Origin of the sequence: Marinomonas posidonica, from assembly GCF_043643765.1 — a bacterium.
Taxonomy (GTDB): domain Bacteria; phylum Pseudomonadota; class Gammaproteobacteria; order Pseudomonadales; family Marinomonadaceae; genus Marinomonas; species Marinomonas posidonica_A.
The window spans coordinates 57,672-173,014 of sequence record NZ_JBHZSP010000010.1; the positions used below are offsets into that span (position 1 = coordinate 57,672).

Here is a 115,343-nt window from a genome sequence, read left to right on the forward strand (position 1 = left end):
GTTCCTGGTTTCATTCTAGCCACTTTGGCGATCTTCATTGTGAGCTTAGCGAGCGGTGAACCAGAAGAAGAAGTGACTCAGTCTTTCGACGAGTACGAAAAAGCATTGGATACCATGGAATAACATTATTAGAGACTTACTTTTCTAATTAAAAACTCGCATCCATGATGCGAGTTTTTTTATGCCTATCATCTGACAATGAAAACCCAGAGTCACCGTTGAATAAGTTTCCCCCAACGCCATCCCCAACCTTCTCGTCATCAAATTAATTACAAGTAGCCAAAGGCAATAATCATAAGCAGTTCGGTAAAATTAAAACAAAAAAAAAGGGCTCAGATGAGCCCTAAACACCATTTACTAACAAATGTTAGTAGCCAGAGGAAAAGTTAAAGAAAATGAGTATTATTAAGTTTGTAAAACCTTAAATGACAAACTTCAGATACTCTCACCTCTTTATTAATCGTTAAATAAGCTACAAGCGCCTTGCTCAGCACCGCTCACCAAAATGCGCTGCCCGCTGAATAATTCTCGTCCCATACCTTGATGTGAGGCGGTTAAATCTTGTGTTGCCGGTTCACGATTTTGCAGCTCTTCGTCAGACACCAACAATGACAAAGTGCCTTCATTAGCGTCTAAACGCACCATGTCGCCATCTTGAATTTTCGCAATCAAGCCACCAGCAAGCGCTTCTGGCGTCAAATGAATGGCCGCAGGGACTTTACCTGACGCACCAGACATACGACCGTCTGTCACTAAGGCCACTTTGTAGCCTTGGTCTTGCAAGTTCCCTAGGAAAGGGGTGAGCTTATGAAGCTCTGGCATGCCCAAGGCTTTTGGTCCTTGGAAACGAATCACGGCCACACAATCACGTTTCAATTTGCCGCTGCCGATGGCATCCGCCAATTCATGTTGGCTATGGAAAACAGCCGCAGGGGCTTCAATGACTCGACTCTCTTCTTTTACTGCAGAGACCTTGATCACAGAACGCCCTAAATTACCTTTCAACAAGGACAAACCACCCTCTTTACTGAATGGGTTCTCAATCGGACGAACCACATCCAAATCTAGGCTTTCGCTAGGGCCATCACGCCAAATCAACTCACCATTTTCTAAGAAAGGTTCTTTGGTGTAATACTCTAAGCCTTGACCAACAATAGTCAGAACATCTTCGTGTAACAGTCCGCCCTTAAGCAATTGCTTCACCAAGAAAGCCATACCACCTGCCGCATGGAAATGGTTAATGTCCGCTTGTCCATTGGGATAAATACGCGTCAATAGAGGCACGACTTTCGATAATTCAGCAAAATCATCCCAAGTCACAATAATGCCGGCCGCGCGTGCATACGCCACAATGTGCATTGTATGGTTAGTAGACCCCCCCGTTGCCAACAGACCAACAATGGAATTCACGATGCTACGCTCGTCAATGACTTTGTACAAAGGACGATAATCACGGCCAAGCGCGGTAATTTTTGTCGACAATTGTGCGGCGTATTCCGTTAAAGAATCGCGCAATGGGTCTGTAGGATTCACAAAAGATGAGCCAGGCAATTGCAAGCCCATCATTTCAACCAATAGCTGGTTGGAATTCGCAGTCCCGTAGAAAGTACAAGTACCGGCACTGTGATATGATGCAGACTCAGCTTCTAGCAATTCATCGCGGGTCGCATTACCTTGTGCATAACGTTGGCGTACCGCCGCCTTCTTCGCATTAGTAATACCAGACTGCATTGGACCTGCTGGGATAAACAAAGAAGGCAATTGACCAAAACGCAATGCCGCAATCAGCAAGCCGGGCACAATCTTGTCACAAATCCCTAAGAAGATAGCGGAGTCAAACATATTGTGAGACAGACCAATGGCTGCACCTTGAGCAATGTTGTCACGGCTGAATAAACTCAGCTCCATGCCATCTTGACCTTGTGTCACACCGTCACACATGGCCGGTACGCAACCTGCCACTTGGGCAACTGACCCCATTGCCGCAATAGCGGCACGAATTTTATCTGGATAGGCTTCATAGGGCTGGTGCGCGGACAACATGTCGTTGTAAGAAGAAATAATACCGACATTAGCTTCTTCCATCATGGTCAACTTTTGCTTTTCTTGCGGCTGACAAGCGGCAAAACCGTGTGCCAAATTACCACAGGATAAAGTTCCACGATGCGGACCTTGCTCTTCGGCCTGCTTCATATCTTTCAGGTATTGATCTCGCAGCGTCTTACTTCGCGCAATAATGTCGTTCGTTACCTTAGCAACAATCGAATTCATGACTCTCTCCGCCTATTATAGGTTTGATCACATCCCACAATGCGATCGATATTTTATGTAATATTACTACATTTTTATTTTATTTCACCCCAAAAACGTCAATAAATCGCATTATTTTTAGATTTTTATGTAATTTATTTACATAAACAGTTCGATATCCTCATAAAATGCGCTAAAATCCACTTTAATTTGTAACACCTTTCAGTATAGACTCTGATTTGAATCAAGAGTTGATTAAAAGATGATCATTTACATAAGAATTTGTTACAAATCCTTGCTTAAAAAATTACTTATGTAGTATTTTTACGTCAAAGAACAATATTGAATGCTGAATGTTCGAATTCGAACATCGGCCTTTTTCACACTAGTTAGAGGTGAGTATGACTATTAAGGTAGCTATCAACGGATATGGACGTATCGGACGCAACACGCTAAGAGCTTTATATGAATCAGGTAAGCGTGACCAAATCCAAATTGTAGCCATCAACGACCTTGGTGACTCGAAAACCAATGCCCATTTAACAAAATACGACACGGTACACGGCCGTTTTTCTGGCGAAGTTACCTTTGATGATGAAGCCCTATACATCAACCAAGATAAAATCCGTACCTTCTCTGAGCGCAACCCAGCTGATCTTCCATGGGCAGAGTTAGGTGTAGACGTGGTTTATGAATGTACTGGTTTCTTTACGACTAAAGAGAAAGCCAGCGCCCACATTTCTGCTGGTGCCAAAAAAGTCATCATTTCAGCGCCGGGTAAAGAAGTAGACGCTACTGTTGTTTATGGTGTTAACCAAGACGTTTTGACTGCTGACATGACGGTGATTTCTAACGCGTCTTGTACTACTAACTGTTTGGCGCCTGTTGCCAAGCCATTAAGCGACAAGTTAGGCATTGAAAGCGGGTTGATGACAACGATCCATGCTTACACTAACGACCAACGTCTATCTGACGTGTACCACGAAGACTTATACCGTGCACGTGCAGCAGCACAAAACATGATCCCAAGTAAAACGGGTGCCGCTGCTGCTGTTGGATTAGTCGTACCTGAGCTGGTTGGTAAATTTGATGGCATGGCAGTGCGTGTTCCTACCATTAATGTGTCTTTGGTTGATTTGACCTTCCTAGCACCACGCGAAACAACGACAGAAGAAGTAAACCAAATTATTGAAGATGCGATCAAAGCAGACCCTGTTTTAGCAGAAGTTCTGCATGTTAATTATGATCCATTGGTTTCTTCTGACTTTAACCACAGCACTTACACATCGAACTTCGATGCGACACAAACGCGTGTTCAAGGTAAATTGGTTAAAATCATGGCCTGGTATGATAATGAGTGGGGCTTCTCGAACCGAATGCTCGACAATACCATTGCATTAATGAATGCAAAATAATCAAAATACACGAAGGCTGCTGACGCAGCCTTCGTCGTCTCTTATACTTCACTTCTAGCTTTCTAATCTTTGGTAAATAAAATGACTCGTAGAACTAAAATCGTTGCCACTTTAGGCCCAGCTTCAAGCTCTCCTGAAATGATCGAAAAGTTAATTTTGGCAGGCGCAAACGTCTTCCGTTTAAACTTCTCACATGGTCAACCAGAAGATCACATCAATCGCGCTGACGTGGTTCGCGCTATGGCGAAGAAAAACAACCGCCATGTAGCTATCTTAGGCGACCTACAAGGTCCTAAGATTCGTATCGCACGATTCAAAAATACCAAAGTAGAATTAAAAGATGGCGCAACTTTCATTTTGGATGTGGGCTTTGATAAAAATGCCGGTGATGAGACTCGCGTTGGTATCGACTACCCTCAGCTCGCGGAAGATTCAAATCCAGGCAACATTCTATTACTAGATGACGGTCGAGTGGTATTAGAAGTGCTCGAAGTCAAAGGCACAGAAGTCATTACCAAAGTCATTGTTGGTGGCCCACTGTCTAACAATAAAGGCATCAACCGCCAAGGCGGCGGCTTATCCGCTGCCGCACTAACAGACAAAGATAAAGAAGACATTAAGACCGCTGCAGCGCTAAAAGCCGATTACCTTGCTGTTTCTTTCCCACGCAGTGCCGATGACCTACACGAAGCACGTGAATTGGCTCTAGCGGCCGGTTTGAAAGCAGGTATTGTATCAAAAGTAGAACGCGCTGAAGCCGTTGCGGATAACGAGACACTAGACAGCATTATCCTCGCTTCTGACGCGGTGATGGTTGCTCGTGGTGATCTAGGCGTAGAAATTGGTGACGCAGAATTGATCGGTGTACAAAAACACATGATCAAACGCTGCCGACAGCTAAACCGTCCAGTAATCACAGCGACACAAATGATGGAAACCATGATCACCAGCGCCATGCCAACTCGCGCCGAAGTCTTCGATGTGGCCAACGCTGTTCTAGATGGAACGGACGCCGTGATGCTATCAGCGGAAACCGCTGCAGGGGATTACCCTGAAGAAGTGATTCAGACAATGAACCGTGTTTGTTTGGGTGCTGAAAAGCAACCAGCCATCAACCGTTCTAAACACCGTATTGATGTCACCTTCACGAACATTGATGAAACCATCGCTATGTCAGCCATGTACGCGGCAAACCACCTTGAAGGTGTGAAAGCCATTATCAGTCTGACAGAATCTGGCACAACGCCTCTTTTGATGTCACGTATTAGCTCTGGCTTGCCAATTTTTGCTTTGTCTCCAAACCAGGCGACATTGAACAAAGCCGCTCTTTATCGTGGTGTCACACCAGTGGCTTTTTCATCACAAGAATACAATGTGGACAACATCATTTCTGGTCTAGTCGATCATGTTAAATCTCTCGGCTATATTGCTGACGGTGATCTTGTGATCGTAACCAAAGGCGACCATTTGGTTAGCTATGGTACGACAAATGCAATGAAGATCGTCAAAGTGGGCGACATCGCATAACGCTAACTATTTGAGGATTGTCCATTGCACACAAAGATGGTCACCATGGCCGCCCAAAAGCGCATTGCTTTAGTGGCTCATGACAATATGAAAAGCGAGCTCATAAAATGGGCTCGCACTCACAAAGACAAACTAATTGGCCACCAGCTCTATGCAACAGGCACCACAGGTAACCTATTGCAAAAAGAGTTGGGCGTTAAGATTGAGGCCTTGATTAGCGGCCCACTAGGTGGTGACCAACAACTGGGTGGCATGATCGCTGAAGGTAGGATTGATGTCTTAATTTTTTTCTGGGACCCTTTTGAGCCTATGCCTCATGACCCAGATATCAAAGCCTTGTTACGCGTTGCTGCGGTATGGAATATTCCTATCGCCTGCAGTGTCTCATCGGCCAATTTTTTGGTGTCTTCGCCCCTATTCTGCAATGAATTTGAACGACAAATACCAGATTATGAACGATACCTAAAAGAGCGACTTTAAGTCGCTCTTTTTATTTCCAATCTCGTCATACCTCTTTCGCAACAAAAGCCTGGTAAGACTCGCTGTTTTGCCCAAAATCAGCTATATTAGCGCCCTAAATTCGCAGCGTTTTTCTGTGTAGGCGACAAAAAAACGTAAAAACTGCGTTAAACCTCATTACCGACGTTATCCGTTACCCCTCAACACCACGTTGGTTCAAAAACAGGAGAGATATTTTGCAAGCTGAAGTCGCATTAATCATGGGATCGAAAAGTGATTGGGCCACAATGGAAGGCGCCACCGAAATTATGGATGCCTTGGGCGTGTCTTACCACGTGGAAGTCGTTTCCGCTCACCGAACTCCAGTCAAGCTTGCAGAATTTTCTGAAAGTGCCGCCGACAAAGGCTTCAAAGTCATCATTGGTGGTGCTGGTGGTGCCGCGCATTTACCTGGCATGGTCGCAGCACACACACACTTACCTGTCTTAGGTGTACCGGTTCAAAGCAAAGCGTTAAACGGTATGGACAGCCTACTTTCCATTGCTCAAATGCCTAAGGGTGTTGCGGTAGGTACCTTAGCGATTGGTACTGCAGGGGCGTTTAATGCAGGACTCTTGGCATGTCAGATTCTAGCCACGTCAAATCCTGAATTGGCTGAGCGCATTAAGGCGTTCCGCCAACAACAAACCAATACGGTTTTGGCGAACCCTGATCCAAGAGAGGTGTAAGCCATGTCTGTATTGTGGGTACTTGGTGCAGGTCAACTTGGCGCCATGCTAAAACACGCTGGCACACCATTGGGCTTAGACATTCGACCAGTGGACATTGATAGCCATGACACTCTGCCTTTACAAGCTGACGATATTGTCACCGCGGAACGTGAAGACTGGCCACAAACGGATGCCACCAAGCAACTTGCCTCTCATGCCAATTTCGTCAACCTATCGACGTTTCCACAATTGGCTGATCGTCTGACACAAAAGCAATGGATCGATAAGCTTGATCTGGCAACAGCGCCTTGGTTTCCAGTAGAAGCCGACAGCCATGCAGACTATGCCTACCACACGCTTGGTGAACGCGTTCTTATGAAACGTCGTCGTGGTGGCTATGATGGCAAAGGACAATATTGGTTGAAGCAAGCTGAAGGCACAGAAATCCCTGACGACTGGAAAGGCCAAGCTATTGCCGAGCAAGCCATTAATTTTGATGAAGAAGTGTCACTCGTTGGTGTTCGTGGTGCCAATGGTGAAACACACTTTTACCCACTTACCCTAAACCTGCACATTAATGGCATTCTGTACGCGTCCATTTCTCCCCTAGAGCGTCTCGCTCCATTGCAAAGTAAAGCCGAAGCCATGCTCGGCAAACTTATGGATGCACTAGACTATGTGGGCGTCATGGCAATGGAATGCTTCCGTGTGGGTGACGAGCTGCTTATCAATGAATTGGCCCCACGTGTTCACAACAGTGGACACTGGACACAAGCTGGCGCCAGTGTCAGCCAATTTGAAAACCATGTTCGAGCGGTCGCAGGTTTACCTTTGGCTCCTGCTGAAATCAAAGGCCAAAGCATGATGGTCAACCTAATAGGCGTGCCGGTGGATTACCAATGGCTAAACATTCAAGGGCTTGAGTTGTACTGGTACCAAAAAGAAGTGCGCCCCGGCCGAAAAGTCGGTCATCTTAACTTTTGCTCAAACCAGCTTGGCGTTCTTCAAAATGCGCTGCAAAGCTTGTCGTTACCAGCGCCTTACCCTGAAGCACTGGACTGGCTGAGTAAGAACTTACCAACCGATTAATCTCTCTCCCATAACATGCCGCACTCTCTGCGGCATGTTATTTACTCTTAATGTCATCAAAGCATCCAATCTTGCAAAAAAATGTCTAAAAATTTGCAAATAATGAAGATTATATCTTGTTATGTTTTCAAAACTCCTTATTCTAAAAGTACGAAATAAGCCTTCCGACTGAAGCCCATTCAGCATCAAAAAGGCAGCACTAATAAAAAAACAGCACGCTACGATGCTGATAAGGAACCTTGAATGAACCATATTGAACTTGATTGCTATGATTGGCGGCTATTGCGTGCCTTACAAGAAAATGCCCGACTCACCAATGTGGCCCTGTCTGAACAGGTCAACCTTTCCCCTTCCCAATGCTCAAGACGTCTGCAAAGACTAGAACAAAGCAACTTAATCGAGGCCTACTTTACACAACTCAATGCCACAGAACTGGGTTATCATGTCACAGCCTTTGTGAACATCACCCTAGACAAAGGCAATAAAGAAGCTGACCATCATTTTAAAGAAGCCATTGCGGCCATGCCAAAAGTACTAGAATGTTATTCCGTCAGTGGCGATGCAGACTATTGGCTGAGAGTGATTAGTGAGGATTTACCTTCGCTTTCCGACTTTTTAAATGAATCCATTTCAGCCTTACCCAGTGTCCGAAACCTGACCTCAACACTGGTACTGAATCGCATCAAAAACGCCCCGTCCATACCGTTACCAAACTAATAATAGGCAGCAGAAAAGAAATTCAATGTGTAAGAGTCATATCACTCTTACACTAAGCCTCTGGTAATCGAACCACGACCAGAACACCAATCAATGCCAACAGCGAAAACACCAATACCAAAGCCGGCAATGAAATCACATTGGTTAAAAGAGCAAAAACACTCATCACTAATAACATGACGCCAATCACAGTGTTACTGACTGCGACGTACTCCGTTCTATCGTTTCCTTCCACCAAATCTACCAAATACGTTTTACGCCCAATACGCACGCCCTGATGAGCCACACACAAAATAAAGTACAAGGCAGGCATAAACCAAACCATCTCAGCAAAACTCGGAAATAACCACATGATGACGAATAGCAATACTCCAGAAAACACACCAAGCAAGGTAGAAAACATCATAACCTGACGGCTAGAATAGTCAGAAAAACGCCCCCAGAAGGGCGAAGAAACTAAAGACGCTAAACCACTCGCCGCCATAAACGCCCCTAATACCCATAAGCCATTACCCAAATGCTGCTGAGCAATCAGCACATAATAGGGCGCACTCAAAGCAGTACAGAGTAACAGTGAACGAGCGATCACAAAGGTTCGAAACGATGCATTTGTTTTCAGTAGAGAAAGGCCTGCAAACAATTGCCAGAAACCAACGGGAATTTGATCGACTTCACTCCTTGGCTCATCAATCAAAGCATACACCATGGCGGCAAAACACCAGACTAAAGCCCCAATAATCAGACTAGTAGCATAAAAAACCGTGTTCGCTTCCAGCTCAAAAAAACCGCTGAATACCATTGTCAAAGCCACACCCAAAGTGATTAAACCTGCAGCACTAGAAGCCCAACCCGATACTCGACCACGCCGACCTTTTGAAATGGTTTTGCCTAGTACATCCTTAGAGGTAATGGAATTCAACCCCCGAGCTAAACTGAACACCACCATTAGAGCAATCACACACCAACCCGCCGCAGCTCCTTCTAGTAACAGAGCAACCACTCCAATCAACACCACGCATACAGCTTGCAACACACTGCCGATCACCCAAAGCCATTTCCGTAATGCCACTCGACGAATGTAGCTGGCCATCAGCAGTTGTGGTAACAAAGAACCGGATTCACGAATTGGCACCAGCCAACCCAACAAATACACAGGCACGCCGACACCTTGTAAAATCCACGGTAAGGTCACCTTAGGATTGATTAAAGCATCACCAAGATTGATCAATAACTGTGACCAAACCAACTTTTTCACACTGTCTGACTCATTTGGTTTCGACTTAGACAAACTATCCTGCTTCGCACTTACTTGCGACATCCACAACCCCAATTTTCCACAATCATCTCAATAGCATAGCATGCCAATAACATCACAAGGCGAAACAAATAAGAGGAAAACTTGCAACAGCAATGTCCACTAATTAGCGGCCTTCAACTCTGCTCTAACCATCCAGTTTCTTGGGGTTAACGAAGCCGCGCAGAAAGCCCCTATGTCCACGTGGTAACCCTGCTCTTGTAGGAAAATAGCACGGTCTAAAATGAGCCAGTATTCTAAGGCAGGTCGAAACCATTGACTGATCGCTTGTTGCTTTTGCAGGTCTTGATAACGTTGTCCAGCCGCGTGTTGAAAATCTTCAAATGGCTGTTGAGCGATCAAGTGTGTCAGTTGTTTTTGCTCCGCGGCCCAATGACAAAATCCCAAAAAGCCCTGATTTAATAAGACTTTTTGAATGGAAGGCACGGCAAGATATTGATCTGTTTTTCGGGCATGACGCTGCCAAAGATCAAACCCCAAACGGTATGTCAGTTCCTGCTTTTGTAATCTTTGCTCTCTGGCACCCGCGGTCGCAACTTGTTTCACTGCTAACTTTAAATCGGCTTTGCGTAAGGTCAATTTGGCCTGTGCAGCCAACGTGGATAAAGGTTGATAGGCTTCGGTTTGAGTAAGGTGATAACAGCAAGGCGCAATACAGATATAAGACACCTTTAACCTACTGGCCTGCTCTAACAACACTCGATGTAAGTCTCCACAAGCATGCAATGCCACTGCACATTGCGTTGTCTTCAGGAGCGCCTCTGGGGCATCTGCTAACACATCTGTACAGTGAAATGTTTGCTGGAGGAAAAGTTGTTGTGCTTTTTGTTGGCCTGCTTCACACAAGCTCTGTTGCCACTCAACACTGACCACCTGCTTATTCCCTTGATACGCCAGATATTTACCAAGATGCCCCTTACCAGCACACCACTCCAAATAGCGATCAACCATTGGAGTACATGCTGCAAACGCTTCAATCTGTGACCATTTACGCCCTTTTATGCCAGTCGACAGATACGCTGGTGGTGACGTGGCGTTTTGCCGAGTTTGCTCGGTGGCTAAAAAGCCCTGAGGCCAATCAGAAAGTTCACCAAGACTGGGCTGCACATGGATTATCTCAGCCACTTGCTTCGCATCCTCAAGGTCCACTTCCTGTTGAACATTGAGCCATGCCGCTAAAGCTGGGTAAGCTTCTTGCCAAGGCAAGGTTAGACAGGCAAAACTATCGAATTGCCACAGCGCTTTATGTTGATGCAACCACTGATCAATGGCTTGAAAACGAGTTTGAAGATGGTTCATAAGTTGAAGAGTTTACACGACCAATTAAAGTGTCTTGATTTCTTGACAGTGAGTGTGGAATTTCCCTTTTGATTGCATTGTATTTTGCCATAAATACGGCAGAATGATGTATTGTTTATTGCAACGAAAAATACACACAAGGACCCCAACCAAATCATGTTTAAGCATCTTCAAGTTGTACCAGGTGATCCACTTTTAGCCCTTATCATCGCTCACCAAAAAGACACTAATCCAAAGAAAATAGATCTTGGTGTCGGTGTTTACAAAGACGATAACGGTAAAACCCCTATTTTAAATAGTGTGAAAAAAGCGGAAGCTATTTTGCTTGAGCAAGAAGAGTCTAAAAGCTATTTAGGCATTTATGGCGCTACTGAATTTGAAGCTATTATTCAAGACCTTATCTTGGGCGACAATAACCCTCTTATCACCTCAGGTCGTATTCGCTCAACCCAAACACCGGGTGGTACTGGTGCGTTAAAAGTGGCCGCTGATTTCATCAGTGCTAATCTGTCTGGCGCGCGCCTTTGGGTCAGTGATCCAACTTGGGGAAATCACGAGTCCATCTTTAACTCAGCTGGTGTAGAAGTGACGCCATACCCATATTACGATTCAGCAACAAATGGTCTGCGCTTTGACGATATGATGACCAAGTTGGAAGCCGAGGCCAAAGAAGGTGATGTATTGTTATTACACGCTTGCTGCCACAACCCAACAGGGATTGATCTGCAGTTAGAGCAATGGAAGGTCATTACCGATTTCGTAAAGCGTCGTGGCTTACTGCCATTGGTCGATGCCGCTTACCAAGGCTTCGGCGACGGTTTGGATGAAGACTTGGTAGGCCTACGCCATATGGCAGCCAATGTTGATAATATGCTGATTGCGAACTCTTTCTCGAAAAACTTCGGCATCTATCGCGAGCGTTGTGGTGGCTTAAGCGTCATTGCCACAACGGCTTCAGAAGCTGATGCAGCGTTCTCTATCATAGGTCAAGCAATTCGCGCTAACTACTCGATGCCTCCAGCACACGGTGCCGCCGTGGTTTACACCATCATGAGTCGTCCTGAACTGAAAGCAGAATGGGAACAAGAAGTGGCAGAGATGCGTAATCGTATCAACGGCCTGCGTGAAAAATTAGTCTCTAAACTGGTCCAATCGGGTGTCAGTAAAGACTTCAGCTTTATTAAAGACCAGCGCGGCATGTTCTCTTACTCAGGTTTAACCCTAGAGCAAGTACGCCGACTACGCAGCGAGTTTTCGATTTACATTGCCGATACAGGCCGTGTGAGCGTAGCAGGTGTTAGCGATGACAACATCGATTACCTATGCGCAAGCATTGCTGAGGTCGTTGGCTAATCTCAAGCAAAGTTAGGTTGAAAGCATAAAAAAGCGGTGAAAATTACTTTTCACCGCTTTTTTGATTTATCGAACGGTATCAATTAATGCAAAATACGAGTGTCTGAGGCATTTTCACCAAGCTGCATTTCAGGGTGATAATGTTGAATCAAGCGCTGCACGGAAGGCTCGATCATTTCTCGCCAGAAGCTCACTTCTTGCTCCATCATTTTATTCAGTTTGGCTATGCCTGCATCCGTGCCAAACAATCTCACTGGCGCGAGTGCCTCATCAAAGAAGTCGCGATCACCACCAATACCAACGCCGAGTAACTTGGCACCGCGTACAAAGCCTGCACACCACTCTTCCACGAGTATTTTAGATTCGCCTTCGTATTCTTGTTCCAGATACACTGGGCTGAACTCACCGAACAGCAGACTGTTCATCGCTTCCATATACATGATCAACACTAAACTGAGGAACTCATCTTCTTCCTCAGCAGACTCCCAAACAGGCTGATCTTCATCCGCCCCCCAAATGGCATTCAACCATAAGTCAGGCTCTAGTTCTTTGGCTGAACAACCTAATGCTGTGAGAAACCCATCCAGTTCAGACACACAAAGCAGCGATCTGTCTGTGCCAAATTTCAGTAAGTAGTGATCAATTTTTTCATACAACACTTCTTCACTGATGATTTCATCATCTCTTTCTTCAGACATTCACTTATTCCAATTCATTGGACGATTCTCTAAGTTTAGCTCGCCTTACTCAAGACGAAAGGTTTTTTACTAATCGACAATGGCTAGGTTACCGTAAGTTTCCAACCAGTTTTTACGGTCTCCTGCTCGCTTCTTAGATAACAACTTATCGAGTAATTCGTCAGTATCCAGCTTATCTTCCATGGTTAATTGGATTAAGCGACGCGTATCTGGCGCCATGGTGGTTTCACGCAATTGCGATGGGTTCATTTCACCCAGACCTTTAAATCGCTGTACATTTGGTGTACTGCGTTTGTTCTCTGCAGCAATCTTATGCAGGATGATGTCTTTCTCTTCGTCATCCAGTGCATAGTGAACTTCTTTACCAACATCAATACGGTACAAGGGAGGCATGGCCACGAACACATGACCATGGTTCACAAGCGCTGGGAAATGACGTACAAACAAAGCGCAAATCAAAGTAGCAATATGCAGGCCATCCGAGTCCGCGTCCGCCAGAATACAAACCTTGCCATAGCGCAAGCCACTCAAATCATCATCACTTGGATCAACGCCTAATGCCACGGAAATATCATGGATTTCTTGTGAAGCCAACACTTGACCAGAATCGACTTCCCAAGAGTTTAAGATCTTACCGCGCAACGGCAAAATGGCTTGAAAATCTTTTTCTCGGGCTTGCTTCGCAGAGCCACCCGCCGAGTCCCCTTCTACTAAGAAAAGTTCACTTCGAGTAGAGTCTTGGCCAGCACAGTCCGCTAGTTTGCCAGGTAAGGCTGGACCTTGAGTGACTTTTTTACGCACTACTTTTTTACTGGCTTTCAGTCGTTTTTGAGCACTATTAATCACTAATTCAGCGATTTTTTTGCCATCTTCTACATGCTTGTTTAACCACAAACTAAAGGCGTCTTTTACCGTAGCAGAAATGAAAGGCACAATTTGACGAGACGACAAACGTTCTTTGGTTTGCCCGGAGAACTGTGGCTCTTGCAGCTTAGCAGACAAAACGTAGCTGCAACGGTCCCATACATCTTCCGCCGTTAATTTGATGCCGCGGGGTAACAAGCTATGAAAGTCACAAAACTCACGGATCGCATCCAATAAGCCTGTACGTAAACCATTCACATGGGTGCCACCTTGTGCGGTTGGAATTAAGTTAACATAACTTTCGGTCACTAACTCCCCGCCTTCAGGCAGCCATTGTACGGCCCAATCTACGCCCTGTGTTTTTTCTGTCAGGCCGCCAACAAATGGTCGCTCTGGCAGCAAGACAAAACCTTCATTCGCTGAAGCCAGGTAATCGTTCAAGCCTTCTTGGAAGAACCACTCTTCTCGCTCTTCTTCGCTACCACTCTGATCAATAAAGACCACATGCAACCCGGAACACAGAACCGCTTTGGCTTTTAACAAGTGTTTTAATCGAGATAGAGAGAATTTCGGGCTATCAAAATACTTTGGATCAGCACTGAATTTAACCTTAGTACCGGTATTTTTCTTGCCAACGGTGCCAATTTCTTTTAACTCAGAGGTTTTAAAACCATTCTCAAAACCAATATGGTACTGAATGCCATTGCGCTTAACCCATACTTCTAATGAGGTCGATAAGGCATTCACCACAGACACCCCCACACCGTGGAGACCACCTGAAAATTGGTAATTATCACCAGAGAATTTACCACCAGCATGCAGCTTGGTCAGAATCAATTCGACCCCTGAGACCCCTTCTTCTGGGTGAATGTCCACTGGCATACCACGGCCATTGTCTTCCACACTCAATGAGCCATCTTTATACAGTATGACCTCAATTCGATCGGCATGTTTTGCTAACGCTTCATCCACTGAGTTATCGATGACTTCTTGTCCAAGGTGGTTTGGGCGAGTCGTGTCCGTATACATTCCAGGACGTTTTTGTACTGGTTCTAATCCGCTGAGAACCTCTATCGATCCGGCGTTATATTCTTTTGCTGACATGCGAGTTTTTTCTTCCAATCAAACGACACCAAATACAGGTTATCTGTATCGGCATTCAAACTAAATAACAATCTTCTGTGAGTCTATCACTGCTTCTACAAAGTTTAAAATAGTCCAATAAAAGCATGATCTTAGTTGGTTATTATTTCAGCAAATCTAAAAATATCGGTACTGAAACGCTGAAAATCTGTGAAGCTATGATCGCCCCCCTTTTCGTGCGTCAATTTCGCCACATTAGGAAAAGCATGTAATGCTGCTCGGTAATCCAATACTTCATCGCCTTCTTGCACCATTAACCAATAATGGTGTGATGTTGGCGCGGTAACCACTAACGCCTCCAATTCAGCCATATGTTCATTGGTCAGCTTATATTCGTCATGTGTATAGGGGTTTCGTTGAGGTCCTAAATAATCTTTTAGTAGAATCGGCGCTTGCATGGCAGGGTTCACCAAAATACTCTTAATGCCATACTTTTCCGTCAAATAGGTAGCATAAAAACCGCCTAAAGAACTGCCGATTAAGGTGACACCTTGTGACAGATTATCTTCTATCAATGCTTCAAGTTGCTGTATGGCCACTTTAGGTTGCCAGGATAAGCGAGGCGAAATAAAAGCCTGCTCCACATGAAAAGAATGCGCGGCTTGCTTTAAAACATTGGCTTTATGAGAACGCTCTGAGCTGTTAAAACCATGTATGTAGATTAGAACGGCCACTTAGCTTCTCCTAAGTAAATAAGGGTTAGGCGAATTGAAAAGGTAAAGGATTATGTAGCCTATGACCATGTTTCAAACAAAGCTCTAGCAAATCGGCCAACTGTTGATTAAGACGGAATTTTTCATCCCGATGCAACATAGCATCATTTGGATAAGGGTAAACCCCGCTGTACTGTCGATGTCCGTCAGTAATTTCGGCTATGCCCACATCATGGTACAAACGAATGGTGAGAGACAATGAAGTTTCAAACAATAACCTTTTTTGGGTTTGCGGACCAAACTCTAGCGCCATTTCAGATGTGAATTTACTTTCTTGACCTAAAGTAAGACGCAAGCGACTTTCCTGATCGCCATTAGAATGAATTGAAAAATGCCATTCCCCAGCCTCCTCTTGGCCACGCATAATCCGGCCAATTCGGCGATAATTCAATTCACCGAGCAGCTGCAAGCTAACCAAATCTGGGACATATTGCTTATTTGCTTTTTTCATCACTTCTGTCATTCGAGTTAAGTATTTCCTTCAGAAATCGATTTATCCGTATTGACGTCTTTCGTTACCAACGCTTCTAACTGATACCCCATTCTGACATCTTTATCGTGCCAGTATAGGTTAAACCACTCAAAAAAAGCTCCTCGATCTTTATCAGCTGGGCGAAATTCTGGGGCTAAAAAACGCTCAGGCAAAGCGACTTCACGGGTCATTACTTTTGCTTTACTCAAACGTCCACATAATACATCCCAACCGGAAATATTAGCCTGATCATACAAGACATTGATATCCGTAATACTGGTGATTCTGTTTGGCATGGTTTGCAAGATAAAGCCCACACCGCCCGCTTTTGGTTTGAGTAAGTTTGTATATTCAGAACTCTGAGATTGATGCTTTTGTTGAGTAAAACGCGTCCCTTCCACAAAGGTTAAAATCGAATTAGGACGATTTAAAAGACGTTCACAAGAGCGGCGCGTGGTTTCCAAATCTTTTCCAGCCAGATGCGGCTTTTTCACTAAGGTTTCCTTACGGTAACGTTTCATATAGGGAAACCCCATTATATAGGTAGCGGTACCAACGAATGGCATCCAAAATAATGCCTGCTTCATAAAGACTCTTGGCAACGGGCGTTTGCCTTGGATTTGCGCCAGAATGATGTACACATCCACCCAAGATCGATGATTGGAAATCATCAAACTCCAGCTGTTAAAGTCGCTAACCATGTTGTCATCTAGGTCCCATTGCACTCCCAGAATATTTTTCAACCACCATTCATTACCACTCACCCAACCGTTAAACAAACGATCAAAATAATCTTCCGCTAATGCTTTATGTTTTTCATTCCCCAACAACAAGGGTGCGATGAAGTGTGCTAAAACAGACCAAAAACATACATTCACACACATGAATAGAAATGAAATAAAGCCAACCACTGGCTCTAGTATTGGCTGCTTTCTTAAGCCTTTTAGATGGTCTTTTATCATTATCATACTCATGCAGCTTGCCACTTTTTAACCAGCTCAGATCTATTCAGGGCAAACCATTGCAACCCCATGATGGTACTAGCGTTCTCTATGTCTTGGCACAACAAATCAATGGCTTCCTGAGACGTCATAAGATGTAACTTAATGTCTTCATTTTCATCATCTAAGCCGTGAGTACGTGTCACATCCACCAAACTGGCATCAAACTCCCCTGCGTACATACGCAGATATTCCACTAGCCCGCCTGGTGACGGCACAAATTTAAACATGTATTCAAGTCGCTTTACTTCGACACCCGCCTCTTCCATCGCTTCACGTCGCGCAACATCTTCATCCTGCTCTCCTGCTTCAACCATACCGGCTACCAACTCCAACAACCAAGGCGAGGAATTTCTTAATACTGCAGGACGAAATTGTTCTATTAATAAAATTTTGTCGGCTTTTGGATCAAACAATAAAACACATACCGCATCGTCTCGAACCATCATTTCTCTGGTCATTGGTTGACTCCAATCACCATTAAACTTCCTGTGTCTTAGCGTGAGTTTGCGCATTTCAAAGAAGCCTTTGTAAACGCATTCGTCCTTTAACACTTCAACATCTTCACGACGATAACTTGGCGTAAACTTCATACTCGATTGTCCTATCCGATCCTACTAATGCTTGGCTGTTTGTATTATGGTGTTTTACTAGAGTTCAATTATCCCTGTTTAAGGAGCACATTAATGGATAACCTACGCTGCAGCTGGTGTTTAGGATCTCCTGAGTACATTCATTATCACGATACTGAATGGGGAATTCCAATCTACGATGACCACAGCCTATTTGAATGTATTGTACTCGAAAGCGCTCAGGCAGGTCTAAGCTGGATTACCATTTTGCGTAAAAGAGAAGGTTATCGCGCTGCTTTTCATGATTTTAACCCACAAAAAGTCGCCAACATGACAGAACAAGACGTGACTCGCTTGTTGCAAGATGAAAGCATTGTCCGTCACCGTGCGAAAATTGAAGCCACCATCAACAATGCCAAAGCCTTTTTAAAAATAGTCGACGAGTTCGGTTCTTTTAGTGACTATTTTTGGGCGTTTTCTGATCATAAAGTCATAGATAATCACCCAAAAACACTGCAAGACGTTCCAGCCTTAACCGAACTTTCCACACGCTTTTCAAAAGACTTGAAAAAACGAGGCTTCAAGTTCTTAGGGGCGACGACTTGCTATGCCTTCATGCAAGCAACAGGTATGGTCAATGATCATGTTATGAGCTGTACAGCGCGTAAAGGAAATAAGTCATAAACAGACGCTTGATTTAATTAATGTTTCCATCACACTAGCCGATACAAATAGACTGTCCTTGTAACCGAGCTCTGCATGTTTATATGGACGATTCATTTATTCAATTGGTTTGGTATTCATTCATGTTTAATAACAAAAGTATTCTTATTACTGGTGGCACAGGCTCTTTTGGCCGCCAGTATGTCAAAACTCTTTTAGCCAATTACCAACCCAAGCGACTGGTCATTTATTCTCGCGATGAGCTCAAGCAATATGAGATGCAACAAGATTTTGATGCGCCTTGTATGCGTTATTTTATTGGCGATGTGCGTGATAAAGACCGCATGACTCAAGCCATGCGCGATGTCGATTTTGTGATCCATGCCGCGGCCTTAAAACAAGTGCCAGCGGCTGAATACAACCCAATGGAATGCATTAAAACCAATATCCATGGTGCTGAAAATGTCATCGCTGCGGCCATCGCCAACGATGTCGAGAAAGTGATTGCCTTATCCACAGACAAAGCCGCCGCACCAATTAACCTATACGGTGCTACCAAATTGGCTTCGGATAAACTCTTTGTTGCCGCGAACAATATGGTGGGACAAGGACGAACTCGCTTTTCCGTTGTTCGTTACGGCAATGTGGTCGGTTCCCGTGGTTCCGTCGTACCTTTCTTTCAAAAACTGGTTGCCGATGGAGCCGACGCCATTCCAATCACTCACCCTGAAATGACGCGTTTTTGGATTACCTTGCCAATGGGCGTCGATTTTGTACTGAAAAACTTCCAGCGCATGCAGGGTGGTGAAATCTTCATCCCGAAAATTCCATCCGTGCAGATCATGGATCTAGCGGCAGCTTATGCCCCTGATTTACCAACCAAAGAAATTGGTATTCGTCCAGGCGAAAAGCTTCATGAAGTCATGTGTCCTGCAGATGACTCTTTCCACACATTCGAATTCGATGATCATTACGTCATTGCTCCTAGCATCAAGTTCCATCAAGAAGACATGAATTTCGGTTTGAATAAGTTAGGGGAAAATGGCCACTTAGTGGCCCCTGGATACGAATATCAATCTGGTAGTAACCCTCACTTTTTAAGTGTGGAAGACATTTTGGCGTTTGATGATGACCACTGAGTTCATTCCTTATGGTCGACAAACCATAGATCAGACTGATATCGATGCCGTCACAGAAGTACTGACATCGTCTTATCTTACTCAAGGCCCTAAAGTGACAGCGTTCGAACAAGCGCTAGCGTCTCAAGTCCATGCTCAACATGCAGTGGCAGCAAACAGTGCCACGTCTGCTCTACATTTGGCTTGTCTCGCATTAGGCGTACAACAAGGTGATTGGGTATGGACATCTCCCAACACCTTTATTGCTTCTGCCAATTGTGCTCGCTATTGCTCTGCCAAGGTGGACTTTGTCGACATAGATCCTAATACCTATAACCTATGTCCTAATGCCTTGGCCCGAAAATTAGCCCGAGCTAAGCTCGACAATTGCTTACCTAAAGTGGTCATCCCAGTGCATTTTGCAGGCCAATCTTGTGATATGAAAGCAATTCATCAGCTTAGCTTAGAATACGGTTTTCAGATTATTGAAGACGCGTCTCACGCCATTGGCGGACAGTACCAAGGCAAACCTATTGGCGACTGTCGATACAGTGATATTTGTGTGTTCAGCTTCCACCCGGTCAAAATCATCACCACTGGTGAAGGCGGCATGGCCACGACGAATTCTTCTGAATACGCCAATCACATGCGCACTCATGCGCAACAAGGCACAATCAAAGACCCAGAAGCACTAAGCCAATCCCCTGGCGATTGGTATTACGAACAGCATACCCTAGGTTACAACTATCGTATGACCGAGTTACAAGCTGCATTAGGCCTGTCTCAGTTAACTAAGTTAGACGACTTTATTGCACAACGTCATGCTCAGTTTGTCTATTATTCGGACAAGTTAAAAGCATTACCTATCACGCTTCCTCAACAGCATATCGACTCCCATTCGGCACTGCATCTATTCCCAATACTGCTTCCTAAAGGCCATCAACATTCAAGAAAAGCCATCTTTGATGCCTTACGATTGGCCGGTGTCGGCACGCAAGTTCATTACATCCCCGTACACACACAACCCTATTACCAAGCACTCGGTTTTACCTGGGGCGATTTTCCCATAGCAGAAGAATACTATCAGCGGACCTTAAGCTTGCCTTTGTTTTACGATTTAACTCAAGCGCAACAAGACAAGGTAATTCAGGTTCTAGCACAAGCATTACATGACCATGGAGTGATCAACTAATGTTAGACAATACATCCTATCGTGTCGCCGTCATCCCAGCTCGCGGCGGTTCTCAACGCATCAGTCGTAAAAACATTCGTTTACTTAATGGTAAGCCACTGATTGCGTACTCCATCGAAGCGGCACTCAAATCCAATCTATTTGATCGCGTAATTGTGTCAACAGATGACGACGATATTGCAGAAATTGCCCGTTATTTTGGCGCAGAAACCCCATTTAAACGCCCTGCAGAGCTGTCTGATCACACCACAGGCACCACTCCAGTGATGCAGCATGCATTAAACATTTTAAGTGCGGAAGGCAATACACCAGATGTGGCCTGCTTAATTTACGCAACCTGCCCTTTATTAACCAAAGAAGACTTACTAGCCGGCTTAGAATTATTGCCCCAAGAAGGTTTTAGTTTCTCCGCTACCACCTTTGATTTTCCCATTCTACGAGCATTGCACACTAACGAACATGGTGAGTTGGCACCGATGTTCCCAGAACACATAGGTAAGCGCTCACAGGATTTAGTAGAAGCCATTCACGATGCGGGGCAGTTTTATTGGGCTCGCCCAGATGATTGGTTTAATCGCGATATTTTTGGTCCTAGCTCTAAGCCATTGTTATTACCAAGACATCGAATTCAGGATCTAGACACAGAAGAAGATTGGCAGCGTCTCACCCAATTGATGGCACTGCAAAAACGACCTGCTTAATAGTGTCGCATTACCTCAGCGACGACACGCTCAGCACCTTGCCCATCAACCAAGTGTTGAGCGGTCTTACTGGCCTGTTTAAGCCAATCAGGGCTCTCCCAAGCGTCTAGCGCCATGGCGACAAGCTGACTGAGCGGTGTGCTCAATTGCGCTGTAGAAAGATGATCAAAGCGAATGGAGCGGCACCAATTTAAAGGCAAATGCTGTTCTAATGAGCGGGTTTGATTGTCTGCGATTTGTGCAAAAATAGCCGGCACCCCAAGACAAGCCAATTCGTATAGAGTGCTACCCGCCGCCGAGATGGCCAACTTAGCGTCCTTCATTACCGTACTGACTGCTGACAAACCTTGATGAAAAGCGATGCCATGATATTCACACAATTGCGCCACTTGTTTAGCCTGTTTAGCATTCGCGCCCATTAACACGACTAGGTTGTGTGCGCCAAAGCCGGCCGCCATCAAACGCGCCACAATTGGTAAGGTCAAACCTAGTAGGTCCGTCCCCCCCATAGTAATAAGCAACTTGTCAGCGAACGGATTTTTGACAGCATGACAAAATTCATCCCGTAACAAAGCATATTGACTGCCAATTAATGGCCATTGAATTTGTGCTGAATACACTTCTTGCAGTGGGTTCAAAAGCCATTTAGCCGGAAAAACACCTCTGTCATTCATATCATCCAGCACCAACAAGTTAGGTTGATGCTGATAAAGCTCGGTAATGTCTTGAGCTTGATAAGCATAATGATCAAGAATCGCTAAATCCGCTTGTTCTACCATCGCAAAAAAAGCCGACTCATGATCAATGATCCGGTCGGCTTCATTGGCAAAGGCTTCACATTGCCGTTGAACCACAAACTGACATTGCCAACCTTGTTTTTCAAATGCAGAGACCAAAGCCTGACATCGGACTCTATGGCCCATGCCTATTTGCACAGAAGCATCGGCACGTACCAACACCCTCATGCCAATAAATCCCATGCCAATGGCTGGCCCTTTTTCACATTGACTACAAGCGTTTTACCCAAGACATCTGACCAATGTTTTGGCGCTAAACCAAATGCTGGTCGAATAATTTTCAGGTGATCTTCCGTTAATTCAGTACCAGCGGGTAAATCTTTTGTAAGGTAAATGGAACGTCGGTATTTCTTCGCCGCCTGCTCTGCTTCAGATCCACCATAGGTCACTTTGCCCAATGACGCATGAGCATCACGACACGCCTCTACCATGGCTTTCATTTCCGCTGGCTCCATCGAAAACTCGGCATCAACACCACCGGCACTGCGATCAAGAACAAAGTGTTTTTCTATCACTGTGGCACCTAATGCTGTCGCTGCAACCGCAGCCGCAAGACCTTTAGAATGATCTGATAAGCCCACAGAACAACCTGTATGGGACGCTAAATCAGCCATCGTCAGCAAATTTGAATCCGCAATTTTAGCAGGATAAGTACTGGTACATTTAAGTAACGTTAGTGGATTATCACCAATGGCTCGAATGGTTGCGACCGCTTCATCGATCTCTTCTTTAGTCGCCATGCCAGTAGACATAATAATCGGTTTACCCGTTTTAGCGACCGCTTCAATCAAGGGAATGTCCGTCATCTCAAAGGAGGCAATCTTGTACAAAGGCACATCTAGAGTTTCTAGAAAATCTACTGCGGTCAGATCGAACGGTGAACTGAATGCCACCAAACCCAATGACTCCGCCAACTCAAACAGAGGCTGATGCCATTCCCAAGGGGTTGAGGCTTTGGTATATAAATCGTACAAATTATTGCCTTTCCACAGACTGTCGTTTTCCGACACCATAAACTCGCCTTCACGCACATCCAACGTCATGGTGTCGGCGGTATAAGTTTGCAACTTAATGGCATCCACACCAGCCTCGGCTGCAGCGTGAATCATGGCTTTTGCTAATTCAAAGTCTTGATCATGGTTACCAGACAATTCAGCAATAATAAAAGGGGAAGATTCAAACATAATTAGCCATTGTAGTAAGTGATAAGGTGATCGTTACCCTGATCCACGTATTCAGATGCTTGTTGCAGCATACTTGGCATCTCTTGCAAAAATTCACACCAAGGTTCAAACAGATGACGAGCACGTTTTACCGTTTCTATCTCATCGTCATATTTGAAGATAAACTGCACGATTAAAAAAGCAGAGTAAGTAAAAGAACCAATCAATAAATCATAAATATGACGATGTACGCTGCCTTTTAAAAAATAAATATGGCGATGGTGCGACCACAATAAGTCACACACTTGCTCACGTGTCGTAATACTATCATCCCAACCTTGTTGCAATTGCAGACTCACCTTACGGAAGTCTTCAACCGATATTAAGGCTTCGGCAGATTGATTTAGTAAGCATTCAGGAGGCTCTGTGAAAAAAGTGTCTTCTAGAATATCAATGGCCTTTGCATGATCCACTTGCGGATCCATAATCAATAAATCCTCCAATGGCAATGGGGTGACCCCTTCGATTTTAGCGCCATCGGACAAATTAAAGCTGGCGAAATTACGTCGTTGATTAAGTTGACGTATTAAAGACTCCAACTGGACCCTTGAAGTATCCATCATGCCTGTTGCGTATATAGTGCCACCGAAGTTTCCTTCGCGCTCGACTAGCTTCGCTTCTTCAAAGGTTTGGAATCCCGATTCTTTACCGTCTTTGTAATAGCCACTGTGTACAGAGTGATGGCTGGTTTTGTCTTTAAAACCGTTATCAACACCAAGAAAATACACATTATTAAAACCAAACAAATGCACGTAAGACAAGGCCAGATTAGCGACCACGGGATTACAGTAATTTAGTTGTACATATTCTTTATCATCACCATGTGCTCTAGCTTGATTCAGTATCAATGAGGTTATGGCCTCACCTGGTTTTAAACCCATTCCTGAACGCTTGAAGCAATCAAATAACCCTGGGTGCATGACATCGACCGACAAGCCCCAAATTTTATCTAAATAGTCTTGATCTAAGAAAAGGAATTTATCAACGGTTTGCTTCAGTCGTTCAATGTCCACATGGATGTCTGGTGTTACCCCTAATTTCTTAAGGGTATTGATGGTCGACCCACAACAAATAACCAGCACTTGATCTCGAACTTCTTTTACCAATTCAATCCCTTGGTCTAACGAAGGTCCGTTACCTAGGATAAAAACAGGCGTGTTAATGAGCCATTTCGGTAAATTTTCTCGGCCTTGGAAATGCGCCACCTTAGTCTTTGGCAGGGAACGAAGCCCTTGGGCAATTCCAATCAAAGCATCATCAAAAAATCCCCATCCCATCACCTGACGAGCATACTGCTTTTTGAAATAAGTAATTGCCTGATCATTTTCCGGACTAGTATAAGAGACATACAAATACGTCTCTGGGGCCATAAAATAGCCATTTTCTTCTAATTGACGTAAATATTTTTCGGTAAACTCTTCTGGACTCACCCCCAAAAAGAAATGAATCGTCCGACCATCACGGTTGTATGTCTCAAGAATAGTATGCCAATCGATCGCAAACAAAGAGTAATAAAATAAATCTAAATCCTCTTCATAAAGATACAAATGTTTAATCGATCTTTGAGCAAGAAGACATTCAAGTTGATAACCAAATTCCACGCCAAACAAAATGGTTGAGCCGACAAATTCAGGCCAAGCACTTTGTGACGCTAAGCCCTCTGACTGTAATGCTATTTGGTCCAACATTTTATTACTGTAGTGAACATGTCGACTCGGATGATTTTCCGTCCGCTCTAAATTCAGCAAAGTTTTATTTGGCTGCTTCAGTTCACGAGCGACTTTTTGCTCCGCTTGAGCTCTCGGTGTCGTGGAAAAAAGAGGCACTCCAACATCATCGCGATAAAGATTTAACTCACCGCTTTCTTCCATATAAATATGGCGTTTTTTTGGCTGATAGTGTTGAAAGGATTCAAAGATATGTGGCATAACCTCTGCAAAGAGGGTCATGTTTTTAAGGTATCGATCGGTCAGCGCTTGGTCATTTTCTCTGAGGCGTTCAGCACCTCTTTGAAACATGTTAGCGAACGCTTCCGCTTGTTCAAGAGAGGTGAATTGATCCTCATTTTGCATTTTTTACGCCTTTATACTGACTGACACCTTTGCGACTTTTATTGGTTTGATAGAGCTGTTTCTGCATTTCAGAGTGAACGTCTTTTATAAACAGAATCGCTGAACGGTGTATTGAAATAAATGTTTTAATCTGCTCTTTTAGTTGAGCATCAGAGACGGGTTGAATAGAGCGAATAAACTCATCATTTTCATCACACAGTCTCTGTATGTTCTCTACGTCTTTTTCACGAACGCTGCACTCTAGCGCTTCACTCAACTCTGTCAGACGAGTGGTGTCTAGCACTTAGACGGCTCCCATGCGTACTTCAGATTGCCCTTCGTATGCGGCTTGCTTATCTGCCGGAGTAATTTGATCCCAAGCGCCTTTGATCTGTAATAGCAGATTCATTACCTGATCAATGATCGTAATATCCTTACTGACGCTGGCTTCCGTTATGCGGACAGTCATGTATTCGTACAAAGACTCTAAATTATCGACTAATTCTGGATTCGCTTCTCGATCGAGCGCATCACGCAAGGCGTTAATGATTTCGACAGCACGTGTCAACGCATCAGCTTTGCCTTCCAAGTCAGAGCGTTCGATACACCCCTTACCCAAAGCCAGCTTTTCCAATGCACCCTGCATTAAGAGCTGAATGACGCGATGAGGGTCAGCCGATGCCAAATCGGACTTGAGAGAGTCCTTTCTATAGGCTTGGATCCCTTTACTCTTGTACATACACAACCCCATTAATTTGAGTATTCTAGTTAAAACGTTTTACATTTTGGCTAACACAGAGTTGAGATAACCACCTTGCGCATTCATATTCGCAAGACGAGAATCCAACCCTGTAAACTTTTCACGAAGTGATTCTTCGTAACGCGCCATACGATCTTCGTAGGCTTCTAATGTTTCTTCTGTATTATCGATTGAATCGCGAACCGAATCCTTCAAGGTATTTGTCATTCCACCAGAACCAGTGTAATTGTCTAACAAATTTTCAAGGGATTTCGCGAGCCCATCTTCTCCAGCAATCAAGGGTGCAATGTCACTAAAGCCTCGATCCATAGCACTATTAAACTTGGTCGAATTCAAACTTAAGCGACCGGTATTATCCATTTTAACCCCAAGGTCAAAAATAGAAGTAAAAGTCCCTGTCGTTTTACCATGACTGCTCATTAACTGTGTCGACAAGGATGATTGTAAATTACGAATCATACTGTTGCCGTTCAAAACCGCACCTTTGTCTGTGCTGGCCTGAAATAAATCCAATAGTTCATTATAGGACGAAATAAACTCTTCAATCGCCTCTTTCACTGTTTTCTGATCATAACTGATGTCCACTCGTGTGGTTTTGTCAGTCACATCCAACGCTTCTATTGATAGACCCGCAACCGCTTCATCAAACGTATTACTACTGTTTCGAATCTGAATACCATCAACCGTAATCACCGCGTCTCGCGCTTCATCTCCAAGCGGCGTATACAGACCGGCAAAAACACCTTCTGTTGAGATACTGTCTAACGTTAATCCAGTATTCACACCATCAGCGGCGACATTACCTTCGGCAAGGTCGTTATCAACAGAACTGTCTGTTATCTCTTCAGCTGAAGCTTCGACGGGTTCTACTTCAACCTCATCGACTTCGTCTTCTGGTATTGGACCATCATTTGCAAAGTCGACATCATCACCTGGCAAATCAAGTTCATCGACTTCTGCTTCAGCAATGTCCTCAGGCTCTTCAATGTCGTCAGCAACGACTTCCTCTGAGGAATCTTCATTTAACGTCTCTGCTTCATTAGTTATCGGCGAGGAATTGATAATCTTTAATGAATTTCCTGAACCTTCTATCGCGGAAGTGGCAGTAAAGAAAAGATTACCATTACCATCATCAACCAAGTTGGCGGAAACACCAAAATTGTCTTCGGAAGTGTTAATTTGATTACGTAATTCGGAAAGCGTGGTGCCAGCTTTAACATTGATCGTAAATTCATTGTCACCGGCTTGAAAGGTTAGGTCTGCGTCTTTTTGAGTAATGACATCATCTGCGGAAGAAAACAGACCTGGCGCAGACATGACACGGCTGCCTTTTGCTAATTGATTCACATCGATAGCATAAGATCCATTTGAGGCGGTATTGTCTGTGGAAATAGAAATGACTTCTTCGCCTTCGGCTTGGGCGATTTTAGCATCTCGCCCAGTAAAAAGTGTGTCATCATTTAAGGTATCAACAGAGGACTTAAAGCTATCAATGGCGGATCCGACCTTACCTAATGCAGATAGCTCTGCTTCATATCCATTTAGTTTGTCCTGATAAAGCTTAACCTTTGCGTCTCGCTGAGCACTCACCATCTTTTTGACAAGGGATTCTAGATCCATTCCAGATCCAGCACCTAATGAGCCTACAGACATAATTTTTTCTCCCAACGCTTCGCTTTATCGACTATTATTCATCAAACCTCACTGTTTACCAAGGTTCCCTTGATATCGCTTAGTTGACTCATAATAGCATCAATTCGATCAGACATTTTAAGAAACTCCTCTGTGGGAATTTGGCGAACAACATCACCCGTTGCCTGATCAAGTACTTTTACAATATTGTGATCCCTATCTTCTGACATTTCAAAGGTCAAATGCACATTCAATTGAGATAATTTTTTATTCATTACGTCAATATCAAGTGGTTCTACCTTCTGTTGAGAAGCATAGACATTAGAGCCATTATTATTCTGACCCGTTCTGCTGGTATCGGCGGTATTTTGAACGACTTTAGCATTGGCTTGACGCAATGCTGCAAAATCCTCTGACGCACGCTGTTCAGGACGAAGAGAATAACTAGCGCTCTGCTTAGAAAAATCACTGGCATTGATGGACATATCAGAATTCCTCCAAATAGACAAAAGCCGGAGCATGATTGCCCCAGCTTTTCGCTATCACAAGCTGATTAACCCAATAGAGACAATGCAGTTTGTGGACGTTGGTTAGCTTGAGCAAGAATTGATGAACTCGCTTGTTGCAAAATTTGCGAGCTAGTCAATTGCGCAGTTTCTTCAGCGAAGTCTGCATCACGAACACGTGAACGTGCAGCCGCAACGTTTTCAGAAATGTTACTCAAGTTACTGATCGTAGAACCAAAACGGTTTTGGATCGCACCCAAGTCAGCACGCTTAGAGTCAACTGCTGCAATCATAGTATCAAGAACATCGATCATACTCTGCGCATTCGCAACAGAAGAAACAGACGCTGTAGATTGGCTCACCTGAGCTGTCGTAGCATTGCTCGACAAACCAGACATAGTGAAACCACCATTACCAGCAAAATCAATCGAGTTAGTGATACCACCAGAAGTTAGGGTGAAACTAATCGTTTGATTTGAGTCCGCACCTACTTGGAATACACCTTCGTAAGTACCGTCTAGCAAGTTCTCACCACCGAAAGTGGTATCAGAAGCAATACGGTTGATCTCTGTAGACAACTGAGTCACTTCTTGCTGAAGCGCAGCACGGTCTTTGTCAGAGTTGGAACCATTCGCCGCCTGGATAGACAGTGTACGCATACGCTGCAACATGTTCGTTGTTTCGTCTAATGCACCTTCTGCTGTTTGAGAAAGCGAAATACCGTCGTTTGCGTTACGTACAGACTGGTTTAGACCATTAACCTGAGACGTTAAACGGTTCGAAACCAATAGACCTGCTGCATCATCCGCTGCGCTGTTAATACGTAAACCAGAAGACAAACGCTGGAAAGACGTATCCAAAGATTTACTAGAGCTCATCAACTGACGCTGTGCATTGATTGATGAAGTATTCGTATTTACGTAAAGAGCCATCATAGCCTCCTAGGTTTTTAAGTCCTGCCAAAAGCAGATCGTATAAGGTTTTCGACAAGGTTTTGAAAACCTTTAGTCAATTTCGGAATTTTTTTTCCTCAACAAGGAAAAAAACCTCCTTAAGAGCGGCAAAAAACTGCCTAACTAATTGTTTTAATTAAATTTAATAAAACAACAAAAAAAATGATTTTTTTATTTAAAAATTCCTTTTTTCTCTATTTATTGAGCATAAAAGCCAAAAAAATGCACCTCTGTGCACACTTTAAAAAGCTCAACTAAAAGAAACTCCGTATCACTCTTATAACAGGCTTATCGCCGTGACGAGATCACGTCACCTTAGGCAAAAAACAGCCTCTATTGATGGCAATTTATCGCCCACTAAACACGGCAACCACTTGCCTTTGCCCTAACGCCTTTCCGTCACTTTTAAAGAGGCAAAAACAGTTGAAGACGATAAAAAGCCGACTCACTTCGGCATACCGTTATCAGTTCGTTACCGTGACTTACCACAAAAATTAAAGAGCGTTTTTAAATAGCCTTTTTGCCATCATTGCTAAACCGACATCATGCAGATGGACAAAACCCCATTAAGCACAAACCACCAGGATTGAATTAATTTGCCGCCCTCGATGTTTCGATAGCGCATGAGCAACCTTTTTAAATCCCAGGCAAGCAACATTAGCCATGTCGATAAATCACGTTCCCTAATGATCAAAACCAAACCCACACAGCGAATCTCAAAACCCTGCTCGATGGCATACGTCTTCACACAAAAAAAGCACAATGAATCATCACCTTCAAACAAGACTCAACGTCGCAAAACCATGCTTTACTAAGAATCACAGCAACTTAAGCTTGATACTGAAACCATCACATTCAGAGCGTTTCTTCAGGCTCGCCTTGTTCCAATCAGTCAGCTATACTGAGCTTATTGATTACGCCAACAGCTTAGTGGTCAATCACCTAGCATTTGGGCAAAAAACTACCCTGCCGAATAATTTCAGCACCGACAAAAGTAGTGTCTAGACGCATGCCACCAATTCGGTGTGAACTTTCATGCAAAGCCTTCTGTTATTGACAAAACTCTAGTTAAAGCAATCCCATAGCGTATCTGTACACCATAATCATATTCACCAGAGCAGCGATCAGTAACGAGTATCAAAAGCATTAAGACGGGTGATGCATGTCTACAAACGTTTGCTTGTTACTTGATAAAGTCAGGCCAACTAAGGCGCCTTTTTTGCGTACTGCAATATCAGTATTTTTCACTCTTTTCGAGCGTGTATTCCGTTAAAACCTTTCTATAAACTCACCTTTGTTCTTTCTCGAACTCATTAAACTAACAGGGTAAAAAACCAATCATTTAGACAGGTCAAATCCCCTTAAATCTCACACCCTCTCTCTTTAAAGAGGCTCTATAACATTAAATCGGTAGCAACTTATTCTCTCGCCAAAGCCAACTTATTTCGTGTGATACTCAAAAAACAGTCACTCAAATCAAGCACTTCTTATGGCAGTAAAATCTAACAACGGGTTTTAATCTAATGTCAGATCCAAAGCCCTATTAACAGCCATTTAGACCATAAAAATCTTATCCACTTTTGCTAAAACCATGTCACAAAGCAGAAACACACACTTTCACACCGCCTTAACTCAATCTTATTTTTTTGATAATCAGCTAATCATTAGCAACGCCACCAGAAACGCCTGCCTGCCTAAGCAGACCAAAAATTGGTCGCAACTCACATCACTGAAATCTCGGAGTTCATCCATCAAATTCATGACAAAATATCATTCTTTCCATTGCCCATTTCTGATCGATTTTGCCCTGAATACAATAAATTCACGGGCTACAAATACTCAGTAGAAACTCGCGAATCACTTGCTTTTAGCCCTATAGCCATGGCAACCTCTCTAGCTAAAAAAATAGCGCTAAGCTTTAACAAATAACCAAGACTAAAAAGAGAGATTAACCCCTTTCAATCTACTATTTCCTTTAAACAAAAACGCCAGATTTCAGTATACTTAAGAAAGTCGAATCGCTTAAAACTAAGCCTTAGCGCTCATCCCTTTAACAACACGTTGATGGCACAGCTTCGCCATCATTTCAGGGACAGGGCAGACCTTTCGCCACATGGCTGCGCGACCGCTTATCGCATTCTTTCTCGACACAGACTTCTACAGAACGATTTCCTCAGTGACCATTTTTCAATGCAATCACTCCTTCACTTAGGATTGAAAGCGTTTCAAAATACTGGAATCGAACTCGATTCCTGGTCACAACTTACTTGCTAATCGACTTCTTTAAAGAAACCTTGCTCTAGTACTTTTGCTTTTCTAAACTAATCTCATAATTTTCCTAGTGATGCTGAGCCTAATTCTCTAAACTCAGTCAGCAAGCGAACTATGGCATTAGCCTAATAAATCCATATACCCTCCTTTGAAATTGACTTCGTTGTATCACTTCTCCTAATTGCACCAAAATTTAGGCAAAAAAAAGCCGGGTGAAAAATCACCCGGCATAAAAGGCACCTCTAGGAGAGAGAAGTAGCCCATATTCCGAGACAGTTCTCGAACCTTTAGTTAACGTAGCTATCTACTGCTACTTAACTCATATCTTTAAATTGTAATTGCTATTTTTAGTTACCTAAAAGTGACAATGCAGTTTGAGGACGTTGATTTGCCTGAGCCAAAATCGTACTACTTGCTTGCTGCAAAATCTGAGTACTGGTCAAGTTTGCTGTCTCCTCAGCAAAGTCGGCATCACGAACACGTGCACGGGCAGCCGATACGTTCTCAGAGATGTTACTTAAGTTAGTAATGGTAGAACTGAATCGGTTTTGTACCGCACCCAACTCCGCTCGCTTAAAGTCTACCGCCGAAATCATGGAGTCAATAATCGCGATCATACTTTGAGCGTTAACAATACTCGACACTGATGCCGTTGTGACACTTACCTGAGAGGATGCCTGGTTTGACAAACCTGACATGGTAAAACCATTATTGGCTTGGTAGTCGATTGAGTTATTCGCACCACCAAACTCCATAGTAAAACTAATCGTTTGGTTTGCATCGGCACCGACCTGGAAAATCCCCTGATAAGTACCATCTAATAGATTCGCGCCACCAAAAGTTGTGGTTGCTGCGATTCGGTTAATCTCTTCCGAAAGCTGCGCCATTTCTTGTTGTAGCGCCACACGATCTCGGTCGGAGTTAGAACCGTTTGCTGCCTGAATGGACAAAGTACGCATACGCTGTAGCATGCTAGTGGTTTCGTCCAAGGCACCTTCAGCTGTCTGAGCCAAAGAAATACCATCGTTTGCATTTCGTACAGACTGGTTCAAACCATTAATCTGAGAAGTCAAACGATCCGAAATTTGTAGGCCAGCCGCATCATCGGCTGCACTGTTAATTCGACGACCAGATGATAAACGTTGGAACGATGTATCAAGGTCACGACTTGAGTTTGCAAGTAATCGCTGAGCGTTCAGCGAGGACACATTTGTATTTACGTATAAAGCCATTTTAATCTCTCCTAAGATGTATTTTTAACGAGACAACCTTTTGATTTAATTAATTATTTGGTTTTTGTCTCTTATTAAAGTTATCGACATTTCGATATGTATCTTTAATTTTTTTTTCGCTTTTATTTGGGCTTATTCATTTTTTTATTGTGCTCAAATTTGGCGATACTTGAGTTATCGAACTAGGAGAAAAGAACTTTAAAAAATTTTAGATTTTTTTTTGTAGAAAAAGACAAGTAAGGAATAAAAATAAATAAAATCAACAACATAAAAACAAACAAGCTTTCGTTTTTTTCTCACCCCTACATATCCAAAAGCGTATAATGGCGAAATAAAATGATCAAAAAATCAGCACCAAAGAAAAAATTAGAAACTATCCAAACAAAGATTGATGTTTTTTTAAACTAAATAGGACAACAAAACAGGGTAAATAAAGAATTCAAATTGAATTAAATATCAATTAAGACATCTGAGGTTATTCCAATACTGTCGAAAACAATACAAGAACATTTCAAATACGAATGAAAAATATATTTCATTCGTAAAAGTAAATGGATGCTGGAGACAAAACCAAACACAAAGAAAGCATCTGCTCCTAAGATTAGTTTGCTTAAATATCCGCCAAACAAAAACTCATTAGAGGCATTTGTAAACGCAAGAAAGGACACTGTAGAAGAAAGGGAATTCTGATCTTACAGCTGGTCATAGGATCATTGTGATGAAAAAGGGGGAAGGTAACAACTCTAACATTGCCGTCGCCAATAAGTGAGTAGATGCCCTTGATGGGCAAAGGGTAATAACAACCAAGATGGCTTTATGAAATATGATTGATAAACTGCAAACCAAATTTCTGAGGGTCTACCTCACCTTCAATGATGACATCAGACTTTAGGTTAGCCGACTTATTTAATTCAATATCAGCAACTTCAATGAAAGACTTATTGGTCATGCTGTAAACTTGTCGTACTAGGTTTGGCTGAAACGCTTTATTTAACGTTAACACGAAACCAACACGTCCATTTGATAATGCAACACACGACCCAACAGGCACTTTACCAATGCTTCTGAGAAAGACCGTCAATAACTCTTTGTCAAACGCTAGGCCCGCTTCTTTCTCAAGCTTTTGAGATGCCTTAATTGGGCCAATAGAAGGTTTATGTGATTGCTCTGACGTAATCGCGTCGTAAGCATCGATGATTGCCGCCATCTTGCCATAGACAGAAATTTCTTGGTCTTGTTTACCTGCAGGGTATCCAGATCCATCTATTTTCTCATGGTGATCAAGAAGCATCTGATAAACCGCTTTCGGTACGCCATCACACTTATGAAGAATTTGCTCCCCAAATTGAATGTGCTTTCGGAATAAGTCAAATTCACTGTCTGTCATTTTCGTTGTCTTAGTGACCATTGCAGCTGGCAACCGAAAACGCCCTAAGTCGAATAACAAAGCACCGAGTGAAATCACCTCGACATAAGCATTATCCAGCTTCATCGCTTTAGCAAAATGAATACCTAATACTGCCATGCCAATGGCATGCTGCTCTAAATATCTGTCTGCATCTTTAATGTGACGCAACGCCATCACCGCAAAATTATTACGTGTATGCGAGTCAATTAAACGACGACAGAATTTTTTAAGTTCAGCAACATCAAGCTGTTTACCATGCTTAAAGAGCTCCACTTGAGCGACTAATAAAGCATGACCGTCTTGAAAAATTTTCAGCCCAGTAGCCACTTCATCATCAAAATGAGTAGGGATAAAACGTGTATCTTTAGGTGTTTTTTTCAACAATGCGGCACGTGCTTTTTGCTCAGCTGCCATTTCTTCTGTGAGCTTTGCCTCACCATCGGCACCTTCCATATTATTATTCATACGGGCTTTGTAAGAGAGTACCTGCTCTCGCGTGTGCTCATTCAGCTCTTGGCGAAAGTAGCGAAACAAGCTTTGCCCACGAGGATGCTTAGCCCGTAATTCTTTGGTGCTTAACCCAGGGTGTAATTTTTTTAAACTGCGAACAGAACGACCAACAACCAAAGACATGCATAAAATGAGAAAACGCTCTTGGGCATCGTACAAGCGCTCACGACGGCTGTTTAAAAGCTTACCATCGTCAAAATAGGGATCATAAGGCAGAAAAGCTTCATCTAAAGGAATACGCAAAACGTCTAACGCGATCTGACGCATGGCAATACCAACAATTCGATCATTACGACCATGCATGCCGATTAAGCTTTTAATGCGCTTACTGCTCATGACTTGAGATTTAATACCCATAATGTCGAGTATTTCGCCAACATTAAAGTATCCGACGTTGATATCAGCCCCAAAACAAGACTCTATTTTAAATGCTGACATCCCCTAACCCATACCTCAAACAATTACATTTTATTAAATAATGATAAATTACTGATGCGAGTAAATACTTTTTGTGAGGCGTCCAGCGCCGCTTCTTTCATTGATAAATTAGTCGCGGCTTCCGCCATGTCCAAACCACCGATACGATCTTGAGCCACGGCGTTGGATAACTGATTCGCCGAACTAAACTCTTCTCTAACTTGCAATGTATTCAGTCTAGCACCAACAGATGAACGAGCTTCGCCTATTTTCTGCTGAGCATTGTTAAGACTGGTAGTGGCATTAAAGAAGGCCTCTTCTCTTTGTTGATAGGTTGAGTCTTCATTACTCAAGGTATCAAGTGTTCTATTGATCTCATTCAGGACATTATCACGTCTTGGCGGCACCAAAGCAAAGTCAACTGAAGCGCCAGGCTTGCCCTGTAATAAGAAAGACATACCATTAAAGTTAATGGGTTTACCGGCACGATAAGAACCAGACGCTACGACGTCACCTTGGCTATTTGTAATACTGTAATTCCCCGGTTCACCAAAAAAGCTTCGGCGGCGGTCTCTGTCTTCTTTGCTGTCAGATTGCGTCAACGTCGAATCAGGCACACTACCATCTTCCACTAATGGTGATGTCACCAGCTGATATTCGTTCGCTGATGGCACTTCCGGATCGTAGTATTCATCCATGTATTCTTGGAAGTCACCCTGACTATGAACTTTTGCCGTCAATGAAACATCGCCAGTTAGTAGCTCAGTTCTAAATGTTTGGTTAGTCCAAATATCTTGAAAGAGTTTTTTTCCTGAATCAGTCACTGGAATGCGCATATCTTCAGAAATTTGAGCGTATTTCTGCCCCTCATTTCCATTCCATAAGTAACGCCCTTCAGTGTCTTGAATAAACGCAGGGGACAATGTATCCGTTCCAGCAAAGATATAACTTCCATCCGCACTGCGAGAGTTCATCAACTCCGCCATGGACTCATTAATCAAAGAGATTTCTTGCACGATGGCATCAATGTCTTCTTGAGTATTAATATCGTTCTGTGCCTGAATGAATAAGGTTCTTACACGATCCATAAAACCATTGAGACTTTCCAGGGCCACTTCTTGATATTCCAAGTTACTCTTTGCCATCTTAATCGATTCATCAAACATCTTCAGACGATCGGTACTGTCGCCGTACATCAAAATTTGGCTGGCACCAACAGGATTATCACTTGGCTTGACGATATCAGTTTGCGCTGAAATTTTTTCCTGCGTCTTCAATATTTTTTCATTTGATTGACCAATCGCACGACTGGATTGATCATAAATTAAATTATTCGTTACTCGCATAAACCTACCTCATGATGCCAAGCAGGGTTTCAAATGTGGTTCTGGCTGCCGTCACCACCTGCGCGGAAGCGGAATAGGATTGCTGGTATTTCAACAAATTTACGGCTTCTTCATCCAAACTAACGGCTGACAGTCTATCACGTCGAGCAATACTATCGTTTAACATCACTTCACTAGATTCGGCATGACCTTCGATTTCTGAGGTTTTACTACCTACATAGGAAATGAAACCAGCGAAAGCTTTTGATAAGCTTTCATCGCCTGCCACTAAAGCTTGATTCTGTAAATTGATTAATGCCAATGCATTAAAGTTATCGGCCGGGCCTATTTCATCTCCAGTTCCAATCGAAAAAACATCGCCGCGTTCTGGCATTGATGAAACAGAAACGTCAAAACCCGCCTCTTCTGCTAACCCGGCTTGTGCTAGCAAATTCACATAGTTGGTCACATCACTAACAGAAGCAATCTCAACACCAGACGCATCTCTAACCACATAAGAATGAGGTGACGTAAAGTAAATTTGATGCGGTGCACTTGGGTATAAAGAACCGTCTCGCGCAAACGCTGAGCTATTAGGGTCAGTCTTATCGACCGAGGTCAGAGAAATACGCGCATCCGATAAATTATCTGAGTTTGTACTCACCCCAACTGGTGCACTTAATGCTAGAGCCTCACCGTTTTTTGCTTGCAAGGTTAAACTCGATGCCGCATCAGCCGTCGGCGAAAAACGGAACACATCGTCATCGTCGATGATGTCAAGATCAGGTATCTTCAGATCAAGACCCAGCTCATCAATTTGATAGTAACCATTAGAGTCCGGCGTCATGTTATTCAAGTCGATGACAGTCGAAGGGCCTGTCGAATTACCTTTAAGATCGTATTGCGTGATGGCAAAACGGTTATCATCCGTACGCGTTAACTCATAAGTATCGCGAGTAATTTTCTCCGCTTCCCCTGTTGTAATGCGTACAGAGATATCAGAAATTTTCTGCAAGTTATCCCGAGTAGAGTGAATACTCACCTTTCCTAAACTGAATAAATCTTTACCAAAATTGCCATTACCATCTAAGCCTTTCGCATTCTGTGCGTTCATCGCATCGGCAATCGAAATAGCATGCTGCCCTAAAGTTCGATCAGCATATTGACTGAACTCAGTACGGTAATCCACTAAACCACCAACACTGCCACCTAATCCCTGGGTTTTAAGGCCAACATTGTAATCACCAAAATCCACAACTAGATTGATTTTTTTCGGACTCAAAGGGTCGGCAATCACTTTCAGTTCTGTTGGGTTTTGATCCATGACCAAAGGCTGCCCATTGGCCAACTGAATGGTCATCAAGCCATCATCATTAAACTGTGCTTTGATGTCGATGTACTTGGACAAATCTTTTGCCAATAATTCTTGTTGATCTCGTAATTCATTAGCAGGGGAAATAGACAAGCCTTCTTGACGAAGAATCTTGCCATTTAAGTCCGATATCTTTGCAGTAATCGCATTCACATCGGTTAATGACGAAGACAAATGATCATCCACCAAGTTTTCTTGTCGATTCACTACGTTAGACAAGGTTTTATACTGCTGAACAAGCGTTTCCAAACTGGCGTGGGCCAATTCACGTAAAGAAGAAGACGTAGGGTCATTACTCGCGGTTTGTAAAGCACTGAACGCTTTATCTAAGTAACGCGTTAACGAAATACTTTCATCTGCCAACAAATTGTCTGCCGCCGACATGAAAGAGTGATAGGTATCGTAATATGAATGATTAGATGTATCGGTACGAATCTGAGCGCCAACGAAGTTGTCAACCAAGCGAGAGGTATCACGCAACACCACACCACCGACTGGGGAGCTGACGGTGTCCGTTCTTTGACGGCTGTAGCCTTCTGTATCCACATTGGTCGTGTTTTGCCCGGTCGTATTGATACGAGCATTACTGGACATGAGCCCAGACAAACCAATTGAATATAAATTTGAGCTCATAGCTCACACCTCTAGCCTTAGTTGAAATTCGTTTAAAGACGCCAAAAAACGTCTCCAACAACTAGAGAATGCAAAAACTTTACCAATACTGTTTTTTTAGTGAGAATATTTTCTAAAGTCGCTCAAACCACTGGCTGGACAATATGTTATCTATCTTGTCAGCGTACTTAGGATCAGTAGCATAGCCACCAGCTTGCAGCGATGCGGCAAACTTTGACGTATCTTCTCCAGCGCCAAGGGCATCTTTATACCGCTCACTTGAACTCAGAAAATCCGCATAATCATCAAAGCTTTGCGCAAAAGAATCGTAAGCCCGAAAAGCTGCTTTCTCGCGCTGGGCCACACCATTTCGAAACTCTAAAGTATTAACCACAGCACGATCACCAGACCAACGAGTATCCGCTTTTATACCAAACAAATTGAAACTTGCTGTGCCATCTTCTTTGGCTATTGGATACTTACCCCAGCCAGTTTCAAGTGCTGCTTGTGCAAGAATGGCTTTCGGATTAACGCCTAATGCGTCACCAGCTTTTTGCGCATGAGGCCACAAAGTTTCGACAAACTCTTGCGGAGACTTAAACACCACAGAAAGTGCTGAAGGAGCATTTGTTTGAGAGGTTGGCGCCGTCTCACCTTGCTCTTGGATAGATTGAATGAAATCGGATGATGCTCTTTGGGCTAACGCCTGAATACGCAAAATATCTTGCTTGGCTACTTGATTCAGAAAATCTGTATCTTCAGTACCGTTAGAAGCAGCAGGCAAACTGACTCGATTTTGCTGTTGGGCTTGATATTGCCGTATCAGGGCATCAGACAAGCCTATGCCACCAGATTTAGCCATACTTTGCGCCATCTGTGAGTCCATCATTTCCTGATATTGCTTGGTTTGCGTACTGGAAAACAAGCCATCACCAATCGCTTCATTCGTACTGCGCATGTTCTTTAGCAGCATGTTAATGAAAATTGACTCAAACTGCTGAGCCACCTCTTTCAAGGCGCCATCAGGGTCTTTTTTCGCCTTAGTTTTCAAATCCGTTAAGGACGAAAAGTCAGCAAAAAAGTCTTGTTTAGGCGGAATGGAATTCATCATGGTTTAAATCACCACAAGGTCAGCATTGATCGCACCTGCCTGTTTTAGCCCCTCCAAAATGGCCATTACATCACCAGGCGCAGCCCCCACCTGATTAACAGCGCGTACAATATCATTCAGAGAGGCGCCAGGATCAAACATAAACATATGGCCGCTGTTGTTACTGATCTCGATCCCTTCTCTAGGCGACACAATAGTTTCCCCCCCAGTCACCGTTCCATCTTGCCCAACTTGTGGAGGAACCTCTTGAATCGTCACAGTCAAACTGCCATGAGTAATAGCGGCAGGAGATACTTTCACATGCTGACCAATAATGATGGTTCCCGTTCTGGAGTTCACTACAATGCGAGCACGCTCTTCCGCCACATCCACTTCTAAATTTTCCAAGATAGAAAGAAAAGTCACACGCTGACTTGGATCACGAGGCGCTGACACTCGAATGGAGGTCGCATCCAATGTGGTGGCAACCCCTTGCCCAAGCAAGTCATTGATCTTATCTGAAACGTGTTTTGCCGTTGTAAAATCGGGGCGATTCAAATTGAATGTCAGAGTGTCGCCACGGTTGAAACTACTCGGCACAATACGTTCTACACTAGCGCCATTGGGAATTCGGCCAACGGTGGGAACATTGCCGGATATACGCGAACCGTCCGCCCCATTGGCCCCTAAACCGCCAACCACAACATTGCCTTGCGCGATCGCATAAACCGCGCCGTCCGCCCCTTTTAAGGTAGATAATAATAAGGTACCGCCACTTAAGGCACTGGCATTACCAATCGACGAAGCCGTTACATCAATTTTTTGGCCAGGCTTAGAGAAAGCAGGCAAGGTCGCCGTCAAAGAAACCGCGGCGACATTTTTAGAGGTTGCGCTCACACCTTCCGGCAAGGTCACGCCAAAACGCGATAACATGCTGGCAAAACTTTGATTAGTGAAAGGCGTGCTATCACCCGTACCATTTAGACCAATCACCAAGCCATAACCAAATAACTGGTTATCTCGGACACCTTGTACACTTGCAATATCTTTCAGACGCTCCGCCTGAGCCGATACTGACAAGAAACAAATGATCATTAATGTAAAACGCTTCATTCAATCACCTATTGTGAGAAACCCATTGCTTCTCAATATCAAACTTCGAGATTAATAAGGCATATCTCGAGTATTTAATAAACGGCTTACCCAACCTTGCTCACTGCCCGCAGCCACTTCACCAGTGCCTGAGTAAGTAATTCTGGCATCCGCCACTCGCTGCGATTCAACCGTATTATCAGGGGATATGTCTTGCTTACGCACTAATCCAGAAAAACGAATGTATTCATCTCCTTGATTTAAGCGCAACCATTTTTCACCTCTCACTGCCAGCAGGCCATTAGAGTAGGTTTTATAGACAGTTACCGTGATGGTACCACTTAAACTGTTATTCTGGTTAGCCGAAGCATTACCTGAAAAATCGGTTCCTTGCTGTGGTACGGTGGTGTCCATTTTAAGCTCTTGCCCTAACACCGTTGGATTCTCGATGGTAGCTGACGACGATTTAGACACGGTCGCCGCATTAGCTTTGGTCGATGTCGTTGTTTCATTGAGATTGATCGTCAAGATGTCACCCACCTTACTGGCTTTCTGATCGCCAAAAAACACATCCCCCATACCTGTTTGATAAATGCCACCGGTTGGTGCTTTAGAAGACGTCATGCCATTATCATAAATAGGAGTATAGTACGGATCATCTTGCTGAATTGATTCAGCAATCTCTGGCCCGCTCATCGGATCATTAGGGTCTGGCACAAATCCTTTGCGATCTTCTTCTGCTGTCTCTTCTGGCGCTTCATCGTCATCGTTTATGGCATCCACCACCGCATCAGCTACCGCACCCGCGGCACCGGCTGCCGCTGCATTTGCAACGGCCTGCTGATCAATGTCCCAAGTTAAACAACCTGTTAAGCAGGAACTGAGCAAAGCCAACAGAAAAAGTTTTATCTTCATTGTTAATTACTCTTTTTATAACTGCTGAATCGCAAAGCTCATCATGCCGTCTGCGGAGGCAATGACTTTCGAATTCATCTCATAAGCACGCTGTGTCGTAATCATGTTCACAAGTTCTTCAATCGAGTTCACGTTGGACGCTTCCAACATGCCTTGAGCTACCGTCCCCAAAGAATCCGCTCCTGGCGCACCAACAATTGGTGGTCCACTGGCATTGGTTTCCGTGAAAATATTCTGGCCAGCGGCATTCAAGCCTGTTGGGTTAATAAAACCCGCGATATTGATCGCCCCCACTTCTTGTGGATCTGCTTCACCACTCATACGTTGTGACACAATACCGTCTTCGGAAATCAAAATTTCTACTGCAGTTGGATCAATCTGAATACCGGGTTCTAACACCAATCCACCTGAGGTAGCAATCTGACCGTCACTATTTAACTGAAAGCTTCCATCACGGGTATAGGCAACGGTACCATCTGGCTGTAATACTTGAAAAAAGCCTTTACCTTGAATAGCAATGTCTAATTGTCTATCTGTCATGTTGTAATCGCCGTTGGAAAAGTCCTTCTGCGTCGCGCCGACCTTCACGCCAGTACCCAATTGCAAACCTGATGGCAATTCAGCATTTTGAGCACTTAATCCACCTGGCGCTCGAACCGTTTTATACATCAAATCTTCAAAGACAGCTCGGTCTTTTTTAAAGGCCGTAGTGGACACGTTAGCCAAGTTGTTGGCTACCGTATTCAATTGTTTGTCCATTGCGCTTAAGCCAGTTTTACTTACCCATAATGCCGAATTCATAACCGCCCCATTCTTTCTGTCAATCTATTCTTACTGTTGGTTAACATGCTTAACGATTATATTTGTTAAGCAGTACGCTGTAATATTCTTGCCGATGAATTGGCATTCTCTCTTACCGTATCCATCATTTTTACGTTCATTTCAAAACGTCGCGCTAGGTTCATAATGTGCGTCATCTCTTCGACAGCATTCACATTACTGCCTTCAATAAAACCACTAACTAATTGCACATTTAAATCGGCCTCTAAGAACTGACCATCTCGCGTATGGATCAGACCGTCTTGCCCCTTGCGAAGATTCTGAGGATCTGGATTAACCAACTTAATCTGATTAATCACCGCCACTTCATTGGCGCCACCACCTTGAGGAACTATCGAAATAGAACCATCAGCCATAATATTGATGCTATCAACAGGCGGTAGAAAAATTGGTCCGCCAACACCCGCTACTGGCAAACCTCGTCCTGTTACCAATTGCCCAGCGGCATTTATTTGCAAATCACCGGCCCTAGTATAAGCTTCTTGCCCTGTCTCATCGTAGACCGTCATAAAGCCATCGCCATTAATGGCTATATCCAAATTACGATCAGTTTGAATCATGTCTCCTTGCGTATAGCGAGTCGCTGGATTCTCGGTCATGGCATACACGCGACTAGGGTAATAATCCCCATACACCTGCATTGAACGGGCTTGCTCAAAATCTGAACGAAAGCCTGTTGTATTTACATTGGCTAAATTATTCGCATGAATTGCTTGAGCATTCATGGTCTGAACACCACCGCTCATTGCTAAATATAATGCTTTATCCATTACCCGCTCCAAACAAAAATCAGGTTACCTAGCTATACTTCTTACAAAATTCATACCAACTTAAAAAAACGCAAAAAAAAGCCGAAGCAGCTAGGCTGCTTCGGCCATAAAACTTCTCTCTCCAGAAAATTAACGAAGGTTTATGATCGTCTGGGTGACAGTATTTTCTGTTTCTAATGTTTTACTGTTCGCTTGGTAATTACGCTGTGCCTCAATCAAAGAGACCAGCTCAGACGTCAGATCAACGTTAGATTCCTCTAACGCACCTCCTTGAATTTTCCCTAATGTTCCGCTGTTTGGACGACCAATATCAGCGGCACCAGATCCTTTACTCGCCAGCCATGCAGTATGTCCAGTCGGCATCAAACCGTCTGTACTATCGAAGGTGGCTAAGGCGATCTGGCCAAGTGTTGCCGTTTGTTGGTTGGTATAGTTGGCAACTAGGAAACCATCACTATCAAAAGATACGCCTTGCAACTCACCAGCTGAGAAGCCGTCTTGTTCAAAGGTATCCGAATTTTCTAAAGCATATTGAGTGGAACCCGCCAAATCCAACGGCGCCATCTTACCGCGGTTGGTAGGATCCAAACCAACAATTTCAAGGGTGATCGGCTGAGCCACTTCAAACGGCGGCAAACCACGATAGGCCCCCATTAAATTACCCGCCGCATCAAAACTAACCGAGGTATTCTTTTCTAAGAAACGAGTATCTTCACCGGTCAGAGGATCCTCAAATGTTTCTTCACCATCAACGGTCAGTCTCATCTCGTAAGTGTTATTCTCACCTTGCTTAATGAAATAATAACCCACTGTATGAGGCTCACCCAAAGAATCGTAAATTGTACGTGTATTACCATAAGTGTAGGTTTCTGGCTGAAGTGGATCAAACGCTTCGCGACCCACAGAAATAGGCTCTCGTACATTATCCACTTCAAGCGTTGAGGTTACCGCAACCCCACCTAACGTTCCTGTCACTGTGATTGGAGTCTTTGTTCCTGCTTCAATGTCAGTAACCCCCGGATTGGCCGCCCCCAAATAGAGGAGCTCAAATGGCGCTTCGTTAGTACCATCCCCATTAAAGTCTTCGCCCGCTTCTGCAGAATTATAAGTCGCGTAAGTTTCCCCTAGGAAGGCTGCGCCAGTATCATCGGTAATATTACCATCTACCGTAGCATGCACTCGATACGTATTTGGCAACTCACTTTTCGCATAGTAATACGTCACAATATGAGTGTTACCGTCACCGTCTACCACACCTTGAGTTTGAGTATAATTATAAGTATCAGGATTAAGCGGATCGAAATCTTCTCTTATATACGGCGGCACATCTTCACTTTTAGAGTTCAAATTAACTTGCAACTCCATTTCCGTGGTTGGCTCAGGAGGAATGCGATCCGTTGGAATGCGCATGTCTTCAAGGTTTCCCCCTACAACCCCCTCTACCGCATTGAAACCTTGGACGTTACTGCCGTTATTCGTCACCAGATAGCCATTTTCATCTAGCTTGAAGTTACCTGCTCGAGTATAGGATTGGGCAATCCCGGCATCCAAAACAAAAAAACCGCTGCCATCAATCGCTAGGTCTAAGTTGTTATCTGTGTAAGACAAGTTACCAGGAGAAAACTCTTGTGCCACTTTACTCACACTCACACCGGAACCGATACTGTTGCCGCTGCCCGCACCCAGTACACTGGTGTTATATAAGTCATCAAATTCGATGCGTGATTTCTTAAAGCCTGTGGTATCAGCGTTGGCAATATTATTACCCGTAACACCCAAATAATCAGCCGAGGCTTTAATGCCAGACAGTGCAGTATTAAATCCCATAACGCTCTCCAGTTACCCTAAGATTTCTAGTTCTTTTGTTAGTTTGATCTTGCCGTGATTCTCCACGTTCAAGACGGTGCCTTCTTCACCATTAATGGTGACACCCTGAATTCTGGTCGGTACACGTGTTGACATTGATGACGTCTCTCCCTGTGCATTTGTCGACGTGGCGGCAAAACGGTATTCGCCAGCCGGCAAAGGATTTCCGTCACTGTCTAACTTATCCCAGCTAAACTCACCTGTATCCAATGGTGCGGTTCTGACCAAGTTATTGCTTGAATCATAGATTTTTAGAATCGCACTCTTAGACGACTCAGGTACAACGGCTTTCACCACTAAAGGATCCACCCCATCACCCATTTTCGCCTTGTCACCCTCCATCAAAATCGACTTTCCAACCAAGGTCGATGCACTCAGTGCCTGATTTGATGTTAATGATGACGCCATGGTTTCCAACTGATCTGAAATACTGGTCAATCGTTCCAATGAACTAAACTGCGACATTTGCGCAACCATATCGTTGGCATCTTGAGGTGCCGTTGGATCCTGCCCCTTCAACTGCTCAATATAAAGCTTCAAAAAGACATTCTGGTCAGCTAACGCCCCTTCTTCTGGCTTCACTTCCGGTTTTTCGATGCCAGCTTTCGACTTTGCCGCTTCGGTACCGTATTGTGAGATCAGCCCACCAAGGCCGTTTTTATCAGATATATTTGCCATCTATCTGCTCCTAAGATTGCCCGAGCGTTAGCATTTTTTGCATCATGCTTTTTGCCGAGTTCATAATTTCTACGTTCGTTTGGAATGATCTAGACGCCGACATCATGTCAGCCATCTCTTCCATTGGGTTCACATTTGGATAAAAAACGTAGCCCTCTTCATTTGCCATCGGATGATCGGGTTCATAACGAGGTTGTAGAGGGGCATCCGATTCAACAATCGCCTCAACTTGAACACCAACGCCCGCTCCCATCTCATCCAACTTAGTATTTTTCCAACCGCGTTCACGCATGCTGTCATTCATCATTTGAGAAAACACTGGCTTGCGTGCACGATAAGTCTGATCCGCTGAACTGGCCGCACTGTCGACGTTTGCCATATTACTAGCAATGGTATTCAAACGAACAGTTTGAGCACTCATCGCCGAGCCAGAAATGGTAAAAATATTACTCAAAGACATCGTTATTAATTCCCAGTCAGCGCTTTTCTCATGCCACTAATCTTACGATCTAGAAACATAAAGCTTGTATCAAATTGCATAGAGTTCTGCGCATATTCTGCCTGCTCTCGCTGCATATCTACGGTATTGCCATCCAATGAAGGCTGCTCTGGGTTGCGATAAAGCAAATCTCCTGAGGCCTCACTCTCTGCTCCGTGAGCAAAATGTCGATCATTGGTTCCTTGCAACTGCAGTCGCTTCATTTCTTCACCCAAAGCCGCATCGAAACTAATGTCTCGTGCTTTGTAGTTTGGTGTGTCAGCGTTCGCGATATTGTTCGCCAATATCGCCGCACGAGCACTTCGAAACTCTAATGCTTTATCGTGTCCAGCAAAGGCACCTGCAAAGGAAATCGCCATTTAACCCTCAAACAAAAATGATAGATGATTTTATATAGCAATAATGATGCCAAAAAAAATATTCATATTTTTCAATAGGTTATATTTAAGCAATCTTGAAACGGCAAAAAGCGGCAACTTAAAAGATAGGTCATAAAAACAAAAAAAGCCCACCCTAAACGTTAGGGTGAGCTTTTCAAAACTCCGTAAAATAGGTCTAACGAGGTTTGGCTTTATAGACAATACCGGGGTGGCATTGCACTATTTCAAAATAATCTGACAAACCACTCAACGCTTCAGAACCACCAAGAAATAGATACCCTCCTGGCTTTAGAGAGGCATGCATTCTTCGCAAAATATCTTGCTTCAAATCGACCGTAAAATAGATGAGCACATTGCGGCAGAAAATGACATCGAATTTTCCCAAGCCTGCAAATGAGTCAATCAAATTCAAATACTTAAAATCCACACGAGAACTCAGGTTGGATTTAATCTTCCAAGTCGAATCATCCAGTTTATCAAAATAACGACTTTGTAAATCTGCTCCTAAACCACGAGCAATCGCCAAACTATCGTACTCACCCTGTTTTGCGTGCTGCAAAATGTTGGTACAAATATCTGTGGCAACAATCCTTTCACCGGGTTTCAGTGCACCTGGACGAGCACTTTTAAATGCCTCGATTACCATACTAATGGAATAAGGCTCTTGACCTGTCGAGGAAGCAGCAGACCAAATGCGCAAAGGCGCCGCCGTCATTTCTGGCAAGACTTTCTCTCGAAGAATGGTGAAAGGGTGTGTATCACGAAACCACAAGGTCTCGTTAGTGGTCATCGCATTGATAACCTCTTCTTTCAGCTTAGCATTCATTGGCCTATCAAGCGCGTCTACCAACTGCTCTATTTTAGAAAAGTTTTCCCTTTCTAAAATCTTACCTAATCGGCTTGCCACCAAATACTGTTTATTATCACTCAAAGAAATACCACATACTTTCTGTAAGTATTCCCTAAAGCGAACATAACCAGCTGGGGTGATTGTGTTTGTACTGCTGAGCATTAAAACTCCATAATAAGCAGACTAAAGGACGAGCTCAGCTCGCCCTAATCCATCACTTTACTCAGATTGCACCTGTACTGTTTCTATCGCCAAACGCGCCAACTCATCTGGCTGGAACTTAGCTAAGAAACCGTCTGCTCCTACCTTCTTCACCATGGCTTCGTTAAAGACGCCACTTAAAGAAGTGTGCAGAAGAATAAATAAGTCCTGCAATCGACTGTCATTTCGAATCGCTGTTGTTAAGGTGTAACCATCCATCTCCGGCATTTCAATATCTGAAATCACCATGGAGAACTCTTGGGTGACATCCTTACCTTCAGCAACCAAACTCTGTAAAAACTCAAAAGCTTCTCGACCATCACACAAAACAGTGGTCGCAAAACCGACTTGTTCCATACAACGCTTGATTTGTTTACGAGCTACAGAGGAATCATCCACAATGAGGATATGATGTTTTTTTGCATTCTCTTGAGTATCCGAATCGACAATACCTTCCGAAATATCCTGTCGCATTGGTGCCACTTCAGAGAGAATTTGTTCTACATCAATGATCTCAACCATCTCTTTATCGACCTGGCAAACGGCCGTTAAATAATTGTCATTTGATAGACCTTTTGGTGGCGGCTGAATATCACTCCAGTTCATATTCACAATACGCTCAACACCACGAACCAAGAACCCCTGAATACGACGGTTATATTCGGTAATGATGACAAAACACTGGCTAATATTTTCAATTGGACTTGCGCCCGTTGCCAAACCTAAATCCAAAATTGGAATGGTTCCACCACGAATGTGTGCAACACCACGAACCACAGGTGAACTATGAGGCATAGTGGTAAGTTTAGGACACTGAAGCACTTCCTTTACTTTAAAGACATTGATGCCGTAAATTTGCTTACCATTCAAGCGAAACAGCAACAACTCAAGTCTATTTTCTCCGACCAGCTGTGTACGTTGATTGACAGTATCTAGAACCCCAGCCATATACGCCTCCAAAATGTATAAACTGCATAATGAGGTGACCCCTCAAAATTGTTAAAATGCATTCACCAATGATAGAGTGAATATTAACAATTTACTAACTTATTCATAACGAAATCATAAACAAAGAGTGCTCATCATGCGAATCTCAAGGCTTTTAATAGCCTTTATTTGTCTTCAAACACACTTCAGTTACGCTCAAGTGCTCGAAGAAATGGTTAATCGCTTCATTAATCAAGTGGAAATCCCTCGTTTATCCGAGGTTTACCCCCACGCAACCATTACCATAAAACTTAACAATCTTGCTTCCCTTAAATACTTACCTGACTGCAAAGGCAATCAAATTAGTATTCAAAATCAACGACCGGAAGCACGTAAACGAACCAATTACGAAATCAGTTGCCCTGATCCTATTTGGAAATCCTATTTGCCCGCAGTCCAGTCTATTAGCATTCCAGCTATTCGAGCCATCACACCAATCAATCGTGGTCAGATTATCTCTCAATCCAATACCGACTTAGGTGAAGTAGATATCTCTGATTTAAGAGGTCAGGTTTATACCCAACAAAAACCACCATATGGACTAATCGCTTCTCGTAATATCCGTATTAATACTTACATCACGGACAATTTAACTCGTTTACCTACCTTAATTAAAAAAGGCGACGCGATTCAAATCACTGCCAGCAGTGGCACCATTACCGTTCGTATGAATGGTGTCGCGTTAGAAAATGGCGTTAAAGGTCAACAAATACGAGTTAAAAACGCAAGTTCTGGACGAATTGTATACGCTAAAGTTGTAACTGACAGTGAGGTTCTTGTAAACTATTGAGTACAGACAACTCGGCAAATATAAATTTCCTTTTTCTGAGGTAATTCATTAAAGTTTTCGTAGACCCAGCCGAAACCATAGACAGGCAAATCATTTAAGGGCGGAAAAACCCAATGGCAATTCATTTAACAGGTCTATCAAACCAGGGCACTATAAACAAAAGCGAGCGTGCGCACAAAGACGACGCGGCCGCCAGTGCATCTGAACAAAAAGGCGGTGTGCAAAGTGGTGGTACACTGGCTGAAGATACCGTTAAACTTAGCGGTACAGCTCAAACACTACAGAATCAACAAGCTAAACTAAACAGTTTACCAGACGTTGATATGGACAAAGTGGAGCAAATTAAAAACGCCATCGCGGCAGGAGAATACAAGATTGACACCCAAAAGCTTGCCAATAATATGGCTTCTATGGACACGCTATTTTAATCAGCGTGCCCTATACAGCCTATAAAGGGCTTACTTTATGATCCCTATCACCCCAATCTTCATCAAAAGCAAAGACATTTTAACAGAACTGTCCCAACTTCTTGATGAAGAGCGCTCTGCGTACGGCGAACAAGACAGCGAAACCATCATTGCAATAGCCGACAAAAAGCAAGCCTTGCTTGATGAAATGAATGAGCTCAATGAAAGACGCGTTAAGGTTCTGATTAAATTTGATGTGGTGGATCGTAAAAATCCGACCGAAGCAGAGTTTAAAAGCTGGCTAAAAGTACAAGACAGCTCGATGGATGAAGTTCGCTTACTCATGAAAGAGTGCGAAACACTGCTCAAAAGCTGCAAAACGAAAAACAATACGAACGCCCAAATCCTCAACACCTTGCAAAAACGCAACAAACACCTATTTGAGCTTTTGCAGGGTCATAGCACCAAAAACAAAGTTTACACGTCACGTGGTTCAACTCGCCCCATCAGCAGTAAACAGACCTTAGGTCGAGCTTAAAATCACATATAAATCAAAGTGATAAAGGCTTAGCATTTGTAATTACAAGCTCTTAAGGTATAAAATACTCACCAATGAGTCCTCATAGGTAAACAGGATATACCGGCCGCCTCCTAAGCAGCTATTCCAGGTTCGAGTCCTGGTGAGGACGCCATCAACACTAAAACGAGCTCTTGGCCAAAAAAAAGAGCTTCTCAGCCCTTTTTCATACTCTTCCTAAATCACCAACTAATCGACTTCAACAACCTCAAAGCTGTGGACAATCTTCACGCCACCACGCTCTAACATTAATGATGCTGAACAATACTCTTCAGCCGATAACTTCACCGCCCTAGCGACAACATTTTCTTTTAACTTGCGTCCTGTGACCACAAAATGCACTCGAATTTCAGTAAATACAGCAGGGACTGAATCTGCACGATCCGCATCAATTTGCGCCACACAGGACACAACATCTTGTCGCGACTTCTTCAAGATGCCAACCACATCATAAGAAGTACAGCCGCCCAATCCAGCTAAAATCAACTCCATCGGGCGAGGGCCAGCTACTTGATTGCCATCGATTTCAACGTTAAACCCTGATCCCGTCTCAGCGGTAAAATGGACGTCTTCTTGCCAACTCACATTCGTTTTCATATACAACCTTATTTCTTATCAATACGACTGATAGCCTGTTAACGCTGAAACAGCTCAGCCAACTTCTCACCTGGATCATCAGCACGCATAAACGCTTCACCAACAAGAAAAGCATGAATTTCATGATTACGCATTAAAGCCACATCTTCTTGAGTATGGATGCCACTTTCCGTAACAATCAGTTTCTCTTTTGGCACACTCTTCATAAGCTCAAAAGTATGGTCTAAGCTAAGCTCAAACGTATGCAAGTCTCGATTATTAATGCCTAACAATTCTGTCTCTGTGTATTCTAATGCTAAGTCTAATTCAGCTCGATTGTGAACCTCGACCAACACGTCCATCCCCAAGTCTCTGGCCATTAAATCTAAGGCTCTTAGCTTTTCACCTGACAAGCATGCTGCAATCAATAAAATACAGTCTGCGCCAATGGATCTGGCTTCAATCACTTGATATTCATCAATCATAAAGTCTTTGCGAATTACAGGTAACTGGCAAGCTGAACGCGCTTCCACCAGATAATCTTCATGGCCCTGAAAAAAGTCTTTATCCGTCAGCACAGATAGACACGCAGCACCTGCTCTTTCATACGACTTAGCAATCTCGCCAGGATAAAAAGGCTCTCGCAAAATACCTTTACTCGGTGACGCCTGTTTAATTTCGGCGATAACACCTGCTTTGCCCATAGCAACTTGATGCTTGAGCGCTTGTGCAAAACCGCGCGGAGCATTGTGTACATTGGCAACAGAAGCTGCCACTTCTAAATTTCTGTACGGTGTATGCGCTTTTCTTTGCGTAATCTCTTCAAATTTACGCGCGACAATTTTCTTCAAAATAGTGGGGGTTTCCACTTGCATAACCAAGTCACTCCTATTTCTATGCGTTAGGTGCCATAAAGCAGCGCGTAAAGCTCGCCAATTCAGACATTTTCACTTTTGCTGTTCCGCCACCGATAACATCTTCAGCAATATTTACCCCTTCGGCCAATGAGTCAGCTATACCAGCAACATAAATGGCGGCTCCAGCATTTAATGCTACGATATCACGGGCTGGGTTTATTTTTCCCTTTCCCTCTAACGCCAACTTAATCAAAGACAAGCTTTGATCGGCGTCGTAAGCCTGTATGCCCTCTGTGGACTGCAGAGGAATATTAAAATCCTCAGGCGAAATACGATATTCTTTAATGTCACCGTCTTTCAGCTCCGCCACATAAGTAGGCGCCGCAATACTGATTTCATCTAAACCATCTTCAGAATGGACTACCATAACATGCTCGCTGCCCAAGGCTTTTAACACTTCCGCTATAGGTCGAACCCACTTTTGATGAAAAACGCCCATCACCTGACGCTTGGCATTAGCCGGATTGGTTAAGGGACCTAACAAATTAAAAATGGTTCTTGTTGCCATCTCTTTACGAGGCCCAACTGCGTACTTCATCGCCGCATGATGATTCGGCGCAAACATAAAGCCTAAGCCGATTTCTTCTACACAACGACACACTTGCTCAGCGTCTAGCCCTAAAAAGATACCTGCTTGCTCAAGGACATCCGCGCTACCGGATTTAGACGATACGGAACGACCACCATGTTTCGCGACCTTACCACCAGCCGCGGCGACAACAAAGGCCGATGCAGTAGAAACATTAAATAAATTGCCGCCATCCCCACCAGTACCACAGGTATCCACAATGTCTTCAATCGGCAAGCTAACTTTACTGGAAAGTTCACGCATGACGCGCGCAGCTGCCGTAATTTCTTCGACTGTTTCACCTTTCATGCGCAACGCAATTAAAAAACCACCGATCTGAGCTGGCGTCGCCTTGCCGGTCATAATATCTGTCATCACAGATTGCATGTCTTCTGTTGACAGATTTTGATGCTCCACAACAGCTGCAATTGCTTTTTGGATCTCCACCAGTCTCTCCTATCGTTTTAAAAAGTTAGCTAACAAGGCATGCCCTGCCTCTGTCAGAATAGACTCAGGGTGAAATTGCACCCCTTCAATATCATATACTTTATGACGCAGGCCCATGATTTCATCATGCTTTCCTTCATCATCTTGATTCCAAGCCGTCACCTCTAAGCAATCAGGTAAACTCTCTTGTTCGACCACAAGCGAATGGTAACGCGTCGCTGTTTGGGGGTTAGGTAAACCTACAAACACACCTTCATTAAAGTGATGTATTAAAGATGTTTTTCCATGCATGACATTTTTAGCACGAATCACATTACCGCCAAAGGCCTGAGCAATACTTTGATGACCTAAGCAAATACCTAAAATGGGCATTTTACCGGCAAATGCCTTAATTGCCTCGATCGAAACACCCGCTTCATTTGGCGTGCAAGGGCCAGGGGAAATGACCAGATGAGTTGGTGACAAGCGCTCAATCTCTGCAATGGAGATCTGATTATTTCGATACACCACCACATCTGCCCCTAACTCACTAAAATATTGCACTAGGTTGTAGGTAAAAGAATCGTAATTATCTATGACTAACAACATTTTTAAAATAAGGCCCAAAGCGAACAAAATGCCCAATCGGAAACGGCATTCAAAAGGCTAAATTCTACACTTAAGCGAGCAAGCTGTCTCCTGCTAGACGAACTCAAAAAGCATAAACAGGCTACCTTCAGTTCGTTACTCCTTTAAACAACGTCATAAATACCTAAGCAATGAAATAATATCTTGCAAAAACAAAGCCTTGTTTGATAATCCCAAATGAATACCGCACACTAACGGATAATTCTCTCAACCAGAATCTGTAAGGGCCTCTAATGCAAAGTCAAGTTACTCAGTTAATTGAACATTTGATTCATGACGAGCACTCGCCCAACTCGATCAGCCAAATGATGTCTGAATTCAGTCCTGATGATATCGCTCTTGCTCTGGAATCCATTCCGTTAGACCAAAGAAGACAAGCTTGGGAGAACATCAAACAAGCCAATCGCTTAGATATTTTGGTGGAAATGCGTGGCGAATCTCGACAATTACTACTGAAAGAATTGGACGACAATGAAATTGAGAACCTGTTTGCCGATGTCGATGCCGCAGGCCTGTTAGAAATTACCGACTCATTGCCAGACCGCCTGGTTGATCTTGCGCTAAAGCAAATGGACAACAAACAGCGTGAATATTACCAACAAGGTATTGTTTACGAAGACGACATTGTTGGCCGCTGGATAGATCATGAACTGTTAATCGCTTCTCAGTCTATTCGAGTAGCAGAAGCAATACGATTGTTAAAAAAGACCACCCCCAACTACACAGACATGATTTATCTGGTGAACCGAACCGGACGCTGGGTGGGTTGTGTCAAATTCGACAAATTGTTTAAGGCGCATGAACATGAGCCCATCTCGAATCTAATTGATGAAGAATGCTCTGTTATTCAAGCAGACGCGACCTTATCGAAAGCGGCTGAACAACTCGAAAAATCGACCTTATCAGCGCTCCCCGTTGTCGACAACAACCTCATATTATTAGGTCGTTTCCATGCTGGCCTAGCGTTAGAAACCCTGCGCCTTGAAAATGAAGCGCAACACATGTCTACCGCGGGTTTAAATGAAGAATCAGACCTATTTGCTCCGGTCAAACGCAGTGCTGCAACTCGCGGGATTTGGCTGGGCATTAATTTATTGACCGCTTTTCTTGCATCTGCCTTCATTGGTTTATTTGAAGCAACACTACAACAAGTGGTCGCTTTGGCCGTATTAATGCCTGTTGTCGCCTCAATGGGCGGCATTGCTGGCAGTCAAACACTCACCTTGATTGTGCGAGGTTTGGCGCTTGGGCAAATAACACGGAGCAATTTAAAGTCTTTACTAAGCAAAGAGTTAAAGGTGGGGTGGCTAAATGGCATTGTCTGGGCCATCATCATCGGCCTAGTAACCTATTGGTGGTTTAACAACTCGATGCTAGGAGCCGTGATCGGACTAGCAATTATTGTCAATATTTTGATGGCGGCCCTATCTGGGGTTTTAATCCCTGTCTTACTCGACAAATTGCGTATTGACCCAGCTCTATCAGGCTCAGTGATACTCACCACAGTCACGGACTGCGCAGGCTTTGTGGCTTTTTTAGGTTTGGGTACCTTACTTCTTCTATAAACCCTATTACATTCATCAATACAGAGAGATTTTATGAACTGGGAAACAATGCAAACTCACTTCGGCCTAGGTGACACCGAAATGCACTGGGTCGTCAGAGTCTTTTTGGTAGTCTTAGGCACGCTAATCGTTAACTTTATTGCCAGCCGTTTGTTGAGTCGCTTGAACACACAATTAGAACGTACCAAGACCCCTTGGGACAATGTGTTGGTGATTGCCGCTCAAAAACCCATTGGGGTATTTATCTGGCTAGTTGGATTAAGCATCGCTGCGGAAATCTCTGGCACCAACATTGACCCTGGACTGTCTTCTCTAATTGACTCCATTAGAGAAGTGGGCGTTATTGTTATATTAACTTGGTTTATTTTGCGCTGTATTTCTCAAAGTGAGAAAGCCGTAACCAGTTCTAGTAAGGTAAAAACCAAGGTGGATTACACCACGGCAGGCGCCATCAGTAAGCTACTGAGAGCCTCCGTTATCATTACGTCTGCTCTGGTTGTCTTACAAACTTTAGGCTACAGCATTTCTGGTGTCTTAGCGTTTGGTGGTATCGGTGGTATTGCGGTCGGCTTTGCCGCGAAAGATTTATTGGCTAACTTTTTTGGTGGGCTCATGGTCTACCTAGATCGACCTTTCGCTATTGGTGACTGGATACGTTCACCCGATCAAAATATAGAGGGGACCGTTGAACACATTGGTTGGCGTCAAACCCGTATTCGCACCTTTGAAAAACGTCCCTTATACGTTCCAAACTCAACTTTTTCATTGATTTCGGTTGAAAACCCATCGCGTATGACACACAGACGCATTAATGAAACCATCGGCGTGCGCTACTCTGATTTCAGCATTCTGCCTGACATACTAAAAGACATTAAAGAGATGGTGGCAAATCATGAGGACTTAGACACGCAACAAGTGTATATGGTGAATTTCAACCAATTTGGTCCGTCTTCCCTCGATTTCTTTATTTATACCTATACCAAAACAGTCGATTGGCGAACCTATCATAACGTCAAGCAAGATGTTCTTTTCAAAGCGATGAAGATTATTGAAGATCATGGCGCAGAAGTGGCTTTCCCAACGCAAACACTGCATTTTGGTGACGATGGTCAAATTCATTTTGCTAATAATGAATCCGCATCCAACCAATCAACGCCCAACAAATAAGACTCATGTCCATAAAAAAACGGCCAAGCTTGATGACACCTCCAAGCTTGGCCGTTTCTAGCATTTCAAGTAATGCCATTGCCGTTAAACGAGCAGCTCCGCCAAATCATCAATAATGGCATCCGCTCCTAGTCCTTTAAGGTCCACCCCTTGATGATAACCATAAGTTACTAGTGCCGATTTAAAACCCGCATTCTGTGCGGCCTTAAAATCCGTAATGGAATCCCCTATCATCAAGCAACGTTCGGGTTGAGCCTCAATGGATTCGCTGCAATGTAACAGTGGCAGAGCAGAAGGCTTCTTCTCATCTAGCGTATCGCCGCCAAGGAACCACGCAAATTCTTCCGTGATACCAAATTTATCCAGTATCGGTTTAATAAAGACACTGGGCTTATTCGTAATCAAAGCTACAGGCACACCATTGTGCTTAAAAGCTTTTAGAATCGCGACCACATTGGGATACAGTTTGGAATGATCCGTCAGGTGTTGATGGTAATGAATTAAAAACAAGCGATACGCGTCTTCGTGCTTATCTTGGCTTAACCCAGCCCAATCCAATGCTTGCTCAATTAACTTGGCTGCACCTAAGCCAACCCAAGCTCGAACTTGCTCTTCCCCCGCCAAGGGTGCCTGAAACTCTGATAAAAAAGCATCCACAGCAGCAGCGATATCCGGCACACTATCCACTAATGTGCCATCCAAATCCAAACACACTAGATCCGGCCAACCTTCAAACCATTTCGAAAAATACTTGGGGGTTTTCATTAACGAACACTCGCTAATTCGGCCCTCATAGCATCAATGACAGCCCGATAATCTGGCTTCCCAAAAATCGCTGATCCAGCCACAAAGGTATCCGCACCCGCCTCAGCAATCTCAGCGATATTTTTTTCACTGACACCACCATCCACTTCGAGACGAATATTACGACCACTGGCGTCAATTAACGCACGTGCTTCGCGAAGTTTATCCAAGGTCCCCGGAATAAAAGATTGACCACCAAAACCTGGGTTTACTGACATCAGCAACACCATATCTACCTTGTCTAAAACGTGCTTCAAATGGTGTAAAGGTGTTGCAGGATTAAAGACCAAACCGGATTTACAACCACCGTCCTTAATCATCTGTAAAGAACGATCAATGTGTTCACTGGCTTCTGGGTGAAAAGTTATATAGGAAGCGCCTGCTTCGATAAAATCTCCGATCATACGATCGACAGGTTTCACCATTAAATGCACATCAATGTCTGCCGTTACGCCATGTTTACGTAACGCTTTACAGACCATGGGCCCTATCGTTAAATTGGGAACGTAGTGATTATCCATGACGTCAAAGTGTATGATGTCGGCTCCCGCCTCCAACACATGATCGACTTCTTCCCCTAGACGGGCAAAGTCAGCAGAAAGAATTGAAGGGGCAATGATAAAATCATTCATATCTGTCTCCAGCAGTGACACAATAAATGCAACTTGATAAAAAACACCAAACGTCGAAGACGATATTTTAACAAGGCCATCGAAAGAAGTATTGAAAACAATGCAGAAAATTCATCTCTTACTTAAGATTACATTGGTTGGCTGGCTACTTGGTTCTGCTGTCAACACACCAGCAGAAGAATCGTCATCAACCGACCCTGCGACACAAACGTACGTCACACCACAGCCGCAAGTAAGTCGAATCAACGCTCTAAAGTCCTCATTAGAGGGCGTTCAACTTGAACATCAAATACAAGTATTAGAAGCCGAAGGTGGTCCATTTCTATCCCTTTACAGAAAATCTCAGACCAGCTCAACCCAAGGCTGCGCCATTCTTTTGCATTCAGATAATGAACACCCAGATTGGCCGGAAGCCATTGCCCCCCTACGCGATAAACTAACAGAATACAGTTGGTGCACACTGTCCATAGAAGTGCCTGATGTCACTAAACGTGGCCAAGCCATTAAGATAACCAGTACTGACTCAGCCTCAGAAAGCACGGAAGACAATGCGCTTAACCTAGCCAACCAAGCGGTTGTGTTTGCTCGAATTGAAGCGGCCATAGAGTTGGCCAAAACCGATGGGGTTAATGAGTTTGTCTTAATTGGATATCGAACCGGCGCCAGCTATGCCTTAGCTTTTTCTGCACAAAACAAGTTAACCATCCAAGCCCTAGCGCTCATTGACATCCAAACACCTGCAGACATGTCGAGCTATCAGATTGCACAACTGATTAGAGAGACGCCACAACCAATATTAGACTACTATTTAAGTCAGCCAAGTCGAAACCAACAATTTGCCCAGTGGCGACAACAAGCAGGCCGTCAGAGAGAAAACCCTCAAGGTCAATACATTCAGAAAGACGCCATTCCAGATCGTGTAACAGGGCAAGACAGTCAAGCGTTATTGGTTCAAAGAGTGCGCGGTTTTTTAAAGCAAAACACCAAACAAATTAGCCAACGTCGGCCACTGCCTCAAGTGAATAAAGGACTTTTTTAATTCCTTTATTCACACAGCAACCTCACTACTTACGTGCGTTTTTAATTAATTCATAAGCCGATTGAATTTCCTGAGTGCGTTCCTTTGCCAACTCAATCATTTCATCTGGTAAACCTTGAGAACTCAGTTTATCCGGATGATTTTTACTCATTAGGCGACGATACGCTTTTTTAATATCGGCATCGGACATGTCCGGCGTCACTCCCAAAGCGTCATAGGCTGACTTCAATAAGTCTTTAGACCCCATATTGTTATTGGAAGATTGATAGCCCTGTCTAAAGTGCGCTTGTTGCTTCACTTGAATGTGTAGCGCCTCAAACTCTGCCACCGTGATGCCTAAGTTGGCACACACTTGAGAAACAAAGGACTTCTCTTCAATACTAAAATGGCCATCTGCATACGCAGACACCAGCAAAACTTCTAATAAAGTTCGGGTTAAATCCCCAGGGCCAACGATGTTTTTAAAATGATTCAGTTCGGCGACCAAATCAAAATTCGCTGACTTGCCCTCATTAAACAGTCGTTTAGCTTGTTCTTGCGCTTCCGGAGACAAACGCAATCGCTGCATAACAGACTGAGCCAGCTGAATTTCTTCCTCGGAAACTTGTCCATCCGACTTTGCCAAACGCCCCATCAATAAAAACAAAGTTCGGAAGAAGGTTTCCTGCTGAAGGCGTATATTACCTCGCTTTGCTTGATTAAACGCTCCACCTTTTTGAGCCCTGTCTAACAGGCTACCAACAATATACCCCAATATCGCACCAAGGAAATTTGACATTAAAACATAGCCCAAAATGGCGCACACAATTTTCCACATAAAGATATTTCTCCAGAATCGGTAGCCCCTATGGGCCTGCATAGATTATCATTTGTCTTATTACGTGGAGCCTCAATTGGCAGCCTCCGATTTCGGACAACAATTATTGGTAAATAAGTATACCCTGCATGGTTAAGCATTTACGCAACTACGCCCTATTTTTTCAAGGTCTTTTCATATTGCCACTTGCTCACGGGCAAGTAGATCAATGGGATTGGGCTCCTCGAGAATCCCTGACCACTGAACAACGAGCTCAGTTAGGTCGCTATTGCCAAGGCCAATACATTAATCAATGGCAAGCCAGCCAGAGTAACAACACGCAACTACAAGCCGATCTAATTACCCGAGATCAAACCGGCGTTATTCATCTGCAAGGCAATGCTAACATTATTCAGCCCGACTCTCAGTTATCTGCAAACAGCATTCAAGGCATTCCAAACGACTATTACCAAGCTTCGGGCGATGTCACCCTAAGAACCGATAATGAACTCATTCGAAGCACAAACAGCTACCTATCCAATAACGGCAGCGCCGCCACAGAATTTGAAAACGCCCTATTTTTGAGTCATAACAGCAAAGCACGGGGTAAAGCTAAATCGTTAACACAAGAAAAAAATGGTGTGGTCTTTATTGAGGAAGGTTTCTTTACTACTTGTGAACCGAACCAAGAAAGTTGGAGCTTATATGGTACCAGCATTGAGCTTAACCCGACGTCAGGCTTCGGGACCGCCAAGCACGTTCAAGTTCGCATTGCAGGCATTCCGATTTTCTACTCGCCCTGGTTGCGCTTTCCGATTGATGACAGACGCCAAAGTGGTTTTTTATTCCCCAGTTTTGGCTATTCAGGCAACGATGGTTTAAGTTTCTCTGCACCTTTTTACTGGAACATGGCAGCCAACTATGATGCCACCTTTACTCCACAATACATTCAAGAAAAAGGCGAAGGTATTGATGTTGAGTTTCGTCATCTGAGTTCATTCGGCGAAACGACCTATGAGCAGTCCTATTTCTCGGATCAAGATGAAGGGGATCAGATATTACTCAAGCTAACCTCTCATCAGCGCTTTAATCAATATCTGCAATCCGGTTTTACCTATGAAGCCAACCCCACAGAAAACGAATTTCCTGAAGCTAACAGCACATCTATTGGCGAAAAAGACCATTACCAACAAAGTGCTTATGTGTCTTTAAACAGTGGAAACTTCTTCAACAAGTTAACCTATTTAACTTACCAGACCCCAGATAGTTCGGACGACGAACCTTTTGAATGGCTGCCTCGTGTAGAAAGTTCTTATTCGATTGCAAACACGTATTTAAAGTACAACTTAGCAGTACAATATACGGATTTTTATGACCCAGCCGAAGACGATTTCGACGGCGAGCGCTTAGTTGTCAATCAAGATACATCCCTCGATTTTGGTAACGACTGGTTGACCCTAACGCCAGGTATATTGACTCAATACCGAGACTACCAATTACACGACTACAGTAGCGACACAGATTCCGAAGCGTCGCTTGGCCACATCACAACTTACTTGGACACAGGGTTAGCATTTGAACGCCGTTTTACCAACGAAAATGGCACGTGGCGTCAAACCTTATCACCAAGATTAAACTACTTACATTCTCCCTACGAAAACCAAACAAACATTCCTGATTTTGATGCCAGCGAATCTACTTTGACTTACTCTAGCGCCTTTAGTCACGAGCGCTTTAATGGCAACGACAGGGTCGGTGACACAGAACAAGTCAGTTTTGGGTTAGAAAGTCGTCTATATGATGAAAATAATAATGAAAAGTGGTCTTTAAAAGCTGGTCAGGTCTTCTACTTAGACGATCGATATGTTGATATTAGTGGTACGACCAGTGACAGCAGTCCAGTTGACGATAGCGAACACAGTGATCTATTAACCTCTGCCAGCTATTATGGTTCTGACTTTAGCCTCACCGCCAACCTGAATTACGACCCTGACGAAGATAACATTAATCTTGCCCAACTGGTGGCAAGTTTAACACCGGCAGATCGGGTCAAAGTGAATTTAAGTTATTTATATTCAATTAATAATTCAGACTCGGATGATAATACAAAGCAAGCCAGTTTTGGTACCGTATTTCCAATCAACCAAAATTGGTCTGCGTTCGCTCAGTACAGCTACGACTTCATGGATGACGAAGCAACCAAACAGGTATCAGGCATTGGTTATGAGAACTGCTGCATTAAGGTCTCTCTGAGCTATCAAGACTGGATTGACGATGACAATGACGCCGACCGAGGCATCTTCTTACAATTTATTTTACGTAGTTTAAGCACCGCTGGACGTAGCAACAGTAACGCCAAAAGCATTGCAGACACCTACTGGAACCAAGGAAAAACCGGATATTAATCATGAAGTTATTCTCTTTTTTCGTCCTAATACTAACATTTTCTAGTTTACAATCAGTGCAGGCCGACACCAGCAAAATTGATGGCATCGCCGCCATCATTGATTCCACCCCCATCCTTGAAAGCGACATTCAAAACCGTTTTCAAATTGTCAAAGACAGAGTGCCTGGCGGCATAATGACAGACAACATTCATCGCCAAATACTCACTCAATTAGTCGATGAAACCCTACAAGCTAACTATGCCGAAAAAATTGGTATGAGAGCGTCCAGCTCCGATGTAGATAAGGCTATTTTAGGCGTCGCAAAGAATATGAACCTTGATCTACAAGGTTTAAAGACGGTATTAGCGAGCAAAGGGATCAACTACAGTCGCTACCGTAAACAAATTGAACATGAAATCCTAATCAACAACATTAAACGTGAAATCATTAAGCGTCGTATCGTCATTTCGGAACAAGAAATTGATGATTACATGAGCTCAGAAACCAGCATCACCAAAGACAAGGACCAAGTTCATCTACGTCACATTTTGATTAGAGCTAGTAATCCAGAAGAAGCGAAAGCGGAAATCAACACGATCACTCAGCAAATTCAAAATGAAAACGATTTTATCCAACAAGCCGTGGCAAAATCAGCGGGGCAGTTTGCCATAGAAGGTGGCGACCTTGGATGGCGCCCGATGAACCAGTTACCACCTTTGTTTGTCAGAGCACTTGATACAGAACAAGGCCCTCTTGTCGGTCCACTACAAAGTAATGCGGGTTACCATTTACTTTGGGTTATCGACAAACGCTCTGCTTCTGTGACACTACAGCAACAAACTAAAACTCGCCATATTCTAGTACGACCCAATGAAATTCGAGACATGGCGCAAACTCAAGCCTTTGCAGATGAACTCTATAATAAGCTTCAAAATGGCGCTGACTTCGCAGAATTAGCTAAAGAATACAGTGAAGACCAAGGCTCAACACTGCAAGGTGGTGATCTTGGCTGGGTCACCCCTGGCACTATGGTGCCAGCCTTTGAAGACATGATGAATGAAACAACGGTTGGCCAGGTCAGCAAACCTTTCCGTACACAGTTTGGCTGGCATATCTTACAGGTAGAAGGTCGCCGTGAAGCCGACATCAGTGATCAAGTCAAGCGTAGTAATGCCAAACAAGCCCTAACCTCGCAAAAGCAAGACATCGTATTGGGCAATTGGTTAGACGAATTGCGTGCTGACGCCTTTATTGACATCAAAGATAAGTAACACCTTATGAATCAAGCATCACCTGACACACTTCCAATCATCGCGATCACTTCAGGTGAACCGGCTGGCATCGGGCCAGACATTATTCTCAGCGCACTAAATGAGTCGTCTTTTGCGGCTCGTTTAGTGGTTCTAGGGGATGTCGATTTACTGCGCTCAAGAGCAAAAACCCTCAACCTCAAACTTGACATTGAAACGCTTGCCGCCCATGCTAAGCCGCCAGCCCATCAAGCAGGGAGAATAAGCTTAATGCACATCCCTATGGCGGAAATAGCACAACCTGGGCAACTCAATATAGCCAACGCACCTTATGTACTAGAAACGTTAAAACAAGCTGGAGAAGGCTGTTTATCTGGGCAATTTGATGCCATTGTCACCCCTCCTGTGCATAAAGGTATTCTCTGTCAAACAGGCACGCACTTCTCTGGACATACTGAATTCTTTCAAGCCCAATGCCATTCACCTCACGTGGTAATGATGTTGGCAAGTGAGGCGATGAAAGTCGCTCTGGTGACGACTCATCTCCCCTTAAAAGACGTGTCTGAGGCGATCACTGAAGAAGCACTCCGCAAGGTAACACTGGCACTGCATCGAGATTTACAAACAAAATTTGGTATCGAGCAGCCTCGAATTTTAGTGTGTGGATTAAACCCTCATGCAGGCGAAGATGGCCATCTTGGCAGAGAAGAAATAGAGACCATTACCCCTACACTCGATAAATTACGTTCTGAGGGGCTGGATCTCATTGGTCCGCTTCCTGCTGACACCCTATTTACACCAAAGTATTTAGAGAATGCAGACTGCGCCCTTGCCATGTATCACGATCAGGGCTTACCTGTGTTAAAATACTCTGGATTTGGTAATGCTGTGAATATTACATTGGGCTTACCCATCATTCGTACGTCCGTGGATCACGGCACAGCAATGGATTTAGCCGGCACAGGCAACGCCAACCATGGCAGCCTAAACGTCGCCATTAAACACGCCATAAATATGGCCAATAACGCGAAAAAGTTTTCTCAATGAGCAAAGTACAACCCCATAAGGCTAGAAAAAGATTTGGCCAGAATTTCCTTCACGATCATGGTGTAATTCGTCGTATCGTTGCCTGTATCGCCCCGAAAAAAGGCCAACGTATCGTTGAAATCGGCCCAGGTAAGGGGGCCTTAACTGAAGGTATTATCAGTGTCACTGAGCGTATGGATGTTGTCGAACTTGACCGCGATTTGATCCCGATCCTGAAAGTCAATTTGTTCCGTTATCCTGAACTTACCGTGCACGAAGCGGACGCAATGAAATTTGATTTCAGCTCGCTGGTGCAAGATAACGAAACCATCCGTGTTGTCGGCAACTTGCCGTATAACATTTCTACCCCTTTAATTTTCCATCTGCTCAGCCAAGCCAGCAGCATTACCGACATGCATTTTATGCTGCAAAAAGAAGTGGTGGATCGTTTAGCCTCTCGCCCTGGCGATAACTTATATGGTCGACTCAGTGTTATGGCACAGTATTATTGTGCCGTCGATTCTCTTTTCGTCGTTGGCCCTGAATCGTTTGACCCAGCGCCTAAAGTCGATTCTGCCATTGTGCGTATGACACCTTATAAAACGCTACCTTACTCAACGGCCGACGTGAAAAAATTAGAAGACGTGGTGCGCATTGGCTTCCAACAACGCCGTAAAACATTGCGCAACAACTACAAGGGTGTATTAGATCAAGAGGACTTTGCACACTTAGGCATTGATCCAAGCTTGCGTCCTGAACGCTTAGATGTGAAAGAGTTTGTCGCCATCACCAACTACCTTCTTGAGAAGGAAAGTTAAATGGAAAAATACGATATCGTGGTGGATGTTAGAACCGAATATCTGGCCAGACAATCCACACCGGATGAGTCTCGTTATGTCTTCGCTTACCACATCACGATCACAAATTGCGGCACTCATGCGGCCAAACTGCAAACTCGTCACTGGGTTATTACCAACGGTGATGAGCAAGTACAGGAAGTCAAAGGCAGTGGTGTCATAGGTGAATACCCTCATTTGCAACCTGGGGAATCATACCAATACACCAGTGGCACTGTGATTGAAACGGTCGTCGGCGTCATGCATGGCAGCTATCAATTTATCGCAGACGATGGCACCGAATTTACCGCACCAATACGACCATTTACCCTATCTGTCCCAAATAAAGTGCACTGAGGAGATTATGGCAACCTATGTTATCGGCGATTTACAAGGCTGTTTAGAACCACTGGAGAGATTACTCAAACACATCCAGTATCAGCCAGAACACGATCAACTTTGGTTTGCAGGCGACTTGATCAATCGTGGTCCAGAATCCTTAGACACCTTGCGCTTCATTAAATCCCTTGGGGAGAAAACTAAGGTCGTATTAGGCAATCATGACCTACACTTGCTCGCCGTATCTTATGGTCATGGCACTCTCAAAAAAGGTGACACGTTAACAGATATTTTGATGGCGAGTGATCGTGACGATTTAATGGATTGGTTAAGACATCAACCTCTTTGCCATTATGACGCAGAGCTCAATGTCGTTATGACCCATGCGGGGATTCCACCTTGCTGGACATTAGAGCAAACGCTCACACTCGCAAAAGAAGTAGAAGACAAGCTGCAATCAGACACAGTTGATGAATATTTTTCAGCCATGTATGGTAATAGCCCGAGTAAGTGGCGGGATGATTTAGTCGGTTTAGACCGACTCAGAGTCATCACAAACTACTTAACTCGCATGAGATTTTGCAACCAAAACAGCAAATTAGACTTAAAATCAAAAGAAGGCATTAATACAGCGACCAAAGGGTTTGCCCCTTGGTTCAGTTACCCAATTCAAGTTCCCGAAGGCTGTCACATTGTCTTTGGACATTGGGCTGCCCTAGAAGGCAAAACCCAACTTAAGCATATACATGCACTTGATACAGGATGTGTTTGGGGAGGCAGCTTAACTGCCTTACGACTGGAAGACAAAGAACGTTTTAGTATGCCTTGTACAATCAATCGGAAAACTCCATGACTTATACTTGTATCGATATCGCAGACGCCCTTCCCATTTTGGAAGATAACGCCGCCATTGTAGATATCCGTGACCCTGCTAGCTATCAGACAAGTCACATGACAAATGCCATCAGCTTAAACAATGACAATGTACAAGAGTTTGTTGACAATACCGACCAAGAACGCCCGATCATCGTCTGCTGCTATCATGGCAACAGTAGCAAAGGTGCTGCAGAATACCTTGCCTCCCAAGGTTTTAAACAAGTTTACTCCCTAAATGGCGGCTTCAGCCAGTGGAGTGCTATGTTTCCTGAGCAGTGTGAGACAGGCCAAGCATAAATGTCATATCAAGTGTATCTGGTTGGTGGCGCCGTCCGTGACCGCCTACTCAAACTCCCTGTGATTGATCAAGATTGGGTGGTGACAGGCGCTACACCAGAACAGCTTGAACAACAAGGTTTTCAGCAGGTCGGTAAACAATTCCCTGTTTTCCTGCACCCAAAAACCAAAGAAGAATACGCTCTTGCCCGCCGGGAAAAAAAACAAGGTCAAGGCTACACAGGTTTTATCTGTGACTTCTCGCCCAACATCACTCTGGAAGAAGACCTTGAAAGACGAGACCTAACCATTAACGCCATCGCACAAGACGAAGAAGGTCAACTTATCGACCCATTTCATGGTCAACAAGACCTTCACAATCGTCTGTTACGACACGTCTCCAATGCTTTCGTCGAAGACCCATTACGCGTTTTACGAGTGGCTCGATTTGCTGCCCGCTTTCAATCCTTTGGGTTTCAAGTCGCGAATGAAACCATGTTATTAATGCAACAAATTAGCGACTCAGGTGAACTTAATAGTCTTAGTCCGGAAAGAATATGGCGAGAATTAGAAAAAGCCTTAGCAACTGACCACCCACAAATTTTTTTCAAAGTGCTGGCGAAAGCCAACGCCATGCCAATACTATTTTCAAACCTGAAGTGGTCGGAGCAAGACAACTCAGAAGACGCATTAAGGTCACTGACACACACTCAACGTTGGGCAATCATCTGTCGGCACACACAGCTACAAGACTTAAAAGCACTTCATCAAACACTTCGCAGCCCAAATCAATACAAAATTTTGGCCGAGCAAGTTAGGGATTTTCTGGAAAATAGGCAAATCTGTATGACGGCGGAGAATTGGGAAGCTTGGCTCATGTCGGTCAACGCCATTAAAAAGCCGCAACCGTTTGAAAAGCTAATTCAGGTGATCAGCCTAATCACGCAAACTAACCTGAAAGATTGGCTCACCCTAAGAAACACAATCGCCAAAGTGAATGCGGTCAGCCTTATCAAGCAAGGCTATGCTGGCGCTGAATTAGGAGAAGCGCTAAAACAGGAACGTATTCGCAATCTGGCCACTCTAAACTCCCCTCTATTGTTTCAAGGTGATGCCGCTTCACCTTGAAACAATAAAAAAGCAAAAAGACTAATCCGCGAACCGGCGATACAGCTTCACGCCCACGGCATCAGCCGCCGCGACCGCGGTCGGCTTACGAAGTACTAAGCGCACTGCCTGCAACTGGAAAGTAGCCGCCAAATCCGCTAACAGACGCTCGGCTAAGGTTTCAATTAATTCAAACTGATGCTCTAAGCAATAGGCTAAAATGTAATTAGAAATGGCTTCATAATCTAACGTCTTACTAAGATCATCCGTGGCTGCTGGCAAACGATTATCGTGCTCCATTTCCAAATCCAATAGCAGATCTTGTTGAATGGTTTTTTCCCAATCATAAACACCAATCACGGCTTTTGCTTTCAAACCTTCAATGAATACCAAATCAGACATTTGCCAACTCCTTAAGTGGTGGCAACTCGGCCAACGGCCAACGAGCCCGAATGGATAAATTCAATTCTGAAGATTGCCCATCTAATAAGCGTTGTGCTCCTGCATAGGCGATCATGGCACCATTATCTGTGCAGAACTCTGGACGCGCATAAAATACACTAGCCTTAATCTTTTTCAGCTGACTTTCCAACTGTTCACGTAATCTTTGATTAGCACTGACACCACCGGCGATGATCAAGCTCTTTAAGCCTTCACTTTCCAAAGCGCGACGACATTTGATAACCAAAGTGTCAACCACGGCAGTTTCAAACGCTAAGGCCGCATCTGCTTTAAATTGTTCATCGCATCGATCATCATCAAGGGCTTCATGCACTGCGGTTAAAAATGCCGTCTTCAAGCCGCTAAAGCTAAAATCCAAGCCAGGCCTGTCTGTCATAGGACGTGGAAATCTTAAACCTGATGCGGGATTGCCTTGCTTCGCTAATGCCGCAATTTGCGGGCCACCAGGATAAGGCAAACCAATCATTTTTGCTGCTTTATCAAACGCTTCTCCCGCGGCGTCATCCAGAGATTGACCGAGTAATTTATATTGTCCAATACCATCCACTCTAACCAGCTGGGTATGACCACCAGAAACCAATAATGCAATAAAGGGCATTTCAGGTTGCGACTCTTCTAACATAGGCGCTAATAAATGCCCTTCCATGTGATGCACACCCAAGGCAGGAATTCCCAACGCATAGGCCAGAGAACGACCAATCGTCGCCCCCGCCATCAAAGCCCCAACTAGCCCAGGCCCACTCGTAAACGCAACGGCGTCCAGCTCTTTCTTAGTCATACCCGCATCCGCTAACACTTCATCAATTAAAGGTAAGGTTTTGCGCACATGGTCCCGTGATGCTAACTCAGGCACAACACCGCCGTATTCAGCGTGTTGCGCGATTTGCGAATAAATCTTATGCGCCAACAAACCATTCTCGGTGTCATAAATGGCAATGCCGGTTTCGTCACAAGAGGTTTCAAGACCCAATACTTTCATCAAACCAATCTCATCTGTAATTTGCCGACATTGTACCCTAGAACGACAGAGCATGGCAGATGCCACTGGACACAGGCACGTAAAGTCATTATAATGCGCGCGTTTTCAATGTTTAAATTAAAAGGCAGGTGATTTTTCTCGTTTGGCGCTTATTTGATAAGTGAACACTTCCAAGCACCCTATGACATAAAACAGACAACAACAGACAACCATCCTTGTCTGTCCAGGGTTAGAAAAATCAGCCAAATTGTTTGGCTCAACTCTGTCTAACAAATACGCGCTTTGAATACTCTTTAATTAGGAGTATTATGCATGCCGTTTTTGTGAATAACTTAAACTTAAAACCGATTATTAAAGGTAAAAACATGCCAGCAGTTAAAGTAAAAGATAACGAACCATTTGACATCGCTCTACGCCGCTTCAAGCGCTCTTGTGAAAAAGCAGGCGTTTTGGCTGAAGTTCGTCGTCGTGAATGCTACGAAAAACCAACAACTCTTCGCAAACGTGCTGCAGCCGCTGCTGTTAAACGTCACGCTAAGAAAGTTTCTCGCGAGCAGAAAAAATTCCAACGTTTGTACTAGGCCGATTTGCCATTTGGCAAATCCACTAGATCACAAACACCTAGACCTTTCTCGTGTTTAGGTTTATAAGAACGGCTAGTTAAAAACTAGCCGTTTTTTTTGTTTAACATCCAAGAGGCTCCCATGTCAGAATTAAAAGCACACATCTCCGATACCTTAAAAACCGCCATGCGCGCAAAAGAAAAGCACCGCGTTACTGTCATTCGCACCATTTTAGCGGAATGCAAACGAGTGGAAGTCGATGAACGTATTGAATTAGATGATGCTAGAGTGATCGCCATTCTGGATAAGATGAATAAGCAACGTAAAGATTCGATCCAACAATTTACCGATGGCGGCCGTGACGACCTAGCACAAATCGAAAAAGATGAGCTAGCCATTATTTCTGAGTTCTTACCAACCCAATTGACAGACGAAGAAATTGCCACCATTGTGAAAGCGGCCATTGAAGAAACTGGGGCCAGCTCAATGCAACAAATGGGCGCGGTAATGGCCATTGTAAAACCTCAGGTACAAGGCCGTGCCGACATGGGACAAATCAGCAAACAAGTGAAAGCACAACTAGGCTAATTTTATGGCGGGACGCATACCAGATCAGTTTATTGACGAGTTATTGGCTCGCACCGACTTAACCGATGTGGTGTCGTCCCGTATCAGCCTAAAAAAAACTGGGCAAAACTACAGTGCACTTTGCCCTTTTCATAATGAAAAAAGTCCCTCTTTTAGCTTAAACCCCAACAAACAATTCTATTATTGCTTTGGTTGTGGTGCAGGCGGCAACGCCATCTCTTTTGTGATGGAACATGACCATCTCGACTTTGTTGATGCCATCGAGGTGCTCGCTAAAGACGCTGGCATGGAAGTTCCTAGAGAGCAAGGTGCGCCGGATCGCTATGAGCAGAATGCCGAGTTGCTGAAGCGGCTCTCTGAAAGTGCGACCTTTTACCAACGCCAGTTAATCGAGCACCCAGACAAGCTCAAAGCGACAGATTACCTCGCCCAAGAACGCGGCTTGTCCGGGCAAATTGCCAAAGTATTTGGTCTCGGCTTTGCGCCAAGCGGTTGGGACAATCTTCTTAAATCGGTTGGTACCAGAGCCGAACATCAGGAACAACTGTATCGTGGCGGCATGCTGATTGAGAAAAAAGATCAGCCTGGCCATTACTACGACCGCTTTCGAAATCGTATTATCTTCCCTATACGAGATTCTCGCGGACGAGTCATTGGTTTCGGTGGTCGTGCATTTGGTGACGAAAAACCTAAATATTTAAATTCACCAGAAACCCCTGTTTTTCAGAAAAGCCAAGAACTGTACGGCTTATTTGAAGCCAAACAAAACACCCAAAATCTCGATCAAATTATTGTTGTTGAGGGCTATATGGATGTCATCGTATTAGCTCAACACGGCATTACCAATGCGGTCGCCACCTTAGGCACCTCCGTCAATAGTCAGCACATACGCAAACTTTTCAAATTGGTTAGCAAAGTCATCCTCTGCTTTGACGGTGATAAAGCCGGTCGCTCTGCGGCAATCCGAGGTTTAGAAGCCTCTCTTCCTGTCATGCAGGATGAAAAACAACTGCGCTTCTTATTTCTACCGGAAGGAGAAGACCCAGATTCCTTGGTGCGTAAAGAAGGCAAAGACGCCTTCAATTTGCGCTTAGAAGACAGCGCTTCACTTTCCCATGTGCTGTTTGATCATGCTAGAAATCAAGTCACTCTTGCAGACGAAGAAGGGGAAGCTCAATTTGCTCGCAATGCCATGAGCATGATTCAACAAATCCCGAAAGAGCTGACATTTCGCTCCATTTTAATTAAGCAGTTAAGTGAACAATCAGGCATCGACAGCGATACACTAGGGCACACAGCACTGCCCAAAGTAAAGCCGAGCTACGATAAAGAAATCTCCAGCACCACCAATGAACCAGAGTATTACGATTATCCAACCCATGATGCATCTCATCATGACTATGATGACTACCCTGCTTCGCCCTATGGAGATTATGATTCCGCATCATATAGCAATCACGAATACACCTCGCCACAAACTGGTAAAACTGGCTATAAGAAAAAAGGCAAATTCAATAAACAAAAAGATGAGGCTTATTTTCCACCTGCCCCGTCTAGTTTGAGCAAAATAAAACAAGCCTCTTTATGCCTATTACTTCACCCCCATATTGCGCAACACATCGATATTCCCGACCCAATCATCAATCAAGCAAATGATGAATTAAAAATCTTCGGTAAAATATGGAGATATTTCGCAAAACACCCAGAAAAAAACGCCGGACACTTACTGGGCGAATTAGCGGAAAATGTCGCACATAAGCCAATTATTGATCTTTTAAACCACCAAGATGCGGCAACAAAGCAAAAAATCACTAATGCAAAGCAAGAAGTACTGGATATGGTTTCTACCCTGGAACGTAACCTAGGATTAAATAACAGTATTGAACGCTTGAAAAATAAAGGTAATGAATCCATTAAGGATACAAACACTAAGCAAGAACTCAGAAATTTGATGGATTTAATTAGACAGAAAAAGTCATAAAGATTGTCTAAAAATCACACAAATAAAGCAGGATTAAGTGGATAAAACTCATTGATTTTGTTATAATATGCGGCTTGCAAAACTTCAATTGAATTTCAAACGATAGGTTGTCGAATGCCAGACACTCAACAGTCACGTCTTAAAGAGTTGATCGCCAAAGGTAAAGAACAGGGTTATTTAACTTTTACCGAAGTTAATGACCATCTGCCTGATGACCTTTCTGACCCGGAGCAGGTCGAAGAAATTATTGCCATGATCAATGACATGGGCATCACGGTTTCCGAGTACGCTCCAGACAAAGAAAGCCTTCTTATGGAAGAAGGCGACACGACAGATGAAGCGGCCGCTGAAGAAGCGGCGGCGGCCCTTGCTGCTGTAGAAGGGGACATCACAAGAACAACTGATCCAGTGCGTATGTATATGCGCGAGATGGGCACAGTTGAACTATTGACTCGCGCCGGCGAGATTGCCATTGCCAAACGTATCGAAGAAGGTACGCGTGAAGTGATGGCGGCGATTTCTTATTTCCCTGGTGCCGTCGACGTATTGCTTAATGCATACGCAAAAGTTCAAGAGGAAGAAGGTCGTCTGAGCGATATTTTCAGCGGTTTCATTGATGGCGATGGTGAAGAGCCGGTTTTTGAAGAATTGGCTGAAGAACTTCCTATTGAAGAAGAAGCGGATGACGCTGACAGCGACGATGAAGAAGACGATTCAGAATCAAGCGAAGAAGAAACCGATAACGGTCCTGACCCAGAAGAAACCGCATTACGTTTCAACGAAATTGCTCGCATTTATGACGAGTTAAAAGTATTGCTTGAAACACGTGACCGCCAAGATTCTGCTGTAAAAAGCAAACAAGAAGAACTTAGCATTGCGTTTGCACCAATCAAACTGGTTCCTAAACTGTTCGACGAATTGATCGATCGAGTTCGTTCACGCATGGAAAAAGTGCGTGAACAAGAAAGGTTGATCATGCAAGTTTGTGTTCGTAAATCTGGCATGCCAAGAACAGAATTCTTGAAACGTTTTCCGAGTAATGAAACCAACCCAGATTGGCTTCAAGAGCAAATTTCGGCTAATGCAAACTACTCTGCTGCGTTGGAAGAAAACGAAGCGGAATTTATGCGTAGTCAGCGCAAATTGCGTGCTGTTTCCAAAGACACAGGCCTAACGATTGCAGAATTAAAAGAGATCAACCGTCGTATTTCGATTGGTGAAACTCGCGCTCGTCGTGCCAAGAAAGAAATGGTAGAAGCCAACTTGCGTTTGGTTATCTCGATTGCGAAAAAATACACTAACCGTGGCTTACAATTCTTGGATCTGATTCAAGAAGGCAACATCGGCCTTATGAAAGCCGTTGATAAATTCGAATATCGTCGTGGTTACAAGTTCTCGACTTATGCCACATGGTGGATTCGTCAAGCCATTACGCGTTCTATCGCCGACCAAGCACGAACCATTCGTATTCCGGTTCACATGATCGAAACCATCAACAAACTGAACCGCATTTCTCGTCAAATGCTGCAGGAGATGGGTCGTGAAGCAACGCCTGAAGAGTTGGCAGCGCGCATGGACATGCCTGAAGACAAGATTCGCAAAGTATTGAAGATTGCTAAAGAACCAATCTCAATGGAAACCCCTATTGGCGATGATGAAGATTCGCATCTAGGCGATTTCATTGAAGACGATGGCGCTGAATCACCAATCGACATTGCCACCATTGAAGGTTTGCGTGAATCTACGACCACTGTTCTTGCTGGCTTGACGGCTCGTGAAGCCAAAGTATTGCGTATGCGTTTCGGTATCGACATGAACACAGATCACACTCTGGAAGAAGTCGGTAAGCAATTTGACGTAACACGTGAACGTATTCGTCAGATCGAAGCAAAAGCGTTGCGTAAGCTACGCCACCCAAGCCGCTCAGAGCACTTGAGAAGCTTCCTAGACGAATAAATTTCATTCGTTTCGAAAAAAGCCGCTATGATTAGCGGCTTTTTTATTGCCTCATACTTCAAATAATACAAGCAACAGCAACAAAACTGTCATACACTCTAATTAGAGTATGGATAAAGACAGTGAGGTTTAGCTTGCTCAGAAATCGTTGTTATCCAAACAATTACCTTTCTCACATCTGCCCAGTTGCGTGCAGAAGTAAGCTTTACACTCTCATTCATCTCGTCACCTGCATTTTTACAAACCACCAACATCGTTCCAACATCGTATCTATTGCTAAATCAGCACAACCCTTTCGAAATCGTTTCTTTCTCATCAGCAAACTTTACTCACATTATGGGAGTCATCGTCTATGGAAAAAATCTACGTTCTCGACACCAATGTACTATTGCATGATCCATTAGCCATTTACGCTTTCGCCGAGCACATGGTCGTCATCCCTATGACGGTGCTGGAAGAGTTAGACATAATCAAAGACCGGCGTGACAAAGACGTCAGCCGCGAAGCAAGACTCGCCATCAACACCATAGACAAGATCGTCGGTGACGCCACCCCAAGGCAACTCCAAGCCGGCGTCCCTATTCACACGCTAGATAAGAGCACAAACTCAAACGAACAAGCAAAAAGCTGTGAAGGCTCACTCGCCATTTTCCCAGATCAACAGATCACAGCAACCGATAACATTCCATTTCTCAATGGCAATCATGACCATGCCAATGACAATCGCATTATTAATGTTGCTCTAAGTCTGCAGGCAACACATCTAAGATCTTCTGTGTGTCTCGTTACCAAAGACATTAACATGCGCATAAAAGCCAAAGGCTCAGGGCTAGAGCGTGTCGAGGACTATCGAAAAGATAAGGTACTTGATGATCTCGATCTAATGACCAAAGGTTACATTGAGTTTACAGGCAGTTTTTGGTCAAGTGTTGACAGCGTCAAAACCGAAGCCCATGGCCGTCACACTGTCCATGTCATCAGCAAGTCATTACTCGAAAGCCTCCACTTAAATATGTTCATCATTGATGAGGAAGACTTTATTGGCTTTGTGGTAAACATTGATCATGACTATGTGTATTTATTGGATATAAACAAACAGCACTTGATGAACCAAAATTTTTGGGGCATTCACCCTCGCAATTTAGAGCAAGCTATGGCGTTTTATTTACTGCGTCATGAGAATTCTGATCTGATGGTCATGACGGGGCCAGCAGGCTCAGGTAAAACCCTATTGGCACTTGCCTATGGCTTACAAGTAACAATGGAAGAAAAACGTTTTAATAAAATCATTGTGGCAAGATCAACACCACCAATGGCCGAGGACATTGGCTTTTTACCGGGTACAGAAGAAGAAAAAATGGCGCCTTGGTTGGCCGCTTTTGATGATAACTTGGAAATACTGCATGGTGCCGATGAACACTCCATCAGCAGCATTGATTACGTCAAACAGAAAGCCAACATTCAATTTAAATCGTTAAACTTTATGCGCGGTCGATCCTTCAACAACGCCCTTATTATCATCGATGAGGCACAAGGATTAACACAATTTCAACTTAAATCCATTGTGACTCGAATTGGCAGTAACTCGAAAATTATAGTCTTAGGCAACTTGGCCCAGATCGACAATAAATACATTACGCCATTAACGTCTGGATTAACTTACCTTGTGGAAAAATCTAAACCCTTTAAATATGCCAGCATCATGCATGTAAATGGTATTGAACGTAGCCGATTAGCCGAATTTGCAGAAGAGAATCTTTAGTAATAAAAAGGGAAGATGATTGCTCATCTTCCCTTTTAAGGTTGATCTTACTTGGGTATTACTGAGAAACGGATTTTGCCAACTCAGTAATCTCATCCCATTTGCCCGCACGCACTAAATCTGTCGGAACAATCCAAGAACCACCAACACATAGCACGTTATCCAGCGCCAAGTAATCACGGAAATTATTGGCACCAATGCCGCCTGTAGGGCAGAACTTGATTTGTGGTAATGGACCACCAAAGGCTTTCAGCGCCTTAACGCCACCGTTCACTTCCGCAGGGAAAAACTTAAAGCGGTCATAACCGTATTCCATCCCCAATAACACATCAGAAATGGTTGCTACTGCCGGCAGATAAGGCACATCGTACTCTTTTCCTACCGCCAACAAATCCGCCGTCATGCCAGGACTGATAATAAACTGAGAACCTGCCTCAATAGCTTGCACATATTGCGCACGAGAGCACACAGTACCAGCACCAACAATAGCATCAGGTACTTCTTTTCGTAGTGCCGTAATCGCTTCTAACGCAGCTGGTGTGCGCAGCGTCACTTCTAGTACAGGCACCCCACCAGCTACCAAGGCTTTACCTAGTGACACGGCTTGTTCAACATTATCAACAACGATCACAGGCACAACAGGTGTTGCCGTCATCACCTGCTCGGCAGTATAAGTTTGCGTCATGTTATTTTCCTTTTCTTGACTGAGTGTTTATCGACTGAAGCAACTCGCCCAGTACGACTTAATAATCGTGCCAGTTACGCCCATCTTTAATTGGCAAAGCCATAGACGCCGCTGGGCCCCAAGAGCCGGAAGCATATTCCTTCGGACGTTCGCTGGTTTGACTCCAAGCAGACATAATACCGTCCACCCATTTCCAAGCTGCTTCTACTTCATCGTAACGCATAAACAAGGTAGCATCATTACGCATCACATCCAGCAACAAACGTTCGTAAGCTTCAGGGCTGCGCTTATCATTGAACGCTTCAGTTAAACTCAGGTTTAAATCCACTGGCTGTAGATTCATCCCTTCACTCGCGCCCGGGACTTTATTCATCACAGTTAAAGAAATTTTTTCTTCAGGCTGTAGACGAATAACCAATTGATTACGCTGCAGTTGGCGATTACTCTCATCGCTGAAAATACTATGTGGAACCGCTTTATACTGGATAACAATCTCAGAATAACGCTGACCTAAACGCTTACCTGTTCTTAGATAGAAAGGTACGCCAGCCCAACGCCAATTATCAATGTCAGCACGCAGAGCAACAAAGGTTTCTGTACGTGAATCAGGATTACTGCCTTCTTCATCGAAATAACCTTGCACATCTTTGCCCTTAATCATGCCTTTAGCATACTGACCACGTACCGTTTTCGTGTATGCATTCGCGCCAACAATAGGACGTAATGCTTTTAACACTTTAATCTTTTCATCTCGTACAGAATCGGAATCCATGCGCCCTGGCGGCTCCATAGCAACCAGACATAACAACTGAATCAGATGGTTTTGCACCATGTCACGCATGGCTCCCGCTTTATCGTAATAACCCCAGCGACCTTCTACACCAACTGTCTCAGAGACTGTTATTTGAACATTATCAATGTGCGCACTGTCCCAAAGCGGTTCGAATAAAGTGTTGCCAAAGCGAATGGCCAACAAGTTTTGAACCGTTTCTTTGCCAAGATAATGGTCAATTCGGAAAGCTTGCTGCTCTTTGAAGTTTTTCATTACCTCATCGTTAATCGCACGAGAAGATGCAAGATCACGACCAAGTGGCTTCTCTAGAACCACCCGCATACGGTCTTCGTTCAGGCCATGTGTCGCTAAAGAAGAGCAAATCGAACCAAACAAGTCTGGAGACGTCGCCAAATAGAAAACAACATCACGGTCATCACCACCAACTTTATGGTCATTTAAGCGGGCAAAATCAGATTCCTGTTGGGCATCAACAGAAACATAACTCAAACGCTCTTTGAAGCGCGGCCAAACGGAATCATCACCAACACTGGATGGCACAAACTCATCAAGTGCATCACGGACTTTGGCTTGATAGTCAGTATCACTCACTTCTCGTCTCGAAGCACCAATGATTCGAGTTGTGGGCGCCAGCAAACCGTCCATATCCAAATGATACAGAGCAGGCAACAACTTACGCATGGCAAGGTCACCACCGCCACCAAAAATTACGACATCACAGGCTTTTAAACTGGCCTTCATTCTTTTATCTCCAACTAAATCTAGGCTTTCGACACAAGATAGGAAGCGTAGCACGCACATCCCATCAGCCCTGGGTATTCAGACATCACAACAAAAGTCGGAATCGGTGAAACAAACTCTTTCATACGACCCTTGTCTTGCATAGCTTCCCTAAAGCCGCTGCACAATATTTCCTTTAAGTAGCGAGGCACAATGCCACCGGCAATGTAAACGCCACCACGTGCTTCAACTGACAGTACAAGGTTTCCAATGACTCGCCCTAAAAACACAAAGAACTGCTCTAAGGCAGCCTTGGCAATTGGATCATTACCAGCTTTTAATGCTTCACCAATTTCCGGTGCAGAGAGACGCTTATCAATACCTTGTCGAGCGGCTAAGGCTTCATAAATATTCTCTAAGCCCATACCAGACAGCACTCGCTCTGCTGATACTCGCTTATGACGCTTGCGCAAAAAAACCGCAATATCGTCTTCGACTTCATTACAGGTAGAGAGGTCTACATGGCCACCCTCTCCAGGCAGTACAATATTCGGGCCATCCTCTTGTGGGACAACACACGCCACCCCTAACCCAGTTCCTGCACCAATGACCCAACTTGCTGCTTTCGGATCTACTGTCTTTGACTCGCCCAAAAGCACTTTGTCGCCTTCCGGAAGGACTTCAAGACAGTGACCAATCGCATCAAAATCATTCAATAAAGCCACTTTTTTTTCCGCGCCAAAGTATTTCTGCACCTCGTCACGAGTAAAATGCCAAGGGTTATTAGTAAAGCGTATAACCTCTTGATTCACTGGTCCAGCAATGGCCAACACCACAGCATCAATGTCTTTCAAGTCGACACTACAGTGATCAACATAATCCGCCGCGGCATCAAAAAAAGTCTCATAGTTTTTACAAGGAAGCACTTTGACTTCGAGTGGCTCAAATTGATGTATCGGCACCAAAGCAAATCGAGCATTTGTGCCACCAAGGTCGGCAATTAAAGCGTGGGACATATGTGAACCCTAAATTTATTTTTTGAAATTTTACAACAAAATAAAGGTAAAAAACACCGAATTTTTCAATCTTGGCGGATCAAAATGTAATAAAATTACAAAGTCATCTTAGCTTATTTAGAAACTTAAAGACCTTTGTAGGCACCAGTCTTTTACGGTTATTTTTATAGTCGTAGAGGCGTTCATCTGCCACTTTAAGCAGATGTTTGTAGTGACTTGGCGCGTCGGACACAACGCTCGCTCCGCCGTAACTAATAGTAATCGGAACGAGGTTAGATTTATACCTTAATGGATTGGATTGTAGATATTCTTGAATGGACTCAGCCACTTGAATTGCCTGATCGTATGTTTTCCCTGGCATGACGAAAACAAATTCATCTCCCGCAAAACGAAATGCTAATCCTTGTTTATGAACGTATTTCAACAAGCGTTTGGCAATGTATTCCAATACTTCATCACCACAGTTGTGCCCGAGGGTATCATTAATGGATTTAAAGGCATCACAATCAATAAACACTACAGTGAGGTCGCGTTTTTGTTGCTTAGAACGCGAAAACTCACGATCTAACATGAGTTCCAGCTGACGGCGGTTTAATAAGCCAGTCAAAGGGTCACGAGTGGCTAAGTATTCGAGTTTTTCCCGTGCTGTTACATTACTCAGGCAAATTGAGATTTTAATCGCCAATTGGTCCAGTAAAAACGTATCCTTAGTGCTCGCATCATACCGACTTCGATCCGCGTCGGCTTGGCAAAACAGACCAACCAATTCACCATCAATAGTCAAAGGCGATATCGCTAGGGAAGCAATAATATCGCGGTAAATGCTTGGGATGATTTCTCGGCAAAAACTCAAGTTAGAATTGACCAACACCGTCTTATTACTCGACTTTATGATATCAATCATAGCGCTGCGACGAGTAAACAAAACTCGATCTCTTAGGTCAGGTAGTTTTTCAAGACTTTCGATAAGATGTGATAAAGGCGCCTCATTAATGAGGTTTACCCATACATAAGGGACATTAAATTGTTTTTGGACTTCTTTGGTCAGAGTTGAGACAAACTGATCGCAACGTCCAATCGACAAAATACAGCGCTCGATTTCAAAAAATTTGCGCGCAATTTCTTCATTATGACGAACATTGTCTATCAGCTCATTGATGTCATGCATGCATTGTGCCCTGCCGCCAAATCAAAGCAGCCATCTCTTTCCTTGATACAAAACGTAACTCGAAATCTAAAAAATAATGAATCTACAATATCTTATAGTACGATGCTTAAACAGTTTCAGCTATAAAATGTATTAAAAATGGTCAGCTTAATACAAAAAATTACAATCAGAACAAGATATTCCGACTTTTTCATCCTACCAGCAACTCATTGTGAATAATTCATTATTCTAGTTAAGAAAAAACCTTCTATGCCGATACTCATAACATCACCAAACAATAGGTAGGTTAATGAGCATAAGAGAAATTGTTGAGACTCAGGTCACTCAAAGCAGCTTGGCTGGAAAGTCTGTATCAGGCAGCCCTCAATTTGCTCTGATGATGAGTTTGTTTAGCCAACCTGGCCCATCACTGATCAATGCCAAAGACAGTTTGAACGAACATCAAGCTCATGCCATCACTCGTCCTATGCACTTCTCCCAAGGCATCGGCCATAATCCTGTGGCTAACATAGCTCTGTTAAAAGCACTTAACCAAGAACCATTGGCAGAAGGCACTCCTTTCGAATACGATCTCGTTGAAAGCCTGGAAAAACAAATTCATACTCAAATTTAACTCTGACCACCAACGCCCATTCCGCACACATTCAATAAGGTACTCCAAGCTTTTGCATGGCGTTGGGAAGCCATTTGGTATCGCTGCCATTCACTTTGACTTGCCGTCATATCGTATTGCGTTAAAAACGCCTGCATTTCTGCTGTCAGATGAGACAACTGAGCCAATTCATTCAGCAAAGGTAAAACTTGATAAGCTGATTGACTCAGCCGCCCCATATAAGGTTGAACCTGTTTCACGTAATGTACTTCAAACTGCTGTTTTAAATAGTTGACAGGGGCACCACAATCCTCTTCGCCCAACAAGGAAATTTGACTCGTGACCTGATCCAAATAGCGGCGAACATGCATCAAACTAAACAACAAGCGCCCAGCATACTCACTGTCCATCAATTGTTTTAGATCCTGCTCAAAGACACTACCTGGAATGACAGGTAAGGCATCAAGCGAGTTGCCAATCTTCACAAATCGCGTTAATGCATTTAATAAAGATTGTTGCTTTGCCGTAGAATAATTTAATGGCAAAAAGCCATTCGAGAGACTGAAAAAAGCTTCGCTCTCTTCACCATTAAAAATGGCATTCCCAAACGCTTTAGGTAACTCAATACGCTTTTGCTGAGCGACCGCCATTAACTCTTTCTCTAAAGCTGAGTCGGTAATCGGACAAGACTCGATAGCACGAATAATATCGACTTCATACAAGAAGCGCTGACTGTCCAGCATGACTCGTCCCAGAATGCTATTCTTCCTACCCGCGACGATACCGATCTCACAACGCTGTAATGATAAAAAATCCAACAGGCTGACATCAAAAGTCGATAAGGTATTTTGTCGATAGCGTGCTGGGGCTAAAGCAGTTGGCATTACTATTGCTGGCTCTTCAAGCTCAATCAACTGAGATCGATTCAGGTCTTGTAGATATTCAGATAACAACAACTCTGCTTTAAAGCGACTATCGCAGCCGCTTAACAGTATAATAATGCTTAACCAAATAATTGTTTTAAAAGGGTTAAAATACATGAACAAGCTACTCATTCAGAAACGCGAAGAAATCTCCGAAACTCGTGTGGCCAAGATGGTGTTTCCTGGTACAACCAATCATTACGACACCCTATTTGGCGGTATCGCGTTACAATGGATGGATGAAGTAGCTTACATTGCAGCAACTCGCTTTTCACGCAAAGCCATGGTCACGATATCCACCGAACAAGTGGACTTCAAACATCCCATCCCTTCCGGTATTTTAGTTGAGCTTGTGGCTCGTGTCGTTCATGTTGGCCGAACTTCGCTAAAAGTCGAAGTAAATATTTTTCTGGAAGAACTGCACAGTGATAAACGCACCAAGGCTATTACAGGGCATTTTAACTTTGTTGCTGTCGATGAAAACCAAAAACCAACCCCTATTTTTGATGAAGAAGGAAATCTACAGCCTTCTTCATCACAGTGATAGACAAGCATCAGGATAAAAAAACGGCCCGTATCTAGCGATAATGGCCGTTTCTATTAACAAGCTAGAATCAGTTTGAATGACGCTTAGCAATTTCAGACGCTAATTCTTCAAAGCTTTTTTCAGCTTCTAGCTTCTGATACAAAGCCGCTTCGTTTCTCATAGAAGTACGTAAAATGCTCTCTGCAACACCTTCTACTTGTGATGGATCCAAACCAACCAAAACCACAAGACCACCACTTGGTGTTGGCATCTGGCGCATCACACGAGAACCAACAAGTTGCTGCTCTGTCACCTGCTTGGTGACAACACTGTTTACACGATCGACGGTTTCAGCATCAGCCGCGCCCGTGGTTTCCACGTATTGCTTAACCATGTTTTGCAGGTCAACACTTAAAATCTGAGCCAATTCAACACGGGCAGAGGTAGCTGCCATTTGTTTCATATAATTTGGACCAGCCGCAGATTTTTCACTATAACCAACGGCAGACAAAGCCACTCCATCCACTGGCGCACCACATACCCAATCGGGGGCTGCTTGATTAGAGCCATCCGCAAACACACAACTAGGAACCGCCACTTCAGGCGTATTCACAACATCTTTGCTACAAGCAACCAAAACCATGCTGGCTGCCAACACACTGACTAACTTTAGCTTCATGACTTTTTCCTTATACAACGAAACACACAATAGAATAATGAAACGACTCAATATCGTATTATTCTAGCTCATCTGTCCTGATTAAAAACAAAAAAAGGTGCTTTAAGCACCTTTTTTCAACCCTAAACCTAAACTGAAATTATTCAGTAAAAGCGGCTTTTTCTTCTTCCGTCACGTCTTTCATAGACAGTTTGATACGACCACGAGCATCAACGTCTAGAACCTTAACAATGACTTCTTGACCTTCCGCTAGGAAATCCGTTACTGCACGGATACGCTCTTCAGCGATCTGAGAAATGTGCACCAAGCCATCTTTACCAGGTAAGATGTTAACAAAAGCACCAAACTCAGCAAGGCGTACGACCTTACCTTTGTACAGTTTATCAACTTCAGCCTCAGCGGTAATTTCATGAATTTTCAGTAGCGCAGCATCAGAAGCCGCTTTATCCGCAGCATAAATACGCACGGTACCGTCATCATCAAGATCGATAGAAGCACCAGTTTGCTCTGTAATAGAACGAATTGTTGCACCACCTTTACCGATAACGTCACGAATTTTCTCAGGATCAATTTTGATCGTCGCCATAGAAGGTGCATTTGGAGACACCTCAGGACGTGCATAACCAATGGTTTTCGCCATTTCACGAAGGATATGAGTACGAGCTTCAAGCGCTTGGCTCAAAGCAATGTCCATGATCTCTTCGTTAATGCCTTCAATTTTAATGTCCATTTGAAGCGCTGTGATACCTTCTTCCGTACCCGCTACTTTAAAGTCCATATCACCTAGGTGATCTTCATCACCAAGGATATCAGTCAAGACAGCAAAACCATCGTCTTCTTTAATCAGCCCCATGGCAATACCAGCAACAGGCGCTTTAAGAGGAACACCCGCGTCCATCATAGACAAAGAGGCACCACAAACAGAGGCCATTGAGCTTGAACCATTTGATTCTGTGATCTCAGATACAATACGAATTGTGTATGGGAATTCTTCTTCTGTTGGCAATACCGCTTGAACACCACGACGAGCCAAACGACCATGACCAATTTCACGACGACCGACGCCGCCCATACGACCACATTCACCAACAGAGTAAGGAGGGAAGTTGTAATGCAGCATGAAACTGTCTTTGCTTTCGCCCGTTAGACCATCAGTCATTTGTGAATCACGGCTTGTACCTAGTGTACAAGTCGCAATCGCCTGAGTTTCACCACGAGTGAACAAAGCAGAACCGTGAGTTTTGCTCAACATACCCACTTCAACATCGATTGGACGAACTGTTTTATTGTCACGACCATCAATACGTGGCTTGCCATCAATAACACGACGACGAACGATGCGTTTTTCTAGTTTCGCAAAAACAGACGTTACATCCGCTTCCGTAAACTCACCTTCTTCTGTTACTAAAGCGGCAACAGCGGCATCACGTACTTGACCAAGCTGTGCATAGCGAGCCATTTTCTCACTGATACCATATGCTTCTTCAATTTGTGCTGCGTAACCAGATTCAACCGCTTCTTGTAGAGAAACATTAGTTTCTTCAGGCTGCCATTCCCAACGAGGCTTACCAGCTTCTGCTGCAAATTCAGTAATAGCACTGATCGCTGCCTGCATTTCTTTGTGCGCAAACAAAACCGCACCGAGCATTTCGTCTTCTGTTAGCTCTTGCGCTTCAGATTCAACCATTAATACAGCGTCTTTAGTACCTGCAACAACCATGTCTAGTAGAGAAGATTCTAGCTCAGAGTAGCTTGGGTTTAGAACGTAGCCAGACTCATCATTGAATCCAACACGAGCGGCACCGATTGGGCCGTTGAATGGGATGCCAGAAATGGTCAAAGCAGCAGATGTTGCCAACATAGCGGCAATATCCGCATCCAAGTTTGTGTTAGTCGACATGACAGTACAAACAACCTGAACTTCGTTCATGAAACCTTTCGGAAACAAAGGACGAATTGGACGGTCAATCAAACGAGAAGTCAGTGTTTCTTTTTCAGAAGGACGACCTTCACGCTTTAAGAAACCACCTGGGATTTTACCAACAGCGTAAGCACGCTCTTGATAATGAACAGACAATGGGAAAAAATCTTGACCTGGTTTTGCAGACTTAGCACCAACAACGGTAGCCAGTACCTGCGCATCACCAATGGTACATAATACAGCACCCGTCGCTTGACGAGCGATACGGCCAGTTTCAAGAGTGACGGTATCATTACCGAACTGGAAAGTTTTTGTCGTAATACTCACTAGTATTCCTTTTTATTAAAAAAATTACTTTCTCCCAAAGTTCATCTTTTTAAGCCAGTACTCATATATGCTCTGAGTTCTCTGTAAAGCACATATGAAGTACAGGCTGCCCTTGGGAGACCAATAAAAAAAGGGCCATAATATTTTATGGCCCTTCTTCAGTCTTAGCGACGTAGACCTAGCTTTTTGATCAAGCTAGTGTAACGCGCTGCGTCTTTACGCTTAAGGTAATCCAACAACTTACGACGTTGGTTTACCATGCGAATTAGACCGCGACGAGAATGATGGTCATGGATATGAGCTTTAAAGTGACCTTGAAGACCTTCGATGTTCTTAGTCAACAATGCTACTTGAACTTCAGGAGAACCAGTGTCGCCTTCCGCTACTTGAAACTCTTTAACCAATGCTGCTTTAGATTCTGCAGACAATGCCATAATCTTATCTCCGAATAATAATATGCGATTAAAAATAAAGGGTAGCCGAGCATATTTTCAGTTACCCTACGAGAGTTAGTTTAACACTAATTGTTTGCTAACTCACTGGTATTTATGAGTCGTTGAGGCTTAATAAAATGATCTTTTATTACCCCTAGCCCCAAAAAACGATTTTCACCTTGGTCGTATAAGCGAACCAAGCTGTCTAACGCTAATTCTGTATGATTTTCGACACGACGGCCAAACACCATTTCTCTCGCTTGCAATGGCGACAATTCTACCTGATCTAAATGCGCAACGGCAGTATCCATTGACATTAATTTTGCATCAAGTTGATCTTCACCTTGCTGCGCCAACACCTCAAACTCTTCCAAGCTCAACATATCATCTGGCGAGTAACCTGCGGTCGACACACGATGCAATGAATGCAAATGCGCACCACACCCTAACGCCTCACCAATGTCTTCACCAATGGTACGAATATAAGTGCCTTTCGAGCACTGCACATCTAAAGTGAGCGTATCCTCGGTGCGAGAAATCAAGGTCAGATTTGAAATTCTCACCTGACGTCGCTTACGCTCAATCACAATCCCTTTTCGCGCATACTCATAAAGCGGCTTGCCTTCATGCTTCAAGGCAGAATACATTGGCGGCACCTGTTCAATATCACCACGAAATTGATCTAATATGGTTTCTAGCTCAACATCAGAAAGCGAAGGAACAGGTTCAACCGTGAGTACATCACCTTCTTTATCACCAGTTGTGGTTCGTTTCCCCAACTGAATACAAGTGATGTAACGCTTATCAGCATCTAACAAGAATTGAGAAAATTTGGTAGCTTCGCCAAGACAAAGAGGTAACATCCCCGTTGCCAATGGATCAAGAGCCCCAGTGTGACCCGCTTTCGCCGCTCGATATAAGCGACGAACACGTTGTAGAGCTTGGTTAGAGCTCAAGCCGATCGGCTTGTTCAGTAGTACGATACCGTCTACTGAACGCCATTTCGTTTTAGACATATAACCTAATTACTCGTCTTCGTTACCGCTTTTACTTTGATCATCGCGAATCGCTTCGTCAATCAAAGCCGACATGCGAGTACCATTCAACACGCTTTGGTCATAGTGAAAGCGTAAATGCGGCATGACTCGCAGCTTCACTTCTTGCGACAAACGACGACGCAAAAAACCTTTTGCGCTATCAAGTGCCGCTTGATTTTCAGCAATCACTTCCGGCTGATCATCTTTGCCCAAAACAGTGTAATAAACATCCGCGTAACCAAGATCTTTGGCGACACGAACTTCATTAATGGTCACCAAGCCTAAACGAGGATCTTTTACTTCAAACTGGATCAAGGACGCCAGCTCCTTCTGGAGCTGGTCACCAATCCGACTAGTACGACTAAATTCGCCTGCCATGATTTTGTCCTATTAAAGCGTACGCGCAACTTCGATGGTTTCAAAAACCTCGATCTTATCGCCTACTTTGACATCTGTGTAGTTCTTCACACCGATACCACATTCCATGCCACGGCTAACTTCATTAACCGCATCTTTGAAGCGACGAAGCGACTCAAGTTCACCTTCATAGATCACCACATCATCACGCAATACGCGAATCTGCTTGTTACGGTAAACCGTACCTTCGATGACCATACAACCGGCGATCAAACCAAACTTCGGCGAACGGAAGACGTCACGTACTTCAGCCGTACCTTGAATATCTTCACGTAGATCCGGTGTCAACATGCCAGACAGCGCTTGTTTCACATCATCAATGATGTTGTAGATAACACTGTAGTAACGTAGATCGATGCTTTCACGTTCAATGAATTGCTTCGCTGACGTATCGGCACGTACGTTGAAACCAAAAATAACCGCTTCCGACGCTAGCGCCAAAGTCGCATCTGTTTCCGTAATTCCACCAACACCGCTAGAAACGATATTGACTTTTACTTCGTCTGTATTCAAATCGGTTAGAGACTTAATCAAAGCTTCTAAAGAACCTCGAACATCGGCTTTTAGCACAACATTCAAAGTACGAACTTCGTCTTTGCCCATTTCAGAGAACAAGTTCTCTAATTTTGCAGAGTGCTGGCGAGCAAAACGTACCTCACGGTACTTACCTTGACGGAAGTTAGCCACTTCACGAGCTTTACGCTCATCCGCAACCACGATGAATTCTTCACCCGCATCAGGTGTACCATCAAGACCTAGAATTTCAACAGGAATGGAAGGACCTGCCGTATCAATCGCTTTACCATTTTCATCTAGCAGGGCACGCACACGGCCCATTTGCAGACCAGCAAGGACGATATCACCTTTCTTCAAAGTGCCGTTTTGTACCAACAAGGTAGCCACTGAGCCTCGACCACGATCGAGTCGAGCCTCAACAACAACCCCTTTACCTGGAGCACTTGGTACAGCAGTAAGTTCAAGAACCTCTGACTGCAGAAGAATAGCTTCTAGTAGCTCTTCGATACCTTCACCAGATTTGGCCGAAACGCCAACAAATTGGACGTCACCGCCCCACTCTTCAGGTACCACTTCTTGAGCAACAAGCTCATTTTTCACGCGTTCAATGTCAGCGCCTTCTTTGTCGACCTTAGTAATGGCCACAACCATAGGCACTTCGGCTGCACGAGCATGCTGAATGGCTTCAATTGTTTGTGGCATAACACCATCGTCTGCTGCACAAACCAAGATAACAATATCGGTTGCTTTAGCACCACGAGCACGCATAGACGTAAAGGCTGCGTGTCCAGGTGTATCTAGGAAGCTGACCATGCCATGTGGTGTTTCTACGTGGTAAGCGCCAATATGCTGGGTAATACCGCCAGATTCCGCTGCGGCAACACGAGTCGTACGAATGTAATCGAGTAAAGAGGTCTTACCATGGTCAACGTGACCCATCACCGTGACTACTGGGGCACGTTTAATGGCTTCACCTTCATAATCGATCGCATCGATCATGTCATTTTCCACTGCATTCTCGTCAATGTATTTGACGGTGTGACCCATTTCTTCAACCACTAAAGTCGCCGTATCACGATCAATCGTCTGATTTATGGTGGCCATGGCCCCCATCTTAAACATGATCTTGATAACTTCAGCACCTTTAACCGCCATTTTTTCGGCTAAGTCAGCAACAGTAATGCTTTCAGGCAGAGCAACTTCATGAACCATTTTAGCCGTTGGCTTTTGGAAACCATGCTCTTGCTTAGTCGCTTTCTTGTGTTTACGACCTAACTTGCCACTGCGGCGACCAAACTCATCACCATCATTAACATTGACACGACTGCGCTTGTTGTCTGGGTTGTTACGACCACGAGGCTTATCTTTTTCTTTATCACTGTCATGACGAGGGCCTTTCTTGCCTTTAGGGGCAACGCTTGGCTTTTTACTGTCCATTGCAGGCTGAGTAGCCTTCTTTGGCGCTTTTTTCTGTTTAGGTGTTTCCACGGGTTCTGCCGCTCCTACGTCGGAGGCATTTTGCTCCGTATCATTTAGCACGCCATTGTCCTTAGTGGCAACGGTTTTTTCCGCTTCTTGACGCGCTTTCTCTTCAGCTTCAGCCTTCGCTTTAGCTGCCGTCTCTTCTGCAAGCTTACGCTCTGCTTCAAGGCGAGCCTGTTCTTCTGCTTGCTGACGTGCTTGCTCTTCAGCAAGACGCTTAGCTAATTCTTCCTGTTTTTGCGCCTCTTCGTCAACATCATCACGCTTCACGTAAGTACGTTTTTTCTTCACAGCCACATTGACTGATTTACCACCGTCACCTGAAATGGTACTGGTTTTCTTACGCTGCAATGTAATGCGTTGATTGTCAGCCGTCTCACCTTCACCATGCTGACGTTTTAAATAATTCAATAACACTTGCTTTTCAACTTCAGAGACTTCTTGGTCCGCTTTTGTTTGCGGTAGACCAGCCTCTTTCATCTGAGCTAGTAGCTTATCGACTGGTTTATTAACCAGTTCGGATAGTATCTTTACGGTTTGAACTGTCATTAAGTTCCCCCTTTTGTACTCAGATTTTATTCAGATTCAGTGAACCAAGGTGCACGAGCGGTCAAAATTAAGCTGGCTGCGCGCTCTTCCGTCATACCTTCAACGTCAAGCAACTCATCAACAGACTGTTCGGCCAGGTCTTCCATTGTGATTACCCCCATGGAAGCAAGCACCAAGGCAAGGTGATTATCCATGCCTTCCATTGTCAGTAAGTCTTCAGCCGGTTTCGCCCCATCCAACTGCTCTTCTGCTTGAAGTGCTTGGTTTAATAAGGCTTCTTTTGCTCGTGAACGAAGTTCATTTACTAAATCTTCATCAAATCCGTCGATGTCTAACATTTCTTCCATTGGGACATAAGCTACTTCTTCCAAAGAAGCAAATCCCTCGTCAACCATTTGAATGGCCAAATCGTCGTCGATATTAAGACCAGAAACAAACAAGTCGATGAGTTTCTGCGACTCTTCTTGTTGTTTCGCTTCTGCATCTTCACTGGTCATTACATTCAACAACCAGCCAGTCAAAGATGAGGCTAAGCGAACATTTTGACCATTACGGCCAATCGCTTGAGCTAGGTTGTCAGCTTTCACCGCCACATCCATAGAATGAGCATCTTCATCAATAACAATAGAATCTACTTCAGCAGGCGCCATTGCATTGATCACTAATTGCGCTGGATTATCGTCCCAAAGAACAATATCAACGCGCTCGCCATTCATTTCGTTAGAAACGGCTTGCACTCGAGCACCGCGCATACCAACACACGCACCAATAGGATCGATACGACGGTCATTGGTTTTCACAGCGATTTTTGCGCGCAGGCCAGGATCGCGTGAAGCGCCACGAATTTCAATGACTTCTTCTGCAATCTCAGGCACCTCAAGACGGAACAACTCAACCATAAAGGCAGGGTCATTACGTGACAAAATCAACTGTGCACCACGGTTGTCTTCACGAATTTCCAACAACAAGGCACGAATGCGATCGTTCATACGGAAACTTTCACGAGCGATCAATTGATCTTTTGGCAAAGAGGCTTCGGCGTTTTCGCCAAGGTCAATAATCAAGCTATCACGAGTCACTTTCTTCACTTGACCATGAACTAGTTTGCCAACTTTCTCAGCGTACAAAGCGACCATTTTTGCGCGTTCTGCTTCACGTACTTTTTGCACGATAACTTGTTTTGCTGTTTGTGCAGCAATACGACCAAACTCTTCCGATTCCACTTCTTCTTCGTAAACTTCCCCTATGCCTAAACCTAGGTTTTGCTCTTCAGAATCATCGATCGTTAATTCAAATGCTGGATTAGAATAATCTTCATCGGCAACAATGTTCCACTGACGATACGTCATGTAATCACCAGAACGCTGATCAATAGACACTCGAATTAATGCGTCTTCTTCAAAACGACGCTTGGCAGCACTGGCTAAAGCAATCTCAACAGCTTCGAAAATAACTTGTTTCGGAACATCTTTTTCGTTGGAAACGGCTTCTACTACCAAAAGAATTTCTTTGCTCATCCTTTTAGCCTCTCTTCAAGGTTAATTTTTAAAATTGTGGAACAACATTGCCTTTATCGATCAGATCAATTGGCAATAAGTATTCTTCTTGGTCAACACGAACGACTATGTCATCGTTCTCGACGCCCACTAACTGTCCTTTAAATTTGCGACGCCCATCAAATGGCACTCGCAAACGTAAAGACACAATTGAGCCAACATATGCTTGATATTGAGCCAAAGAAAATAATGGTCGATCTAAACCAGGTGAAGAAACCTCAAGGTGATATTCACCTGTGATCGGATCTTCAACATCTAAAATAGAACTTACCTGACGGCTCACACGAGCACAGTCTTCGACATCAATCCCTTTCTCAGCATCTGTTTCAATAAAGATACGCAGCACAGAGTCTTTACCTTGCGATAAATACTCCATTCCCCAAAACTCGAACCCCAAGCCTTCAACTACTGGGCGGACAAGTTCCTCTAAAATCGTAAATTTAGCTGACAATCGCTTTCTCCGAATATCGCGTTTGCAAAACGCAGAAACAAAAAACGGGCTCAAGGCCCATTTATGCAGTTCAGATAACAAAAAACCCCATAAAGGGGCTCTCAGTACCTGCAACAATCAAATTGTCGCAAGTCTCCTTCTCGCAAAAGAAGGCCGTCAATCCGGACTATTAGCAGAGTCCCAAAAAACTCTGTGTTAATAGCTGACATCATACAGAAAATATGACGTCAGTTCAAGATTGGTGCCGATGGCCGGACTCGAACCGGCACAGCCGTAGGCCACCACCCCCTCAAGATGGCGTGTCTACCAATTCCACCACATCGGCAAAACCTTATATCAAAGCGCCCTTATTCCGTTACAGGAAGGTCAGATGACGCTTTTTTCTCCTCTCCTAGAGCAGGCAATTCAACTGTGTCTTCAGATACTTGAGAGGCTGAAGGCAGTGAATCTAGAGCACCAGAGACGCTCTTAGCCTGTTCACTAGCGTAAAACGCTAAACCAAAACTGGTAATAAAGAAAACCAAAGCAAAAACACCGGTCAGCTTACCAAAGAAGCTACCACCGCCCTGACTTCCAAATACGGTTTGAGAGGCACCACCACCGAATGAAGCACCAGCATCTGCGCCTTTACCTTGCTGCAATAACACCAATGCAATAATCGCAATTGCGGCGAGAACATGAAAAACTAAAATAAGCGCTTCCATCAATTAACCTGCTGCTTTAACTATGTCTAAGAATTCTTTTGCATCCAAAGATGCGCCACCCACAAGGGCACCATCAACATCAGGCATGGTAAATAGCTCTGCACTGGTTGAGGCTTTAACACTACCACCATAAAGAATCTGAACTTTCTCAGAAACCGGTGTAGATAAGCTCGCCAAATTGGCTCTAATTGCTTGATGCACATCTTGCGCTTGTTGTGCACTGGCCGATAATCCAGTACCAATCGCCCAAACTGGCTCATAAGCAATAACGATATTATCAAATGCCTGAATGCCAACCACATCGATTACCGCAGCAACTTGACGTTCACAAACAAACAAAGTCTGTCCAGCTTCGCGCTCTTCCAGCGTTTCACCGATACATAAAATAGGTTTCAAACCTGCCGACAGGGCAACCTTCACTTTTTCAGCAACCACGTCATCTGTTTCACCATACAAAGAGCGACGCTCTGAATGGCCAACCAAGACATAAGTCACTTTAAAGTCTGTCAACATCGCAGCCGACACTTCCCCCGTATAAGCGCCTTTTTCATACTGACTAAGGTTTTGTGCAGCCAGTACCAACTCATTACGTGGAGCAATCATCTCCGCAACCTGAGAAAGAAAAGGAAATGGGGGAGTAACAACCACTTCAGCGCTAGATTCTGATATCTCTAATAGACCGTTAACCAAGTCCGAAACTGACGCTTTCGAACCATTCATTTTCCAATTACCAGCTACTATTTTTTGTCGAATCATAATCTAGCCCTTAAATTCGAGGCGCTCATTCTATGGAAAGCCTCTGTTGGTTTCAAGTATTTATTTTTATTCCAATCATTAAGTTGACGTTTTATTAAGCAGATTGCTTCGCGGCCACAACGGCATTAACCTCTTCCACCAAATAATCAACCAATTCGTCTACTGTCTCATCGTCACGGCCTTCCACCATAACTCGAATCAACGGTTCGGTCCCAGACGCTCTCAACAACACACGCCCTAGACCATTTAATCTCTCATTCGCCACCGCAATGGCTTTCTGTAACGCCGGTTCTTCATTTGGAACAAAGCGCTCCGCCACTCGAATATTTTTCAATTTCTGTGGGAACTTCACAAGCCCAGTAAGCAGCTCATCCAGTGCCTTACCTTTCTCCACCATTGCTTGTAACACTTGCAATGCCGCAACAATACCATCACCGGTTGTCGTAATAGATCGGCAGACAATATGACCTGAAGGCTCGCCACCCAGCACCCAGCCGTGCTGCATTAGCTTTTCGTTCACGTAACGGTCACCGACCGCTGCTCGACTAAAGCCAATACCCGTTTCAGAGAACGCCAACTCCAAACCAAAGTTACTCATGAGGGTTCCAACCACGCCACCACTGAAACGCCCAGTACTCATAAGATGATTGGCGATAATGTATAAAATATCATCGCCATCACGCACCACACCGTGACGATCCACTAAGATTAAGCGATCACCATCGCCATCTAAAGCGATACCGATATCTGCATTTTCAGCCAATACATTTTTGCGTAACAACTCAGGCTTAGTCGCACCACTGAATTCATTGATATTCAACCCATCAGGGTTAGCACCGATGGAAACCACATCGGCCCCCAACTCGGAAAAAACTCGTGGCGCAACATGATAAGTAGCACCATCAGCACAATCCACAACGATTTTTAAACCACTTAACTGCAAGCCAATTGGAAAGGTACCTTTACAATATTCAATATAACGACCCGCAGCATCATCAATGCGGCGCGCGCGTCCAATTAAGCTGGATTCAACCACTTCCATTGGTTGATCTAAATAATATTCAATGCGCTCTTCGATTTCATCAGAAACCTTGCCACCTTCAGCAGAAAAAAACTTAATTCCGTTGTCATAAAAAGGGTTATGAGAGGCACTAATCACAATCCCTGCACTGGCACGAAAGGTTCGCGTAAGATATGCAATCGCAGGCGTTGGCATAGGGCCAACCAATCTAACATCGGCACCCGCAGCAACAATTCCGGACTCCAACGCTGACTCAAACATATAACCAGAAATTCGCGTATCTTTACCGATTAATATTTTCTTGTCTTTTTCCTTGAATACCTGGCCAGCAGCCCAACCAAGCTTCAACATAAATTCCGGTGTTATCGGTGTTGTACCAACCTTGCCACGAATACCATCTGTACCAAAATACTTACGCATTATTTCTCTCTCTCAATACGTGACATTAGTGTCAACATTTCGACATGAGACCTAACATCGTGAACCCTAAATATCCTTGCGCCACGAGCATAGGCCGAAGCATTTGCCCCCATAGTACCATATAAGCGCTCTTCGACAGGAAGCCCTAAGACATCTCCGATCATAGTTTTACGAGACACCCCTATCAACACTTCAAAACCAAGTCGCTTAAAGTGCTCCGTAGACTGCAACAACAATAAATTGTGTGATAACGCCTTACCAAAACCAATACCTGGGTCCAGCAAAATGTTCGCCGAGTCCATCCCCACTGACTGACAGGCCGACACTCGACTTAACAAATAATCAGACACCTCAGACACAACAGACTGATAATCAGGTTGCTCTTGCATGGTTCGCGGCATACCTTTCATGTGCATCAAACACACTGGCAGTTTCGTCTGAGCCGCTGCCTGCAAAGCCCCATCACGCTCTAATGCTCTAACATCATTAATCAACCCAGCACCCAACTTAGCGGACTGCAACATCACTTCAGGCGTACTGGTGTCTACCGACACAATGACATCAAAACGGGATTTTATGGCATCTACAATAGGAACAACTCGATCAAGCTCTTGCTGGCAGGAAACTGGGGCTGCACCTGGCCGCGTCGATTCACCACCGACATCGATCATACTGGCGCCCTCACGAATCATTCGTTCCGTTTGACGCAAGGCAGAATCAAGAGAGTTGAAGGCACCGCCATCCGAAAATGAATCCGGAGTGACATTCAGAATGCCCATTACATGAGGAAGGGACAAGTCTAACGACTTGCCCCCAAATGACATTAACGACATGAAACATCCATATCAAAATGGTTTGAAATTACTCACCTGCAGGTCGCGAAGCTTCTCCAGATACACCATCCACATCATCGGCTTCCAGCGTCTCTTCGGCAGACTCTTCCGGTGCTGTTTTTTCTTCACCACTGTTTGGCGAATCTGCACTAGGATCTGACCAACCGTCTGGCGCAGATGGTTTTTTTCCATCCATAATTTCTTTGATTTGCTTAGCATCAATGGTTTCATATTGCATTAATGCTTCAGCCATCACATCCAGCTTACTGCGGTTTTCATGCAAAATTTTCGTCGCCTTTTCATAACAGCGATTAATAATATCTTGCACCTCTGCATCGATGACTTTTCCTGTCTCAGGCGAGAAGTAATTGGCCTTACTTCCAGTCGGACCAGAAATGTAACCACCAGAATTATCATCTTCTTCGTAAGCAAAAGGTCCAAGTTTTTCAGACAACCCCCACTTGGTCACCATGTTACGAGCGATACTGGTTGCTCGCTCGATGTCATTTGACGCACCAGTCGAAACACCATCAAAACCATGGATCATTTCTTCGGCAATACGGCCGCCATAAAGACTGCAAACCTGGCTCTCTAAACCACGCTTACTGACACTGTATTTATCGTCTTCAGGCAAGTACATAGTCACACCCAAAGCACGGCCACGAGGAATAATAGACACCTTGTAAACAGGATCATGTTCCGGCATGAGGTAACCAATAATAGTATGGCCCGCTTCATGATAAGCCGTGTTGAGCTTCTCTTCGTTATTCATCACCATGGTCTTACGCTCAGCACCCATTAGGATTTTATCCTTAGCGAGCTCAAGCTGTTCCATATTAACTAAACGACGGTTCGAACGTGCCGCAAACAGAGCAGCTTCATTGACCAAGTTTGCCAAATCGGCACCAGAGAAACCGGGTGTACCACGAGCAATGTTTTTTGGCTCAACATCATCATCACACGGCACTTTACGCAAATGCACTTTTAGAATTTGCTCACGGCCACGAATATCCGGCAAACCAACCGTTACTTGACGGTCAAAACGACCCGGACGCAACAAAGCTGGGTCCAATACATCTGGACGGTTCGTCGCAGCGATAACGATAATACCCTCGTTACCTTCAAACCCGTCCATCTCAACCAACAACTGGTTCAAGGTTTGCTCACGCTCATCATTACCACCACCCATACCTGAGCCACGGTTACGACCTACGGCATCGATTTCGTCAATAAAGATAATGCAAGGTGCGTGTTTTTTGGCTTGTTCGAACATGTCACGAACACGTGACGCCCCCACACCGACAAACATTTCAACGAAATCTGAACCAGAAATAGTGAAGAAAGGCACTTTCGCTTCACCAGCAATGGCTTTCGCCAACAGAGTTTTACCCGTACCCGGTGGTCCACACATCAAGATACCGCGTGGAATCTTACCGCCTAAACGTTGAAATTTGCTTGGCTCACGAAGGAAGTCTACCAATTCTTCAGTGTCTTCCTTAGCTTCATCACAACCAGCAACATCAGCAAAGGTGGTCTTAATTTGATCTTCTGGAAGCAGACGTGCTTTTGACTTACCAAAGGACATTGGACCGCCTTTGCCACCGCCGCCACCTTGCATTTGACGCATAAAGAACATAAAGATGGCAAGAATAAGAAGAATAGGGAAGCTCGCCACCAACAATTGAGTCCAAATGCTCTGTTGTTCCGGCATACGACCTTCAACAACCACATTTTTATTCAGCAAGTCATCCATCAATTTAGGATCGGACGCAGCAGGACGAACGGTATCAAAACTGTCGCCATTTGAACGCGTACCACTAATGGTATAACCGTCAACAATCACTTTCGCGATCCGGCCATCTTGTACTTCTTTAACAAACTCAGAATATGAAATTCGATTCGTTTCTGACGTGGTATTAAAATTGTTAAAAACTGTTAACAGTACAGCCGCAATGACCAACCATAACAGAATATTTTTTAGCATATCGTTCAAGAGCACACCTCTTAACGGTTAGTTTTAAATGTTACTGGCTATCATACCAGAACATTGCCCATTAACCCTTATATTGTCTTCCTAATAAGTAAACTTCACGACTTCGCGCCCGAGAAGCATCCGGTTTTCGCGTTACAACAGAGCCAAATTGCTCTCGCATGGCTTTCAAGTATTCTTCAAAGCCCTCTCCTTGGAACACTTTTACTAAAAAGTTACCACCAGGACGCAACACATGAGCCGCCATATCCAAGGCGAGTTCCACTAGATACATAGCCTGAGGCTGATCAGAAGAACTGTTTCCACTCATATTGGGGGCCATATCCGAAATTACAAGATCCGCTTTTTGATCACCAATCTCTGACAAGATGGCTTCGTACACTTCTTGCTCAGTAAAATCCCCCTGAACAAAGCGCACACCAGGCAGTGGGGCCATTTCCAAAATATCAGACGCGACTATGGTTCCCTTATCGCCAATTAATTTTGCCGCGATTTGCGACCAACCACCAGGCGCCGCACCGAGATCCACCACACTCATCCCTGGGCGAATCAGCTTATCTTTATCGTTGATTTCAATCAGCTTATAACTCGCCCTAGAGCGATAGCCATCTTGTTGGGACTTTTTGACATATGGATCGTCAAAATGTTCCTTCATCCAATTGTTACTACTTTTTGATCTTGCCACGTTTTCATCATACCTAAATCAATCAATATTCCGCTATAATATCGCTTAACCTCTAAAGCCTCCAATAAAGAGGGTCAACTAAGATGAGAAAAATTTACTATGAGTCTGACAAACGCCCAAAAAAAGCAGTACCGTTTAATCGGCCACAGCCTTAATCCTGTGGTAATGATCGCTGGTAACGGTCTAACTGAAGCTGTACTAACTGAAATAGACAGAGCACTTGAAGATCATGAACTAATCAAAATCCGTATCAGCATCACAGATCGTGATATACGCAATGCGTTAATTGCAGAAATCAGCAAAGTGATGAAAAGTGAAACAGTACAAGTGATCGGCAAGGTCGCACTTTTTTACCGCGCAGCCTTAGAGCCAAACCCTAAGCTCTCAAACTTACTGCGCTAAGCCAAAATTCGCCATGCCTACAGGGAAGTAGGCTAAGCGTCTCCCTCCATATTCATCCCCCAGCCAACACCACCATTTGATATAGTTTTTCAGTCATAACACTATTAACTTTTTAAAAATAGCCTCTACCACTAAACTCTTTGTAAAAATGGTCGATAACATTGCACAGCGATCAAAGGAGCCGCATCATGCTATTTATCGAGGCATTGAACAGAGCAAGCACCAAACAGACTGACAGGAAATTTCTTGCCAGAAGCAAGCCACGTCTGTTTGTGAGCAATAAAGACTCTGTTGACCTCAGCAGTGCTGCCCACCAAGTGAAAGAAATTCATGTAGACAGTGACATTAAAGAGTCATTAACAGCCTCTTCCAGTATTTTTGCCAACCTACTAGAGCACGTTTTAGGATATTTGATTCAATCCAACATACAGGTATATTCGCCTGAAGAGCTGGATTTGGATCAAAAAGATTGGAAATTATTCTTGCAGGTCCCGCCAACCGGTATGAGCAGACCTAACTCTCAAGCCGGTTACGGTGCCCCTGAAGTTCGGCAACACCCTCCCGCCAAACAATTAATTTTCCACATTCCTGTGAAGCCAGCTTATGGCCTCGCCACGGAAATGACGCTGCTAATTTCACCACACCAAGGTTCTCCAGAAGTGCCCAGTTTTTTCTATAACTTGCCGAAAGAGACCCGCTTACCAACGCTCAACACACCCTATCCACCCGAGTTTATTGAGCAACAGGTAACCCACCATCACATTTTATTAGATCAAGATGGTGAAGCTGATCAATTATCGCCCCTTTACGCTCAAGTTAATCAAAGTAAGCTAGAAGAAGACGCCATACCTCCTGCCATTCACGGGTTAAGAATATGGAAAGCAAAAAATCGAGTGCTCACTCCAGCCATATTGGGGGATCAGCGAATTGGCTTGGTCTTCATCGGCCACCACAAGCCACTCGACAGCAGCATCGTAAGTGATGAAGAGCGAGCTCGACGAGCCAACAACCTGTATACCAAAGCCTAACAAGAACCCTCACTCTTTGTTTTTTTGAGCCATAAAAAAAAGGCCCTCACTTACGTGAAGACCTCTTTGAACAAGTCACGACCACTCTACTTAAATACTAAAACTCGCACCGCAACCACAAGTTGAAGTGGCATTAGGGTTTTGTACCGTAAAGCGAGAACCTTCTAAGTTCTCTTTATAATCGACTTCTGAACCCACAAGATATTGGAAGCTCAATGGATCAACCACTAAGGTCACACCATCTCTTACCACCTCTGTATCATTCTCTTGATGCTCTTCATCAAAAGTAAAGCCATATTGAAAGCCAGAACAACCACCACCAGTTACGTAAACACGTAACATCAAACGCTCATTTTCTTCCTCTTCAATCAAAGACTTTAGTTTCGCCGCGGCCGCTTCTGTAAATTCAATTGGATCAACCGATTCAACCACACTCATTATGACACCATATAATACTGTTACGAATGACCGAATTATCCGCTTAACCTAGTAATTTAGTCAAGTATTGATCAATGCTCTCGGGTTGCACGGAAGATAACATCCGGGAAACGCTCTTGCGCTAGACTCAAATTGACCATAGTTGGCGCAATATAAGATAAGTTATCGCCACCATCTAATGCCAAATTAACCTGATTCTTACGCTTAAACTCTTCCAACTTTTTACCATCTTCACAGTCAACCCAACGAGCCGTCGCCACATTAACCGACTCATAAATGGCTTCCACATTGTATTCCGCTTTTAAACGCGCCACGACCACATCAAACTGCAACACACCAACCGCACCAACAATCAAATCATTGTTTTGCAACGGGCGAAATACCTGCACAGCCCCCTCTTCGGATAACTGAACCAAACCTTTTAGTAACTGTTTCTGTTTCAGAGGGTCCTTCAAACGAATACGACGAAATAGCTCTGGTGCAAAGTTTGGAATACCAGAAAACTTCAGATTTTCACCTTGTGTAAAAGTGTCACCAATCTGGATGGTTCCGTGGTTATGCAAACCAATGATGTCACCTGCAAAGGCCTCTTCAGCACGCGATCGATCCCCAGCCATAAAGGTCACCGCATCGGAAATACTAATATTCTTACCGATACGAACATGATTCATCTTCATGCCCTGTTTATAAGTACCTGAAACAATCCGCATAAAGGCAATGCGATCGCGGTGTTTCGGATCCATATTCGCCTGAATCTTAAACACAAAGCCTGAGAACTTCTCATCTTTCGCTTCGACTTGACGCTCAGTAGTCTGACGAGGCAATGGCGCAGGTGCCCACTTCGTCAAACCATCCAACATATGATCCACACCAAAGTTACCCAATGCCGTACCAAAATAGACAGGGGTCAATTCACCTTCCATAAACAACTCATGGTCAAATTCATTTGACGCCCCCATGACCAACTCAAGCTCTTCACGAAGCTGCTCAGCCAATTCGTCACCCACTGCGGCATCCAAATCTGGGTTATTCAAACCTTTCACCACTCGTAATTCCTGAATGGTATGGCCTTGACCCGTTGAATACAAAATCGTTTCATCACGATGAATGTGATACACACCTTTGAACTCTTTACCACAACCAATCGGCCAAGTAATCGGCGCACACATGATGTTAAGCTCGCTTTCCACTTCATCCAAGACTTCCATTGGATCGCGAATATCACGGTCCAATTTGTTCATAAAGGTGACAATTGGTGTATCACGTAAACGGGTAACTTCCATCAATTTACGGGTACGATCCTCGACCCCTTTTGCCGCATCAATAACCATCAAACAGGAATCGACAGCGGTTAAAGTACGATAGGTATCTTCCGAGAAGTCTTCGTGTCCTGGTGTATCCAGTAGATTCACTAAACAATCGTTGTATGGAAACTGCATAACAGACGTTGTTATCGAGATACCACGCTCTTTCTCCATGTCCATCCAATCGGATTTCGCATGTTGCTTAGAACCGCGACCTTTTACCGTTCCTGCCGACTGAATCGCACGTCCAAACAACAACACTTTCTCAGTAATGGTGGTTTTACCCGCATCAGGGTGGGATATGATCGCAAAAGTACGACGCTTGTTTACTTCATTAATAAAATCGGCGTTTGCCATGTATCCAAATTCCTATTTTGCCGCCTTCTTATCGTCAGAAGAAGCGCAAAAAAATAAAGTTAAGTCTAAGCTCTGTCTGTTATGCAGCTTGCCATAGGCCAAAAGCCAGAAAACCATTTATCAAAGCGTGAAAAGTTTGAGCGCTATTCTAGCAAAATGGCTCAGCGTTATAAATCAAACACTCAGCACTTCTTTTCGCTTTTATCAGGATAGTGTCATTTTTCACCCTAATCTACTCGTCAGTAATGTCTATCCTCATGTTATAAGTAGAGATAATTCAAATTTTCCCAGTTAAGAATGGTATGAATATCTCTTCTAAGCTTTCGTTTTTACTGAGAGATCAGGTATTTTGGCATGAGTAAACAAGCATGCACTTACCTTTTTCCCTTCCATAAAATCAAAAAACACTTTCACTCTGGCTGAATGCTCTAGACCTTTTTGGGTCATTATCCAAAGTTCTGGATTCTAATGTTTTACATCCCTATCCATTTTTCAAAACGTTATAGGCATCACCAACAAAACATAACTTAAAGCTGAATACCAAACTGGCCTAATAGCTCATCCATAACATTCACTAAGGCGTCACTTTTTCCTTTATTTAACGCATCAGGATGAGGTTGCGCCCAACGCCCAATGTCGTTGTCAAAATAACGTCCCGTGCAATCAGCAAACTCATCACTCAACGCTGCACGAATAAGAATATTTGCACCAATGCCCAGATCTTTGCCATCTGATCCATACGCCTGCTTCACCATTTTGCTCCCCAAAAACGACGCAGGATTAACCGCAATAATGGCTGTCGCATCACTTTCCATGGCGTTAGCAAGCTGAAAACTCCACATAGTGATTGCCAACTTACTTTGTGCATAAGCCTCACTGTCAGACATTGGCACACGACCCAGTAAGGCTTCCAAGTTAACAGACGCTTGCGCTGCCGAAGACAAATTAACCACTCGACTCTTTGCCCCCATTAATGGCAATAAAGCCTTGGTCAAGACATAGGGTGCCAGTGTATTCACAACAAAACGAACATCGAGCCCGTTTTCCGTCATCGCTTTGGGCACTTTATATACGCCCGCGTTGTTAATCAGCACATCAATCGACGAATACTTTGCCTTAACCTGGTTAGCTAATGCGATAGCCTGATCAAGGCCTGATAAATCCGCTAAAAAAATGTCCAATTTAGCCTGAGGGAATTGCTCCAACAAAGCCTCTTTCACTTGCTGCAATTTACCCGCACTTCGACCATGAAGAAGAAGTGAGTGATCTTGTGCAGCGAGCTTTTTCGCTGTTTCAAAACCGATACCATCCGTTGCGCCAGTAATTAAAATGGTCTTTTTCATTGTTTATTCCTATTCATCAAAATCTGAACTAGCTGTATCGCACTAACGTGCGCGTTTCGATACTTTTTCTGGGCGTCGTTGCCTCTTGGCCGACAACATCTAAAGCACTGTGTGCGAGATGAGGTCGATGCCGGTTGTCATATACATTAAAAATGGCCACTTCATCAGGCGTCATGTTCGACAGATAGAACCACTCATGATCCGGGTTTTCAGCAACACCTAGAATCTGCCCTTGTCGATCTGGGTAAATCAATTCAATGGTCATCCAATCTTCCGCGGCCATCGAAGTAGGACGGATAAAACCCAGCGGCGAGCTAGTAATAGACTGAACTAATGGCCGCCATACATTCACAAAGCCAAATTGACCTTGCTGATAGTCTTCTGCCCGCTTCTGTCCCAACAAATCAATCAATCGCTGCTGAGCGCCTTTAGCGCTAAAATCATTATGAACATTTCGAGCAGGCTTACGATCAGCGTCTTGCGCATCAATACGCACGGTATGATCAAACACCAGCACCTCTTTCGCTCCAATATGACGAGTCAATAAATCGGCAATTTCTTGATCATACTGAGCTTGCCAATCATCACCGGTAAAATGGCTCACCACAGACTCAGACAACAAGAAAGCAACCCCCTCATCATCAAAGCGGATTTGATTCATACCATCTCGGCAATCCTTGACCTCAACACGAGTTGCCACTAACTCAGGTGTCACAAGATTGCCAACAATGCCATCAACCTCAAAACAAAACGCTTGCGGCTGAGTACTGGTGACATGATAGTTAACAGAGGCTGTTATGTTCACTTTCCCTCTCTCCCAAATGGATAAATAAGTAAGGATCAGTCACTTACTATTGAATGAGGCCAGCATAATACTTTGGAAAAAAATGATAAATGTTTTATAAATGGAATCAGAATTCTGATTTTGGAGATAATAAATGGACACTAATGGCATTAAGTTATTTGTTTTAGCCGCTGAAACTCTAAACATCAGCGCCGCAGGACAGCAATTAGGACTAACGCCTTCTGTGGCCAGCGCTTGGTTATCGAAACTGGAAACACAAGTGGGCGCGGATTTATTTCACCGCACCACTCGAAAAGTAAGCCTATCCATCGAAGGCAAAGAATTCTTACCCTATGCTAAAGAAATACTCGCTCAGCAAGAATCTGCTCTGGCCGCTCTAGGGCGAGGTAACCCAAACGTAAGTGGCACATTACGGTTTGCTGCGTCGAGCACTTTTGCGCAACGTTACGTCATGCCAATCTTGCCGGAGTTCTTAGAGCGCTACCCTGACATCAATGTTGAGCTCATGCTATCCGACAGTCAGGTTAAACTCATTGAAGGAGGCTTTGATCTTGCCCTACGCAATCTTGCAGCAGAAGACAGCAGCTTAATTGGCCGACGACTGGCCAGCGACACGCGAGTATTATGTGCCTCCCCCAAATATATAGAGACTCACGGCACACCAAAAATCCCCGAAGACCTCACGCAACATCAGTTATTGGTCTTCATGAACGCAAAAACTCGTAAGCTTATCACTCAATCAAATCAGCAAACCTACAATTTCCCCCCAGCCAATACTAAACCAAGAGTCGTGTGTGATGACGGTGCTAGCATGCGCATTGCTGCCAAAGCAGGACTGGGCATTTGCATGAGTTCACTGTGGAATATTCATGAGGATCTTGTCGACGGCTCTTTAGTACGAGTACTACCGGATTACCAGATTGATGATCAAAGCGCTGTATGGCTGGTCTACCCAAAATCCAATGTACTAACAGCCAAAGTAAGAGTGTTTATTGATTATCTATTAGAAAAAATAGGCACTCCCCCAATTTGGGAGCCATGAAAAGTAACCGAATAACCGCACCAATTATATTCGAAATCAAAAAAGTGATTCAGTGTTCACCCAGTTTATCCACAAATTTAATCTAATTACACTTACCTCATCATCAACAGTGACATTCACTGCTAACCAAACAAAGTATGAGGATAAGGCAAATGAACAAGACTGCCACCCAGATCAACCAAATGGCATCCAACCCTTTAGCACATGCCCGTGCGCTCACTCTGCCATCCAGAGAGAGCATGCTGCAACGAGCTCCGTCGGCTAAGCACTTTTGGGACAGTAATAGCCAACTTTTAAGTGCGGCATGGAAAGCATGGGAAGACCAAGAAGAAGCTCCTAGTATTACATTAGGTACCTACTTATTAGACGTTAAATTACGCGCTGCCGTCGAACAAGCGTGGCAAGACCCAACACAAGAAATCGCCGTAAAAGAGCTATGGGAAGAAGTTTCACCTGATGTCTATCTGGCTCAATTCTTTGACCCCCAACGATTAGCGGAACTACGTCACTACCTCAACGCGGTGGCCGAAGCCGGTATTCCGATTCGCCCACCCTATGGCATCGCACTCAATCGTCATGGCACCATGCTTGATCCTCGTTCAAAAGGTTATCTGGCCGCACCAGCCTTTCAACACTTTTACCGCGAACTCATGAATCAATATATGCGTCCAATTGCACGCTTACTGTTCCCTCAAATCGTAGGATATGACAGCCAAACATTTGGCTTTTCTATCCAATATCAAACCGGTATGGATACATCATTACAACCTCATACGGATGCCAGTGCTGCCACCTTGAATATCAACCTGAATCTGCCAGGCGAACACTTCACAGGCTCAGAAGTGGATTTTTATGATCGCCAAAAAGGGACGGCAAACCGACTCACCTTCAAACCAGGGACCGCCATGCTGCACCTTGGTAGTGTGCCGCATGCGGCTCAACCAATCACCAGTGGTACACGCAGCAACATGGTACTTTGGCTGTACGGTGAGCGGATGCAAACGCCTTTAACTGGACCCCAAACTGACCCACTAGAAGCCCACCAACGCTGGACAATTCCAACGGTTGAATTGGATCAATTCGCTCCCTTTTAACGTGTAACCCCTCTTGATTGCCTTCAAGCAAGAAGGCGATCATTTGCATGACCAAAATATCAACCAATCAACTCGCCGCAGAAAGCACTTTATACAAACTAAAGCCTGACATTGTCTTCTCACACAAACGATTAATCGGTTTTTTTACCCCCTTTCAATAAACAGTGTTGCAAACGATTTGCATTATTATTAATAGGAAGAATAAAATGTAAGCTTATGTGAGTTTGTCTAACGCAAACTTAAATCGCACACAACCCTATTTGGTTTTCTAGAATGATAGAGTCTAAAAATCTGCAGTTTCGAGTTGGTGATCGCTCACTTTTATCTGACTTTTCCATGCAATTCGAAGCGGGAAAAATCTATGCTCTGGTCGGACACAATGGCTCAGGCAAGTCGACTTTACTGAAGCTGTTGGCACAACAGCAATCCCCGACTGAAGGGGACATTTTATTGGATAACAAAACCTTATCCGCTTGGCCCAGTAAAAAATTCGCGCAAAAAGTCGCCTACCTTCCCCAGCATACGCCTTCCACAGATACACTAACTGGACGCGATTTAGTCGGTTTTGGACGCTACCCTTGGCACGGCTTACTTGGCCGCTTAACCAAGCAAGACAAAACCATTATTGAAGAAGCCATGCAGTTAACCGACACATTGGATTACGCGGATCGCATGGTCGATACCCTATCTGGTGGTGAACGCCAACGTTTATGGCTCGCCATGCTATTGGCTCAACGCTCAGAATACTTGCTGTTGGATGAACCCCTTTCTGCCTTGGACATCGCCCATCAGGTCGACATGCTGAACCTGATCAAAAAGCTCAGCAAGCAACTCAACCTTGGCGTCATTATTGTGATTCATGACATCAATATGGCCGCGCGCTTTTGTGATGACATTGTTGCATTGCACAGCGGCAAATTAATTGCTGCAGGCACCGTTAAAGATTTGTTTAATCAAGAACACCTAAAGCAAATTTACGACATCGACATGCACGTTGCCGATCACCCTGCTGGCTACCCAGTTGCCATGCCAAACTAACATCCAAGGCACTCAACTTCAGTGAGAATTCCCATGATTGTTCATTTGATAAAACGTCTTCGACTGACAACCTTGTTGTTATGTCTAAGCAGTTGGACACTGCATGCTGAGCCACAACGCTTAGTGTCCATAGACTGGTCTCATACCGAAACCTTGTTAGGTTTAGGCGTAACACCGGTTGGCGCTACTCAGAAGACGGCTTATAACGCTTGGGTGAAAGAGCCAAGCATTCCCAATGAATCGGTAGACATCGGCCTAAGAACACAGCCTAACTTAGAACGTCTAGCCGAGCTAAAACCGGACCATATTTTTGTTTCACCAGCATATCAATATCATCAAGCCAGACTGGAAAAAATCGCGCCAGTTACCGCCATTTCCATCTATGCCGATGGCAAAGCCAACTGGCAAGCCCTACAAGACTTTACCAACACTATGGCGTCGGCCATCGGCAAAGAAGACGCCGCACAGCAACTCATTACAAGGTCGGAAAATACGTTACAGCAACTCAAAGCCTCCTTGCCAGCCAAACCACAAGCAGACCTCCTCATCATTCAGTTTATGGACGCTCGTCATGTGCGGGTGTTTGGTCAAAACAGCATGTTCCAAATCGCGCTGAATCAATTAGGCATCAAGAATGCTTGGCCAGGTGACACCAATGCATGGGGCTTTGCTCTAGTCGGCATTGATAGCTTATTGGAGATTAAAGGGCAATTTGTTGTCGTGGACCCGCTTCCTGCGGGTGCCAAAGAACACCTCGAAAAAGATCAGCTCTGGCAGTACCTAATTAAACAATCAGGTCATCCAGTATTACGCATCGAACCGGTTTGGAGCTTTGGTGCCATTCCTTCTACGGTTCGTTTTGCCACCCTTATTACACAAGCCATGACAGAACAGGAGGCAAACTAATGCGCATTCTCCCCTTTAGCTTCATCAGCCTTCTCCTGCTGACTGTTCTAGCCGTCTGTTATCTACAACTGACGGCACAAATGCCATTTAATCTGGCCTTACAAAGTTTTCTCCATACAGATTGGCAGTCTGTCCTTTCCATCAAGCTGTCTTTAACCTGGTGGCCTCGACTCTTTACCACCTTAATTTGCGGTGCCGCACTGGCGGTCGCAGGGGTACTGATGCAGCAAGTGTTGCGCAATCCTATTGCCTCACCGTCTACTTTGGGGGTCGCCACAGGGGCCAGTTTTGGTTTAATGCTAGCCACTCTTTACGCCCCTTGGTTAATCGAAATTTCGCACAGTCTGGTCGCTCTAATGGGCGGTTTAATTACCATGGCATTGGTTTTTGCTTTGTCATGGCGACGTGCTCTATCACCCACCATTGTCGTGATTACCGGTTTGGTGATTAATCTGTATTTTGGTGCCTTTAGTACGGTTCTGTTAATTCTCAATGAAGAAAAACTCTCCGGTTTAATGATTTGGGGCGCCGGCTCTCTGGTGCAAACAGGCTGGGAAAATGTGCAATATTTATTGCCTAAAGTCATCATAGCCACCGGCGCGGCTTTCCTTTTTCTCAAACCTCTGAGTCTTTTGGAACTCACTGAATCGGGCGCGAAAAGTTTAGGCGTTTCCTTAGCGAAATTACGCTTTATTTGTCTAGGCTTGGCCGTTCTGCTCACTTCATGGGTCGTAGCGAGTGTCGGCGTGATCGGTTTTATTGGCTTAGCCGCCCCAGCAATTACGCGCTTACTAGGCGTTCGTCGATTGGCCCCTAAACTCATTGTGGCGATGGTCATTGGTGCTTTACTGCTCACCCTAACCGATTTGTTAATTCAGTCTCTACCGGGTTACATGCCCATGTACATTCAAACTGGTGCCGCCACGGCCGCATTAGGCGCCCCTTTGATGTTATGGCTGCTGCCCAAGCTGTCGATGAAAAACCAAACGCAAACCGAGACCGTACTGACACGTCATACACCTCAAGTTCGTCGTTTCGGCAAAAAGTCCATTCTGTTCACCGCCGCAGTCTTACTGTTGGGCTTGGCATTCTTTTCCACCGTGTCACTGCAAAACCAAGGTTGGCAATGGCTCTTATTAAACGGTGAATGGTCAATGCTGGATTGGCGTTTACCTAGATTGTTAACTGCAGTACTAGCAGGCGCTATGTTGGCGGTGGCCGGAACCATCATTCAACGCATCAGTGGCAACCCGATGGCCAGCCCAGAGGTCATTGGTATTAGCTCGGGGACGGCCATCGGTTTGATTCTATCTTTGTATACCGGTCTAGCAGCTGGTATGGCAGGTATGTACCTCAGCGGGTTAATCGGTGCCGCATTAAGCATGTTGATCATTGTGCTACTCAACCGTAAATCGGGCTTCCAACCAGAACGCGTATTATTAACCGGTGTGGCCATTACCGCGTTGATGAACGCCATTCAAACCATCATCTTAGCGGGTGGCGACCCGCGTAACTATCAGTTCCTCGCTTGGATGTCGGGTTCTACCTATTACGTCACTTACCAAACCTTGTTGATGACCTTAGTCTTCACCCTTGTGCTGGTTTCTTTGGTGTTTTTATTCACCAAATGGCTAGACATTTTACCCCTAGGCCAAGCCAGTGCTCAGTCTTTAGGCGTAAAAGTCAGTCGTTCAAGATTGGTGTTGTTAGCCATTTCAGCCTGCTTAACCGTCGCCGCTACATTGGTGGTTGGACCTCTCAGTTTCGTGGGTCTAATGGCCCCTCATTTGGCTCGTATGTTGGGCTTTAATCGCGCGAAAGAGCATCTAATAGCCGCCGCGTTAGTGGGCAGTTTCTTGATGTTATTTGCCGATTGGTTGGGCAGACAATGGCTCTATCCACAAGAGATTCCAGCGGGCATGGTCGCCTCCATCTTAGGTGGATTGTATTTGCTGTGGGGATTGCAACGACTTTAAGGTCGACTAATTAAGACACAAACATCTCGCATCAAAAACATCGAGATGTTTGAGTCTATGGTTAAACCTTAAAAGCCCTTTTACGAATTCCCCCCCTCAAAGCCCTTTCACGGCAATCACCTCTGATTGGCGTCATCAACACTAACTAGGATCACAAAAGACAGCAAACACTTGTGATGGGACATTTTTGTCCGCAATATAAACCCCAAACCTAATAAAATGAAGGTGTTGAAGTTGGCATCAATCTTTCATTAGGTAAATAAATTATAAAAATAATAGGACGTACATAAATGGGGATTCCCAGCGTTTATTGGCTTCGTAATATTGGTATTGGCGGTAGGCTATTTTTAGCTTTTGTTTTGATATCTTCTATCACCATTGTGGCAAGTGGGATGGCGACTAACACCTATTTGCAACTCAGTGACCGTCTTTTGTTGTTAAAGCAGCAAGATATTCCCGGATTGGATGCCGCCGCTCGGTTAAACGATAAAAGCCGACAGATTGTTGCCACAGCACCACTGCTCGTCACCAGTGACTCGTCCGTTGCCAGAGCCAAAGCCATGCGCGAACTCAGCTCCGCCATCCGTGAAATGGATTCGTTGATGCGCAACTTACCGGATTACAATCGCTACTTTCTTGAACTCATTACACAAATTAGCAACAGCCTAACGCTGTTAAATCAAAGTGTAGAACGTCGAGAAGTAATCAGACAGGAACTCGCAAAGCACTCTTTGTTTGTCTTTCCGTTATTCCAAGACGCGATTTATCAAATGGACCAGATTCACCCTTCTCCTGAGTTAGAAGAGGTCATACATCGACTCTACTATTTCTCTGGCTTAATTGAAAAAGTCAGTAACGATGCGTCCTTTAACGAGTTAGACTACACCTTTTTAAGGCTAGAAAAGCTAGGGGCTGAAATAGCAGAATACCTCTCTGTACTGCCAAAAGTGCCAGCTTCCTTGCAGGAATCATTATTCGACTTACTCACAATGAGCTCCAGACAAGGACCGCTTTTTCAACTCAAAAATGAAGAACTAGATCTGCTCTACCAGCAAAGTTTTCTCTTAGAAAACAGCCAACAACACATTCAACAATTAGCGGCACAAATCAATCAATACACGAATAACACCAATACCAGTATTCGTGGCTCACTCGAAAGAGCGATCAAATCCATCCATGGTAGCATTCGTAACATTCTACTTCTGTCTCTTATTAGTCTGAGCATTGCGTGTGCGATTTCTTGGTTTTATGTGCGTCGCAATGTATTGCAACGCATTATTGAACTGCAACAGAATATGCGAGCCATTGCCAGCTCACAATTGGACACTAAAATCCGTATTGTGGGTCATGACGAAGTATCAAGCATGGCTCGTGATCTCCAGTACTTTCAGAAAACAGCCATACAAGTTGAACACACCAATCAAACGCTCGCCGCTGAAATCGAAGAAAGAGTCGCTGCAGAAGCGCAATTAAAAGCCGCTCAAAACGAATTGGTACAAGCCGGTAAGCTCGCAGCACTAGGCAAGCTTGGCGTCGGCATTACACACGAAATCAATCAACCACTCACCGCCATTGCCAGCCATTTGCATACCGCAGGACGCCATATGGAAAAAGCCCAAATGGATAAGGCACAAACCAGCCTACAAAAAATCAGCCAACTACTCACCAAAATCACACGCATCACTAAGCACCTCAAAGCCTTCGCTCGTGTTGCCGGAACAGAACTTACGCCGGTTGGCTTAGATGCCGTTATTCGAGATGCCATCGAACTCATGTCGAGTCAAATTGCCGACCAAGGTTGCCAGCTTGATTATCAGATTAGCGCCTCTTCTCTTTCTGTCTTGGCGGAACCCATTCGTTTAGAACAAGTCATGGTCAATCTCATTAGTAATGCGGTTGACGCTCTCTCCAGTGCTCAGATAAAACAACTGTCTATCGAAGTGTACGAACAAAGCAATAGGATATTCATTGATGTGAGCGATACCGGCATCGGCATTGAAGAAAATCAAATAGAGCAGATTTTTGACCCTTTTTTCACCCAAAAAGAAGTAGGACAAGGACTCGGACTCGGTTTATCCATTAGCTATAACATAATCCAAGACTTTGGCGGTCAAATCAGAGTCTCATCGACACCTGAGATAGGCAGTCGCTTCACCTTAGAATTAGCAAAGGCAGAACAATAAATGCTAAACATAATAAAAATAATCATAATCGACGATGATCAAGCCATTATCGAAGCATTAACCGAAATGCTGGAGCTTGAAGGCTTCCAAATCGATAGTTACAGCCGAGCAGACAAAGCCATCTCACAACTCGATAAAAACAGCCCTGTTGTGGTACTAAGCGATGTCAGGATGCCAAAAATGAATGGTATGAATTTACTCGCTCACTTACAGCAGTTAGATCATGAACTGCCCGTCTTACTCATGAGCGGTCACGGTGACATTCCAATGGCCATTGAAGCCATGAAGGAAGGTGCTTATGACTTTCTTGAAAAACCTTTGCAACCGGCTCAACTGATTAATCAATTACAAAGAGCTTCAGAAAAACGCCAGCTGATCCTAGAAAATCGCAAACTCAAACACAACCTTGCTAAACAAACCGGGTTAGAAAACTTAATTATTGGCGAATCAGCGGCCATCAAAAACATTCGTCAACATATCTCTTCTTTGGCACAAGCCAACGTTGACACCATTATTTATGGGGAAACCGGATGTGGCAAAGATGTCGTTGCCAGAGCCTTGCATCAATTCAGTCTACGAAAAAAAGGTCGTTTTATTGCCATTAACTGTGGTGGCATTAGCGAAAGCCTCATTGAAAGTGAGCTTTTCGGACATGAAGCAGGCTCATTCACCGGAGCCAATAAACGCCATATTGGCAAGATCGAAGCCGCAAATGGCGGCACATTATTTTTAGATGAAATCGAAACTATGCCTCTGCCCGTACAAATCAAATTATTGCGGGTCTTGCAAGAACGTACCATTGAACGCGTCGGTAGCACCACGCCCATTCCAGTTGAGCTCACTGTGATTGCAGCCAGCAAAGACAATCTGGCGCAACTCGGTGAAGAAGGGAAATTTCGTCAGGATTTATTTTATCGACTCAATGTGGCCAGCCTTACCATTCCGCCTCTCAGGGATCGTCCTGAGGACATTTTGCCGCTTTTTCATCATTATGCACAAAAAGCCGCTGAACATTTTGCTCGGGAACGGCCCGGTATTACTCCGTCCTACCTAGATTATTTAATTCAACATCAGTGGCCTGGTAACGTTCGTGAATTAAAGAACGCCGCAGATCGGTTCGTACTCGGCATCAGCGAAACCTCACTGGCCTCCATCAAACGACAGGACGACATTAATGGCAGCTATGAAGAACGTATGGACCAATTTGAGCGTCACATTATTGAAGAAGGTTTAAGGGCCACAAACGGCTTATTAAATGAGGCGGCTGAGCTGCTGGATATGTCACGCAAAACCTTGTATCGCAAAATGAAAAAACATCAATTAGATAAACAACAATACAAATCCATCGAATCAGAAGGACACGAATGACCCATTTTACATTTTGTCATGAGACTAAAGCGTCCCAAGCCAATAAAAAGAGACCATGAAAAAATATCAAGCCTTTGTTTTTATTATGTTTTTAAACATTGGCATTGGCTTTGCTGTAGAAGACTTAACCCGACATTGAAGTGGGGTTATCTCATCTCCGACAACGGAACCTCCCGACCGGTGATAACAATAAAAAATACATCATGAGGAAAACAAGAATGCCTATTAAATTATTAACAGGTTTAGTGCTCTCAAGCTCATTACTGTTAGGTGCCACCACAGCCCTAGCGGATGATTGTAGCTATCGTGGCGTTTTGGACGATAAATTCTGTGACGAAAACTACGATCTGGTCGCTGATCTGCCAAAAGACTCAAGCCAATGGCGCGACCCAAGCACACTGGTCTTTACCTATACTCCAGTTGAAGATCCAGCGGTCTATAAAGACGCCTTTAGTGATTTCCAAAAATACCTCAGCGAGGTCACTGGCAAAAAAGTGGTGTATTACACAGTCCACTCAAATGCTGCGGAAGTCGAGGCGTTACGTTCTGGTCGCTTGCACATTGCAGGTTTCTCAACTGGGCCAACAGGTTATGCCGTAAATTTAGGAGGCTTAGTTCCCATTGCCGTAAAAGGAACCGAAGAGTCTTTTCAGGGTTATAACCTGATCACGATCGTACGCCAAGACAGCGACATCAAGAAAATGACCGATTTAAAAGGTAAAGTGGTCGCGCACACATCCGCCTCTTCCAATTCTGGTAACTTAGCACCACGAGCCATCTTCCCTGCGCTTGGACTCACACCAGACAAAGACTACGAAGTGAAATATTCCGGCAAGCATGACCAGTCTGTCATGGGCGTGTTATCTGGCGACTATGAAGCAGCTCCAGTTGCATCAGACGTTTTTAAACGCATGGTGGATGCCAAACGTATCAACAAAGAGGACTTCCGTATCATTTATACCAGCCCTCGATTCCCAACCTCTTCTTTTGGTTATGCTCATGATCTTCACCCTGAGCTGGTTGAAAAAATCAAAAAAGCGTTCTTTACCTTCCGCTTTCCAGCGGACATGCAGCAAACCTTTGGAGGCGCTGATCGCTTTTTCCCCGTTACGTACAAAGAAGAATGGCAAGTCATCCGTGACATTGCCCACGCATCAGGTACAGCTTACACCAAAGCGGGACTCAAACAGTTAGCCGAAGCCGATGCGGCTAAAGCGGCGGCTAAACGAGCCAAAGCAGCAAAAGCCGCTGCCAGCAAAACCCAGTAAACCGCCTTTAACTGAATACCCATTTACATAAAGACCAGCAACCTGAGTCATCAGGTTGCTCGGCACTCTTTGTCTTTAGGAAACACTATGTCTGTCACTCATAACACCGCTGAGCACTCAAATTTTCTTGAAATTCGAGGTTTAAAAAAAGAATACACCGCCGGTAACCCAATTTTAAAAGGCATCGACATTCACATTACTGAGCCTGGAATTGTGGCCATCATCGGTCCTTCTGGAACAGGTAAAAGCACCCTACTGCGCTGTATTAACCGCTTAATTGCCCCTACTGACGGACAAATATTATTTGACGACAATGACCTTTGCCTTGCCAAGGGCTCGCAATTACGCAAACTGCGCCGCCAAGTCGGCATGGTATTCCAAGAGTACAATCTGGTTGAGCGACTGACCGTCATAGAAAATGTCCTAACCGGTCGTCTTGGTTATATGTCCGCATGGAAAGCATGGCGTCGAAATTTCAGCCAAGAAGACATTAATACCGCGTTTGAATTATTGGACGCAGTGGGCTTAAGTGAGCACGCTATGAAACGTGCCGACAGCCTTTCTGGCGGTCAACGCCAACGAGTTGGTATTGCCAGAGCCGTCATGCAAAACCCAAGAATTCTCTTGGCGGATGAGCCTACGTCTTCGCTTGATCCAAAAACGGCCGTCGAGATCATGGAACTTTTACAACGATTCTCTGATGAGAAACAACTGCCCACTCTGGTTAATATCCATGATGTAAAACTGGCTAGCCGATTTGCCAAACGTATGATTGGCATGAG

The 115,343-nt window shown here is 44.2% G+C and carries 108 protein-coding genes and 2 tRNA genes (2 of these 110 cut by a window edge); 45 read left to right on the forward strand and 65 right to left on the reverse strand.

Translation table 11 applies throughout. The features are described from left to right. A protein-coding gene (putP, locus tag ACHUFM_RS12365; RefSeq protein WP_394182540.1) for a sodium/proline symporter PutP crosses the window boundary here: on the forward strand, positions 1-123 show its 3' end. 1,374 nt of this gene lie to the left of the window's left edge; only the last 123 of its 1,497 coding nucleotides appear in the window; the start codon falls outside the window, past its left edge; its stop codon occupies positions 121-123. 333 nt (positions 124-456) lie between these two features. Here the strand turns inward: putP and edd are convergent, their stop codons facing one another. Next, positions 457-2,271, reverse strand: a complete 1,815-nt coding sequence (gene edd, locus ACHUFM_RS12370) for a phosphogluconate dehydratase (protein WP_394182541.1) — start codon at positions 2,269-2,271, stop codon at positions 457-459. Between the two features lie 380 nt (positions 2,272-2,651). Here edd and gap point away from each other — a divergent pair, with 380 nt between their 5' ends. From gap to ACHUFM_RS12400, 6 genes are all read left to right on the forward strand, one after another. Further along, positions 2,652-3,665 carry a type I glyceraldehyde-3-phosphate dehydrogenase gene (gene gap / locus ACHUFM_RS12375; protein ID WP_113873535.1) on the forward strand — a complete coding sequence of 338 codons (1,014 nt, stop codon included), beginning with the start codon at positions 2,652-2,654 and terminating at the stop codon, positions 3,663-3,665. An 81-nt stretch (positions 3,666-3,746) separates the two neighbouring features. After that, positions 3,747-5,192 carry a pyruvate kinase gene (pyk, locus tag ACHUFM_RS12380; protein WP_113873534.1) on the forward strand — a complete coding sequence of 482 codons (1,446 nt, stop codon included), beginning with the start codon at positions 3,747-3,749 and terminating at the stop codon, positions 5,190-5,192. A gap of 36 nt (positions 5,193-5,228) precedes the next feature. Then, the gene (locus tag ACHUFM_RS12385; protein WP_394182640.1) at positions 5,229-5,672 is read left to right on the forward strand and encodes a methylglyoxal synthase; all 444 of its coding nucleotides are present in this window, start codon (positions 5,229-5,231) and stop codon (positions 5,670-5,672) included. A gap of 215 nt (positions 5,673-5,887) precedes the next feature. Continuing rightward, positions 5,888-6,379: a 5-(carboxyamino)imidazole ribonucleotide mutase gene (gene purE / locus ACHUFM_RS12390; protein WP_394182542.1), complete on the forward strand. Its 492-nt coding sequence runs from the start codon at positions 5,888-5,890 to the stop codon at positions 6,377-6,379. Between the two features lie 3 nt (positions 6,380-6,382). Next, complete coding sequence (gene purK, locus ACHUFM_RS12395; protein WP_394182543.1) at positions 6,383-7,450, forward strand: 5-(carboxyamino)imidazole ribonucleotide synthase; 1,068 nt, start codon at positions 6,383-6,385, stop codon at positions 7,448-7,450. A gap of 243 nt (positions 7,451-7,693) precedes the next feature. Further along, the gene (locus ACHUFM_RS12400) at positions 7,694-8,167 is read left to right on the forward strand and encodes an Lrp/AsnC family transcriptional regulator (protein WP_063333208.1); all 474 of its coding nucleotides are present in this window, start codon (positions 7,694-7,696) and stop codon (positions 8,165-8,167) included. A gap of 52 nt (positions 8,168-8,219) precedes the next feature. On the opposite strand, the gene ACHUFM_RS12405 is transcribed toward ACHUFM_RS12400, so the two are convergent. Further along, a complete protein-coding gene (locus ACHUFM_RS12405) occupies positions 8,220-9,485 on the reverse strand; it encodes an MFS transporter (protein WP_394182544.1) in 1,266 nt (421 codons plus the stop codon). A 99-nt stretch (positions 9,486-9,584) separates the two neighbouring features. Next, the gene (locus ACHUFM_RS12410; protein ID WP_394182545.1) at positions 9,585-10,781 is read right to left on the reverse strand and encodes a methyltransferase; all 1,197 of its coding nucleotides are present in this window, start codon (positions 10,779-10,781) and stop codon (positions 9,585-9,587) included. Positions 10,782-10,937: 156 nt separating this feature from the next. Between ACHUFM_RS12410 and ACHUFM_RS12415 the strand changes: the two genes are divergently transcribed. Next, positions 10,938-12,134, forward strand: coding sequence for an amino acid aminotransferase (locus ACHUFM_RS12415; RefSeq protein ID WP_394182546.1), 1,197 nt, complete (start codon positions 10,938-10,940; stop codon positions 12,132-12,134). A gap of 83 nt (positions 12,135-12,217) precedes the next feature. Here ACHUFM_RS12415 and ACHUFM_RS12420 read toward each other — a convergent pair whose 3' ends face one another. From ACHUFM_RS12420 to ACHUFM_RS12445, 6 genes are all read right to left on the reverse strand, one after another. Beyond that, positions 12,218-12,832, reverse strand: a complete 615-nt coding sequence (locus ACHUFM_RS12420) for a UPF0149 family protein (protein WP_113873528.1) — start codon at positions 12,830-12,832, stop codon at positions 12,218-12,220. A gap of 69 nt (positions 12,833-12,901) precedes the next feature. Beyond that, positions 12,902-14,800, reverse strand: a complete 1,899-nt coding sequence (gene parE, locus ACHUFM_RS12425; RefSeq protein ID WP_063333309.1) for a DNA topoisomerase IV subunit B — start codon at positions 14,798-14,800, stop codon at positions 12,902-12,904. A 131-nt stretch (positions 14,801-14,931) separates the two neighbouring features. Next, a complete protein-coding gene (locus ACHUFM_RS12430) occupies positions 14,932-15,513 on the reverse strand; it encodes a YqiA/YcfP family alpha/beta fold hydrolase (RefSeq protein WP_394182547.1) in 582 nt (193 codons plus the stop codon). Positions 15,514-15,538: 25 nt separating this feature from the next. Then, entirely contained in the window at positions 15,539-16,015 is a 477-nt protein-coding gene (locus tag ACHUFM_RS12435) for a DUF1249 domain-containing protein (RefSeq protein WP_394182548.1), read from the reverse strand. A gap of 5 nt (positions 16,016-16,020) precedes the next feature. Beyond that, positions 16,021-16,998, reverse strand: coding sequence for an acetyltransferase (locus ACHUFM_RS12440; RefSeq protein ID WP_394182549.1), 978 nt, complete (start codon positions 16,996-16,998; stop codon positions 16,021-16,023). Then, a complete protein-coding gene (locus ACHUFM_RS12445; protein ID WP_394182550.1) occupies positions 16,995-17,618 on the reverse strand; it encodes an NUDIX domain-containing protein in 624 nt (207 codons plus the stop codon). Before ACHUFM_RS12445 ends, ACHUFM_RS12440 begins: the two co-directional genes overlap by 4 nt. A 93-nt stretch (positions 17,619-17,711) precedes the next feature. Between ACHUFM_RS12445 and ACHUFM_RS12450 the strand changes: the two genes are divergently transcribed. From ACHUFM_RS12450 to pseF, 4 genes are all read left to right on the forward strand, one after another. Then, entirely contained in the window at positions 17,712-18,281 is a 570-nt protein-coding gene (locus ACHUFM_RS12450; protein WP_394182551.1) for a DNA-3-methyladenine glycosylase I, read from the forward strand. Positions 18,282-18,403: 122 nt separating this feature from the next. Continuing rightward, positions 18,404-19,399, forward strand: coding sequence for a UDP-N-acetylglucosamine 4,6-dehydratase (inverting) (pseB, locus tag ACHUFM_RS12455; RefSeq protein ID WP_394182552.1), 996 nt, complete (start codon positions 18,404-18,406; stop codon positions 19,397-19,399). After that, positions 19,386-20,570 carry a UDP-4-amino-4,6-dideoxy-N-acetyl-beta-L-altrosamine transaminase gene (gene pseC / locus ACHUFM_RS12460; RefSeq protein WP_394182553.1) on the forward strand — a complete coding sequence of 395 codons (1,185 nt, stop codon included), beginning with the start codon at positions 19,386-19,388 and terminating at the stop codon, positions 20,568-20,570. Before pseB ends, pseC begins: the two co-directional genes overlap by 14 nt. Further along, the gene (pseF, locus tag ACHUFM_RS12465; RefSeq protein WP_394182554.1) at positions 20,570-21,271 is read left to right on the forward strand and encodes a pseudaminic acid cytidylyltransferase; all 702 of its coding nucleotides are present in this window, start codon (positions 20,570-20,572) and stop codon (positions 21,269-21,271) included. Before pseC ends, pseF begins: the two co-directional genes overlap by 1 nt. On the opposite strand, the gene pseG is transcribed toward pseF, so the two are convergent. The 23 genes from pseG to ACHUFM_RS12580 all read right to left on the reverse strand — a co-directional run bounded on the left by pseG (position 21,268) and on the right by ACHUFM_RS12580 (position 48,469). After that, positions 21,268-22,251, reverse strand: coding sequence for a UDP-2,4-diacetamido-2,4,6-trideoxy-beta-L-altropyranose hydrolase (pseG, locus tag ACHUFM_RS12470; RefSeq protein WP_394182555.1), 984 nt, complete (start codon positions 22,249-22,251; stop codon positions 21,268-21,270). The two genes, pseF and pseG, sit on opposite strands and share 4 nt — an antisense overlap. Beyond that, on the reverse strand, positions 22,233-23,252 hold the full coding sequence (gene pseI / locus ACHUFM_RS12475; RefSeq protein WP_394182556.1) for a pseudaminic acid synthase: 1,020 nt from the start codon (positions 23,250-23,252) through the stop codon (positions 22,233-22,235). Before pseI ends, pseG begins: the two co-directional genes overlap by 19 nt. Positions 23,253-23,254: 2 nt before the next feature. After that, the gene (locus tag ACHUFM_RS12480) at positions 23,255-25,363 is read right to left on the reverse strand and encodes a motility associated factor glycosyltransferase family protein (protein WP_394182557.1); all 2,109 of its coding nucleotides are present in this window, start codon (positions 25,361-25,363) and stop codon (positions 23,255-23,257) included. Next, a complete protein-coding gene (locus tag ACHUFM_RS12485; protein WP_394182558.1) occupies positions 25,353-25,646 on the reverse strand; it encodes a hypothetical protein in 294 nt (97 codons plus the stop codon). The genes ACHUFM_RS12480 and ACHUFM_RS12485 overlap by 11 nt, the downstream gene beginning before the upstream one ends. Further along, entirely contained in the window at positions 25,647-26,081 is a 435-nt protein-coding gene (gene fliS / locus ACHUFM_RS12490; RefSeq protein ID WP_063333224.1) for a flagellar export chaperone FliS, read from the reverse strand. 39 nt (positions 26,082-26,120) lie between these two features. Next, positions 26,121-27,755, reverse strand: coding sequence for a flagellar filament capping protein FliD (fliD, locus tag ACHUFM_RS12495; RefSeq protein WP_394182559.1), 1,635 nt, complete (start codon positions 27,753-27,755; stop codon positions 26,121-26,123). A 41-nt stretch (positions 27,756-27,796) separates the two neighbouring features. Next, complete coding sequence (locus ACHUFM_RS12500; RefSeq protein ID WP_394182560.1) at positions 27,797-28,219, reverse strand: flagellar protein FlaG; 423 nt, start codon at positions 28,217-28,219, stop codon at positions 27,797-27,799. Positions 28,220-28,287: 68 nt separating this feature from the next. After that, positions 28,288-29,172, reverse strand: a complete 885-nt coding sequence (locus ACHUFM_RS12505; protein WP_394182641.1) for a flagellin N-terminal helical domain-containing protein — start codon at positions 29,170-29,172, stop codon at positions 28,288-28,290. Positions 29,173-31,811: 2,639 nt separating this feature from the next. Continuing rightward, on the reverse strand, positions 31,812-32,696 hold the full coding sequence (locus tag ACHUFM_RS12510) for a flagellin N-terminal helical domain-containing protein (protein WP_394182561.1): 885 nt from the start codon (positions 32,694-32,696) through the stop codon (positions 31,812-31,814). Between the two features lie 814 nt (positions 32,697-33,510). Further along, on the reverse strand, positions 33,511-35,052 hold the full coding sequence (locus ACHUFM_RS12515) for an HD-GYP domain-containing protein (protein WP_394182562.1): 1,542 nt from the start codon (positions 35,050-35,052) through the stop codon (positions 33,511-33,513). 23 nt (positions 35,053-35,075) lie between these two features. Further along, positions 35,076-36,377, reverse strand: a complete 1,302-nt coding sequence (gene flgL / locus ACHUFM_RS12520) for a flagellar hook-associated protein FlgL (RefSeq protein ID WP_394182563.1) — start codon at positions 36,375-36,377, stop codon at positions 35,076-35,078. Between the two features lie 4 nt (positions 36,378-36,381). Continuing rightward, the gene (flgK, locus tag ACHUFM_RS12525; protein WP_394182564.1) at positions 36,382-38,361 is read right to left on the reverse strand and encodes a flagellar hook-associated protein FlgK; all 1,980 of its coding nucleotides are present in this window, start codon (positions 38,359-38,361) and stop codon (positions 36,382-36,384) included. 112 nt (positions 38,362-38,473) lie between these two features. Further along, positions 38,474-39,451 carry a flagellar assembly peptidoglycan hydrolase FlgJ gene (gene flgJ / locus ACHUFM_RS12530; protein WP_394182565.1) on the reverse strand — a complete coding sequence of 326 codons (978 nt, stop codon included), beginning with the start codon at positions 39,449-39,451 and terminating at the stop codon, positions 38,474-38,476. 3 nt (positions 39,452-39,454) lie between these two features. After that, positions 39,455-40,543 (reverse strand): flagellar basal body P-ring protein FlgI, encoded by a 1,089-nt coding sequence (locus ACHUFM_RS12535; protein ID WP_113873507.1) that lies wholly within the window; start codon positions 40,541-40,543, stop codon positions 39,455-39,457. Between the two features lie 51 nt (positions 40,544-40,594). Then, the gene (locus ACHUFM_RS12540; protein WP_394182566.1) at positions 40,595-41,437 is read right to left on the reverse strand and encodes a flagellar basal body L-ring protein FlgH; all 843 of its coding nucleotides are present in this window, start codon (positions 41,435-41,437) and stop codon (positions 40,595-40,597) included. A gap of 15 nt (positions 41,438-41,452) precedes the next feature. Then, positions 41,453-42,238, reverse strand: coding sequence for a flagellar basal-body rod protein FlgG (gene flgG / locus ACHUFM_RS12545; protein ID WP_394182567.1), 786 nt, complete (start codon positions 42,236-42,238; stop codon positions 41,453-41,455). Between the two features lie 65 nt (positions 42,239-42,303). After that, positions 42,304-43,047 (reverse strand): flagellar basal-body rod protein FlgF, encoded by a 744-nt coding sequence (gene flgF, locus ACHUFM_RS12550; RefSeq protein ID WP_113873504.1) that lies wholly within the window; start codon positions 43,045-43,047, stop codon positions 42,304-42,306. 129 nt (positions 43,048-43,176) lie between these two features. Continuing rightward, the gene (locus ACHUFM_RS12555) at positions 43,177-44,874 is read right to left on the reverse strand and encodes a flagellar hook-basal body complex protein (RefSeq protein ID WP_394182568.1); all 1,698 of its coding nucleotides are present in this window, start codon (positions 44,872-44,874) and stop codon (positions 43,177-43,179) included. A 12-nt stretch (positions 44,875-44,886) separates the two neighbouring features. Further along, positions 44,887-45,591: a flagellar hook assembly protein FlgD gene (locus ACHUFM_RS12560; protein WP_394182569.1), complete on the reverse strand. Its 705-nt coding sequence runs from the start codon at positions 45,589-45,591 to the stop codon at positions 44,887-44,889. A gap of 10 nt (positions 45,592-45,601) precedes the next feature. Then, positions 45,602-46,051: a flagellar basal body rod protein FlgC gene (flgC, locus tag ACHUFM_RS12565; protein ID WP_394182570.1), complete on the reverse strand. Its 450-nt coding sequence runs from the start codon at positions 46,049-46,051 to the stop codon at positions 45,602-45,604. A gap of 5 nt (positions 46,052-46,056) precedes the next feature. After that, on the reverse strand, positions 46,057-46,449 hold the full coding sequence (gene flgB, locus ACHUFM_RS12570) for a flagellar basal body rod protein FlgB (RefSeq protein ID WP_113873500.1): 393 nt from the start codon (positions 46,447-46,449) through the stop codon (positions 46,057-46,059). Between the two features lie 196 nt (positions 46,450-46,645). Continuing rightward, positions 46,646-47,482: a CheR family methyltransferase gene (locus ACHUFM_RS12575; RefSeq protein WP_394182571.1), complete on the reverse strand. Its 837-nt coding sequence runs from the start codon at positions 47,480-47,482 to the stop codon at positions 46,646-46,648. Positions 47,483-47,539: 57 nt separating this feature from the next. Continuing rightward, complete coding sequence (locus ACHUFM_RS12580; protein WP_063333243.1) at positions 47,540-48,469, reverse strand: chemotaxis protein CheV; 930 nt, start codon at positions 48,467-48,469, stop codon at positions 47,540-47,542. Positions 48,470-48,605: 136 nt separating this feature from the next. On the opposite strand from ACHUFM_RS12580, the gene flgA reads away from it, so the two are divergent. The 4 genes from flgA (at position 48,606) to ACHUFM_RS12600 (ending at position 50,397) form a co-directional block, all read left to right on the forward strand. After that, positions 48,606-49,298: a flagellar basal body P-ring formation chaperone FlgA gene (flgA, locus tag ACHUFM_RS12585; RefSeq protein ID WP_394182572.1), complete on the forward strand. Its 693-nt coding sequence runs from the start codon at positions 48,606-48,608 to the stop codon at positions 49,296-49,298. Between the two features lie 113 nt (positions 49,299-49,411). Further along, the gene (flgM, locus tag ACHUFM_RS12590) at positions 49,412-49,726 is read left to right on the forward strand and encodes a flagellar biosynthesis anti-sigma factor FlgM (protein ID WP_394182573.1); all 315 of its coding nucleotides are present in this window, start codon (positions 49,412-49,414) and stop codon (positions 49,724-49,726) included. Between the two features lie 37 nt (positions 49,727-49,763). Continuing rightward, entirely contained in the window at positions 49,764-50,243 is a 480-nt protein-coding gene (locus tag ACHUFM_RS12595) for a flagella synthesis protein FlgN (protein ID WP_394182574.1), read from the forward strand. Positions 50,244-50,321: 78 nt separating this feature from the next. Next, positions 50,322-50,397, forward strand: a tRNA-Arg gene (locus ACHUFM_RS12600). A 74-nt stretch (positions 50,398-50,471) separates the two neighbouring features. Here the strand turns inward: ACHUFM_RS12600 and ACHUFM_RS12605 are convergent. From ACHUFM_RS12605 to ACHUFM_RS12620, 4 genes are read right to left on the reverse strand one after another with little or no spacing between them, the layout of a single operon-like run. Then, positions 50,472-50,879, reverse strand: coding sequence for an OsmC family protein (locus ACHUFM_RS12605; RefSeq protein WP_394182575.1), 408 nt, complete (start codon positions 50,877-50,879; stop codon positions 50,472-50,474). Between the two features lie 38 nt (positions 50,880-50,917). Beyond that, positions 50,918-51,733 (reverse strand): indole-3-glycerol phosphate synthase TrpC, encoded by an 816-nt coding sequence (gene trpC / locus ACHUFM_RS12610; RefSeq protein WP_394182576.1) that lies wholly within the window; start codon positions 51,731-51,733, stop codon positions 50,918-50,920. 19 nt (positions 51,734-51,752) lie between these two features. Further along, positions 51,753-52,790: an anthranilate phosphoribosyltransferase gene (gene trpD, locus ACHUFM_RS12615; protein WP_394182577.1), complete on the reverse strand. Its 1,038-nt coding sequence runs from the start codon at positions 52,788-52,790 to the stop codon at positions 51,753-51,755. Positions 52,791-52,799: 9 nt separating this feature from the next. Beyond that, positions 52,800-53,378, reverse strand: coding sequence for an anthranilate synthase component II (locus ACHUFM_RS12620; protein WP_394182578.1), 579 nt, complete (start codon positions 53,376-53,378; stop codon positions 52,800-52,802). A 272-nt stretch (positions 53,379-53,650) separates the two neighbouring features. On the opposite strand from ACHUFM_RS12620, the gene ACHUFM_RS12625 reads away from it, so the two are divergent. Further along, positions 53,651-54,982 carry a magnesium transporter gene (locus ACHUFM_RS12625; protein WP_394182579.1) on the forward strand — a complete coding sequence of 444 codons (1,332 nt, stop codon included), beginning with the start codon at positions 53,651-53,653 and terminating at the stop codon, positions 54,980-54,982. Between the two features lie 33 nt (positions 54,983-55,015). Further along, the gene (locus ACHUFM_RS12630) at positions 55,016-56,149 is read left to right on the forward strand and encodes a mechanosensitive ion channel family protein (protein ID WP_394182580.1); all 1,134 of its coding nucleotides are present in this window, start codon (positions 55,016-55,018) and stop codon (positions 56,147-56,149) included. Positions 56,150-56,233: 84 nt separating this feature from the next. Here the strand turns inward: ACHUFM_RS12630 and ACHUFM_RS12635 are convergent, their stop codons facing one another. Then, positions 56,234-56,914 (reverse strand): phosphoglycolate phosphatase, encoded by a 681-nt coding sequence (locus ACHUFM_RS12635; RefSeq protein WP_394182581.1) that lies wholly within the window; start codon positions 56,912-56,914, stop codon positions 56,234-56,236. Continuing rightward, a complete protein-coding gene (rpe, locus tag ACHUFM_RS12640; RefSeq protein WP_394182582.1) occupies positions 56,914-57,585 on the reverse strand; it encodes a ribulose-phosphate 3-epimerase in 672 nt (223 codons plus the stop codon). Before rpe ends, ACHUFM_RS12635 begins: the two co-directional genes overlap by 1 nt. 100 nt (positions 57,586-57,685) lie before the next feature. On the opposite strand from rpe, the gene ACHUFM_RS12645 reads away from it, so the two are divergent. Further along, positions 57,686-58,624, forward strand: a complete 939-nt coding sequence (locus ACHUFM_RS12645; protein WP_394182583.1) for a DUF3530 family protein — start codon at positions 57,686-57,688, stop codon at positions 58,622-58,624. A gap of 25 nt (positions 58,625-58,649) precedes the next feature. Here ACHUFM_RS12645 and djlA read toward each other — a convergent pair whose 3' ends face one another. Then, positions 58,650-59,441, reverse strand: coding sequence for a co-chaperone DjlA (gene djlA / locus ACHUFM_RS12650; RefSeq protein WP_394182584.1), 792 nt, complete (start codon positions 59,439-59,441; stop codon positions 58,650-58,652). A gap of 179 nt (positions 59,442-59,620) precedes the next feature. Between djlA and ACHUFM_RS12655 the strand changes: the two genes are divergently transcribed. From ACHUFM_RS12655 to ACHUFM_RS12690, 8 genes are read left to right on the forward strand one after another with little or no spacing between them, the layout of a single operon-like run. Further along, on the forward strand, positions 59,621-61,825 hold the full coding sequence (locus ACHUFM_RS12655; RefSeq protein WP_394182585.1) for an LPS-assembly protein LptD: 2,205 nt from the start codon (positions 59,621-59,623) through the stop codon (positions 61,823-61,825). 2 nt (positions 61,826-61,827) lie between these two features. Next, positions 61,828-63,078 carry a peptidylprolyl isomerase gene (locus ACHUFM_RS12660; RefSeq protein WP_394182586.1) on the forward strand — a complete coding sequence of 417 codons (1,251 nt, stop codon included), beginning with the start codon at positions 61,828-61,830 and terminating at the stop codon, positions 63,076-63,078. A 6-nt stretch (positions 63,079-63,084) separates the two neighbouring features. Next, complete coding sequence (gene pdxA, locus ACHUFM_RS12665) at positions 63,085-64,104, forward strand: 4-hydroxythreonine-4-phosphate dehydrogenase PdxA (RefSeq protein WP_394182587.1); 1,020 nt, start codon at positions 63,085-63,087, stop codon at positions 64,102-64,104. Next, positions 64,101-64,901, forward strand: coding sequence for a 16S rRNA (adenine(1518)-N(6)/adenine(1519)-N(6))-dimethyltransferase RsmA (gene rsmA / locus ACHUFM_RS12670; RefSeq protein WP_394182588.1), 801 nt, complete (start codon positions 64,101-64,103; stop codon positions 64,899-64,901). The genes pdxA and rsmA overlap by 4 nt, the downstream gene beginning before the upstream one ends. Beyond that, positions 64,902-65,276 carry a Co2+/Mg2+ efflux protein ApaG gene (gene apaG, locus ACHUFM_RS12675; RefSeq protein ID WP_113873480.1) on the forward strand — a complete coding sequence of 125 codons (375 nt, stop codon included), beginning with the start codon at positions 64,902-64,904 and terminating at the stop codon, positions 65,274-65,276. A 7-nt stretch (positions 65,277-65,283) separates the two neighbouring features. After that, on the forward strand, positions 65,284-66,111 hold the full coding sequence (locus ACHUFM_RS12680) for a symmetrical bis(5'-nucleosyl)-tetraphosphatase (RefSeq protein ID WP_394182589.1): 828 nt from the start codon (positions 65,284-65,286) through the stop codon (positions 66,109-66,111). Continuing rightward, complete coding sequence (gene glpE / locus ACHUFM_RS12685; protein WP_394182590.1) at positions 66,108-66,431, forward strand: thiosulfate sulfurtransferase GlpE; 324 nt, start codon at positions 66,108-66,110, stop codon at positions 66,429-66,431. Before ACHUFM_RS12680 ends, glpE begins: the two co-directional genes overlap by 4 nt. After that, positions 66,432-67,538: a tRNA nucleotidyltransferase gene (locus ACHUFM_RS12690; protein ID WP_394182591.1), complete on the forward strand. Its 1,107-nt coding sequence runs from the start codon at positions 66,432-66,434 to the stop codon at positions 67,536-67,538. It begins immediately after the preceding gene. Between the two features lie 21 nt (positions 67,539-67,559). Here ACHUFM_RS12690 and folB read toward each other — a convergent pair whose 3' ends face one another. Both folB and tsaD read right to left on the reverse strand, forming a co-directional pair. Next, on the reverse strand, positions 67,560-67,919 hold the full coding sequence (folB, locus tag ACHUFM_RS12695) for a dihydroneopterin aldolase (protein ID WP_394182592.1): 360 nt from the start codon (positions 67,917-67,919) through the stop codon (positions 67,560-67,562). Then, the gene (gene tsaD / locus ACHUFM_RS12700) at positions 67,912-68,958 is read right to left on the reverse strand and encodes a tRNA (adenosine(37)-N6)-threonylcarbamoyltransferase complex transferase subunit TsaD (RefSeq protein WP_394182642.1); all 1,047 of its coding nucleotides are present in this window, start codon (positions 68,956-68,958) and stop codon (positions 67,912-67,914) included. Before tsaD ends, folB begins: the two co-directional genes overlap by 8 nt. Positions 68,959-69,323: 365 nt before the next feature. On the opposite strand from tsaD, the gene rpsU reads away from it, so the two are divergent. From rpsU to ACHUFM_RS12725, 5 genes are all read left to right on the forward strand, one after another. Continuing rightward, complete coding sequence (gene rpsU / locus ACHUFM_RS12705) at positions 69,324-69,539, forward strand: 30S ribosomal protein S21 (protein WP_009835737.1); 216 nt, start codon at positions 69,324-69,326, stop codon at positions 69,537-69,539. A 123-nt stretch (positions 69,540-69,662) separates the two neighbouring features. Further along, positions 69,663-70,109 (forward strand): GatB/YqeY domain-containing protein, encoded by a 447-nt coding sequence (locus tag ACHUFM_RS12710; protein WP_113873474.1) that lies wholly within the window; start codon positions 69,663-69,665, stop codon positions 70,107-70,109. A gap of 4 nt (positions 70,110-70,113) precedes the next feature. After that, a complete protein-coding gene (dnaG, locus tag ACHUFM_RS12715; RefSeq protein ID WP_394182593.1) occupies positions 70,114-72,090 on the forward strand; it encodes a DNA primase in 1,977 nt (658 codons plus the stop codon). A gap of 114 nt (positions 72,091-72,204) precedes the next feature. Continuing rightward, positions 72,205-74,046 (forward strand): RNA polymerase sigma factor RpoD, encoded by a 1,842-nt coding sequence (gene rpoD / locus ACHUFM_RS12720; protein WP_394182594.1) that lies wholly within the window; start codon positions 72,205-72,207, stop codon positions 74,044-74,046. A 352-nt stretch (positions 74,047-74,398) separates the two neighbouring features. Then, positions 74,399-75,808, forward strand: a complete 1,410-nt coding sequence (locus ACHUFM_RS12725; protein ID WP_394182595.1) for a PhoH family protein — start codon at positions 74,399-74,401, stop codon at positions 75,806-75,808. A gap of 58 nt (positions 75,809-75,866) precedes the next feature. On the opposite strand, the gene ACHUFM_RS12730 is transcribed toward ACHUFM_RS12725, so the two are convergent. The 4 genes from ACHUFM_RS12730 to ACHUFM_RS12745 form a co-directional block, all read right to left on the reverse strand. Beyond that, a complete protein-coding gene (locus ACHUFM_RS12730) occupies positions 75,867-76,493 on the reverse strand; it encodes a bifunctional 4-hydroxy-2-oxoglutarate aldolase/2-dehydro-3-deoxy-phosphogluconate aldolase (RefSeq protein ID WP_394182596.1) in 627 nt (208 codons plus the stop codon). Between the two features lie 58 nt (positions 76,494-76,551). Then, positions 76,552-78,027, reverse strand: coding sequence for a glucose-6-phosphate dehydrogenase (gene zwf, locus ACHUFM_RS12735; RefSeq protein WP_394182597.1), 1,476 nt, complete (start codon positions 78,025-78,027; stop codon positions 76,552-76,554). Between the two features lie 20 nt (positions 78,028-78,047). After that, complete coding sequence (gene glk, locus ACHUFM_RS12740) at positions 78,048-79,022, reverse strand: glucokinase (protein ID WP_394182598.1); 975 nt, start codon at positions 79,020-79,022, stop codon at positions 78,048-78,050. A 103-nt stretch (positions 79,023-79,125) separates the two neighbouring features. Further along, positions 79,126-80,190 carry a GGDEF domain-containing protein gene (locus tag ACHUFM_RS12745; protein ID WP_394182599.1) on the reverse strand — a complete coding sequence of 355 codons (1,065 nt, stop codon included), beginning with the start codon at positions 80,188-80,190 and terminating at the stop codon, positions 79,126-79,128. Positions 80,191-80,479: 289 nt separating this feature from the next. Between ACHUFM_RS12745 and ACHUFM_RS12750 the strand changes: the two genes are divergently transcribed. Beyond that, entirely contained in the window at positions 80,480-80,803 is a 324-nt protein-coding gene (locus ACHUFM_RS12750; RefSeq protein ID WP_394182600.1) for a hypothetical protein, read from the forward strand. On the opposite strand, the gene ACHUFM_RS12755 is transcribed toward ACHUFM_RS12750, so the two are convergent. Further along, on the reverse strand, positions 80,800-81,822 hold the full coding sequence (locus tag ACHUFM_RS12755) for a DUF3080 family protein (protein WP_394182601.1): 1,023 nt from the start codon (positions 81,820-81,822) through the stop codon (positions 80,800-80,802). The genes ACHUFM_RS12750 and ACHUFM_RS12755 overlap by 4 nt on opposite strands. Here ACHUFM_RS12755 and ACHUFM_RS12760 point away from each other — a divergent pair. Then, positions 81,821-82,249 carry an acyl-CoA thioesterase gene (locus ACHUFM_RS12760; protein WP_394182602.1) on the forward strand — a complete coding sequence of 143 codons (429 nt, stop codon included), beginning with the start codon at positions 81,821-81,823 and terminating at the stop codon, positions 82,247-82,249. The two genes, ACHUFM_RS12755 and ACHUFM_RS12760, sit on opposite strands and share 2 nt — an antisense overlap. Before the next feature lie 70 nt (positions 82,250-82,319). Here the strand turns inward: ACHUFM_RS12760 and ACHUFM_RS12765 are convergent, their stop codons facing one another. The 15 genes from ACHUFM_RS12765 to rlmE all read right to left on the reverse strand — a co-directional run bounded on the left by ACHUFM_RS12765 (position 82,320) and on the right by rlmE (position 98,009). Next, complete coding sequence (locus ACHUFM_RS12765) at positions 82,320-82,910, reverse strand: LPP20 family lipoprotein (RefSeq protein WP_394182603.1); 591 nt, start codon at positions 82,908-82,910, stop codon at positions 82,320-82,322. 139 nt (positions 82,911-83,049) lie between these two features. Continuing rightward, positions 83,050-85,158, reverse strand: a complete 2,109-nt coding sequence (pnp, locus tag ACHUFM_RS12770; protein ID WP_394182604.1) for a polyribonucleotide nucleotidyltransferase — start codon at positions 85,156-85,158, stop codon at positions 83,050-83,052. Positions 85,159-85,322: 164 nt separating this feature from the next. Then, positions 85,323-85,592 carry a 30S ribosomal protein S15 gene (gene rpsO, locus ACHUFM_RS12775; protein ID WP_012068748.1) on the reverse strand — a complete coding sequence of 90 codons (270 nt, stop codon included), beginning with the start codon at positions 85,590-85,592 and terminating at the stop codon, positions 85,323-85,325. Positions 85,593-85,678: 86 nt separating this feature from the next. Then, entirely contained in the window at positions 85,679-86,608 is a 930-nt protein-coding gene (gene truB, locus ACHUFM_RS12780) for a tRNA pseudouridine(55) synthase TruB (protein ID WP_394182605.1), read from the reverse strand. 9 nt (positions 86,609-86,617) lie between these two features. Next, positions 86,618-87,007 carry a 30S ribosome-binding factor RbfA gene (rbfA, locus tag ACHUFM_RS12785; protein WP_013797344.1) on the reverse strand — a complete coding sequence of 130 codons (390 nt, stop codon included), beginning with the start codon at positions 87,005-87,007 and terminating at the stop codon, positions 86,618-86,620. A 12-nt stretch (positions 87,008-87,019) separates the two neighbouring features. Continuing rightward, positions 87,020-89,593, reverse strand: a complete 2,574-nt coding sequence (gene infB / locus ACHUFM_RS12790; RefSeq protein WP_394182606.1) for a translation initiation factor IF-2 — start codon at positions 89,591-89,593, stop codon at positions 87,020-87,022. Positions 89,594-89,619: 26 nt separating this feature from the next. Then, on the reverse strand, positions 89,620-91,110 hold the full coding sequence (gene nusA / locus ACHUFM_RS12795; RefSeq protein ID WP_394182607.1) for a transcription termination factor NusA: 1,491 nt from the start codon (positions 91,108-91,110) through the stop codon (positions 89,620-89,622). Between the two features lie 28 nt (positions 91,111-91,138). Beyond that, positions 91,139-91,600, reverse strand: coding sequence for a ribosome maturation factor RimP (rimP, locus tag ACHUFM_RS12800; protein ID WP_394182608.1), 462 nt, complete (start codon positions 91,598-91,600; stop codon positions 91,139-91,141). A 239-nt stretch (positions 91,601-91,839) separates the two neighbouring features. After that, positions 91,840-91,925, reverse strand: a tRNA-Leu gene (locus ACHUFM_RS12805). A 22-nt stretch (positions 91,926-91,947) separates the two neighbouring features. Then, on the reverse strand, positions 91,948-92,304 hold the full coding sequence (gene secG, locus ACHUFM_RS12810) for a preprotein translocase subunit SecG (protein WP_394182609.1): 357 nt from the start codon (positions 92,302-92,304) through the stop codon (positions 91,948-91,950). 3 nt (positions 92,305-92,307) lie between these two features. Further along, a complete protein-coding gene (gene tpiA, locus ACHUFM_RS12815) occupies positions 92,308-93,060 on the reverse strand; it encodes a triose-phosphate isomerase (protein WP_394182610.1) in 753 nt (250 codons plus the stop codon). A gap of 94 nt (positions 93,061-93,154) precedes the next feature. Further along, on the reverse strand, positions 93,155-94,501 hold the full coding sequence (gene glmM / locus ACHUFM_RS12820; RefSeq protein ID WP_394182611.1) for a phosphoglucosamine mutase: 1,347 nt from the start codon (positions 94,499-94,501) through the stop codon (positions 93,155-93,157). Then, positions 94,501-95,334 carry a dihydropteroate synthase gene (gene folP / locus ACHUFM_RS12825; RefSeq protein WP_394182612.1) on the reverse strand — a complete coding sequence of 278 codons (834 nt, stop codon included), beginning with the start codon at positions 95,332-95,334 and terminating at the stop codon, positions 94,501-94,503. The genes glmM and folP overlap by 1 nt, the downstream gene beginning before the upstream one ends. Before the next feature lie 28 nt (positions 95,335-95,362). Continuing rightward, complete coding sequence (ftsH, locus tag ACHUFM_RS12830) at positions 95,363-97,318, reverse strand: ATP-dependent zinc metalloprotease FtsH (RefSeq protein WP_394182643.1); 1,956 nt, start codon at positions 97,316-97,318, stop codon at positions 95,363-95,365. A gap of 70 nt (positions 97,319-97,388) precedes the next feature. Further along, entirely contained in the window at positions 97,389-98,009 is a 621-nt protein-coding gene (gene rlmE, locus ACHUFM_RS12835) for a 23S rRNA (uridine(2552)-2'-O)-methyltransferase RlmE (protein ID WP_394182613.1), read from the reverse strand. Between the two features lie 99 nt (positions 98,010-98,108). On the opposite strand from rlmE, the gene ACHUFM_RS12840 reads away from it, so the two are divergent. After that, positions 98,109-98,411, forward strand: coding sequence for a YhbY family RNA-binding protein (locus ACHUFM_RS12840; protein ID WP_394182614.1), 303 nt, complete (start codon positions 98,109-98,111; stop codon positions 98,409-98,411). Positions 98,412-98,599: 188 nt separating this feature from the next. Beyond that, positions 98,600-99,439, forward strand: coding sequence for a hypothetical protein (locus ACHUFM_RS12845; protein ID WP_394182615.1), 840 nt, complete (start codon positions 98,600-98,602; stop codon positions 99,437-99,439). Between the two features lie 90 nt (positions 99,440-99,529). Here ACHUFM_RS12845 and erpA read toward each other — a convergent pair whose 3' ends face one another. The 4 genes from erpA to ACHUFM_RS12865 form a co-directional block, all read right to left on the reverse strand. Next, positions 99,530-99,877 (reverse strand): iron-sulfur cluster insertion protein ErpA, encoded by a 348-nt coding sequence (erpA, locus tag ACHUFM_RS12850; protein WP_394182616.1) that lies wholly within the window; start codon positions 99,875-99,877, stop codon positions 99,530-99,532. Positions 99,878-99,948: 71 nt separating this feature from the next. Then, entirely contained in the window at positions 99,949-101,538 is a 1,590-nt protein-coding gene (gene prfC, locus ACHUFM_RS12855; RefSeq protein ID WP_394182617.1) for a peptide chain release factor 3, read from the reverse strand. 527 nt (positions 101,539-102,065) lie between these two features. Further along, positions 102,066-102,881 (reverse strand): SDR family NAD(P)-dependent oxidoreductase, encoded by an 816-nt coding sequence (locus ACHUFM_RS12860; RefSeq protein WP_394182618.1) that lies wholly within the window; start codon positions 102,879-102,881, stop codon positions 102,066-102,068. Positions 102,882-102,909: 28 nt separating this feature from the next. Beyond that, the gene (locus tag ACHUFM_RS12865) at positions 102,910-103,686 is read right to left on the reverse strand and encodes a CmcJ/NvfI family oxidoreductase (RefSeq protein ID WP_394182619.1); all 777 of its coding nucleotides are present in this window, start codon (positions 103,684-103,686) and stop codon (positions 102,910-102,912) included. Between the two features lie 133 nt (positions 103,687-103,819). Between ACHUFM_RS12865 and ACHUFM_RS12870 the strand changes: the two genes are divergently transcribed. The 9 genes from ACHUFM_RS12870 to phnC form a co-directional block, all read left to right on the forward strand. Next, on the forward strand, positions 103,820-104,728 hold the full coding sequence (locus ACHUFM_RS12870; protein ID WP_394182620.1) for a LysR family transcriptional regulator: 909 nt from the start codon (positions 103,820-103,822) through the stop codon (positions 104,726-104,728). Between the two features lie 152 nt (positions 104,729-104,880). Further along, a complete protein-coding gene (locus ACHUFM_RS12875; protein ID WP_394182621.1) occupies positions 104,881-105,822 on the forward strand; it encodes a 2OG-Fe(II) oxygenase family protein in 942 nt (313 codons plus the stop codon). 273 nt (positions 105,823-106,095) lie between these two features. After that, a complete protein-coding gene (locus ACHUFM_RS12880; protein ID WP_394182622.1) occupies positions 106,096-106,860 on the forward strand; it encodes an ABC transporter ATP-binding protein in 765 nt (254 codons plus the stop codon). Between the two features lie 33 nt (positions 106,861-106,893). Then, positions 106,894-107,766: an ABC transporter substrate-binding protein gene (locus tag ACHUFM_RS12885; RefSeq protein WP_394182623.1), complete on the forward strand. Its 873-nt coding sequence runs from the start codon at positions 106,894-106,896 to the stop codon at positions 107,764-107,766. Further along, a complete protein-coding gene (gene fhuB / locus ACHUFM_RS12890; RefSeq protein WP_394182624.1) occupies positions 107,766-109,742 on the forward strand; it encodes a Fe(3+)-hydroxamate ABC transporter permease FhuB in 1,977 nt (658 codons plus the stop codon). The genes ACHUFM_RS12885 and fhuB overlap by 1 nt, the downstream gene beginning before the upstream one ends. Positions 109,743-110,032: 290 nt before the next feature. Further along, entirely contained in the window at positions 110,033-111,925 is a 1,893-nt protein-coding gene (locus ACHUFM_RS12895; protein ID WP_394182625.1) for an ATP-binding protein, read from the forward strand. After that, on the forward strand, positions 111,926-113,293 hold the full coding sequence (locus tag ACHUFM_RS12900; RefSeq protein ID WP_394182626.1) for a sigma-54-dependent transcriptional regulator: 1,368 nt from the start codon (positions 111,926-111,928) through the stop codon (positions 113,291-113,293). Positions 113,294-113,511: 218 nt separating this feature from the next. Beyond that, the gene (phnD, locus tag ACHUFM_RS12905; protein ID WP_394182627.1) at positions 113,512-114,561 is read left to right on the forward strand and encodes a phosphate/phosphite/phosphonate ABC transporter substrate-binding protein; all 1,050 of its coding nucleotides are present in this window, start codon (positions 113,512-113,514) and stop codon (positions 114,559-114,561) included. Between the two features lie 87 nt (positions 114,562-114,648). Further along, positions 114,649-115,343 carry the 5' portion of a phosphonate ABC transporter ATP-binding protein gene (gene phnC / locus ACHUFM_RS12910; RefSeq protein ID WP_394182628.1) on the forward strand. 91 nt of this gene lie beyond the right edge of the window, so only the first 695 of its 786 coding nucleotides appear in the window; the start codon lies at positions 114,649-114,651; the stop codon falls past the right edge of the window.

Excerpts from the sequence above, each read along its gene's own strand:
- truB (WP_394182605.1), bottom strand. The coding sequence starts at position 86,608 with ATGTCTAAAACGAAATGGCGTTCAGTAGACGGTATCGTACTACTGAAC.
- pseF (WP_394182554.1), top strand. The coding sequence starts at position 20,570 with ATGTTAGACAATACATCCTATCGTGTCGCCGTCATCCCAGCTCGCGGC.
- ACHUFM_RS12535 (WP_113873507.1), bottom strand. The coding sequence starts at position 40,543 with ATGAAGCGTTTTACATTAATGATCATTTGTTTCTTGTCAGTATCGGCT.
- ACHUFM_RS12500 (WP_394182560.1), bottom strand. The coding sequence starts at position 28,219 with ATGTCCATCAATGCCAGTGATTTTTCTAAGCAGAGCGCTAGTTATTCT.
- flgG (WP_394182567.1), bottom strand. The coding sequence starts at position 42,238 with ATGAATTCGGCATTATGGGTAAGTAAAACTGGCTTAAGCGCAATGGAC.
- purK (WP_394182543.1), top strand. The coding sequence starts at position 6,383 with ATGTCTGTATTGTGGGTACTTGGTGCAGGTCAACTTGGCGCCATGCTA.
- dnaG (WP_394182593.1), top strand. The coding sequence starts at position 70,114 with ATGGCGGGACGCATACCAGATCAGTTTATTGACGAGTTATTGGCTCGC.
- ACHUFM_RS12480 (WP_394182557.1), bottom strand. The coding sequence starts at position 25,363 with ATGCAAAATGAGGATCAATTCACCTCTCTTGAACAAGCGGAAGCGTTC.
- infB (WP_394182606.1), bottom strand. The coding sequence starts at position 89,593 with ATGACAGTTCAAACCGTAAAGATACTATCCGAACTGGTTAATAAACCA.
- ACHUFM_RS12435 (WP_394182548.1), bottom strand. The coding sequence starts at position 16,015 with ATGACAGAAGTGATGAAAAAAGCAAATAAGCAATATGTCCCAGATTTG.
- rbfA (WP_013797344.1), bottom strand. The coding sequence starts at position 87,007 with ATGGCAGGCGAATTTAGTCGTACTAGTCGGATTGGTGACCAGCTCCAG.
- pseI (WP_394182556.1), bottom strand. The coding sequence starts at position 23,252 with ATGTTTGAATCTTCCCCTTTTATTATTGCTGAATTGTCTGGTAACCAT.
- rpsU (WP_009835737.1), top strand. The coding sequence starts at position 69,324 with ATGCCAGCAGTTAAAGTAAAAGATAACGAACCATTTGACATCGCTCTA.
- parE (WP_063333309.1), bottom strand. The coding sequence starts at position 14,800 with ATGTCAGCAAAAGAATATAACGCCGGATCGATAGAGGTTCTCAGCGGA.
- apaG (WP_113873480.1), top strand. The coding sequence starts at position 64,902 with ATGGAAAAATACGATATCGTGGTGGATGTTAGAACCGAATATCTGGCC.
- ACHUFM_RS12415 (WP_394182546.1), top strand. The coding sequence starts at position 10,938 with ATGTTTAAGCATCTTCAAGTTGTACCAGGTGATCCACTTTTAGCCCTT.
- glk (WP_394182598.1), bottom strand. The coding sequence starts at position 79,022 with ATGTCCCACGCTTTAATTGCCGACCTTGGTGGCACAAATGCTCGATTT.
- ACHUFM_RS12515 (WP_394182562.1), bottom strand. The coding sequence starts at position 35,052 with ATGTCAGCATTTAAAATAGAGTCTTGTTTTGGGGCTGATATCAACGTC.
- rpe (WP_394182582.1), bottom strand. The coding sequence starts at position 57,585 with ATGAATGATTTTATCATTGCCCCTTCAATTCTTTCTGCTGACTTTGCC.
- ACHUFM_RS12505 (WP_394182641.1), bottom strand. The coding sequence starts at position 29,172 with ATGGCTCTTTACGTAAATACGAATACTTCATCAATCAATGCACAGCGT.
- rpsO (WP_012068748.1), bottom strand. The coding sequence starts at position 85,592 with ATGGCATTGTCTGCAGAATCTAAAGCAGCATTGGTTAAAGAGTTTCAA.
- ACHUFM_RS12745 (WP_394182599.1), bottom strand. The coding sequence starts at position 80,190 with ATGCATGACATCAATGAGCTGATAGACAATGTTCGTCATAATGAAGAA.
- edd (WP_394182541.1), bottom strand. The coding sequence starts at position 2,271 with ATGAATTCGATTGTTGCTAAGGTAACGAACGACATTATTGCGCGAAGT.
- fliD (WP_394182559.1), bottom strand. The coding sequence starts at position 27,755 with ATGTCTGTAGGCTCATTAGGTGCTGGATCTGGAATGGATCTAGAATCC.
- ACHUFM_RS12605 (WP_394182575.1), bottom strand. The coding sequence starts at position 50,879 with ATGAAAACGAATGTGAGTTGGCAAGAAGACGTCCATTTTACCGCTGAG.
- flgL (WP_394182563.1), bottom strand. The coding sequence starts at position 36,377 with ATGCGAGTAACGAATAATTTAATTTATGATCAATCCAGTCGTGCGATT.
- zwf (WP_394182597.1), bottom strand. The coding sequence starts at position 78,027 with ATGAAGGCCAGTTTAAAAGCCTGTGATGTCGTAATTTTTGGTGGCGGT.
- glpE (WP_394182590.1), top strand. The coding sequence starts at position 66,108 with ATGACTTATACTTGTATCGATATCGCAGACGCCCTTCCCATTTTGGAA.
- ACHUFM_RS12645 (WP_394182583.1), top strand. The coding sequence starts at position 57,686 with ATGCAGAAAATTCATCTCTTACTTAAGATTACATTGGTTGGCTGGCTA.
- ACHUFM_RS12840 (WP_394182614.1), top strand. The coding sequence starts at position 98,109 with ATGAGTCTGACAAACGCCCAAAAAAAGCAGTACCGTTTAATCGGCCAC.
- trpC (WP_394182576.1), bottom strand. The coding sequence starts at position 51,733 with ATGCAAGTGGAAACCCCCACTATTTTGAAGAAAATTGTCGCGCGTAAA.
- flgA (WP_394182572.1), top strand. The coding sequence starts at position 48,606 with ATGCGAATCTCAAGGCTTTTAATAGCCTTTATTTGTCTTCAAACACAC.
- pseC (WP_394182553.1), top strand. The coding sequence starts at position 19,386 with ATGATGACCACTGAGTTCATTCCTTATGGTCGACAAACCATAGATCAG.
- ACHUFM_RS12420 (WP_113873528.1), bottom strand. The coding sequence starts at position 12,832 with ATGTCTGAAGAAAGAGATGATGAAATCATCAGTGAAGAAGTGTTGTAT.
- rpoD (WP_394182594.1), top strand. The coding sequence starts at position 72,205 with ATGCCAGACACTCAACAGTCACGTCTTAAAGAGTTGATCGCCAAAGGT.
- ACHUFM_RS12450 (WP_394182551.1), top strand. The coding sequence starts at position 17,712 with ATGGATAACCTACGCTGCAGCTGGTGTTTAGGATCTCCTGAGTACATT.
- ACHUFM_RS12755 (WP_394182601.1), bottom strand. The coding sequence starts at position 81,822 with ATGTATTTTAACCCTTTTAAAACAATTATTTGGTTAAGCATTATTATA.
- pseB (WP_394182552.1), top strand. The coding sequence starts at position 18,404 with ATGTTTAATAACAAAAGTATTCTTATTACTGGTGGCACAGGCTCTTTT.
- ACHUFM_RS12400 (WP_063333208.1), top strand. The coding sequence starts at position 7,694 with ATGAACCATATTGAACTTGATTGCTATGATTGGCGGCTATTGCGTGCC.
- prfC (WP_394182617.1), bottom strand. The coding sequence starts at position 101,538 with ATGGCAAACGCCGATTTTATTAATGAAGTAAACAAGCGTCGTACTTTT.
- ACHUFM_RS12895 (WP_394182625.1), top strand. The coding sequence starts at position 110,033 with ATGGGGATTCCCAGCGTTTATTGGCTTCGTAATATTGGTATTGGCGGT.
- ACHUFM_RS12730 (WP_394182596.1), bottom strand. The coding sequence starts at position 76,493 with ATGACGCAAACTTATACTGCCGAGCAGGTGATGACGGCAACACCTGTT.
- ACHUFM_RS12750 (WP_394182600.1), top strand. The coding sequence starts at position 80,480 with ATGAGCATAAGAGAAATTGTTGAGACTCAGGTCACTCAAAGCAGCTTG.
- ACHUFM_RS12845 (WP_394182615.1), top strand. The coding sequence starts at position 98,600 with ATGCTATTTATCGAGGCATTGAACAGAGCAAGCACCAAACAGACTGAC.
- ACHUFM_RS12725 (WP_394182595.1), top strand. The coding sequence starts at position 74,399 with ATGGAAAAAATCTACGTTCTCGACACCAATGTACTATTGCATGATCCA.
- pdxA (WP_394182587.1), top strand. The coding sequence starts at position 63,085 with ATGAATCAAGCATCACCTGACACACTTCCAATCATCGCGATCACTTCA.
- erpA (WP_394182616.1), bottom strand. The coding sequence starts at position 99,877 with ATGAGTGTGGTTGAATCGGTTGATCCAATTGAATTTACAGAAGCGGCC.
- ACHUFM_RS12660 (WP_394182586.1), top strand. The coding sequence starts at position 61,828 with ATGAAGTTATTCTCTTTTTTCGTCCTAATACTAACATTTTCTAGTTTA.
- flgC (WP_394182570.1), bottom strand. The coding sequence starts at position 46,051 with ATGTCTTTGAGTAATATTTTTACCATTTCTGGCTCGGCGATGAGTGCT.
- ACHUFM_RS12540 (WP_394182566.1), bottom strand. The coding sequence starts at position 41,437 with ATGAAGATAAAACTTTTTCTGTTGGCTTTGCTCAGTTCCTGCTTAACA.
- ACHUFM_RS12440 (WP_394182549.1), bottom strand. The coding sequence starts at position 16,998 with ATGAGTATGATAATGATAAAAGACCATCTAAAAGGCTTAAGAAAGCAG.
- tpiA (WP_394182610.1), bottom strand. The coding sequence starts at position 93,060 with ATGATTCGACAAAAAATAGTAGCTGGTAATTGGAAAATGAATGGTTCG.
- ftsH (WP_394182643.1), bottom strand. The coding sequence starts at position 97,318 with ATGCTAAAAAATATTCTGTTATGGTTGGTCATTGCGGCTGTACTGTTA.
- pseG (WP_394182555.1), bottom strand. The coding sequence starts at position 22,251 with ATGGGATTTATTGGCATGAGGGTGTTGGTACGTGCCGATGCTTCTGTG.
- ACHUFM_RS12580 (WP_063333243.1), bottom strand. The coding sequence starts at position 48,469 with ATGGCTGGGGTTCTAGATACTGTCAATCAACGTACACAGCTGGTCGGA.
- ACHUFM_RS12410 (WP_394182545.1), bottom strand. The coding sequence starts at position 10,781 with ATGAACCATCTTCAAACTCGTTTTCAAGCCATTGATCAGTGGTTGCAT.
- ACHUFM_RS12760 (WP_394182602.1), top strand. The coding sequence starts at position 81,821 with ATGAACAAGCTACTCATTCAGAAACGCGAAGAAATCTCCGAAACTCGT.
- ACHUFM_RS12870 (WP_394182620.1), top strand. The coding sequence starts at position 103,820 with ATGGACACTAATGGCATTAAGTTATTTGTTTTAGCCGCTGAAACTCTA.
- ACHUFM_RS12690 (WP_394182591.1), top strand. The coding sequence starts at position 66,432 with ATGTCATATCAAGTGTATCTGGTTGGTGGCGCCGTCCGTGACCGCCTA.
- folP (WP_394182612.1), bottom strand. The coding sequence starts at position 95,334 with ATGTCGTTAATGTCATTTGGGGGCAAGTCGTTAGACTTGTCCCTTCCT.
- ACHUFM_RS12875 (WP_394182621.1), top strand. The coding sequence starts at position 104,881 with ATGAACAAGACTGCCACCCAGATCAACCAAATGGCATCCAACCCTTTA.
- flgB (WP_113873500.1), bottom strand. The coding sequence starts at position 46,449 with ATGGCGATTTCCTTTGCAGGTGCCTTTGCTGGACACGATAAAGCATTA.
- flgK (WP_394182564.1), bottom strand. The coding sequence starts at position 38,361 with ATGAGCTCAAATTTATATTCAATTGGTTTGTCTGGGCTCATGTCCAGT.
- flgJ (WP_394182565.1), bottom strand. The coding sequence starts at position 39,451 with ATGATGAATTCCATTCCGCCTAAACAAGACTTTTTTGCTGACTTTTCG.
- ACHUFM_RS12710 (WP_113873474.1), top strand. The coding sequence starts at position 69,663 with ATGTCAGAATTAAAAGCACACATCTCCGATACCTTAAAAACCGCCATG.
- flgM (WP_394182573.1), top strand. The coding sequence starts at position 49,412 with ATGGCAATTCATTTAACAGGTCTATCAAACCAGGGCACTATAAACAAA.
- ACHUFM_RS12680 (WP_394182589.1), top strand. The coding sequence starts at position 65,284 with ATGGCAACCTATGTTATCGGCGATTTACAAGGCTGTTTAGAACCACTG.
- ACHUFM_RS12900 (WP_394182626.1), top strand. The coding sequence starts at position 111,926 with ATGCTAAACATAATAAAAATAATCATAATCGACGATGATCAAGCCATT.
- ACHUFM_RS12595 (WP_394182574.1), top strand. The coding sequence starts at position 49,764 with ATGATCCCTATCACCCCAATCTTCATCAAAAGCAAAGACATTTTAACA.
- phnD (WP_394182627.1), top strand. The coding sequence starts at position 113,512 with ATGCCTATTAAATTATTAACAGGTTTAGTGCTCTCAAGCTCATTACTG.
- ACHUFM_RS12625 (WP_394182579.1), top strand. The coding sequence starts at position 53,651 with ATGCAAAGTCAAGTTACTCAGTTAATTGAACATTTGATTCATGACGAG.
- ACHUFM_RS12445 (WP_394182550.1), bottom strand. The coding sequence starts at position 17,618 with ATGAAGTTTACGCCAAGTTATCGTCGTGAAGATGTTGAAGTGTTAAAG.
- fliS (WP_063333224.1), bottom strand. The coding sequence starts at position 26,081 with ATGTACAAGAGTAAAGGGATCCAAGCCTATAGAAAGGACTCTCTCAAG.
- nusA (WP_394182607.1), bottom strand. The coding sequence starts at position 91,110 with ATGAGCAAAGAAATTCTTTTGGTAGTAGAAGCCGTTTCCAACGAAAAA.
- ACHUFM_RS12765 (WP_394182603.1), bottom strand. The coding sequence starts at position 82,910 with ATGAAGCTAAAGTTAGTCAGTGTGTTGGCAGCCAGCATGGTTTTGGTT.
- ACHUFM_RS12860 (WP_394182618.1), bottom strand. The coding sequence starts at position 102,881 with ATGAAAAAGACCATTTTAATTACTGGCGCAACGGATGGTATCGGTTTT.
- ACHUFM_RS12560 (WP_394182569.1), bottom strand. The coding sequence starts at position 45,591 with ATGGCAAATATATCTGATAAAAACGGCCTTGGTGGGCTGATCTCACAA.
- ACHUFM_RS12880 (WP_394182622.1), top strand. The coding sequence starts at position 106,096 with ATGATAGAGTCTAAAAATCTGCAGTTTCGAGTTGGTGATCGCTCACTT.
- glmM (WP_394182611.1), bottom strand. The coding sequence starts at position 94,501 with ATGCGTAAGTATTTTGGTACAGATGGTATTCGTGGCAAGGTTGGTACA.
- secG (WP_394182609.1), bottom strand. The coding sequence starts at position 92,304 with ATGGAAGCGCTTATTTTAGTTTTTCATGTTCTCGCCGCAATTGCGATT.
- ACHUFM_RS12385 (WP_394182640.1), top strand. The coding sequence starts at position 5,229 with ATGGTCACCATGGCCGCCCAAAAGCGCATTGCTTTAGTGGCTCATGAC.
- tsaD (WP_394182642.1), bottom strand. The coding sequence starts at position 68,958 with ATGAAAGTATTGGGTCTTGAAACCTCTTGTGACGAAACCGGCATTGCC.
- ACHUFM_RS12885 (WP_394182623.1), top strand. The coding sequence starts at position 106,894 with ATGATTGTTCATTTGATAAAACGTCTTCGACTGACAACCTTGTTGTTA.
- gap (WP_113873535.1), top strand. The coding sequence starts at position 2,652 with ATGACTATTAAGGTAGCTATCAACGGATATGGACGTATCGGACGCAAC.
- fhuB (WP_394182624.1), top strand. The coding sequence starts at position 107,766 with ATGCGCATTCTCCCCTTTAGCTTCATCAGCCTTCTCCTGCTGACTGTT.
- flgF (WP_113873504.1), bottom strand. The coding sequence starts at position 43,047 with ATGGATAAAGCATTATATTTAGCAATGAGCGGTGGTGTTCAGACCATG.
- pyk (WP_113873534.1), top strand. The coding sequence starts at position 3,747 with ATGACTCGTAGAACTAAAATCGTTGCCACTTTAGGCCCAGCTTCAAGC.
- djlA (WP_394182584.1), bottom strand. The coding sequence starts at position 59,441 with ATGTGGAAAATTGTGTGCGCCATTTTGGGCTATGTTTTAATGTCAAAT.
- ACHUFM_RS12510 (WP_394182561.1), bottom strand. The coding sequence starts at position 32,696 with ATGGCTTTATACGTAAATACAAATGTGTCCTCGCTGAACGCTCAGCGA.
- ACHUFM_RS12635 (WP_394182581.1), bottom strand. The coding sequence starts at position 56,914 with ATGAAAACCCCCAAGTATTTTTCGAAATGGTTTGAAGGTTGGCCGGAT.
- ACHUFM_RS12555 (WP_394182568.1), bottom strand. The coding sequence starts at position 44,874 with ATGGGATTTAATACTGCACTGTCTGGCATTAAAGCCTCGGCTGATTAT.
- ACHUFM_RS12620 (WP_394182578.1), bottom strand. The coding sequence starts at position 53,378 with ATGTTGTTAGTCATAGATAATTACGATTCTTTTACCTACAACCTAGTG.
- ACHUFM_RS12405 (WP_394182544.1), bottom strand. The coding sequence starts at position 9,485 with ATGTCGCAAGTAAGTGCGAAGCAGGATAGTTTGTCTAAGTCGAAACCA.
- rsmA (WP_394182588.1), top strand. The coding sequence starts at position 64,101 with ATGAGCAAAGTACAACCCCATAAGGCTAGAAAAAGATTTGGCCAGAAT.
- folB (WP_394182592.1), bottom strand. The coding sequence starts at position 67,919 with ATGTCTGATTTGGTATTCATTGAAGGTTTGAAAGCAAAAGCCGTGATT.
- ACHUFM_RS12575 (WP_394182571.1), bottom strand. The coding sequence starts at position 47,482 with ATGCTCAGCAGTACAAACACAATCACCCCAGCTGGTTATGTTCGCTTT.
- ACHUFM_RS12630 (WP_394182580.1), top strand. The coding sequence starts at position 55,016 with ATGAACTGGGAAACAATGCAAACTCACTTCGGCCTAGGTGACACCGAA.